The organism is Bacillus hominis (assembly GCF_030348325.1).
Taxonomy (GTDB): domain Bacteria; phylum Bacillota; class Bacilli; order Bacillales; family Bacillaceae_G; genus Bacillus_A; species Bacillus_A hominis.
Genome location: NZ_JAUCFS010000005.1, coordinates 2,439,766 through 2,555,108 on the forward strand (window position 1 = coordinate 2,439,766; position 115,343 = coordinate 2,555,108).

Here is a 115,343-nt window from a genome sequence, read left to right on the forward strand (position 1 = left end):
ATCTTTAGGCGTTCTGCAAACTGTTTGTTCTTCTTCAGATACAATTTGATGTGCCAATACTTTTTCTGCCATTAATTGATTTGAATAGTCAGGATTATTCCCTGAACGTACTTCTTCAAAAAATTTTCTAACAATTTGTTCTGGCGTCATTTAAAAACCCCCTTATTAATAAATCCAATACTAATCATATCACAGTTTATTTTAATCTAACTATTAAAGTAAACTGTTCTGTGTGTACAATAAAAAACAAAGCCTCTTCTTTATTAAGATATTTAGGTTTATCTTTTTTAGAAACGTTGCAACTTTATTCAAAACATCGTGACTTTTTTTAAAATCCACAACTACTTATAATAAGGTTCTCCGTTATTAGTGTAAGTCATTTTTAATTACATTAATAATTTATTAGTCCTTATGCTTTTCATACATCTCTATTTTTTTATTTAGTAAATCTTTACCCCAAACTTGCATTGCTTCTAATACAGGTATAAACTTTTTCTCCTGCTCTGTTAAAGAATATTCTACCTTTGGTGGAACAACTTTATAAACTTCTCTGTGTACTAGCTCGTCCTCTTCAAGCTCTCTTAATTGTCTAGTTAAGATTCCTTTTGAGATACCAGGTAACATCCTCAATAATTCATTAAACCTAATAATTTCATTTTTGCTTAAATGCCACAAAATCACGATTTTCCATCTTCCTGCAATTGCATTTTGGGTAACTGTTAATGGACAAATTTCTTGCTGTGTTTCTTCAGAAACCGATTCATCTTGATAACTAAAACGTGCCATAATAAAATCTCCTTTTTCTCTAAGTACTATTTTTATGACTATGTTATTAAATTGTGCCTACTTACATAAATCCTTCTTAAGAAATAGTATAAATGTATACAAAAATCAAAAATAACGCTGTATGTAACGGAGGAGATTGTATGAAAGTTTTAGTAACAGGTGCAAACGGAAATTTAGGTTCTAAAATTGTTGAGTATTTACTTACCAGATTATCAATTGAAGAAATAATTGTTGGTGTACGTGATGACAAGTCTGAAAAAGCACTTAGCTATAAGGAACAAGGCTTAGAAGTACGTGTAACGGATTTTGAAAATCAAGAAACCTTGTTTTCAGCATTCAAAGATGTTGATCGTTTATTCATCATGTCAACATTTGGTGACTTTGATACAGTTATACGTCAGCATACAATTGCAGTAGAAGCTGCCAAAGCAACAGGTGTAAAACAAATTATTTATCCAAGTGTTACAAGAGCAGAAGGAAATGATTTCTTCCTAGCAAGCATGCATAGAGCGCGTGAAATAGCAATTATTGAATCAGGTATTCCTTATGTGATTCTGCGTAACAACTGGTATGTAGAAAATGAACTTGGTACAATTCAAAGCTGTATGGCTGGTGCCCCTTGGGTGACTTCTGCAGGAGAAGGGAAAATCGGTTGGGTATATCGTCCGGATTTAGCTGAAGCAGCAGCGAATGTTTTGGTAGCTGATGATCACAAAAATAGAATTTATGAACTTTCTGGTGAAAATTTAACACAACAGCAATTTGTTGATACATTAAATGAAGTATTAGGCAAAGAAGTTCCTTTATTAGAAGTAGACGATTCTTCTTATGAAGAAATGTTAAAAGGTGCTGGAGTACCTGTAGCCTACCTTCCTATGTTAGTAATGACTCAAAAAGGGATTCGCGAAGGAGGATTAGAATCAACACATACCCATTTAAATTTCTTATTAGAACGTCAGGCTACACCATTAAAGCAAGCATTAACACATTTATTAGTAAATACAAAATAGATAAATCAAATTCCACAGCCGAAATCAAATGATAAATTTTGTATCTTACAAAGTGCCAGTCCACATTAGGAATGGCACTTCTTTATTACTGACTTTACTTCGACCATCTATCACTTTAGTTAAAGAAGGATTTTTAAACAACATTATTATTTTTTAAAGGACTTTATTGCAAAATAAACATCTTTTTTGTTACTTAACAAATTCACTTAGCTACGCAAAACATTATAATCTTTTGAATGAATTTCTAAATTCAACTTATTTGAGTAAGCCTTATTCAAAATAAGAAATACTATCCCTCCTGCAATTGGAAGCGTGTAGGCTGGAATATAATTTAATAATAGACCTGATAATGCCAATGCTATTGGCTGCATCATTTTACCTATACTTAATCCAATACTGAGCACTCTTCCCCTATATTCATCGGGAATCTCTTTTTGCATGAAATAAGTTAAAGGAATATCAATTAGTGCTATCATTAGCCCTAAAAAGAACATAATAATGCAATACATAGTAACGTATACAAAATTATCTACTTCAATACTTTTGAATAAAACTGGAATCCCTGAAATTATCATAAAAATTGCCAACATAAAACTTGATTTTTTCAAAAGATAGGAATAAGAAAAACGATCAGTTATCTTTTTTACTAATATTGCACCAACTATCATTCCTACTGGAAAAGTCCCATGAATCATACCAAATTGCTTCGAACTAAGATTGAGAACTGTGTTTATTATGTATGGTAATGGGACGATTACAGCAAAACCTAAGAAGAAATTAAGTGAAGTTAAAATACTAAACGTATTCTTTAAGCTTTCCTTTTCAATTAAGTAAGAAAACCCCTCCTTTATATCTTTAATAAAATTAATTTCTCTTTTTGAACATTCTACATTTATGTTGTACTCGAACAATTTAAAGTGAATAAACAATATGGATATGCCCGAAAGAATAAATGAAATACCATTTATAATTATAAAAGTTTTTATATCTAATACAGCAAAAACGATGCCACCTAACATAGGACCGAGAATTAAAGATACAGAATCGATAATTTTACTTATAGAGTTAATACTCATTAATCTATCTTTAGAGACGATATTTGGTTTTGCGGCTTCTAACCCTATTCCAAAGAATGTTGTAAATACAGACATAAGAAAGGTAGTAGCATAAATGATGAATAAGTTTAATCCATAATTGCTGCTTAATATATAAACAGCGATGAATAAGCCTCCATTTAGTAGATCCATACAAATAACCAGCTTCTTTTTATCAACCTTATCTGCGATTACGCCAGCAAATGGATTCATAACAATCATTGGAATAGTTCCTAATATGAGCGTAATCGCGAAATTTAATGCTGATCCGGTTATTTGTAAAACATATAACCCTAATGCGAAACTATAAATAGAGCTACCAAATATTGATACTGTTTTCCCAATTACATAGAGACAAATATTTCTTAGTTCTTGATTGCTTTTTTCATTTTGTAAATGTATTCGTAAACTCTCCATAATTTTTTCCTCCCGCTTAACTTTGTATTACGTACAGTGTAAGTTCTCGGGTCAACCCAATATCAATATGCTATTATTAAAAACTTTTAAAAGAAAAATTAAAAAAGATGGGGTTAACCCCATCTTTTTCCGAAAAATGAATATGTATAAATTTCTTCTCCTTGAACAAAGAAATTTTCGTATTTTCCGCCTCGTTCCAAATAATTTGAAGTTCTTTCATCAATGGATTGAAAATGTAGATTTTGGATTTCTTTCGTTACTTTTGAAAGTGTAAAATTCTCTCGAAACCTAGTTATAATTTGGCTGTTTATGCTAAAATTTTTAAATAAAATAAATAAACTTAATAAATAACAATTAGGTTTTAAAAGAGAATTTAATTCGTGAAGTAAAAAATTCTCATGCTCAAAACTATAATTGCTAGTACCAGAATGATCAATTACAATATCAACAGACTGATTCTGAATAGGTATATTCAAAAAATCAGTACAGATAAAAAGAATGTTTCTTTTCGGATTTCTTCTCTCTAATACATCTTTTAAAAATAGTAGTTTATTCAAATCTCGATCAACTGCAACAAATAAGCAATCTTCGGGTAATTCTTCATAAATGTTCCGCAAAAAGAACCCAAGACCCGATCCTATATCAAGTAGTATTTTGTTATTTAAATCTAATTGTATTAGTTTCTTTTTCGCCCATTCTCCTTCTCTATTCATATTTTCCAAATATGCAGTATCAGTTTCATGGATATAATCCGAAATAGAATCTTCAAGTGACGTTCGCTCATATGCTTTAAATAATTTACCAGCTGTTATAATCCCTGAAGTAATAAAGTACTCTTCACCACAATTACAAGTCAAATTCCCCTCTATAATTTGATTGCTATTAATAATTCCATTTTGAAGAATTAGGTTTTCGCTACACTTAGAACATGTAAGCAACTGAAGTACGCCTAAATCTATCCCTATAATAGAATTCGGATTTTCATTTGTTATAGATAAATCATTTAACACTTCCTTTAATTTATCTCTTCTCTCCTCTAAAATTTGTATTTCCTGTTCAACCTTTTCATATTTCAATTTAAATAAAGATTGGTAAAAAGTATCTTTTTCGTAATTCATAGATTTTGCTAAACTTTTATAAAGAAAAAGTTCTTTAATTTCATTCAAACTAAATCCTAGCCATTTGTACTCTAATATAAGCTCTATATCTTTTTGACAATACTCATCAAAAAAATAATGGCCACCCTTCTTTTCGGGGATAATTAGCCCGAGATCCATATAATGTCTAATCGTATCTATACTTAAATTATTTTTTTCTCCAAATTTACCGATTTTCATAATATCACTACCATTTTAATATTTGTTTATAAATACTTCTTTTCTAATAGTAGAAAATCCTTTTATCTATCTATACATAATTATCTTTAGTATGGGGTAGATTCAATTAATAACTTTATATTTGTTATAGAAAAAAATAAAAAACCCGCGAATTATTCACGGGTTTTACTCTTAATAACTAATTGCTATTGTTCCTTCACCTGCATGAACAGCAAATGAAATTGGCAATGGATAAAGTTTGAAATCCATTTGAGGGAATGCTTGTTTAATATCTGAAATCCATTCTTCAGCTCCATCTTTATCGTTAGCATAGAACATATGAAGTACTTTAGGTAATTCTTTTTCAAGCTCACTTTTAATGTATTCTCTACATTTTTGGATTTTACGCACTTTCTTTTCAAGTAGAAGTTCTCCACCTTTTACTTCTAAGATTAAGTTGACACTTAATAAACTTCCAAGTAAAAATTGAACTCCCTTTACTCGACCACTTGCATATAAACCTTTTAAGCTTTTTGGAAATACATAAAAAGGCCTTCTTTTTTCATCTACTAATGTTTTATGTATATCTTGTAAAGTCATACCATCATTGTATAACGTTTTAGCTTTTCTCAAAAGTTCATCCATTGGATAACTTGTCGTTTCACTATCTAATACAGTTAAAGGGAAACCTGCCATATCAGCAGCTAGCTTCATATTTTGATAGGTCCCACTTACTTTTCCGCTAATAGCAACTGCAAAGCCTTCTTCATATTCTTCTTTGCATTTAGTAAATAATTCTACCATTTCCCCTATGTTAGGTTGCGAAGTAGTAACCGTTCTTCCATCATTTAACGCTTCATAAAGACGTTTATGAACTCCTTCTTCACAATCCTTATAAGACACTCCATCAATAATAACTTCAATTGGGATAACAAAGTTATCACCATCTGTTGTAAAACTCGCAGTTGTACTATCAGTAAACCAAGCAACACGCTTCATGTTGTTCCTCCCTTATTCTGTTCCTCTTTTCTGACTTTTCTATATATTTATCTTATGAAAAGAGAATATCCCCTGTAATAGTAACAGGACTTTATTATTTTGGCTATAGTAGATGTATAATAAATGTGAATATTTTTTGTCTATTCGTCAAAAAAAGAAAACCGCAAAATTTTCCGGTTTTCTTTTAACATTACTTAAATGTTTCGTTATCTAAAATAACAACATAATCATTCGTCATTTTCCCAGCTTCTTTCGTGTAACTGACAAGTCGTTGTATATTATCACAGCAAATTTTTGCTCCCCATACGAGTAACGGTACACCAATAAAATCAATATGAAATCTTCTAGAAAACAAACCGCCTAAAGTCATTGGCAATGGAACTGTTGGTGATGTATTAGAAAAAATAATCTTATCATTGTTTTGATAATGTTTTTGCAGAATCTCTCCTAAATGCTTCATCGCAGGTACAACGACCTTTGATGCCCCGCATCCGATTGTATATACGGGATTCCCATATTCATCTTGTCCATGAAAAATAATTTTCCCCATATCTTCTGTTTTCAATTTATTAAAGTACTCCACATTTAAAATTTCTTCTTTCGTTAACTTTCGATCAGTTGGTAATTTATTTAAATGATAAGCTGCAGCTAGCGAGGTTGTATGTGTTCCACCGAAATCTGTGTAAATGAATATCATATTATCATCCTTTATTAGAAATATGCAATGTTTACTAGTATCACCATATAACCATTTATTAAAACAAAGGATGATGTACTTTTTACACTTTATATAATGACTGGATGTTATATACAGCATAAATATAAAATCCAATAATAGCACCAAAAACGTTACAAATTATATCGTCAATTTCATTAATTCGTCTCCATCCACTCATTAATGATTCTATCAATTGTAGTATTTCTATGCTGAATGATGTAACTACTCCTAGAATCATAGTGTTTTTTAATTTATTGTATTTATCCCATATTATTGGTGCTAAAAACCATAAAGGCATTAATAATAAAACATTCCCGCCTACATTTCTTACGATTAGACCAATCATAAATAGGACATCACCATCATAGGCACTTCCTAGTAATTAAAAAACTCCTTCTATTTCTACCATGAATTTTTCGGGTCCTGCCCCTTTATTTGATGGAATAACTAATGTAATTCCTAAGTCCGGGTATACGGCCGAGCGAAAACTCACGCCTGGATCATATCCCATTACATGATATTTAAAAATATTTCCTTGTCTTTTCTCAATCCATATTCCATAGCCGTAAGACTGACTATTATTCACTGAAATATGAGGAGTTAAAAGTAAATTCGTATATTGTTGGCTTAATATTTCATTGTTAAATAGTGCCTCCCAAAATTTTAACATGTCTGGTGCAGTAATATATGCACCTCCATCAGCACCTCCTTTTATTGGTATAGAGTAGGCGTTTGTTCTCCAATTTTGGTTATTTACGTCTTTTATATATCCTAGAGCTGTATGTCTTGGTAATCTATCTAAAGAAAAATAGCCAGAATCATTCATGCCAATCGGATTGAATATGTTTTTTTCTATATACTCCGTAAATTTAAGTCCTGTCTGTTCTTCTATTATTAATCCAAGTATGATAAAACCTGCATTGTTGTAATGAAACTTATTTCCAGGTACAAACATCATATTACTGTTTTGGAATAGTGGTAAAAAGTCTTTTAAGCTCTTTAAAAGATACATAGGTGTTTGTTTCCAAAGATCTTCAAAGTTATCCATGATACTTTCATCAAAATAATCTGGAATACCCGAACTATGCGTTAAAAGTTGATGTACTGTAATATCTTCATTAAAGTTTGGGAATTTAATATGTAGACAATCTTTTAACTTTGTATGAAAAGTAATTACACCTCTTTCAACAAGTTGACAGATACTGATAGCAGTGAATAATTTACATCCTGAGGCAATTCCGAATCTTGTTTGTAGTGTATTGTTTATACATTCACTTCGGTTAGCATATCCAAACGAATTTTCATAGATAATATCATCATCTTTTTTTATTAAGACTACCCCAGAAAAATCTATATTCTGATGTATTCCTTTTACAATTTTTTCTATTTGATCTTTTGTTTTTAGCATAATAACCACCCTTGTTTATTGGTATTGTTCTTTCCCTTATCATTTTTCCATAGATAAGGGAAAGAAACCTCCTATTCCCCCCTAAGTTTCAAATAAAAACCAAGGGAACTATTTCGAATGTATTGATTCAGCGGAATATATCTTAGACTGCGATGGTAATAAAGTAAACACGCACAATATGATAGCAATAAGTAGCATTGCTAAAACTCCTACAATGACTACAAGTTGTATAGAAGTGAATTGAGTTGCAACGCCGAACAGAATCGTTATAAAAATTGTTAAAACAGCTATAACGAGCCCGTATATACTTCCGATTCGTCCCATCATATGAACCGGAACGTTATTTTGATAAAATGTATAAAATCCTGTATTTGCATATGCCATAGAGAAAGATAAAATAAAGAATCCGATAGCAGCTATTAAAAACTCATTTGAAAAAGCATAAATCAAATATCCAATTGCAATGAATAATGATCCTATTCCAATTAGAAATGAGGGTGCTAATTTTTTTGATATAATTGTATTTGTTATGGCTCCTAAAATAAAACCCGCTCCAGCGATACTAACTAAAAAGCCATATTCACTATCTGTTAACAATAAAACTTCTTTCGCAAATGATAATTCAAGTGAATCATTTGCGGTAGCTAATACCATCATCCCTTGGAATAAGAAGTACACACATACGACATACAAAGATTTTTTACTAAAATTTAAAACTATGTTCCAATCTTTTTTTAGTACAGTTAGAGATAACTTATCACTTGATGTATTAGAATCGTATTTTTTATCAAGATTAGGTAAAAGTAATGTAATTAACCCTGATAACAGAAATGCTATAGCATTCATATATATAGCAAACTCTGGTGTACTCGCTATTAACAATACTCCCGCTACTGCTGGACCAATTAATGATGCACCAGCTCCTATTAAACTACGTAGTGAGTTGAAACGTTGTCTTTGCTCTACTGGAATTAATTTCGTCATATATGTCATAGCAGTTGGTTCATAAATCGCACTGGCCATGCTTATAAAAAATACTAAAAGATAGACAATCCAAAGAGATGGAAGCAAAGGTAAGATGGCGATAAATACTGTTCGATATATATCGAGGTGAACCATTAATTTTCGTTTGTTTAAACGATCTATCATACTTCCTGCCCAAGCGTTTGTAAATAAAGTCGCAAATGGTTTAATTACATATAAAGTAGCAACCGCTAAAGCTGAGCCGCCCATATTATAGACAAGTACATTAAGTGCTATTAAGTAAATCCATGCACCTAAATTTGCAATACCAACTCCGGACAATAGCAATAAAGGATATTTCCAATCTTTAAGTAATTTGTTCACTTTAGGCACCCGCTTTCTAAATTGTTTTAAACCAATAAAAAAAACCCACCCCCAAGACTTATAGTCTTAGGGACGAGATTTATCATCGCGGTGCCACCCTAGTTTATTAATATGTCACCATATTAATCTTATCAGGTACTGCATTGTAATTTATGCTTATACCTTAGCTCTATAACGGGAGCTCCCGTCACACCACCCCCTTTAAAAAAGGTTCCGATGTGCTGCTCAGAGGTTTGGTTCAATAAAGAATTTTTACTCCTTTTCAGCTTAATGGAGCTCTCTGTGAAAAATTCATTTTATCTACTCTTCTCATCATCGCATGTAATTTTATCCATATTATCATATAGGTTTTATATTGTAAATAATTAAAAAGAATAATCAGTTTTTTTAAGAAAACGAACATCCATGTAATTTTGTAACTTAATTTAGTATTAATGTAAAAATACGGTGCGTGAAATTGCTTGTAACTCTAACAAAAAGAGCCTATTATGCTATAGACTCTTACAAAATTCTATATTAATTTGTGCTCGCTTCTACTAATGGTTCTAGTGGCGGTTCCAAATCTAGTTTTAAAGTATCACCTTCTTGTATATATTGTCCCTTTTCAATGCTTTGACTCGTTACATACCCTGTACCTGTTGTTTTTAAATCTAATTTCAACAACTTAGAGAAATACATAACATCACGCATTGACCAACCTTTTATGTTAGGCATTTTTACATTATTTCCTACTAGAAATATACGATCTCCTTCACTCATTACCTCGCCAGTTTGTGGATATTGTTTTATTATCTTTCCTTCTCCTAATAATACCGGCTGAAGTTTCTCTTTTTCTGCAATGTTTTTTACAGTATCCATCGTTTGATTTACATAATTTTGTACTTTTATTTCAGATTGCTTTGTTGCATCTGCCATTTGCTTTTCTGTATATGGTTTCACTTTTAAATATTCTAGACTATTTTTCATAACTGGTTTAAAAATTTCAGCAAGAGGCTGAGCACCGTATTCATTCCCCTTTAATTTAGGTTGCTTAATGGCTAAATATACGACTAATTGCGGATCATCAATTGGAGCCATTCCTAAGAATGAAAAAATATAATTATCTTTCCCTTCCATATATCGTCCATTTTCAGGATTCGGAATTTGCGCTGTCCCTGTTTTACCACCAATCGGATAACCATCAATTTTATACATCGTTCCTGTTCCTTTAGATGATGTTATAACACCCTCCATTAAGTTCCTTACCTTATCTGCAGTTTCCTTTTTAATCGGATTCCCTATTTCTTTAGGTTGATTTTCCATAATAACTTGTTTATTTGTTGGATTTACAACCTTATCAACAATATAAGGTTGCATCATTTTCCCGTCATTTGCTATAGCTGTGGCCGCTTGTACTATTTGAATAGGAGTTACAGTTGAGCCTTGGCCGAAAGATGTAGTAACTTGTTGAATTTGAGTATTTAACAATAATGTATTTTTACTTTCTCCAGGCAAATCTATCCCTGTTTTCTGATTGAAACCAAATTTATTCATATATTGCTTGAATTTATTTGGTTTCAATAACTGGTCTTCTAAAATAGAGAAAGCAACGTTCGATGACCGTTCAAACCCTTCATCAAATGTAATTGAGCCCCATCCATAGCCGCCATTATGATCTTTAATCTCTGCTGAACCAACTGCGTATTTTCCTGATTGGAAATATTCTTTCCCGTTATACACACCTTCATTAATTGCAGCAGCTAATGTGAAAACTTTCATTGTAGACCCTGGTTCGAATGCGTTCGCAATTGGATCATTTAAAAAATATTCAATGTCTCCCTTATTAGGATTATAACTAGGCTTACTAGACATTGCTAAAACTTTACCTGTTTTTGGATCTGCAATGATTCCTACTAACATAGAAGGATCATAGTGTTGCTCCGCTTTATTCATCGCGTCTTCTAAAAAACTATTAATTTGTTTATCAAGCGTAAGATATACGTTATTTCCATTTTTAGCAGGTTCTACTTTTCCTATATCATTTGTAAGTGGGATTCCACTTCGAGAGCCTACATATGCGACATTACCATTTGTAGAGCGCAAATATTTATCAAGACTTTGTTCGAGTCCAAACTTACCTTCTGCATTTCCTTTTTCATCTGGTCTAGCAAAACCTAGGATATATGATGCAAAGTCTTCGTTTGGATATACTCTAGCTTTTTCTGTCGTAAATGACACCCCTGGTATTTGTAATTTTTTTATTTGTTCCTTCACTTCTCTAGATAAATTCCGACCAATTTTACCAATTTCAACTTGCGTACGTCCTTCATGAAAATTTTTCATGATCTCCTCTTTATCAACTTCAAGCGCATCTGCTAAACGTTGTGCAGTATCTTCTTTATCCTTTAATTTATCTTTTCCTTTTAAGTTTACAACGATGCGATATGTCGTTGAGTCTTGGACTAATACTTTACCGTTTTGATCATAAATTGTCCCGCGATTTGCTTCAAGAACTCCATTTTTGTTTTGTTGTTCATTCGCAAGATCTTTTACATTAACATTATGCACAACTCCTACTGCTTGAATATAAAATATACGTAAAAGCATAGTAAGAAACAAAACAATAAAAGCAATCATCATATATCGAGCGCCTTTATTCGTTTGAAGTTTATGCATACTTATCTCCTTTCTTTTCCAATGTATTAATGCAAAGATGTGTTACTAAATATGTTGTTTTTGTTTTCGATACTATATGTTTCGAAGTTTTCTTTCTAATTCCTTTAAAACAATACGAAACTAGCTATGCTTACTTTTGTTTTTTTATTATTTTTATTTATTTAAAATACGGTGCGTGAAATTTAAGAATTTTCAAACTAAAAAGAACCTACTGTTGATTTAAAATAAATTCCGAATGAAAATCACTCTAAACTCTTAATTTCACCACATATAAAAAGCCAACGTTTTGAATGAAGTTTAATCAAAACGTTGGCTTTCCTTTATTGTATAGAAAAAGATATGACCACTTTAATTCAACTATAACAATTAAGCCTTCTCTCTCATTTAATTCTTTAACATACGCATTTATGCTCTTCTTTTTCACTATAAAAATTCCCCCTTTAGATACCCATATCCAAAGGGGGAAACTTTTTTATAAAACTACAACTACAAATAGTAGGTTCATAAGATTAAGCTATGTGGTTGTACTTCGCTAAAAAAGGAATTCGCTTTGTTACCAATGCATACATCTTGAAAACGATTTTTGCTATCGGTTCGATTATACGTTTGCTCTGCAGCAACAAGCTACTTGTTGTAAATGTTACGACTGCGGCACCAATTACATCTAGAGGGAAATGAACCCCTACGTACAAGCGTGATATACCAACTAAAACTGCCCATATAAGCGCGATATATTTAAGCTTCTCTCCTCTAAGAATAAATACAAATGCAATCGAAAATACAAGAACAGAATGATCACTTACAAACGATGAATTTGCTGCATGTGGTACTAGTTGATGCACATCATGTGATACAAAAGGACGTGGATGGTAATATACCGCATGTATGAAAACATTTATTAGTAATGCGATAATAACTGCAAGTGTCGTATATAAAACTGTGTATTGTTTTCTTATCGCATTCTCTTTCTTTCCGTTATGAAACCACAAAGTAAACATTAATAGAATTGCTACATAAGCAGCACTATTTGTAATAGCGATCATTAGCGTATCTAATATCTTGGACGATCCAGCAAAATTATTAATCCATTGAAGTACTGTGTAATTCATATTACTCTCTCCTCATTAACTCTTATTGCACTTTAAATAAAGATACAAGTTTTCTTGATTTACACAGTATACAACATAATTATGAAATTAGGTTTAACCTTTGTTTCATTTCATTCTCATTTTACTATTATTCATTTGACAATCGTGTAACTATTTACATGAGTTAAATATGTATAAGGCTGTACAAAGTTTTTAAATTACCGAATTAACAATCTATGCATATATAAAATACATAACATATTCATTTAAATATATTAGTTGTGAAATCATATTTTCATTCCATACGAAGGGCGATATTACCGAACTGTTCCCCTTGCTGCATACGATTTAAAGCTTGAATTGCCTCTTCTAATGGATATACTTTATCAATGATTGGTTTAATTTTATGTTTCTCTATAAACTGAATCATCTCAATAAACTCCTCACGACTTCCCATTGATGTTCCCATAATATCAATTTGATTATAAAACAATGCTCGTAACGGTAATTCAATTTTATCTCCTGAACTTGCACCAAAATTAACGATTCTTCCATTTGGTTTTAATATATCAAAATATTTTAAGAAAGTCGCTGGACCTATACTATCTATAATTAAATCTACTTTTTCTCCATGTAAGCACTCTTCCCAATTACCAGAACTATTAAAAGAAAAGTCTGCTCCATGTATTTCTGCAGTCTTTCTTTTACTCTCTATCCTTGAAGTAACACTCACCTTTGCTCCAATTGCTTTAGCAAATAACATAGCATAAGTAGCTACACCACCGCCAATTCCCGGAATTAGAACATGCTCTTCAGATTTCAATCTACCTTTTGTAAAAAGCGCTCTATATGCAGTTAATGCCGATAAAGATAGAACACCAGATTCTTCCCATGTAAGATATGGTGGCTTTTTTACTACATTTTCAGCTGGTACAATAACATATTCGGCAAACGTACCATCTGCTGGCCCACCTAATACTTCAGGTAACTCTGGTATTTCATGAATATCATTCCACCCAATACTAGGATTTATAATAACCTCTGTATGTAGTGTGATATTTGAAACACCGTCTCCTAATTCAGTAACAATACCTACACCATCTGAACCTAAAATTAAAGGTAATTCCATTTCTTTTCTATTATTCATTATAAATAAATCACGATGATTTAAACCTGCTGCTTTTAATTTCACTTTAACCTCTCCAACGTTAGGAGTTATCTCAGGTGATAATTTATATTCTAAACCTTCTAATCCTTTTTTATGTTGATGTACAATAGCTTTCATTAATAATCCCCCTTAATAATTTTAATGTACTAAAAATATCAAAATAAATAAAATAATCTGATTGTAACAACTGAAAAATAATAAAAATCATTATGATGAAAAAACAAAATCCTCCCTACACTTTTTTGTAGGAAGGACTTTAATTGATACTACTTATACTTTGTTAATACTCTTTTTGGCCAATTCTAATATGTTGCAAATAAACGGTGCTTTTGCATTTGTATATGAAACACGATCAAAAGGATATGTAGCAGCAAGTTTCTCTTTTAATTCTCTATATTCTTTTCGTGCCCATTCATTATTTATGAGAAAATCTCTAAATAAAAGGTTGTTCTTCCATTCTTCGCTATTATAAATATACACATGTAAATGGTGGGTACCAGCTCTCCATTTCCCTTTTCTAAAAAAACGCCAATTAGTTGTTTCTTTTGGAACATATTCATATCCAATTTCTGCAAGGTTTTCAATCCAATTTTCAGTAATTTCTAAATTTGTTACGCCAACCATCATATCAATAAGAGGTTTAGCTCCTAACCCTTCTACCGCTGTGCTTCCTATATGTTCAATAGTGATAATTTCTTCCTTTAGTAACGACGAAATTTTATTTTTTTCATTTAAAAACTCTTTACGCCAATAATGTTGGTACGGTTTAATTATGATTTGTTCAGCCATTTTCTTTCCTCCTTATAACTGTACATCATTATATTTATAAAATTTTACATTGATAACATAGGAATTTCACAAAATATGTCGAATACTGCAATATACAATTTAATTATGTTTATACGAGGTGAATAATGAAAGATATTCCAATTGAAATTCGATTAAATAATATAACATTCCAATTAAAAAAACACCACAATTTTGATTGGCTTACGAAACTAGGAACAGTATTTGCAGTTTTTGACCAACAAGATTCCGGTAATATAAGTTTCGGTGTTGAAACGAATGGGAAAAAGAAATTTATTAAATATGCAGGCGCACAAACACTCGCATATAATGCTTCTACAAATGAAGCTATAAAAAGATTAAAAAACTCAGTTACTATATACAATGAATTAAAACACGTTTCTCTTATAAATTTAATTGATCATTATCCTGTACAACATGGATATGTTTTAATTTTTGATTGGTTTGATGGTGAATGTCTTCATCCACACTGGAGTTTCCCACCCCCAGCGAAATACAATGATCCTAACTCACCATTTTATAAATATAAGAGATTATCTGTTAGGGATCGACTAATTTCATTAAATTCTATTTTTTCTTTCCATGATTATGTAGAACAAAAAAAATATGTGGCCATTGATTTTTACGATGGGAGTATTTTATATAACTTTAAAACAAATGAAACAAAAATTTGCGACATTGATTTATACAGTAAAAAACCTTATGTAAATACAATGGGAAGACTTTGGGGTTCATCACGTTTTATGTCACCTGAAGAGTTTCAGCTTAACGCTATAATTGATGGGAAAACAAACGTATTTAATATGGGAGCGATAGCTTTCACACTTTTAGGCGGTGGACAAGATCATTCCTTTATAAAATGGGAAGCTAGTGCAGGTTTATATGAGGTAGCATACCGTGCTGTAAATGAAAATCGTAGTGAGCGCTATGCGTCAATGGAAGAGTTTAATAATGCATGGTTAAAAGTCTATAACGCTGAAAAACTATAAAAATTACATATATTATAAAAGTACATGTAAAACTTGCACTTTTATAATGTATAATACATATGGGATTGAAATTCAGGATAACGGGGCATGTATTATGAACTTTGTTTACATTAATCAAAATGTTTTAAATAATCTTCTTTATATTTTAAGCAGTATATTTATTTTTTATTTTATTTATGATAGTGGGTACTTTGGGAAGAAATATAAGAAACTACTTATCGTTCTTTGTACGAGCATCCCACTAATTTTATGTATGCGATATCCCATCTATATGGATGAAAATTGTATTCACGATTTAAGACAAATCCCCTTTTTAATTGGTACACTTTATGGTGGATTTCCTGTCGGTATTGCATTACTCATAATTTTATTAATAACACGTTTTACGTTTTATAGTTTTAGCCTGTTAACAATCATTGTTTATGGAACGATGTTAATAATTACAGCATTCGCATCATCAAAATTTAAAACATACAATCGGAAAATGAAAGTAGCTTCATCTATGTTTTTAACTTTTTTCCTTGCAATATTTACAACAGTAATTGTTTTAACTCTATCAGATTTTGAAGTGAATAATTTGTACATTATTTATTTCATTCTATTACCAACTATTTTAATATTATTTATGGTCTATTTTAATGAAGTTTTAAAAGATGCAATATTCATGCGATCAAAATTAATAAAAGTTGAAAAAATGGAGATTGTCAGCCAACTCGCTGCAAGTATTTCACATGAAGTAAGGAATCCATTGACTGTTGTAAAAGGATTTACACAACTTTTAAAAACACCCAATATAACTCAACAATCCAGAGATGAGTATATTCAACATATTCTTGAAGAGTTAAATCGTGCACAAGCAATTATTGATGATTACTTAACTTTTGCCAAACCGGCTTCAGAAAAACTAAATCATATTTCAGTGGAGCACGAGTTAAATCGAGTTATTAATATGATATTGCCTTTTTGTAACATGAATAATATTAATATAACAAAAGAGTTCTCAGGGGGAACAATTATTGGTAATACACAGCACTTCCATCAATGTTTTTTAAATTTAATAAAAAACAGTATAGAAGCAATGCCAAGTGGCGGTAATCTAATTATTTCTGCAACTGTTAGTAATAATAAGGTCATAATAAGGATTCAAGATAGTGGAATTGGAATGTCGCAAGAGCAAATTAATCGATTTGGCGAACCATATTTTAGTACAAAAACGAAAGGTACTGGTTTAGGAACGATGGTTGCTGTAAAAATTATCGAAACGATGCGAGGCACATTGAAAATCCGAAGTGTTATAAATAAAGGAACTACTTTAACTATCACATTACCTAAATGCAGTAATGAGGAGATTTCGTAAAATAAATGAAAAAGGAGCTATTAAGCTCCTTTTTCATTTATTTCGATACAAAAAGTATATGCTATGTTTTTTAAAGTTTACATTTTACCGAGACTAATTAGAAATTAGTATCCTCCGCCCCAACAGCTGCATCCAACAATAATTAATAAAATAAATAACACAACTAATAATGCGAAACCTCCACCAAAACCACAAGAACCGCCGAAACTCATATTTTTTCCTCCTTTTGGTTTGAAAACTAATAGGTAGTTGATCATTTTAACTGGTTCGTATTATACAGTATGTGTATCTCCCTTTTTTGAGCATGTCTTCATAAAAATTAGTAAAAGCACTCTATTGAGAGTGCTTTAAAATGGGTACCAGAAACTTTGGAATACATTCATCTTTAAGTAAACTGCAATAATCAAAATGATAATACCAACAAAAAGTGTGATGTAATCCTCCTTTTGTGCGTCTTTTGCATAGTACCACGTTCGTTTATCCTTCTTTCCAAACCCTCTTAAATCCATTGCATTTGAAACAGTATCAATCCTTTCTAATGAATGAATAATAAGTGGCCAAAAAATTAAAACACGGTTTTTCATACGAATCCACAAGCTCGCTTCTCCTTTTTCAAAAGGTACGCCTCTTGCTTCCTGTGCGTGTCTAATGATAATATATTCGGATTGAATACTTGGTATATAACGCAGTGCAATATTTATTGCATATGTAATTTTATAAGGAACAGCAAATTTATTTAAGCTGCTTACAAATTCACTTGGATGAATTGTATAAATAAAAAGAAGTGTAAATGGTAATAACGTAAAATATTTCAATGAAAGTGTAGCTGCATAAAATAAAGTTTCATATGTAATTGTTGCATAACCTATATGAAAAAAAGAGGTATACGTTCCCGTTAATTCCGATCCATGGGTGGGCGTAATGAAAAGAATCATAACGGAATTTAATAAACTAAATGTAAATATAACGCTGAAAATAACTATAATTTTACGCAATTGAATTTTTGCAATTAAGAGGCCAATACATCCAATAATAAATAAAATTAGCAATACACGAAAATCAAAAAATAAAAAAGTAAGTGTCATACAAAATATAAATAAAGATAATTTAATTGCACCATCCATACGATGAAAATACGTATTATGCATATTCCTCCCTCCTATTAGCCTCAATATAAAGTTTCACAAACTTTTCTGGAGTTGGAATTCCGCTTAATTTAGCTAGTTTTATTAATGAAATCTCCCGTAGATTAGCTCTTTGTAACGTTCCTTGATCCCCTAATACAGCGGATACAGTATTGTCCGCAATGATTTTCCCTTCATGCAGAACTACCGCTCGATCTGCGTATTCTAAAGCAAGATTCATATCGTGTGTGATAATAATAAAGGATATGCCTTTTTCAGCCAGTTTTCTAATAAAGGACATAAACTGTTTGTAATGGTAATAATCTTGTCCAGCTGTCGGCTCATCTAATATAATAAGTTTTGGGTTTGTTATAAGTACAGATGCAATAGTAAGCCTCTTTTTTTGTCCGTAGCTTAATGCCTGAATTGGCCAGTTACGAAATGGGTATAATCCACAAATTCTTAAAGCTTTTTCGACTCTACTCTCAATCTCATCTTTAGAAACTTGTTTTAATTTTAATGAAAATGAAACTTCTTCTAAAACAGTGGGCTGTGTAATCATTTGATTTGGGTTTTGCATAACGTAAGAAATAACTTCCCCGCGTTTACGAATAGACCAAGAATTTATATTTTCTCCATCGAATGTTATTCTCCCATTCTTTGTTTTATTTATTCCTATAAGAGTATGAGCTAATGTCGATTTCCCTGCTCCATTATGACCCAATAAGGCTATTATCTCTCCCTCTCCTATTGAAAGGTTGATATCTTCTAAGACTGTATGTTTGTTATTGTACGTAAATGATAAATTTTCTATCTTGCATAAGGCTTTTTTAATATACGTGTTTTTAGATGACACTTGCTTCCGCATCCAGTTCTTTAATAAGTTATGAACGCCTGCATTACGTAGATTTTCAATCGGAAATACCCCAACATTATTACTGTCAAAATTTAATTTCTTTAGAGCTTCTATATAAATAGGTTCTCTTAGTCCGATATTTGGTAATATATTAGAATTTAGAATACTATCCGGTGAACCCATCGCAACAATTTCTCCTTCATCGATTAAAATAATTTTATCTAAATCAAGGTTTAAAATTTCTTCTATTCGATGTTCAATAATTACAATTGTTTTATTATATTTCTCATGAATATCTTTAATGAGTTCTATAGTATTCAAACTACTTGCTGGATCTAAGTTAGCTAACGGTTCATCAAATAATAATATATCTGCATTTGTCGTTAGCAGACCTGCAAGAGAGACTGTTTGTTTTTGACCTCCTGATAATTCATGTGGACTTTGTGCATGAAACTCCTGCATGCTTACCTTTTTTAAAGAATCCGTAACAATCTTTTTCATTTCTATTTGATTTACACAATCGTTTTCTAATGAAAATGCTACATCCTCTTCGACAGTAAGACCAATAAATTGTGAATCTTGATCTTGTAATATTGTCCCTACGTGTTTACTCTGTTCAAAAACACTACCTTCTCTCGGATCCTTTCCAGCTATTAAAATGTTACCGGTACTTATTCCTTCGTAAGAAAATGGGATTAACCCATTTATACAATGAGCTAATGTTGACTTCCCTGAACCACTTCGTCCAGCGATAAGTACCTTTTCCCCAGGATATATTTGAAATGTAATATCTTTTAAAGTAGGCTGCGCGGCATGCCTATATTGAAAGGTAAATTGTTCAAAAGAAATAATTGGTTGCATGTATTCATCCCTACTTTTCAATTTTTAAATGTGTATGTTTCTTATTTGATTTCGCTAGACCAATCGTGATTGGTAAGCCAAGAACTAAAAATACGATAACGTCTGCAATTGTTGCGCCTAGTACTTGTATAACTATTTTGTCAAACGGTTCTCCCATCACAATAATATCGAATGCTCCAGCAAATATAATAGCTATGACAATACCAATTAATCCTGCAATTGCAAAATAAGAAATATCACGGTTATTATACGTTCCATGTTTTACACTAAAACCAACTCTTTTTTGAATGAGTCCCATTGCAAAACCAATAATACCTGAACTAATAACCCATCCCCACCAAATACCCCAACCAGCAATCGTATCTGTAACGGTATGACCGATTAGTCCTATTAAAAGTCCTGCTACCGGGCCAAATAACGCTCCAAAAACTGTTAAAATAGCCAGTGCTGGTTTAATAAAGGTATTCGGTGCGATAGAAAATCCCCAAAGCCCTAATACTCCGTATAAAGCTGCTCCAATTCCAATTGCTACTACTAGCTTTGTCGTTAATTTGTTCATTACAATTCCCCTCTCGTATTATTCAACTTTTAATACTCTATATTTATTTTGAAAGTGAATTATGCATCGACAATTCCTTTCTATACAACAAAAAATGACCTCTTAAATAAGAGGTCATTTTCTTTCACGTACAAGAATCCCCTTATCTTTCAAAAGACACATAGTGTCCTCAGCGGAATTAGCACCTTCCTATGTAATTACATAGGGGTTGCTGAGGCTTCATAGGGCCGTTCCCTCTACCTCTCTGGATAAGTATGTATTTGTAATCTGTATTATGGCACTAACAATAAATAATTTCAATACTTTTCTTACTATTTTTATTTTTCGATAAATAGTTAATCTAAATCATTGTATTCTTATCGGAATTATGGAATAATGAATTCAAAATTGTTACGGGAGGAATGCATGATGAAAGTAATTGGCTTAATTGGTGGACTAAGTTGGGAATCAACATCGTTATACTATAAACATATTAATACACTTACTCTCACTCAATATAATCAAAATGCAAAACTTGTTTTATATAGTATGGACTTTGGCGAGATAACCAGATTATTACAAGACCATCAATATGAACAAGTAAAAAATGAATTAGTCACAGTAGCCAAAAAGGTAGAAAACTCTGGAGCTGAATGTTTACTTATGTGTTCCAATACTATACATCTATTTGCTGAAGAAGTAGAAAAGGCAATATCAATACCACTCCTCCATATTGGAGATGTAAGTGCTGAAACAATGATAGAATATAATATTAAGCGTATCGGACTTTTGGGAACAAAACAAACAATGGAACAAGACTTCTATAAATCAAGACTAGCAAATTACAACATTGAGTCAATTGTCCCAAATGAAGAAGATAGAACTTTCATCCATCATGTCATTTTACAAGAACTCAGTAGAGGGATTATTTCAGAAATATCAAAAGAAAAGCTATTACAAATCACAAATACATTAATTAAAAACGGTGCTGAAGGAATACTACTTGGCTGTACAGAAATTCCCTTGCTCATTTCACAAAGTGATCTATCGGTTCCTGTTTTTGATACTGCTTATACACATGCGAATACAGCTGTACGATTTGCGAATAACAATTTAAAAGTGAAACTTTAATCAGCAGCGGTTTTGTCCATACCCCACTGATTATTAATTGAACCAATTGGACTTTACGAGCAATTGATCTCCCACTTAACTTCCTCGCATTCACTAAATTTTGAGGTGGGAATTTTACTGCTCCAAATAGCAGGATAAATAATTATCAAGCATCAACATAAAAAAAGGCATCTACAAAAGTAGATGCCTAGCTGTGATAAGGAGTGTTCAGTGAGGTAAGGTACAAGCTTTTTTGCTTGTCCTATGCTATCAATATATGCATTTATATATAAAAGGTGAATACTTAATAGAATACTCTTGAACTAAATTACTTTATTCTTTTCATTTGGTCAAATGGCTAATAAACTATTTCTACTTTACCTATCACAATTGATTCATCCATAAGTTTGGGGGTGTATTTAAAAACGTCTCTAGTCCATTTAAATACTAGAGACGTTTCATGCTTTCTAATCCTCTTTTGAATTATCTACTTTTGTAGCCTCACCATTTAATCGCTTATTTTTCAATTCGAAATAAGCATCTAAAACATCTTTTCCAATATCAGAGTTAATACCCGACTTGTCATTTATAACCCATGGCACAACAACTGAAAATGCTACTTCTGGATCATCATATGGCGCATATCCTGCTAATGTTAAATTATAACATTTTATTCGTTCACCTTTATCATTTCTACCTATGTCGCTTTCTCCACCATATACTGTCTGTGCTGTCCCTGTTTTACCAGCTGGTTTATATGGTGCTTTTTGGAACGCCCTTACTCCTGTTCCATCTCCTTCTTGGAATACTCTTCTAAATCCTTCTTTTACTTGATTTATATAATCTTCTTTCATATCCACTCTATTTAAAACAACTGGTTCTATTGAATGCACGACTTTACCGATTTCATCTTTTTGCACAGTTTGTTCTCTAATCTCTTGAATAATTTGTGGTTTCATACGATACCCACCATTTGCAATAGTAGAAATGTACTGTGCAAGCTGAAGTGGTGTATACGTATCGTACTGGCCAATAGAAAAATCTAATAAGAAACCTGGTTGATTATCTTTTCTCCCGATTTGTCCAGCTGTTTCATTCGGTAAATCAATACCCGTTGGAACACCTAAACCAAATTGCCTGAAATAATATCTCATTTTATCAAAGTATTCTTGTTTAATATCTAGTGAACTATTTCTAACATAATCCACACCTGCAATTTTTAATGCTGTATTAAACATATAAACGTTAGAAGAAACTTGTAAAGCTCTTAGATCATCAATATTCCCGAAATCTTTCCAAGATTTTTTCTCCTTAGTTCCTTTAAACTTCATAGGCGCATCATAAAAGTAAGTACCTGGTGTTATAGCTTTCGTTTCGAAACCAGTTAATACTGTTGCACCTTTAACAGTTGATCCAAGCTCATATGAACTTGTCATCGTACCTAAAGCGTAATCTTCAACTTCTGTTTGCCCATCTTTTTCTACTAACTTTTTCCCTGCCATTGATAATACTTGACCGTTTTTCGGATTTATCATTACAACGAAAGCACGGTCCAACATCGATTCTGAACCTTTATAGGCCTTTAATATTTTTTCTATGCTCTCTTCTACTTTTTTCTGTAATTCCATATCTATCGTTAAAGTTAAATTCTTGCCGCTTTTCCCTTCAGAAACTGTTTCCGTTCTAATTGTATTACCTTGTTTATCGGCAATACTTCTTACCTCTTTTTTCGTACCATGAAGCACATCTTCGTATTGTTGTTCGATGTAACTTTTCCCGACCCGATCATTCCGGCTATAATCACGCACTAAATAATAATCTAATCGTTCATGTGGTAGTCCTTCATCAGCATTCGAAACATTTCCAAGGACTGAACGGAATAAGCCATCATTTACATAGAGCCTTTCCCAATCAACTGATGCGTCTACACCTGGGAGATTTGCTAAGTTTTCACTAATCACAGTATATTCCTTTTCACTAACATCTTTTTTTATAATTTGAGGTGCCATTTGATACCCTGAAGTCATTTTACTTTTAATAGCTAGCACTTCTATATCATTAGCTGTTAATTCTTGAAGATTTTTATCTGTAACACGCTTTCTTTTTAACTCTTCTATTTTTTTGTCTAGCTCTTTTCCGGTAATATCCTTTTCTCTAAACTTATCTATTTCTTTTTTAGATACTAAGTTTTGAGTAAGTTTTGGATTTAATTGCATCCAAAAATCTTTTTTATCAGTCTCAGTTAACTTATCAATATCTTCTTGCGGCATTTCAATTATTACTGCAAGTTGTCTTGCAGTTTTTAACACTTCTTCCGCTTTTACACCTTTCATCTTTGTATATGTAATCGTACGTAAAGACTTATTGTCAACAACTGGATTGCCTTCACGGTCATAAATTTTCCCGCGTGGTACTGTAAGATTAACTGTTGCATTTTCCCTCTTCTCTACTTCATTTTTATATGTTTCTCCATCGAAAATTTGCACTTTACCTAACTGGATTATAATTCCAGAAAATAATAAAAATACACAAAAGAATAAAATATTTAACCGTATTGGTATTGGCCAACCGTTCTTCTTTTTTTGCTTTTTCACCTTGTTATAATCTCCTCCCTACATCACTTTCGTTTCATTACTTACTATATGTAGTCTCCATATAGTAAGTAATATTATTTTTTAAACATTACGTTGTATGAATATTAATATAATGTTTAAAACTTAATAGAAATTTAAGCAATGGTAAAGAAAAGGTAAAGTTTACTAAATAAAATTTAAAAATACGCAATAACAAAGGGCTTAGTTTTCACTAGGCCCTTTGTTATTGCGTATTTAATTATTTACGAGTTATATAGAGCGTATTGTTAAGGATCTATCTTCACTCTTTGATATGGACGGTTCATTTTGAAATTTTGGTAAGTAAATTGTTACAGTTGTCCCGACACCAACATCACTCATAATACTAATAGTCCCATGGTGACTTTCAATGATTTTATAACTTAGCATCAATCCGATTCCTGTTCCTTTTTCTTTCGTACTATAAAAAGGTTCACCCAATCTCTTAATTCTTTCTTCTGGTATCCCTATTCCTTCGTCTACTACATCTATTATGATACCACCTTCATTCATTTCTTTAATATGAATTGAAATCTTCCCACCATCTGGCATCGCTTCAATTGAATTTTGCAAAATATTAATAAATACTTGTTTTAATTGATTTTCAGAGCATTCAATAATCATCTCTTTGGAATCAGTAAATAACTCAACTTGAATGTTTATCATAATTGCTTTTGTGTTAATTAACGACACAACATTTTTGAATATTTGACAAATATTTTTCTTCTCAGTAGGGATTTCATCTGTTTTAGCAATCGACAAAAATTCCTGAAGGATTGCTTCAATTCTCTCGATTTCAGAAAGCATAAGATTAAAATATTTTTCTTGATCCTCTTTGTTAATTTGGAATAATTGTATAAATCCTTTTATTACAGTTAAAGGGTTCCTCACTTCATGTGCTACACCGGCTGCTAATTGACCAATTGCCGCAAGTGTATCTGATTTATTTAGCAATTCTTCTGCCTTTTTCCGCTCTGTAATATCGCGGACAACGATCATAATTTTATCTTGTAATAATGGTAAACATCTAGCTTCAAAGAAATCGATACTTTCATTAATTGTTAGAGGGTATTCTACAATTACATTCTTTCCTTCTTCTTTCAATTGGCGAATTGCTTCTTGAAATTGCTGTGCTACTGGAGACGGTAATATTTCGTAAAACTTTTTTCCCATAAAAGCTTCTGCGGGTACGTAAAATTTTGTAGGAGATCCTGCTTTATAATCTATAATTGTCCCATCGTCTTCTGTTAAAAAACATAAATCTGGTAAAGCTTTAAAAATTAATTCTAATTCAGAGGTTTGTTGTTTTAATTGCCCTTCTATCGCTTTTAAATGTGTAATATCTACCCCAACAGCCCAGTAACTAAATCCTGTTACAGGAAACTGCTCAGATATATTGGACCACATTATCGTTTTAATTTCACCATTTTTACATGTTAAACTCATTTCCCAATCTCTAAAATTTTTTCCACGAGTCAAAAATTTATTTTGTATTTGATGGCGATAATTATGGTCAGGATACAGTAATTGAAGAGCGTTTGGATTCCCAATTATTTCTTCAGCAGTATAACCTGTTACAATCTCGCATTCTCGATTCCACAAAACAAAATCTCCATTATAGTCAAGCGCATCAACCATAACAGGCATGTTTTGTAAGATCGTATGTAGTTCTTCCTCTTTTCGAGAAAGTAACGATGTATTTTTACTTTGAACTGCTTTTTTCACCCCAGCTATAATGAGGTTAGAAAGCATTTCAAAATATTTTTGGCAATTGAAAATTTCGCTTCGTTTGGACCATACAACAAAAGATCCTAAATATTGATTGTATAAGAAAAGGGGGATTTCAATTTTGGGAAGTTTACATACTTTCATTTCATTAATTCCAAATGAAAATATACATTCGTTTTCAGCATCAAGAAGTTGATGTGATATGTTGGTTAATTTATAAAATTGTTCTGCCATGGTTTCTATTGTACTCACATCAATAAGTTCCATTAGCCGCGCATTCATTCCTTTTTCACCTCGATATGTAAAATTTATACAAATTCAAAATTCATACTTCTTCATTATACGAAGAAAGTGCGCCTAGGTATATAGCTGTAGAATAATTATTCGAACAAATTCTATTTTTCAATTAAAAACAGAAAATAGTATGGGAGTGTTACGCGCTGCTAGTAGCAGTATAAAAATACAATAAACGTATAATTCACAAAAAATTCACAACTTTCATGAAAAATATAAACATTTATTCCAATATATTCTATATAATGAGGTGTAATAAGGCTTCTATGAATCTCATAGAATACCTTACCCCTAATAAAAAGAAAAAAAGAATCTATTTGGATTCTTTTTTTCTTTTTTTATTACATTACATATTTATATAAAGCATGTGCGACACCATGTTCTTCATTTGTTAACGTTTCGTATTGACACATCGCTTTTATTTCTTCAACTGCATTTCCCATTGCAATTGATATATTTGCTTTCTCCATCATAGAAACATCGTTTAAGCCATCGCCTATTGCTACAGTGTTTTCAACTGGAATATTAAGGTGTTCTGCTAAAGTATATAATCCATTTCCTTTTTGAGCATCTCGATGATTAATCTCTAAATTATGCCAATAGGAAGATGTAATAGCTAAATCCGTATTATGCAGAAACGTTTCTTTTAATTTTTTTAATTTCTCTATGTCATAAGAAAACGGTAAAAGTTTATGCACATGTATATCCATTTCTACAATTGGTTTACAGCTTTCTGTACTATGAAATGCTGTATGCTCAAGGTATAATGCAGCAATCGTTTCTAACTCTTTCAAATCGAAATTTTCTTTTGCATTCTTCACATACTCGATTTCATTACGTACACTCTCTACTCCATAATCCGGTACATACACACCTTTATTAGTATAAAGCTGATAATACAAGCCATTCTCTTCAAGATATTCTACAATCTCAAGTGCCTGCATATTTTGAATTGGATATCTCTTCATCATTTTTTTATCTTTATATATAAGTGCACCATTTTCCGCAATAATCGGACACTCCAAATCAACTTCTAACAAAAGTCTTTCAATATCCACAATAGAACGTCCTGTACAAATTGCTACAACATGGCCAGCTTCCTGACAGTTTCGAATTGCTTCTGCATTTTCTTTACTAATCATTTTATTCCCAGAAAGAAGGGTTCCATCTAAATCAATTGCGATTAATTTCATTATTTCTTCACCACTTTCTATAAATACACGAGATCGCTTTAACGAAAAGGTATCGTTTTCACATTAAGCTCGTTAAGTACTTCTTATTTATAATTTATGAAAAGCGTTTCAGGTCAAGAAATAATTTTAAAAAACATGAATGAAAATGAGATTTATTATCAATACTATAATTAATAAAAGGGCAACCACGATTTGGCTACCCTTCAAAAACTTATAGTTCTGGATCGAAAGTTTTACAATCTGTTTCTTCCGTAGTAGAAGCTTGTTTCCCTTTATTACTTACTACATAAATTGCATCTGCACTACATTTATTGCCGTTAGCCCAAAATTTACAGTTGTTTACTTCACATAAAACGTCTTGTGCCATAGTATCGCACCTCCTTGTTCTATTATCATTAACAAAATTCGGAGGTATGATACTCTTTGTCATGCATTTTTTATTCCCTTTTTAGCTTTCTTAATGGTTCAATATCTCCTTGTACAATAGCATCTATATTTTCAGTTATTTTTTCAATGTCAAAATGCCACCATTGAATTTGCAATAATTCTTCTATTATTGTATTTGTAAATCGTTCCTTTATTATATTTGCAGGGTTTCCGCCAACAATTGTATATGGTGCGACGTCTCTAGTCACAACAGATTTAGCTGCAATGATTGCACCATCCCCTATTCTTATTCCGGGCATAATCGTTGTATCCATACCAATCCAAACGTCATTTCCTATAACTGTATCACCTTTATATGGTAAATCAGACAAACTAGGTGTATACTTCTCCCACCCATTTCCAAAGATATTAAATGGATATGCCGAAAATCCATCCATCCGATGATTTGCTCCGTTCATAATAAAGGTAACTCCATTTGCAATGCAACAAAATTTTCCAATGGTAAGGCAATCTCCAAGAAATTCATAATGATGTAATACTCGATCTTCAAAAGTTTCTCCATCTTTCGCATCATAATAAGAATAGTCACCAACAAGTATATTAGCTTTCGTTATTGTATTTTTTATAAATTGGACATTTTGATTTCCTTCAATAGGGTATTTAACATTTGGATTAGGATTCATTTTGTACAGCACTTCCTTTACCACTCATTTCACTTTCTATTGCTATTACTGGCTTTAAATTGTATATAGGTAAAATAAACAATAATCCAATTATAAAAAGTAAAGCCGTTCCTTCATACATCATACTTAATGAAAACATCTCCTTTAATGAGCCAGCAATACTCATTGTTACTACCATTGAACCGGTAAATAGCGGACTTAAAATGCCGTTTACGCGACCAATAAAATCCGTGTCACTATTTTGAATGATAAGCGTATTAATCCCAATTTGAATACATGGTAGAGCTAATCCACTAAAAAGTTGTGCAGTCAGTGTAACCCATAAGTCTGTGGAATAGCCTATAATACCAATTCCGATTGCCTGACCGAGCATACCTACAATTAACATCTTTTGCGGGGCCACGTTTTTCGCGAATATCATTGCTAAAGCTCCTCCGACAATCATCCCTGCACCATTTACTGTTAATAACCACTGTAAACTTTCTTTTGATAATCCTAGTTGTTCTGTCACAATAAATATTCCAAGTGGCTGGATAAGCCCTATACCGAGTCCAGCCGCCATAAAACATAGACCGAGCAAAGTTAATGCTTTTTTCTTTTTTACATATTGAATACCATCTAGCATTTCCTGTAATAGTGTGATTTCTTTTTTCTCATTATCATTTTCAAGATCTTTCGGAAGAAATAACAAAACAACTGCAGCAAGTAAAAATGCGATACCAGTAATTATTATTGAAATATAGATTCCAAAACTGTGAAAGATAAATGTTCCAAGAATCGGTCCTAACACCATAAATATTGCAAATATCGTTTGGTATATAGACATTGCTAATTGAATTTGTTCTGTCGATAAATGTTGTTTAAATAATTTCATTCCAGATGGTTGGGAAAACTGTGAAAGGATTGCCGAAATGAGCGTCACAAAAAACACGATTTTCCACGTTCCAAACATAAGAGTAATTAACACAGCGAATACTGAAATAGAACTTAACGTTTCACACCATATCATTGTCTTCTTTGGCTTCCACCTATCAGCAAAAGTTCCTCCAATAAAGGAAAAAATGAAAATTGGAGCAAATTCAGCAACTGAAATCATGGAAATTGCGAATGCATCTCCTTTCGTCATTTCCATAACATAAAGTAATACCGCAAAGTTACGAACCCAAATTCCAATTTGTAAAAATAATGCTGATGCTAGAATCCCTTGTACAAATCGATTTTTTAATACTTGTGATACCCCATGATTTTGTTTCGTTTCTACAGTCGTCGACATAAAAAAACCTCCTATTTCGTGTTCTAAATAGGAGGCAGCACAAATCATATGAAAAGACTATATATTCGCAGTGCGAAATACACCCCTTTTCTATACATGCACATACTAATCCTATTCAGAAGAATATTTCGTTTTTTAACGAAGATCTCTTACAAATAGAATTAGTTGATCATTGGGATGTTTTCACCCTTCCGTTTCGAATTTAAATAACACATACATACTCTATGTAAAACATTTGTCTTGTATGCATGTCTCAATATAACTATTCTAAAAAGACAATGGTAATTCCTCTAAAGAACGCATTAAATAATTACCTTGCCAATTAATTTTCTCACGCTCACCTTTTATTTGTAACGATGGCAAACGCTTTAACAAAGTAGAAATAGCTATCTTTGCTTCTAACCTAGCCAGTGGAGCCCCTAAACAGAAATGACTTCCATGACCAAAGGCAATGTGACGGTTATTCTCTCGTATAATATCGAATACCTCTGGCTTTTCAAATACTGTTTCATCACGGTTTGCTGAAGCTAATGAAATAATAACCATGTCTCCTTTTTGTATTGTTTGATCGTGAATTTGAAAAGGTTCAGCCGCCCATCTTGCAGTTGTAATCTCAACTGGAGAATAATATCGCAATCCTTCCTCAATAGCTGAATCAATTAGTTTTGGATTTTCTTTTAATAACTGTAATTGATCAGGATTTTCGAGAAGTGCTAATACCGTATTTGTAATTAAATTCACAGTTGTCTCGTGTCCCGCTACGATAAGTAACATAATCATTGAATATAGTTCCGGGGCACTAAGTTTATGTCCCTCACTTTCCGCAAGTATTAAAGCGCTGACCACATCCTCTTTAGGATCTTGTCGTTTTACATCAACTAAATATTGAAGATATGTAATAAAGTCAGATAGTTGCTGTCCAGTTTCTTTTATTTCTTCTGGTGTTACTGGTGAGGCAATGACAGCATGCGACCAAATTCTAAACTTTTCTTGATCTTCTTTTGGAATACCAAGCATTTCACTTATTACAATGATTGGTAATGGAAACGCATAATCATCTACAAGATTTAACGTACCCCTGTGCTGAGCATCACTTATTAAATCATCCGCGATTTGCTGAATTCTTCCTTCTAATTGTGTAATCATCTTCGGTGTAAAAGCTTTTTGTACTAGCGACCTTAAACGATTATGGTTAGGTGGATCTGAATTTAACATATGCGTAGTTAAATAATCACTATTGTCAACAGAAAGAAACATGTTCATTGTATTTTGTGAAAACACATTAGTTGGATCTTTTTTTAAACGTGGATCTTTTAAAAGAGGCAGTGCATCTTCATATCTTGTAATAAGCCATTCTGTACCAATCTCGACTTTATTAACAAATAAAATAGGTTGTATTTTTCGCGACTCTTTATAAATTTCATAAGCATCTTCTTTAAACCGAGCAGAAGCTAAATTAATGCCATCTTCTATTTTTCGGCCAACCTTATTTTTTATTGACATTGCATTCCCTCACTCTCAATTATTTGTGTAAATCAACCCAACATTTGAATTATACTTCAATAAAAACTAGAAAGTTGTAAATTTTCAATTAAAATCTTACTTCGTATATTGAAAAATAAAAAAGTGAGAGAGTAAAATTATTCTACTCTCTCACTTCCTATTATGCAAAGCACATAAAATTACTAATTTGTTGATATCGATAACTTACTTTACGGCGTCGACCACCTTGCCAAGTGTAGCCTGAGACCCCATTTCTTCTTACTTCCGTCGGAAAGAACCATAAGTCTCTTCCGAAAGGACCCGGACGATGCAAACGTAAATATCCCCATCTTCCAAGACAATTACACATCCATGATTTCATATTGCCCGCTTGTGCAGGAGAAGCGAATGTAGACGGTAACGACGGAGCTTGTGACGGTGGTGGTGAAGTTGGGGCATCTTCCGCATCATCTGGTCTATAATCCTCTTGTTCAATATCTCTAAATTCATTTGCATCTTCATATCCGTAGTTTTGTGGGTTATAATACATCGTTTGATCATATGGATAATTTTGTTGGCTATACATATTAACAAATCACCTTCTTTTCATTCATTACCTTTAACATTCATATGTGATATAACACCTATCGGAAGCTTATGTATAGCCCAAATTCAACTAAAAAATAAATCTTGTAGTTTTATAACTACAAGATTTTCATAAACGGAATGTATTTATTATTTTCTCAACTTCACACTATAAAAACGCATTTCTTCTAGTGAACCTTCAAATTCAAATACATCTTGATTAATTAATGCTTTCAAGCGATACTCTAAAAACATATCTCCAACTAATTGCTCCACAAGGCCAAGTGCTTCACCAATTACTCTCGGAGCTTTAAGGAAGTCTTTATCAGCACCTATTCTTTTCGCGCATTCAATAATAAATGGATCAAAATAGTCTTCTTTCACCGAATGCACTACATTGTCTTTCCAAATTCTTAAAAATTCTGTGCTATTTGATAAATTATTCCACTCATGTTCAAGATTTTTTCTGTTCTCTTCGGTTAAATGTGATAACTCTATAAAACCTTTTCGGATAAATGCTAAATCTTCAGGTGCTAATTCTCCTGTGCCACGTATGTCATAATCTCTTTTTAAAAGTTTTCGACTTGCTTCAGATGTGTTCATAACACGAATATTTTTCTTATCTTGTAATTGAGCTATTACAAAGCAAAGACCTACATGTTCATGGGCGTTATCTGCCTTCCAAATGGTAATCGGTGTTTCATTAGGAATAGAATGTAGTTCATCTAAAGTCTCCATAAATCTTGGTAAATATTCTTCTTCAAAATAACTATCATAAGCAGTTAAGTTGTTTACTAACCATTGCTTTCTTGCTAGTTGCCCTTCATTCGTATGTATCTTGTGTATCGGTCCAATTGAAAAGAATTCAGAGAATGAAACAACACTCTCCTCAAATAGTTCTTCTTGACTTAACATATGTTTTAAACATCCGCCTGTTGATTCATCAAAAGTGATATGAATATGTGTACTTTCTTTTACATTTCTTTTATAAGATGTATTATTCGTCAGTTGCTTAGGAATACTCGTTAAATTTTTTATCATATCTTCGCTATAATTCTCATCTAATACATCTAACTGTATAAGAATACTTTGAAGTAAATGTTTTGCTTCATCTTCATACATATCCTCAACAACATTTTTAATTTTATCTATCATATAAATCCCTCTATTCATTTCTAAAATAACGTAGATTATAGTGTATCATTTTAGCATATTTGTTTAAAAGTCTTTTTAAAGTCAAATCATTTTATATACTGATTGCTGCAACCATCTAAATTTTTACCAAAACGCTTTTCCTACAATTCTCTAAAGATATAAACCTATAATATTTTTTACGTATCCCTGATCTATCCAAATCACAATAAATATTAAATAATTATTAAACATTTTGTAAATCTTTGTATTTAAATGTATAATTATATAGAAAATAAAAATTACAGGAGCAACATTTATGGAGAAAGTACTTACAAATTATAAACATTATTTAAAAAATTGGAGATTTATATTTATTTGTATATTACCTGCTATCGCTTTATTATATACTTTCGATGTCATCTTTGAACTAATGTTTCATCAAGATTTCTACTTGTCTAATTTAATTTCTGCTATTATATTATTTTTAATATTTATAAACGTGAAAGATAAATTTAAAATCAAAGGTTAAAGAACATTATAATTAAAATGAAACCGTTTGGATTCTTCTTTACTTCGAATACTATTTCTAGTTAGTCCTTCCCTATTGAATCCTACTATACATAGAAATAATGTTCATGATAATTTTCCAAAAAATAAGAGCACCCTTACAATTGGATGCCCTAATGTGATTAGAGGTTTTTTCTGAGTATTAAGTAGGACACGAAGATCTTGTCCTACTACATAAAGACTAGAACAAGCACGCCTTGTCATATATTAAAAAAAAGATAAGGGATGTGATAACATTGAATAATACTAACAATCAATTTGTTTTTCATGTGGTAAAAAGTTCGGCAATTAAAAAATTTATAATTATTGATTTAATTGCTGGAACAGGAATTTATTGGACCGTACATTCCATTTCTTCAAATGCATTACTCGCAATTATTAGTTGTATTTTAGGCACAAAAAAAATGAAGAAAATGCATCATTCATAGAATCTAAAACTAAATCACGCTTCATTTCTTTCAGATTCGTTTCCTTTACTCGTCCACCTCTTACATATCTTTCTAAGTGGTTATTAGTTTCTTGTTCTAGCGCTCTTTTTCGATTTTGTTTCAAGATATCTATCCAGCTAGTGTAACTATACATTAGCTATGTCCCTTTTATATTCCGCGTAATTGTATAATATTCAATATCTTCTTTCGCCTTTTGATTCACTGATTAACTGAATAATTTCATATACACCGTAATAGATACAATCCACTGGAAGCATGTAGGTTCTTCACTTATTTTCTTTCTCTGTATACTTTTTTTAATATCAAAAATATTACCAACAAACCATTTGAACTAATAGCTTTACTCTTCGTGAAATGGGAAAGCAATTTTTCGCAGTTGGCTAACTCATTGGACTCTCTATTTTGCTTGTCTACTTTTTGTATAAGATTTTTCGTTTTACATATACTACTTTTGAACCTGCATACCAATGTAAGCCATTTTGGTGTTTTGGATTTCCCTTCCTGGGATAAGTATTTTTTACTTATCCCTTTTTTGTATAGGCATGTATATTTGGGGTAAAACTAATTACAAACAGATTTTTTGTTTATTCGTAGTTCTAAAATAAAAGACTTTTCTCCTTTAAAGGACAGTAGGTACGACTGCTTGTCCTTTTTATTTATATTTCACACACTATTTTTCTGACCAATTCTAAGCCTTCTCTATTACTTTAGCAAAGTAAATAGTTCCCAAATAGCCGATGTTTACAATCATACAAATAAGCGGTTTCTGATTGCACAGAAACCGCTTATTTGATATCCACGTTTACAACACATAATTATCTTTTATATGTTCACATTATAATTGCTAATAAGAAGGATAAAGATAAAAATGCACAAAGAGGAATATATAAAATAGTATCCATTCTAGCAAAATGCGTATCTTTTTTTCGTTTAAAGATTCCAAAATAATTAAACTCACCAATTACTCTTATGAAAAAAACAATCATACAAATCCAGGAACCCATTTGAACAATAAAAGTAGGAATTATAAAATGAACAACATTTGCTTCTTGTAATAAAGTTATTGCTGCCACACTTAATAATAACGCAATGAACAATGTCATTCCTGCACGAGGTGTAAATGCTTTTTCTCCAGATTCAGTTGGAATGACGCTATTTGTCCCCCACTTACCTCCGAAAGCCCAATAAACATGTAAAAAGCTAACTAAGAATAGTATACAAGCAGAAATATATATAATAATAAGCATTTTGTCCTCCCATTATTTCATTTAAGTCCCCACCTTTAAAATATGCTATGAATCCCTCATAAGCAACCTATATTTAATTACATAAAAAACCCCCTTAATGATTAATCATTAAGAGGTTACTAAATTTCATTATGCATTATACCTACTTCTTCGGCGTTCCATCCTTGTTTGTCCTTGAACAGTGCCTTCATTGTACTGATCTATTTGCTCTGTCATTTCATATTTCGCAACTGGTTCTTCGTAATTACGCTCATGGACTCTTTCTGGTTTTTTATGTTTAGATGCTTTTCCACTAAACTTAAATAATTTCATTTTAAGTTTCGGTAATATTGGAAGGCGAATCTTAAAAGATAGCCTTTTACGTTTCTTTTTTTGTTTAAATAAATTAGTATTTTCTTTATCAGTGTCTTTCTCTTTACGGTGTAATAACATCGCAAGTAATCCACCTAATATAAGTCCTCCAACTAAAAGGAGAATATATAAGTAATGGCTTGTCATTAAACTAGTCATACGCTCAAGTATGACTAACGATTGTACTTCTTTTATATCCCATAGTAAAGCGGCCCATAATGAAAATAAGCCCAAAGTAAGCCCGTATGTACGAAACCGGAATAAACACGGAATTAACGCAATGCAAGCGGCGATTTTCGCGTTCAATATTATTGAACTTGTTGAAATATCCTGATTCCAAATGACTAACAGTAATGTTATAAATGGCGCATACGCTATCCAGCTACATATACGTGAATATATCTTTTTCGCAAAGTAACTACCGAAACTAGTAAAAAATAAAAGTCCTCCAATAAATAAAGATTGTTCTAGAGGGATTTGCTTCATAATACCCGCAACTGGAAAGAGGCCGCTTAGTACCATTAATAGCACATCTAATTTCTTCACAATTCCCCATTCCTTTCAATTTTTTCAATTAATAAAACTCGTTTTTCCATATGATATAGTTTTTGTATTTCTAAAAAACATCTTAATCCTGTATGTTAATAAAGTAAATACTTAAAAGAAATGATACATGACAAAGGATAGCATTATTTACATAAAAAAATGACAAATCCTGATCGATATAACGAGCAGGATTTGTTTACTATTATTTAAAGTAAAATAATTGAATCTTTCTTTTCTATTTTCATTATATCTACATCCAATTCATCATCAAACTCTTTAAGCTCTCTTACATCTATATCAGTCATGTAACTTTTTATTACTTTAGCCATATGCATGGAATATGTCATGTGTATATTCTTTTCCAAGAGCATACTTGAATTACAGCACATGTAATGAATCATTTTTACGACATAATCCCTTTCTACAGGTTTTACACCTAACGGTAGAATTTCAAGTATATATCGCTGCAAAATTTCACTACAATGTAATGCGTATTCGCCAGTGCTATAATACATACCTTTTTGATCCACATATAAACCTGTACCATCCGTCACATCATCACATTCCATCATACCGTAGCATGGTACATCAAAATCTGTATTTATTCTTATCACGTTTAAGTTTGGAACTTTTTTTATATTCGGAACAATCTCAGGTACAATATCTATATCAATTTTTTCATTTTGTAACTCTTTTATCCAATATTTTCTCATATTCGCATCTACAATGAAATAAATTTGTTCATTCCGCTCTTTCGCATGTTGTAAAATTCCCATTAATGTTTCGGAAACACATTGTTTAAAAAGAGCCCCCATATCATTTCTTTTTGATGGTTGCGGCAAAAATGCATTATGTTTATTTACATTTAATAATAACCGTTCAATCGTTTGCCACTCTGTATTCCCATATAATTTATATGAAATTTCTCTTCCTTGTATTTTTGAAAAAATAGGCAAGAAATCAAATTTCGAGATTCGTTCAATTGATAAATTGACATATGTACAAGGTAAACTTATCTTATTCCAACTACGTTTCAAAAATCCTTTCTGTTCTAATAAACTAAGAATACAATTTACAATTGTTTTACGAGATACACTTTGGCCTATAAATAAATTAATAAATGCTGAAATACGATTTGTTCGTGCAAACCCTTCTCGAACGATTTGTTTTGGATCAATTTTCTCACGCCCATCACAATTTTCCATTGCGATTAACGCTAATGTCGCATCACTCCGCTCTCCTGCAGTTGCATAAACAGCTTTCATAACATCATCTACAAGGTTTGTTTTATATTTCTGGCAATACTGCATTTTATATGGGTTTTGCAACACTTTTTCAATATTAAATCTCACTACCTTTAGCAATACTGGAGAATCTGCATTTAATACATAAGATGACTCACCAATCTTAGCTAAAACAATTTCACTATCAATTAATGCTTGTTCTACTTCCATTAATATATTGTCGGACCAAACTTCTAACGTTAAGGTCTCTAATCCTTTTGGTGCAATTAAAGGAAATAATTCATTTTCATTATTTGTTACTACCTTTTTACATTCTGGGAGTAATGTGAAATAAGAGAATTTCTGCTGAAATTCTTTAAATAAATACTCTCTATCCTTTACTTTTATACCAGATTTTATTTTAGTACCTTGCACTTTATATATTCTCTCATTATATGGAAGTAACACCGTTATATTTGTCCCGATGATATAGTCTTTCGGATATTGGAGTATATGATCTAGTTCAACTTCTCCACCTATATGAAAATCATCTTTTAAATTTCTAAATAACTTAATCCATTTCATACCGTTTGTCGCTTGCTGTACTTTCAGTTTTACAAACCTCAACTTTTTATTATTTAATGCAGAATCTGGGGTAGAAATCAATATCATGCCCCGTTTTCGTCTCAAAAGCAACGGTATGTCTGGATGATTATATTCTTGATAGAATCTTCGAATGCCTACTGAAACATTTAATAAAGGGGTATTCTCTCCTGCACGAGTTATGCATTCAAACCGATATACATAAGCGAAATAATCTTGTGTTTTTTCATCTTTAATTGGTTCTGACATGGCCTCACAAATATTTTGTGATCGTAGTGGAGAAAAAAAGATTTCTTCTTCAATTTTATCTTCCATTTGTACAGGGCATTCACAAAAAATATGTGAAATTAAAGCGGGTACCCACTTAGCATACGTTTCATTATCATGTAAGACTGGCAAATTAGAAATTAAATCGTTATGCCATTCATATTTGGGTGGTTCTATTAATTTGTTCGGTTTCCAATCATGAATGACCTCATACCAACTTTGAAAAATATAATCGAGTTGTTCTTGTATTATAGGTTCTTTTGATATAATCCATGGCGTATTTTCATTTAACACATACGGATTATGCTGAATAAACAATATATCAGAAAACATATCATACAATCTTTCATTCAAACGTTTCAACTTACTCGTTAATAAAAACGTCTTATAATGTATTTCTACAATGTCCAGCCATTCAATAGGAAAATATATAAATGATACACTTTCGTTTAAAAGGGGTGCTACTATATTTTCAAATGTTAATAACCGCAATTTTTCCATATAATGATTACTTCCTTTCTTCATTTGTCTTGATCATCAAAAAACTAGAAAAAACCGTTACTTAATCTAATCAATTTAAACCAAGTATTTAAAAGAAAAACAAATAACGTTTTATTCGAATTATAAGTTATTAAAACAACTATTTTAAAAGTTTAAAGTAATTATCATTTACATCACCCTCTAACATCATTAAAATTATACATTCTGATTATATAATATATAAGTGTATTGTATTTATTATTTACAATAATTTTACAAAAAACTAAAAAACCAACAATAAATTCTATATCTAATAGAAAGCACTTTTTCATTTAATAATATAATAATAGGTTAATAAACAAGCCGTTTTTTTACTAAAACATAGAATAATATGAACCCTAATTGAAGGGAGTTATAAAAGAATGTCCTGGAATAATGATTGTTGGAGTTCTAAGAAAAAGCATTGTTGTGATGACTGGTGAAAATCTAAAGAAAAACACCATTGTGATGATGATTGGTGGAAATCTAAAGAAAAGCACCATTGTGATGATGATTGGAAGTTTAAGCGAAATAAGTGTCGCTGTAAATGCTTCTTTATTTGTTGTCATTGTAAAAGGAAACATTGGTAATATTTTCAGTGCCAACTTAAAGGCAAAGAACATGTCTTTGGGACTGATAAATGCTAGATTATAGTAATTAAAAAGACTGTCTCTAAATGAGATGGTCTTTTCTATTTACGTCTTACCTTACGCTTAAATAACTATACTCTATTGTCCTTCCTATTCTTCGCATAGCGTGTACTAATGAGCCATAGCCACCAACAAGAAAGTAATTTAAATCTCGATTGGTTCATTCTTCCCTTTACCAGTTAGTGCTTCAGTCTCAGCGTTAGCTTTCTTTATCTGTGCATCATACATCTCTTTTTGCATACGATGACGCTCTTCTTCAATTTTTCGTTTGAAGTTATCCGGCACTAAATCGAAATACATCGCCAGTTTATCAAGTGCTTTCATCTTGTCAGCAAGCTTGATAGATACGCCTTCTTTGCCCTTTTTCACTTCTGTAATGATAGAGCCATCAACCATATCCGATTCATTAAAATCAACATAACTAATGGTTCTCATAACTGGATTCTCGTCTTCATCTTTCACAGGTCCAAACGGTCCCATAACTTGTAAATCTTTTTGGCCAAAAGTTACGTAACTCGTAATATCCGCAAACGCAATCTTGATGTACTCATTCAATACATCCATCGCTTCAAAGAAGATATTCTCAACCATTTCACCTTTAATCTCTCGAATGTACGTTGCTACACGCTCTCTTCTAAGTAACCGGCTACTCGTAACATGAGCGCTACTCTTTGCGTAACCAGCTTTCAATACAGCTTGTGTACCGTTAAAGTACTTCACGTAATACAAACAAAAGAGCCGTTCTTGTTCCGTCAGCTCTTCATCATCTAGCATCTTTTTTAACTTAGCTTTTGTCTCGGGATTTTTAACATTAGTAACGCTCCTTTTCGCAATAGTAACGTTACCTTTTAATTGTTCGTCCCATTTATCTTGTGATTTCCATTTTCTGATTTGAGACGGCTTTAGATTTAACTCCTTTGCAATCTCAACAAGTGGCTTCTCACCGTTGCTTGCTTTGTATATTTCGAATGCTTTATCACGGTCTGGACTACGCTGTCTCGCCATCTACATTTCACCTGCCATCTCACGTTCGAGTTTGTTTTGTTCAAACAATCAAGTAAAACTCTCTTTCAATTTCATATGTATTTCTTGTGATGGTCCTGACACAATTGCAACTACATGTTTGTTATTACAAAAAGCCACTGTCATAATTCCATTCACATCAGATAAAACATGCCAGGTTATTCTTGTAGTTAAGTCATCGTAATTCATCGCTTTCACCTTTGATTACGTATTTCTTCTAAAACAGTATCATCTATGTGACTTTACCCATAAAGTTGCCACTAAAGGAAGCATATCTTTGCCGTAGATTAATTATTAACCCATAAGCTTGCCGTGAATGCTAGTGGTTTGTAATAAAGTTTGATCAAAAGCATGCTACAAAAATTGATTTTTCAACAGAAGAAACCTAATCATTTTGATCAAAATCCTTGGGTTATTTGTTGCTAGTGAATAATTTTTCATAAAAAAGTTTAATCATTCTTCTACCTGTGTTTGCTCAACAATCGTTCCCGATTGTTGAAGATCATTGCTTAAATCTTATTCAAGACAAGCACCCGTTCGCTGAATATGGAATATCGTTTAACAAATCATAGGATATTGTGAATCTAACCTTTTAGAAGGTTTAAAAAGACCGTTCTAAACTCTAGAAGCGGTCTTTCCTTATATATTCAAATATTAACTACTGCTCTCGTTACTACTTTCCTCATGAGGTTGATGATGATGATGGTGGCTGCTCTCTTCCCGGTTACACCGGTAAGCTAGTGTTGCGGGATTCGTATTGCCAAACGTCAGGTACCACGGCACTCCCAATGGGCCGCCCTTTTTATAAGGGGGGACCACCTCCTTGAACTTCTTGCTATGGACATTATAACGCCGTACTGAACCGGTAAATTCGCCTGTAGGGGCCCCCGTAGCATTGTCAAACGGGCCCGTAATAGGGACAAACAACTTTCCATTCGGTCCAAAAAGGAGTGCCTGTGCGAAAGCACGTGGTTTTCCCGGGGCATAGAGGTCAATCTTGTCGATAAACTCGCCAGTATCACCATCGAAGATCAGAATTTTGTCGGTGTCATTAGGGTCATCAAGTTTTTTGAAACTAGTGACGTAGAGGTTGCCGTCAGGACCGAAGACTAAACCTTCGGGACGATGGAGTTTGTTCTTGTTATCACTCACAATAAACACATCGAATCCCCCTGATTTCAGGTTGAAGCGCAGCACCCAGCCTTTATTCGAATCTAAAAAGTCAATGACGGAGACATACAGCAAGCCGTCAGGACCGAAGACCAATCCGCGGGGGTGGAAAGGGTTGAAGCAGGGGTGGTCGACGTTGCCTAGAAACATCCCAGTGGAACCATTGTACATCCGCACTTCTCCAGGCACTTCTATGCCCGTGTTGAAGTCGAAGTCACCCAAATCCGCCACAAACAGGACATTATGTTTGGAGAGTAAGATACCGCGCGGTGCCAACGGAGCGCCTGGTTCGGCTGAACGGACGAGTTCGCCCAGAAACGCCCCGGTTTGCCCATTCAACTTCAATACGTCGCCATTCTCGGTTTGCCCGACGTTCTGGTTAGTGACAAGGAGATTGCCCACATGGTTAAAGATAAGTCCCCGGGGACCATGCAAGTTTCCACTATTTGGTGCGACAAAAGTGCCAAGGAACTTCCCTGTTTTCGGGTCGAAAGTCTTCACAGTGTCGTCGAAGCTATCACCAATGTAGAGAAAGTCGCACTGGAAGCACCTGTCCTGATCTTTTTGATTATGCATTTTATCACCCTTTTAAAAACATATTTTAAATAAAAAACTAGCTTTTACCTAAATTAATATATGCTTACGGAGATTTTTTCGTATAGGACATGCAGCTGATAATATAGCATATTTTTAAAGTAACCTGCCACGTTTAGTTTAAGTAAAACGTTTCACAAATGATCTTTAATCAGTATTCTTACTCTTTCTGTTTCCTCCACAATCTGGCCCTTTAGTGGAGGAACTTTATTGCTACTCAACAGTTCCTTAATCCGTCTTTCAGTTCAGATCTTCTTTTCACTATAAAAACATTCCTTTAGAGTTACACGTATCATATAACAATCTATATCAAGAACACAAAAAGCTATTATTTCATTTTCAATTTACTAAAACCACGTTTATATAATCCCCAAAGCCGTAGCTATCAACTGAATAGCACTTTTTTCTTCTGATAAAAAGGATCACGTTTTATCATTAATTCATTGTACACAAAAGAATCTTTAACCTTGCGATTCCCCAGGTATTTCATTTCAATTATCTTGCGTTCATCTTCATCAAGCGCGTATTGTAACGTCCGTTCAATTTGTTTAAAACGTATCTCATGATTCTTATCGTCACCTTTCATTTTCGGAAAAAAAACAACGCCCCCCGCTTGAGCCTGTTCTTCTTGATTTTTCATCCGGACGCACAATGCTTTGTAGTTTTTCAGCTCTTTCACCACAAGTCTACGCATCTCTTTTTCATCGATGTCCTCAAAAAATGACAATAAATGAGATGGTCTTTTCTATTTACGTCTTACCTTACGCTTAAATAACTATACTCTATTGTCCAAGCCTCTCTCCTACTCCTCGCATAGCATGTACTAAAAAGCAGGTGCGTGATTTTATGCCAAACTACTATTACGACCGTTCACATCAGTGCTACCGGAAGAAACATAAAAAATGCGACTGCGAATGCCATTGTGAGCCTCGATACCAATTGTAGTTATTAGCTTTCAATGCTTCATACAACTTGATTTTCGTTTCATCCATTTCAAATATAGATAATTGTTCCATTTCACTCCCTCATCTCGTATTAATATAGCGTTTTATTAAAAATCTTCTCACATTTAAATCGGACAAGCATATGATATTTTATGAGGCCCCCACTCATAGAAAACTATCTTTCTAATCTAAGAGTACACATATATGTGTGCTCTTAGATTGTTTACAATGAATATTAATTTTCTCCATTCACTAATGGAAAAGCATTAATAAAAATATCCGCATATTTATCGAATATAGTTTTAAATTCTTATAAAACTATATAATTTTGGAGTTGGTTAATACGTTACAAAAAACTGACCGTGTAATCATTATGGTCCCTCCACTTTCAAAAGTGTTTGTTACATTTTTCTCATCATCAGGAGAATCTATTTCATCACAAGTTTTGTCTAATACATCTCCATACCCTGTATCAATGTTTGCACTTAATGAACTTGAAAGTGAATTATTTGAGGTCGAGTTAAAACCAATACCACTTCATTTAAACCACGAATAATGGAAGTCACTTTACTACTCACATAAGAAACTGAGGTAGTAGTCTTTTTAAAATCACTATTTTATTAAATTCCACATATACAATCGCTTGTCCATTTCGCTTTGCTCTATCATTGCCTTTACTATTAGTAACACGAATTTTTCAGAGGTGAATTATATTGGACAAGTTTTTATCCTCCGCTGCATTAAATCCAGGTTCAATCGGACCTACACTCCCACCTATGTAACCCCCAGGTGTTACCGGGTCCACTGGCAACACTGGACCGACTGGCGATACTGGGCCTACCGGAATCACGGGACAGACTGAGCCAAACACAATAGAATCTGCATTTCGAGCTATAAAAAACGATATTGATCAAGTTATACCTACCCTTACCGACGTAATTGTTACCTTTGAAATCGAATCATTTGATTTTGCAAATGAATACAACAATGTTAATAACCGTAATTTTTCCATATAATTCTTACTTCCTTTCTTCATTTGTCTTGATCATCAAAAAACTATAAAAAAAGGTATTGTCTATACCTATGTATAGCAATACCTCTACTCTTTATCCAATTACATCTTTTACATCAGTATTCACTGGCCACTTTTCTAATGTATAAGCCATATCCCAAAATGAATATTCATATTGACTACTAATAATAAAATGCTGTTTCATACGATTACGATCTGCCTCTGTTACTGTCTCAGCTATAGCATCTAATCGAGCAATCTGTTCCTCAACTAACGTGCGGAACCAATCAGATCCATAAGCAGAAATCCATTCTTGATAAATTGGCTCTTCAGGTTGACACACTTTTAAACGTTCACCGATTTCATAATATAACCAATAACAAGGTAAAATAGCTGCAATAATATCTCCTAAATGCCCTTCATAAGCTGCACGATACATATGAGATGTATATGCATATGCAGTTGGCGCAGGAATAAAATTATCTTTTTCTTCTTTCGTAATCCCTAATTTTTTTGCGAAATTCTCATGTAATGATAACTCAGCTTCATAAGTATTTTGTGCATGATGCGCCATACGAGCCGTCGTTTCTAATTCAAGAGCCTTTGCAGCACCTAACGTTTGTACTCTAGCAAAATGACTTAAATAATACGAATCTTGAAGCACATAATAACGAAAACTAGCTAAATCTAACGTTCCTTCGCCAAGTTTTTTTACAAAAGGGTGATTAAAACTTGCTTCCCAAATTGAATCTACTTCTTTACGTAATGATTGTGAAAAAGTCATTTAAATCCCTCCAATAGTTTATAAAACATAAGTATTTATCCCATATATTAAAGCTGTAAAATAAAAAAACTTTCTTTACAGGCGTAAAGAAAGTGAATTAGACGATATTAATTTATGCATTAAATATCTTGTCTTTCCCACTTCCCTACGCTGGCATTAACCAGATCAGGTACTAAGAGTCTCAAAATTCCATTTGATCTCAGCCTATAAAAGGCCCCCCTAGTGGATAAATATTTAGTTGTCGTATTGTAATTATCATAGCATACTTCGTGGAACTATCAAAAGTTTTAATTGTACAATTATCTTAAAAACCTTCTTCTTTCCTTACTTTTAATGAAGTTTCAATTATCATATCTAATAGTTTACTATAATTAATTCCAGCCGCATCTGCACTTTTTGGCAGTAAACTTGATTGTGTCATCCCTGGTAATGTATTAACCTCCATTACATATGGAATTCCGTCCTTCACCATCATATCAACCCTTGCATAAACACTACATTTTAATACTTTATAACAAGCCAGTGACGCTTTATTTACACGTTCCTGTACTTCAGCTGGAAGTTCTACAACTTCTTCAACTGTACTAGTATCATCATATTTTGCATTGTAGTCAAAGAACTCAGCAGCATGTCGAATTGAAATGATAGGTAACTGTTGCCCATCAAAAATTGAACATGTAATCTCGTCACCTTTTATATACTTCTCAATTACGACTTCAGAATCCCATTCGAATACAGTTTCTAGCATAGAGATTAATTCATTTTTATCATTGACGATCTTTACTCCAACACTCGAGCCGCCAGAGTTTGGTTTTACCACTAACGGAAATCCTAGCTTATCTAACTCTTCAAGCTTTAGATCCTCCATTTTTGTAAGTTCAATCCAATCTGGTGTTTCTACTCCTTCATAACGCAAAATCTTTTTTGAAAGATTTTTGTCCATACATATACCGCTAGATAACATGTTGCTGCCGCTATATGGAATACCTAAACTCTCAAGCGTTCCTTGAACTGTCCCATCTTCTCCGTATTTTCCGTGTAATGCTAGCAATGCAAAATCAATGTCTTTCGCTTTTTCAATTAAATCCATTTTTTCATTTAACGTAATTGGAACTATTTCATACTTACTCTTATCTAAATGTGCAATCATTTCATTCCCAGTCATAATTGATACTTGTTTTTCAGAGGATACTCCTCCCATAATAACGCCAATTCTCATCTTCTCATCTCCAAATTTCATTTTTTAATGTGTCACCAATTATTTGAATCCCGCTAACTATTTCCTTTTCTTTCAAACGTGAAAAGCCTAATCGGAAGGTATTCACTCCTCCTCCATCAGAATAAAAAACATCTCCAGGAGAAAACGTTACGCCTTTCTCATAACACTTTTGTAAAAGTGTGCGGGCATTAATTTTTTCTTCTAACTCTATAAATAAATGAAGTCCACCATCTCCAGTCATTCTTTTAAACGGAATGTACTGATTACATGCCTCAACAGCTAACTCATATTTTTTCTTATAAACAGATCTTGCTTTTTTTAAATATTTTTCAAAATATCCTTCATGTAAATATTGAAACAGAACAGCTTGATCTAACGTAGAAGTGTGAATCGTTCTTGCTCTTTTTACACTTTCTAAATAATGTATCAGTTCTTTATCTGCAATAATCCAACCTACACGTAAACCAGGGAAAAGTACCTTCGAAAAGCTACTAATATAAATCACATTATTACCAGCCCCAGAAAAAGTTAATAATGGCGCTAAATGTGAACCTGAATAACGTAATTCTTCATTAAATCCATCTTCTATAATAGGAATCTTGTATTTTGAAAATAACCTCATCAATTCCGTTCTTTTCTCCGAACTCGTAACAATACCAGTTGGATTATGATAAGAAGGAATTAAATACGCAAAATCAAAATCCATTTCACGCAAACTTTTTTCTACTTCATTCGTATCAATACCATCATCATTCATATTAATCCCATGAACTTCAAGTCCATGTAAACGAAAAAGCTTCAATGCAGCATGGTGAGTTGGGTTCTCACAAATAACACGCCCTGATTTCTTCGATAAAGAAGATAATACAATATCTAATCCTTCTGTAAATCCATTTGTAATTAGAATATCTTTGTTCGAAATATCTACACCTTTCATTTCCATGTAATGAAGTAAATAATTCATTAACGGTCTATAACCTTTTGCATATCCGTAGTTCAATACGATATCCCCTTCAATGGACATACGAGTAAGAAAAGCTCTTTTGAAATTTTCAACATCAAATAGCTTTTCATCCGGGGCAATACTATTAAAAACAATCATTCCTTTTTCCCAGCGAACACCATGTTTCATTAAATCTAATTCATCCGCTAATGCGGTAACTGTATTGAGTTTATTTTTCCAATCTATTTCAACAGACGAGGTGTTAGATATATCCACCTTCGCAACAAAATTTCCTTTTCCTTTAACTGCATAAATTAATCCTTCTTGTTCTAAATCCGCATAAGCAGCGAGTACTGTATTTCTGCTCACAGATAGTAATTCACTCAGTTCGCGGGTTGATGGGATTTTTTGGTTCCCTAACAAATGCCCTTTCATAATCATCTTTTTCAAATAATCCTTTAATTGAATATAAACGGGACGATCTTTTACAACTTTAAAATCCTTAAACAATTCCTTACCCCCTGCAATTATTTTTGCATATTTATTTCCTTCTCAAAAGGTCCACTACATATGTATTTTTTATGCATAGCGGTACGGTTATCAAGCCTATAAATCCTTTCGATATAAATTGATTACATCTTTCAAAGCGGCTGCGGCTGCCCCACGTGGGTTTGAGGCCCCTCCAAGCGTTGTCACTTGTCCCATTGAATCCGTAAAGAATGTAACTCCTTTTTCGATACTATTTATATTTGCTAATGGATGTTCTTTCTCTAAATTACAAGGTTGTACACTAAGGTTTACTTTTCCATTATCATCTTTATATGCTGATGCAATTAATTTAATAGATTTACTTTGTTCCTTTGCATTTTGAATTTGTTGCGTTGTAACATGCTCTATTCCGTTTATTTGTATATCTTTGAGTGAATAATCTGTTCCCATTAAACTATTCGTCAAAAGTAATAATTTACAAGCGCTATCCATCCCGCTTATATCTAATAACGGGTTAGTCTCCGCAATCCCTTTATTTTGTGCTTCTTGCAACGCCTCTTCAAACGTCTTATCTTCTTCATACATCTTTGTAAGAATATAATTTGTTGTCCCGTTCAATATTCCTTCTATTTTTTCAATATGACAACCTGCTAAACTTAGTTGTCCAATGTCTAATGTTGGTAACGCAGCGGCAGTTGCACCGCTATATCGAATACGTGAGCCTGAAATACGTGCTGCCTCATTAAGTTCACTCCAAGCTGTAACAAGTGCGCCTTTTGAAATAGCTACTACATCCATTTGATTTTCAATAGCTTGTTTCATATACTGTTTCCCTGGATTTCCATTTTTAAGATTTGTAGCAGTTGATTCAACTAATACAGTACCATTTATATTAATCGTTCCACGGTCCTCTGGATAATGTTCGATATATTTTTCAATTGCAGCAGAACCACTACCATACTTCAATAAATCATTAATCTGCAAACCTTTCCCGTTATGTATTGCAATATTTCTTCCTATCACGCCACTAACAACTAAATCAATTCCATATGTTTCATTTATATATAAATATTTTTCGTTTAATAATTTGATAAACTCTCTTCCCACTGTCCCATATCCTGATAATATAACTCGAATTTTCATAATATCCCCCCATATTTTTCTACCAAATCCCTCTTTCAATATAATATAAAGCGCCCTCGAATTCCATCGAGAGCGCTTTATATTATCTATTTCGGTAACCGTGATAATTTTTCTGCAATTGTTCTATAAAACTCTTGAATATTAGAAAATCCTAACGTGTCTGAAACGCTTAGTCCTACCATATCGAGGTGGTCCCAATTTGCTTTCGTTTCGATATGATTCCATTTTCCAATCTGTAATGACTCATTATCATTTGCAACCATATTAGACGAAGGCGCAATCATAGAATTTGTATTTACTACACCGTCATTTTGCCACCAAGAAGTATCTATTAATGGTCGATTCTCTTCATACCTTGCATAAGAACCTAAGAAGAATCCATTCCCCATTAGCACTTTATTCATCGTTATATGAGGTAAATGTAAACCTGTTATAGGTGCTGCTTGCGATGCATGTCCACTATAAGATAAGTAATATACATCCGACTGAGTCTTTACCCAATTATTTAACTCTTTTGCACCATCAGTACTTAAATCCCATTGACTAATATCTTTCTTATTTTTCCAAACTGAACTATTTAAAATACGATCAGCATATTGGAAAAAGGACTCTCCAGCATTCTTTTTTATACCCCATTGATCCAATTTAAAATCATATAATGATAAATTATTATTTCCCCCTAAACTTGCAGCTGTAATGAGTAAATCTTTAACAAATGGCAACAGAAGACTTCCGTCCGCAAGTGTTGTACCATTGTGAGGAGTTGCTAATGTCGTAACACTATGAACATATGATTTTCCCCCCTCAAATAGTGGTGATATATTTGTATTTGAGTGATTTCCCACATAATTCTTTTCTTCAAAACTTCCTTCTTTTAATAGCTGCACTAATGTTCTCGTTGTTTGCCCACCCATGCTATGTCCAACTAAATGAACTTTATTTGTTTCACTCCAATTCGGTGCAAGACCACTATAAGTTCTACCAAAACGATTATGTCCATGTTTCTCAGCATGTGCGGCACCGTAGTCTACTACTCCACCGTTAATTTGCGCATATAATTCACATGCCCGATCCCAGTTACTAGAAACAGGTCCAACAGCAGCAGTATGTACTGTGTAACCATTTCTTTTTAAATCTTCCTGTATATCGTTAACACCACCCCAATATTTAACTCCGAGCATTTCCTCTCTACCCCATCCCGCGAATCCATTTACCAAAATGATAGGATAATTATTTTGTTGCCTCTCTTCAGCGTAAGTTGTTTTCGCTACAATTGCACAAACAGTCACTACTCCAAAAAAACATAATTTTAAAAATAATCTCCGCATACTTTCTCCCCCCTTTTAATAAAACGCTTACATTTTTCTATGAAAAAGATTTACACAATTAGTTTTCAACTTAAACATAATGTAAAGTATTATATATACGTTGTATATATAGAAAACATACACAAATGTTGATAAATATTAATTCAAGTAAGTATTTACTTTTTACAATACAACTTGTAAATCTAATTATTTGAATTTATAATTGAATATAGTTTCCTCATGTTAAATGGATTTAAAAATCATAAAAAAACTAATTTCATTGCTTGAAAGGAAGGAAAAAAGCGTGCAAATCGGATTAAACATTCACACATTATCTCAACCTACTAAAATAACTCCCCCTAGTCTTGAGCATAGTACTATCTCTTCTACTAAATTTGAAGATAAGAAATTCAATGATCCAATCAAATTTGATATTCGTTCATTTGAAAAAGAAATGAAACAACCTGAGCATAAGTTTAACGAATTAGATTTATGGAAGATGTTGAAAGATAAAGGTGTTCCTTTATGGATCATACTTGAAATGCTACAAAAATCCCGTAAAGAAAAAGAAGCTCAAAATAGTCCGGTTCAAAGTTTAAATATGATTGAAGAAACGAGCGAGACTCGATTAAATGAAGTAATGTAAACTATGTTACCTGAGTTATCTATAAACGAAAAAGAGTTCAAGGTTGATAAAAATATTATCAACCTTGAACTCTTTTTTTAAGATTTTTCTCCAATCGTTACAAACTGAAAAGATACTTCTCCTTCTAAACCTTTAATTAGCTTTCTTATTTTTACATTTTCATTAATCAATGTATTATCTGTCGACATTTTAGGTTTTTCGTCACCTAAAGATTTTTTCAGATGAAGAAGTTGCATTTTCGTTTCATTTGCTTTTATTTCTTTATATACACTATTTTTCGCTACAATCACATACCATTGAAACCCATAATTACGAGTGTTACCAATCCAAGCGTTACTATCATATTTAACGGGAATCTCTCTTCCTTCTATTTCAATACTTTGTATAGTCTTTTCGTCTTCATGTGTAAATAATAGTGAGCCTTCTTTTGGAAAATTCGGTAATGTGTCTATAGGCATAGAACTGGATACATTATCCCGTTTACAAAAAATCTTTTCTTTAATCATCGCTTGCGCAGTAGATTCATTTAATATTAGTACCTCCCCTTTTCCAAATTTACCTGTTTTCACTGAATAAACTTCATTTTCTTTCGTATTTTCCTTATAACGATTAATAATTGGTGAAGTATTATTCTCATCTCCAATGATTAGTACACCGTTAGCTGGGAATAAGTCTTCATTTTTAGAACATGCGCTTAAGCTTATTAAAATTATTATAATTAACATGAAGATAGTTAGTGTTCTTTTCATCACGGTTCCTTTCATAATTCAATTTGTTTTTTACATGATTTTCTGTAATCTTAATAGTTGATATCCTCTATTGTTCCATAGTTTTATACAGCTTTTGTAGGTAACGCCAACGAGTTATAAAGAAATATAAAACTTGTATACATATAAATGAAATTAAAATAACGATAGAGCTATTTAAAATAGAAAAATCGACTAATTGTTGTAATGCCGTATAAGCGACTACAGTATGAATCACTGCAACGACAATCGGTAAGAAGAACATTAATAATAACTGTCTCGTTACAACTTTTTTTAATTCTCGTTTACTTAATCCCATTTTCGAAATCATTTTATATTGCTGTTGATCGCGATCCAAATCAGTATATAATCGAAAATAGATAAAACTAGCAGCGAATGTGAAGAAGACGATTCCGACTAAAACACTTGCCATAAGTAATAATCCATTCGTTTGCTTTGCACTTAACAAATCTAATGTTAAAGCTTGAAAGTAGAAATTATCTTTGCTAACATCTTTTTCAAATATACTATTTAATTGGTTTGAAATCTCTTTCGTTTTCATCCAATCATCTACAACAAATCCGTAAGTACGATTTTGATCACCTATATCATCTTGGTCAGGAGAAACAGGAATTCCATCATACACATGATCTTGAACAGCAATATAAATACTGCTAGTATCATGCGGTAAAACTAAATTTTCTACAGCTTTTTTCACACGAAATGTCTTTGTCCAATCTCCTTGAATGACTTCAATATTCTTTTTATAGTCACCATTTCTAAATTCTTGTTTTTGGGATACCCTTCCAGGGATTAGTAAAATTTCATCTTCTTTTTCAATCGTTTCTTGTTGATACCCGAGTGCTCTCGCAAGTTCGTTATATTCACTTAACTTTATTACATATACGTTACTTTCTGTATATTTATTTGAAGACGAAGCCATTCGATAAGGAATATTAGCATCAGCAAGATGTTTTTTTATAGTAGAGAGATTTTTATCTACCTCTTTGTCTGTTTCAAAACTTACATACAGAAATGTATACGGATTTGTCATTCTTACCAAATCCCTATTACCGAGAGTAGCTGTCGTACCAATTGCTGTAAATGCAACTGCTGAAATAATAGATACTATAAAAAACATGGTTGCATTATCTTTCATACGGTAAATCAATTCTGAGAATGTTAATATATTTGTTCTTTTTAAAAAGAAAGATTCACTCCTTTTCGCAAGATGCAATATATAAACGCTACACTGTGTATATAAAAAGTACGTTCCTATAATTACAAGGAGTACACCAATTCCAAGCATAATAAAACTGTGACTTGAGATAAATCGAAATACTGAAATATATCCACACCCTATACTAATTAAAGAAAGTAGCGATAATAAAATTGAAGATTTCGGTTCAGGTTTTGGTTTTTCTTCTGCTTGAATGAGTTCTACAAGTTCTGTTACTTTTACCATTTTAAAAGTAACAAGCGAAACAATTAAAAATAAGAAAAGAAACGTGATGACTGTTAATAGTACCGCTTGCACTGGTATATAGAAAGGCAAACCATTATTGATCATTAATACACTTGCACTTATCAATAAAACTAATTTAGAAAATATGAGACCTATGAGAATTCCTATACAAATTGAACCAAATCCAATTAACATATTTTCAATCAATAATAATTTCTTAAGCTGTCTCATTGACATACCTTGCATCATTAATATGCCAAATTCTTTCTTACGCGTTTTTAAAAACGAACTAACTGAATATAAAATAAAGAAAAATGAAAATACAAAAATCAATCCTTGCGAAATTCTAAATCCCAATGTACCAAATGCACTTATTGTTGCACTTGTCGATTGTAACTCACCTTGTAAATCAGGGTGAAATAATAAAAGAGCATACGTAAAGAAAATCATAATAGAAAATGCACTACTTAAAAAATGAGCAGCATATGTACGCTTATTGCGAAAAATATTATTAAATGCGAACTGACGAAAAGTCATGCCTTTTCCCCCCTAACAAAGAAAGGACATCCATAATCTTTTGATAAAATGCTTGCCTGCTTTCACCACAATAAATTTCGTTATATAGTTGACCATCTTTTATAAATATGACTCTGCTGCAAAAACTCGCAGCATACGGATCGTGTGTAACTAACATCATCGTTGCCTTTTCTTCCTTATTAAGAGTATCTAACATCTCCATTACATCATTTGAAGATTTAGAGTCTAAGTTCCCTGTCGGTTCATCTGCAAGTAATAATTGCGGCTTATGAACGATAGCACGAGCGATTGCTGTTCTTTGAGCTTGTCCTCCTGATATTTCAAAAGTTCTTTTACTCAATATATCTGCAATATTTAATTTTTCTGCAATTTCTTCTACTCGTTTGTTCATTTCTTGTACAGAAACACCATCTAATGTCATTGGCAACACGATGTTTTCCTTAACTGTAAGTGTGCTCAGTAGATTAAATGATTGAAAAACAAATCCTAATTGTTTCCTACGGAATAAAGCTAAATCTTCTGATGTCAATTGGAAAGGATTTGTGCCATTTATTAAAATTTCTCCCGATGTTGGAGAATCAATAGTAGATACCATATTCAATAACGTTGTTTTCCCACTTCCAGATGGCCCCATAATCCCTATAAATTCACCTTCTTGAATTGATAAATCAATATCTACCAATGCTTTAAAAGGTATTTTTCCTTTATATACTTTACTAATACTTTTTGCATGTAAAATTTCCATTTATATTCTCCCTTCATTTGTACTGCTCACTATAAAGTGTAAAGGAATTTTCTTACTGCTCATATTGATTCATCTTTCATTTATCTTACACGCTTGTAAGATTTCTAAAAAAACTGATAACATTTCTGTTTTCAAACTATAATCAACGTGCATCTATCTTATAATATTTGCATAGCGGCATAAAACACAATGTTATTTCTAATCGTTATTATATTAATGAAAAAAGACCGATTGCTTTATCGGTCTTTTACTTTCAAGTATCATATTTTAACTAATCCTTTAGTTAAAATCTATTTGAGTAACCCTATTAATACTATTTCACTTGATAATAACCTCTGCAAAAAACTGAGTTTTTCGGTTTAATTGCAATAAAAAATGAATTGTAGATATCTGAGGCAGAGATAAATGTATTTATCCAACATATAAATAACATGATTGATTTCATATTTCCTGATACATAAAACGACATAACAGCAGGAACTATCGATAATACAATAATAGGCAAGCTCATAAAGACCCAAAATCTCGCTTTGGATAGTATTGCATTTGTATTTAGCCAAAAAAATATTCCACTACATGTTAAGCTAATATCACCTTTTTTATTTATGACCAAAATGTGTAGACATTCGTGAATGGTAAAGACAAAAATACCAATTATGATAAGATAAAATATATTAATATGAGTGAAACCTATTTCAAAGAAATTGGGTATTAGAAAAATGATTATCTGAAGTAGATATACAAACTTCATATAATGTTTTCGATACCAATTATTCTGTATAAAAGGCGTCCATTCTGAAAAATTCATACTTATTTGTGGCAAGTGACGAAACCAAATTATGATATGTGTTCCCCTCCCTCATTTTAAACTATTTCATAACTTAAACATTTAATCGCACTCAACCGTAAGTTTTATATGCACCCCTTCACTAGACTTACCAACACTTTTTGTTGACTAAGACCAAATTCTTCTTTATACCATCCCACTTTTCCCGTGCATTCTTCTACTTGAGCTTAAAGTAATTCATTTGTAGGATGATTTGAGTAAGAAATTTGTATTTTCATAGATACATGCATTCGACAAAATCTTCCAAATACCTTTTCATAAATGTTTTTTAAATGGTTATCACATGTACAGCTTAATACCCCTGTTTTGGTGAAAAGCAATTTCATCAAGAAGCCATCTAAATTGTATCTTTCATATACTAACAGGTATAAATTAAATGTAAAAAAGCTCAGAGTTTTAGCTCTAAGCTTTTTTACTGATTTCATCGCATTGCGTTATAACTCCCTTTAAAGAGCTATATTTTTTATCCACTCTGATTTACTCAATAGATAATGATTATATAGTTGATTTTCTATCGTCTGTTGGCTCATATAAGTAAACCCGCATTTTTCAATAACTTTATTTGATGGTACGTTGTTAATTAAAGCAATTGCGTTAAGGATATCTACATTTGTATTTTCAAACAAATAGTCAATCAATCCTTTAGTCGCTTTCGTAGCGTAGCCATTATTTTGATACTCACTTGAAATAGCATACATAATTTCTCTGTTCGATGAAGGGAGTTCTTCTTTAATGCCTGTACAGCACCATCCAATAAATTCATTTGTGTTTTTAATAAATATTCCTAATTTCAAAACATGACCATCTATGTTGGATGCATTTGTCACAGCATCAAGAAATGTTTTATTTGCTGGTATTTCATCATTGATAATCCAATGAATCCTCTGTTCTTTCGTCGATTTCCAGTCTGGCAAAAACTTTTCTATTTCCGGTTGATTCGATATTTTATAAATACTCTCCGCATCTTTGGTGGAAAACTCTTGTAAGTAAATATCACCACAATCTAGTCTAAATAATTTAGCCAAATTTTCTTCTCCCATGATACTCCCCCTTAATCACATTTAAAGTTTATTAATTACAGATACCTCCTAGCTAGAGGTACCCATAATTACATTAAAGAGCCTTTATCTGCTTCGTAAGTTCTTTAAATCGTTCGTCAAGTGCTTCATATCCTTTATCTTTAGAAGTTAAAAAGCTTAATTTACCTAATACTTCTTGTCTCTCTGTTTCTAACATTAAACGCAACTCTTCAATGTCATCTCTTGTTTTAGTAGGTTCTTCTAGCTGCTTTTGTATCGTATTATTTAAAAACACGAGTTTCGTATTAGTTGTTTTCTCTAGAAAATATCGATCGTGAGAAACGATAACTAGTGTTCCGTTATACTCAGCTAATGTATTTTCAAGCTGTTCCCTTGAAGGTAAGTCTAGATGATTCGTCGGCTCATCTAAAATAAGGACATCTTTTTCATCTAAAATATAAGACATTAACTTACATTTCACTCGTTCGCCCATACTCATATGCTCAATCGGTTCTTTCCATTGAGAAGCTTGGAATCCTAAATGCTTCATTAAATTTTGGACTTTTCCTCTTTCTTCAAAAGTCTCTTTAAAAAATAAATCTTCTGGTGTTTTATCCAGCGGTAAATCAAAAACTTCTTGTGTTAAATAACCGATGTTTGCAGATGGCGAAATCCATATTTCTCCTTCAGCAGTTTCCGTTCCCATAATCATCTTCAGGAATGTTGTTTTCCCGCTACCATTTGGTCCAATTATCGCAACCTTCTCACCGTGCTGAATTGTAAAATTAACGTTTTCAAATAATGTCTTTCCATGAAAGTCTTTTTTTAATTGCTTTACTTCTAAAAAGCGTTTTCCAACTTTTTTATTCGCTTGAATAGAGAACTCAACTGAGTACTCTTCTTTCACACGTTCTACTTTCGTTTTCTCTAGCTCTTTTTCGAGACGTTTTCGTTTTGACTTAACTTGCGCATCCATTCGTTTCGCTTTTACACGATAAAATTCTTTAACACCTTCTTGTTTTGTAGACTGTGCGTGTGCCTTTTGTGACCATGAACTTAATTCTTTTATATGTGTTTCTACTTGTTCTATCTTTTTTTGTTGTTTTTCATATTCACGCTGCTGCGTTTTTCTTTTTTGCTCACGTGCTTTCATATAACTCGTATAATTACCGCTATGCTCAATTAATTTCTTATCCTCAATTGACCATATTTTTGTTGCGACAACATCTAAAAAATATCGATCATGCGATACAACGATAACTGTACCCTTCATATTTTTTATTTGTTTAATGAGAAATTCCGTACTCATCTCATCTAAATGATTTGTCGGTTCGTCTAATATTAGGACATTAGGATTTTCGGCAAATCCTTTTGCTAACCGAATTTTCAGCTTTTCACCACCACTTAAAGTATGAAAATCGTTCGTTGGCACGCCCCATTTCGCAAGAAGTTCTGCTTCTTTGGCAATCACATCATTACTACTAAAACATTCAATTTCTTGTTCAACATATGCTGTTGTCATATTCATTTGTTGCCATTCAACAGTACCTTTAGAGGGTTCAATCTTCCCATTTATTAATTGAAGTAATGTTGATTTACCGGCACCATTTTTACCAATTAATCCGATAACTTCCCCTTGTTTTACTGTAACATTCATTTTCTCTAACAAAGTATTTTCCTTTATTTCAACATATACATCATTTAATTTTAAAAGTTCTTTCATATTACCGATCCCTTTCATTAAGGGAGAACAAAAAAATCCTCCCAAAGTAATTTTGGCAGGATTAGTCGTTACATTATTTATACCCAAATAAGCTATTACGCAAAACAAATAGCAATACCGTTGTTTGGAATTGGGCAGACTAATCCTATTTTTTATAAATTGAAATTTATTTAATTTCAATATTTAAAAATAAGATTAGTTAATCATCGTCCACCCATCATTCCTTTCCGTCGTTAGTAACCATATTGTACCATAATAGTACTTTATGAGTAAATGCAATTATATGTGCTTTTAAAAAGATTGCTTTCTTTTAGGTCTATTTATCATTTCTAAACTTCATATTGAACAAGTACAAACTACATTTGTGTACTACACGTTTTAGATTTCCCTAGTAGTAAACTTCTAAGCACTCCCTCTTATATAATTTTTATATAAATTTAGCATTAATCATATATTATACATATTACATTTCAATTCTTATAATAAAGGTATCATTTTTAAGGGGGGATTCTTCAATGGAATTTAGCAAACTAGGAAATAGTGGATTAACAGTAAGCAAGATTGCATACGGGAACTGGATAAATCATGGTGGAAAAGTAGATGAGATTACTGCAAATGATTGTGTGAAAACCGCTCTAGATGTCGGAATTACAACGTTCGATACTGCTGATGTTTATTCGGAGACTATAGCCGAGGAAGTTCTTGGCCGATCCTTGAAAGGCATACGCCGAGAAAGTATAGAACTATGTACAAAAGTATGCCATCCAACCGGACCTGGAAAAAATGATCGTGGATTATCACGAAAACATATTATAGAAAATTGTAATGCATCTTTACGTCGATTACAGACAGACTACATTGATGTCTATTATGCACATAGATTTGATACAACAACTCCTCTTGAGGAAACGATGTTAGCATTTGCTGATCTTGTCAGGCAAGGTAAAGTCCTTTATTTAGGCGTAAGTGAGTGGACATCGGAACAAATCACCCGCGGTGCAGCACTTGCACGAGAATTGAACATTCCACTCATCGCTAGCCAACCTCAATACTCGATGTTGTGGAGAGTTATCGAAACTGATGTGATACCAACATGTCAACGTGAGGGACTTGGTCAAGTTGTATGGTCCCCGCTCGCACAAGGTATTCTCACTGGAAAATATCAACCTGGTAAATCAATACCCTCTCAATCACGTGCTAATTCAGATGCTGGTAAACCATTTTTCCAAAAACTCGTGCAACGTTGGATGAGTGATGATGTACTTACTGCAATTCAGAAACTCAATCCCATCGCGCAAGAAACTAACCTTACCCTACCTCAACTTGCAGTTGCTTGGGTATTACAAAATCCAGCTGTTTCCTCCGCGATTATTGGCGCTTCAAATCCGGAGCAAATAAGAGAAAACGTAATTGCTGCTAGTGTTAAATTGCAACCTGAAATTATGGATCAGATTGATAGTGTACTAAAAGGTTTCATTGAGTATGATCCGAGCAAAACAGGTTGATTCATCAGTGAATTTTTTAATAAAAGCCACAAAATATCTTTGCAGTCCTAATATAAAATAAAATTTTCCCTTTCAAAATCCCTACTGCCCATCCTATCAAGATGGGCTTTTACTCTTTAAATTCAAATTGTGAAGTCGTATAAACCTCTCTAACAATCATTAAGAAGTTCTCTAACACTACAGACTTTTCATCTTGTCTCCATCCAACATATAAATTTATTTTCGGTGTTTTTTCTTGAATGTCTTTATACATGACTCCCGATTTTTTATAACTCTCCACCGATGATGGCACGACAGAAATCCCCATTCCTACAGCAACTAAATTCACAATCGTTTGCATTTGAATCGCTTCTTGAACAATATTTAAACTTACTCCATGTTTCCAAAAGTAACTAATAATTAAATCATAAAAATTCGTACCAAAATGACGCGGAAATAAAATGAATGGTTCATCAATTAATGATTTGATTGAAATGTTAGGTAACGAAGTTAAAGGGTGATCTTGATGCAAAACCAATTTTAAACATTCTTCAGAACAAACTTCAGAAGATAATACTTCATTATTCTGCTCAGAACGAATAAATCCAATATGAATTTGTTTTTCGTAGAGCGCTTTTATTTGCTGGTCTGTTGTCATCTCACGTAATATGAGCTGAATTTTAGGATACCGTTCTCGAAATGTTTTTAATATGTCTATAACTGTTTCTGTAGAATCAACAAAACCAATGATTAAATGTCCGATTTTCCCTTCATTCGTAAGCTGTGTTTCTTTAATGGTTCTATCTACCTGCAGTAACGTTTGCCGCGCACCTTCTAAAAATATTTTCCCTGCGTCAGTAAGTTCAACCATTCTTTTTGTTCGATGAAAAAGTTGAACTCCTAATTCTTCTTCCAACTTTCGAATTTCTTGGCTTAAAGGGGGTTGTGCCATCATAAGACGTTCTGCCGCACGACTAAAGTTTAATTCTTCTGCCACTGTTATGAAATATCTCATTTTACGAATATCCATTCTGATTCACTCCTTTCATTAACAAGTAATAAAAGACTCATTTTTATCTTTAACGGCATTGCTTTGTTTTTCTTATGTAAATAATTTTTAATTTTATAATTTTATCAAAGGTATAAAACAAGGCTAAAAAACTTATCTTAAAAGTTCTTTAGCCTGAATCACTTTTTACACATTAAAAAATTTAATTCGTACAACGGTACCTTTACCAACTTCTGAATGGATTTCTACACTATGTCCCAATTTTTTTGTAATTTCATATACAAGATATAGCCCCATTCCTGTTGATTCTTTAAAATCTCTACCATTTTCTCCTGTAAAAAAAGGTTTAAATACTCTTGGTAAATCTTGCTTCGGTATCCCTACGCCACTATCGACAATTTCAAGTATAACTGTATTACCTTCCTTACAAGCTTTCACTTTAATCTTTTCTCTACTACCTGATGAATACTTAATCGCATTCGATATAATTTGCCCGATTAAAAATTGTAACCATTTTGCATCACTTTCTACAGTAATACCTTTATCAATTTCAAGTTCTGGATATACAAAATTCCGGATAAAAAAGCGTTTATGTTCATGCACGGAATCATTCACTATTTGATGTAGTTGCACTCTTTCTACATAGAAATCTTGTGTAAATGCTTCTAAACGTGCGACATACAAAGCCATCTCTAACCCTTTTTTCAACCGATCTGTTTCTTCATTAATACTTTCAAAACGCGAATCCACTTCATCCTGTGTAATTAATTCTATTACAGATAAAGGTGTTTTCATTTGATGAATCCACTGATTCATAAAGGTTAAATGATCATTATTTTTTCTCTCTTGCAATTGGAGCTGATTTTGATAATGACGATATTGTGCATCAAGCAAATCTTGGAGTGCGGTAGATAAAACTGCAAAATCAGATTTTTGAACAGATTCATCCAAAGATTGCATCGGATTTGCTAAGCGTTCATAAAAAGAACGATGAGTAAAATAACGAAATAATAAATAACTTACCATAAATATAACACCTAAAAACATTGCATATAATGCCGTCGTTATATGCTTATGCCCATCAAACCAATATACTAGGAATATGGATATGAGTTGGAATACTGTAAAACAAATAAGTGGTATATGATCACGTATAAACAGCCTTATCATTTTTCCATACCATTATCCCAAGTAATATGTAATCTATATCCAACACTTCTAATCGTTTCAATTGCCCCTTCAATATGTAACATTTTTAACTTTTTACGCACACGTGTTGTATTTACACTTAATGTATTATCATCAACATAAGATTCGCTATCCCATAATTTATTTAACAACACTTCTCTACTCACAACACGCGGATAATTTTTCATTAGCGTCTCTAATAAAATAGCTTCGTTTCTCGTTATATCAATCTCTTGCCCCCTAAGTTTTAACACAAGTCTTTCTGGATATAAACAAAGACCTTGTTGCTCAACCATTCGTTCTTCTAGTTTCGGTGCATAGTCTCCGTAAGCACGTCTTAAATGACTACGAATTTTTGCCATTACAACCTCATAATGGAAAGGCTTCGGGATAAAATCATCGCCACCATTTTCTAACGCCATAACTTGATCCATCGTACCTTCGCGAGCCGAAATAAATAATATCGGACATGTGGAAACCGCACGGATTTGACGACACCAATAGTATCCATCAAAACTCGGTAAATTAATATCTAATAAAACTAACTCTGGTTGTTCTTCTAAAAATATGTCTAGCACATTTTGAAAATCCGATATAACAATTCCTTGGTAACCGTATTTCGCAACATAAGTTGATAATAGCTCCGCAATTTTCATATCATCTTCTACAATCATAATTTTAACCATTGTTTTACTCCTTTTCGATCCACAATCTCATATACAATTATACAAAATAAATACTACCTCTTTTCATTAAATCCGTAAATTAAAAAAGGATGCTTTTATACAAAAGTATCCTTCTTCTATTTTTTCTTATTTAATATTAAATTCACTCAAAGTAAATCCAAGTTTCTCCACATAATCCATTCCTAGTTCCATCCGCGCTGTTTTCAGTGGATCCACAACTTGACAAATTTTCAAATTACCTGCAGCTGATAATAAAAGCGTTGCATCAGCTTTAGACATTTCTAATTCTTCATGTAAAAATGTCACCATATTATGTACAGCACGATTTGCTGCATCATCTAACAATTTCTCTGAAGCAATAGTCATCATTTTTTCTTTTTGGATAGCCATCGGTAGTGGCCATTGCTTTCCTTTTATAATTTGAACTGTTACGGTTACTTCCCCAGCGACTTCTACTCCACTTACACCAATTTCACCGTCACCCATCGCAGCATGTAAATCACCTAACGCTAATAGTGCCCCAGGGACATTGACTGGTAACAGTAATGTTGTTCCTTCTTTTATCTCTTTACAATCCATATTCCCGCCGTGATCATGCGGTGTACCGCATGAAATACTCTCTACTTTCGGTGCAGTACCAATTACACCAATCATTGGATTAATTGGTATTCGTAACTTATTTGAAAACACAACATGTTCATTATGTATTGGGACAATTTTCACTGTATTTTCATTTAGCTCATGACCCATTACACCTAAATTCGCTCCAGTCGTTAACACACCTTGCTCGGCAATATTAATTTTTTCAATCGTTACTACTAAAATGTTGCCAGGCTCTGCTCCTTTAATATATACAGGTCCAGTAGCTGGATTAATGCGATTCCAATCTAATTCTTGAAACACAACATCTTCAGAATCAATTTGATTTTCAAAGCAATCATATGTTTCAAATACAAGACGGCTTCCAATTTCTACTTCAATACACGGCCTATTTTCTGGTGACATTGCGTAAATAATATGGTCTTTATGAATTCGATACATAATACCGCTCCCTTTCATATTAATCTACTATTACTAATTAGCTTTTTTCATACAAGCTCCTCTTGAAATTTTAATGATATTTGCATGTAAAAAAGCACTTAGCTCATTTTCAAACATACACTCTTTACTATAACAGTTATAGAAAGGTGGTATCACTATGCCCCTTATCCCCTACAACGAAAGTGACGTTGATTTACTAGCTCGTTTAATTCGTGCTGAGGCTGAAGGTGAAGGTCGACAAGGCGAACAACTTGTCGGATGTGTTGTAGTAAACCGTGTATTTTGCGATTGCTTAGATTTTAAACAACTCCGTACCGTACCTGATGCTGTATATCAAAGCCCTGGCGGATTCGAAGCGGTTCAATACGGATACTTTTATCAACGTGCCCGTGAATCAGAAAAAGAAATCGCAAGAAAAGTTTTACAAGGTGAATGGCGCTGGCCGGCAAGGTGGGCTCTTTGGTATTTCCGTCCAGTTGGAGCTTGTCCGCCTGAATGGTATAATCAGCCGTTTGCAGGACAATTTAAAAGCCATTGTTTTTACGAACCACGTGGTGATGAATGTCCAAAAATGTATTCACGATAGTAAAAATTAAGCAACGCAAGTACTTATTCTTTTGAGTACTTGCGTTATTTTTTAATGTACTTTAGAAATCTAATAATGTGACGAATTTTCTGGCGCCTACCACATGTATTAATAACGGTATACGTGGGTCACTTGATTGATTCATAATGAGCCTATATATAATGGTAAACAATTGTTTTTGATTTTCTTTCATTATTTTTTTATTTTCATGATGACCAATCGGATACAATTGTTCCATTAAGTTAGTATAATCTTTATTAGAACGAAGTATTTTACAAACTTCCACTAGCCATTTTTTCTGTCTTTCTTCTAATGTGTTATAAAACTCCGTATTTTTATTTTTTATAGTCACCACTCGTATATTTATGTAAATATCATTCCATCGTAATTACAATTTTCCCTCTAGTATGCTGACTTTCACTCAAAATATGAGCTTCTCTAACTCCTTTTTCATTAAACGGAACAATTTTACTAATGATTGGTTTAATTTTTTCAGCTTGAATCATACTAGTTAATTCGTCTAATTGCTTTCCGTTTGGTTTTAACCATAAAAACCCTGATTTTATGCCCTTTACTTCATGAAGTGGTTCATGAACGATAGAAACTAGAACACCACCAGATTTAATAATTTGAAAACTTTTTTCTTGTACTTCTCCGCCGATTGTATCTAACACAATATCATAATCTGATAGTAGCTCTTCAAATTTATCTTTTTTATAATCAATAACAAGGTCAGCTCCTAAACACTTTAAAAACTCTTCATTTTTACTACTTGCAGTTGTTGCGACAAAGGCCCCAAATGATTTTGCGATTTGAATGGCAAAACTACCTACTCCGCCCCCTCCAGCATGAATTAATACTCGGTCATTTTCTTTTATTTGTGCATAATCAACAAGACTTTGCCAAGCTGTAAGCCCTGCAAGAGGTATAGATGCTACTTCTTCAAAATTAAGATTATTAGGCATTTGTGCTACTAAATCTGATTTTACTGTAATGTATTCAGCATAAGAACCTTTCCCTATATTTTCGGGTTTCGTAAACACTTTATCCCCTATTTTGAAATGATTCACATCTTCTCCAACTTCTTCAACTACTCCAGCAACATCTAATCCTAATGTAATTGGAAATGAAAATCGCAACTTTTCTTGTAAGTCTCCCTTTCTTATTTTCCAATCAACAGGATTGACAGATGTTGCGTGTATGCGTATTAATACTTCATTACATTTAACAATCGGTTTTGGAACTTGTCTTTCTTGTAGTTCTTCAACACTACCATATTGATCAATAACAATTGCTTTCATTTCCTCTCCTCCTTGCTGTTTATTTTAGTAACTTATAATTATTTTTCAAAATATTTTGTTTTGAATGAAAATAATTATATTTGGAGGTGATATTTATGCTACTCTACTAATTAGGCATCATGAGTGCAAAAAACATTTACCTTACTTTATATAGTATAAGTTTAAGAAACAACCAAAGTTATATTTTATTTATTTGTTAATGAACTTTAAATGAAACGGAGAGTGTACTATGAGTGAACAAGTTTTCAAAGTAAACGGTATTGATATATGTACAGAAAGCTTTGGTAACCCAAATAACCCAGCAATATTATTAATTATGGGAGCTACGTGTTCAATGGTTTATTGGGATGAAGAATTTTGTGAAAGGTTGGCTAGCACAGGAAGGTTTGTCATTCGCTATGATAACCGTGATGTTGGGCGCTCTGTTACATATGAGCCTGGGACTTCCAATTACACTGTAGCAGACATGGCTGAAGATGCAATCGGGGTACTCGATGCGTATCATATTGACAAGGCACACCTTCTGGGCATGTCATTAGGAGGTATGATTGCTCAAATTGCTGCAGTAAAACACCCAGAAAGAATATTAACCTTAACATTACTAGCAACAAGCGTTATTGGATCTGATAACAATACTCGTGATTTACCTCCAATGGATGAAAGAATTTTGACACATCATGCTAATGGTGCGAATTTAGATTGGACAAATAAAGATGTTATAGCGAAATATTTAGTTGTAGGATCACGTCTACTCTGTGGATCAAAGCGTATATTTGATGAAGCAAGAACTTTGAAACAAGTAAAACAAGAAATAGAACGTGCTAACAATTTATTAAGCATGTTTAACCATGCCCTCCTTACAGGTGATGATTCTTATGAGGGTATACTTAAATCAATTCTGGTACCAACTTTAGTAATTCATGGTACGGACGATAGAGCTCTTCCACTTGAACATGGACTCGCACTTATTGACGAAATTCCGAACTCAAAGCTATTACCCCTTGAAGGTACAGGGCACGAGAATCATCCCGATGACTGGGATAAAATTATTAAAGCAGTTTCAGAACATATATCCCATATAAGATAAGAACAACTAATAGAAGGGGCACACATTGTTTTGCCCCTTCTTACGATACAATAACAAAAACCCATCACTGCATTCGTATGTATAGTGATGGGCTCTACCTATATTTTTCTATGTTCAAAAGAATGGACAATCTAACTGATCAACAGATTCCCACGATTTTTTTTTTACACTTTCGGTGGATTTACTATTTTCTAGTGGTACATTTTTAAATGGATTCATTTCAACTTTTAATAGAGATGATGGTTCTACATATAAAGAAAAAACATGGCTACTTGGCAAGGTTTTTGATACATCAATATCTCCTACTTGTTTAAATAATTGCTGGGCTGCAAAGAAAAAGAAATTAGTTGGATTAGTTTGTTTATTAAGCCATGCAATCATTTCAGGTGATACCGATTTATTAATATTTATTTTCACTCGATCACCACGTTTATATCGCCTAGATCGCATACTTCCACCAACTAACTTATCGTTAAGTTTGTGAATCCTAACTCTTTTTGCTTATGCTCTCTATATTTTGGCGAACATGTATATACTAAAAGACCACGAGCATTGGTGAATAATGGGTTATCTACAAAAATTACATTTTTCAAGCGTCCTTTTTGTTTCAAAATCATTTTTAAGCTATTTTTAATAATAACTGCGCCCCCACCATAAATAAATACATATGGATCGTCTTTCATATCATCAATTTTGTTAATAATATCCGTTGCGACACGTGCTGCTAAACCTAAAAACGCTGGCTGCGATTCCTCAACTAACAATGCATTTCTTGGGTGCGTTTCATTTAAATAAATTTGATTAAATTCTGTAATACTATCAATTGTTTTTGTAGGATATTTCCGATTCCACCTCGTAATAATTTGTAGTAACGTTTCTTTTACACCGTACGATAATCCTTTACTTAATTGCGGACGGAAATTTACCCCTAATGAAACAACTTCTTCCGTTGTCCCCGCACCAATATCAAAAGACAATAAAGTTTTATCTACAAAATCAATTTCTGAAACTTGATTTTGTTCACATTCTATTTTATGTTTCACAACATTTCCTTCCTCATCATATACAATCCCCCACGTCCCAGAAGCGCCTTCAGGTAGACATTTACAAAACTCAATAGAAACATTAATCGTAACATCGCGCCCGTTTGGATAATGGAATATGACTTTGTGATTACCCATATACCGTTTCGCATTTTCAGCAGCGATTTCCTGTGTAATAAGTTGCATTGGAAGAGCAACAGATAAATCATAACGAATATTAATATGACTGGAAGTTGGACTTTGACGCATAGCACTTATCGCTAAACCTGAAAGGATTGTAATAACCATTAACTCATCAGTAGATTTATTTGATTTCTTCTCTACTTCAGTACCTTTTAATTGATCTTGAATCACTTTTTCTCCAACGATGTATCGTACATTATTTAACATTAGCGATGGAGAACTAATGGTCACATCAATGTGATTCTCTAATTCTGACGTTGAAACATCACCCTCATCTAACAACCCCGTAGGCTCACCTATATATAAAGAATAAATACTCGGGATAAAAATAGGTTCCTGCCCTTTCACCATTAACTTCAAACCGTTATTTCCTGCATCTGCACCCGCTTTTAAAAGAATAGACATAACTACCCCCTAAATTAATCTGACATCCCTTCCAAATATATGCGAGCCTATTCTTTTACATTCAAATGTAATTTAATTTTTTATTTATCCCAAAAACAAAATATCATAAACATTCACTTCATATATAAAAAATATTTGACATGGAACTTTTCCAATTTTACACTATATATGTAAAGAGTTTTTTACAATACGGAAGGAGCCACTTCTAATATGAATCATAAAAAAATTATTTTCATGATTATCGTTTTAGCATTAATCGTAATCCTCATACATGGCGCATATAAATATGTAACTGAAGGTTCAATTTTGGGAGGAACAATATTCGCTATTTCGTTAATACTTAGTAATTTAATTAATCACATTACTTGGGGCGATCCAAACGGAGTATCAGAAGAAAGTCAAGATGAGATGGGACAACAAATTACATATAAAAGCTTTAAAATTGCTTATTTTGTGCTTATGTGTGTAATGTTTCTTATTTTAATGTTTTCAGAAGGATTTTCATTTCTATTACTCGATGAAATTAAAAACCTACCTTTGTTTATAGCACTTTGCTCTTCATTCTTTATTTATCCTATTGTTGAACTTATTGTTGCGAAACAATATAAATAAAAAGATGAGGTTTTCTATATACAGAAAACCTCATCTTTTTATATTTACATACCCTCTACAATCACTTTTAATTTATTTACAGTCCGCCAATTCCTTACTGTAGCTGGTGTATGTAATTTTTGAAACTGGTTCATTAATTTAGAATTCCGGATACTTTTTTTGAAAAATAAATACACTACTTTTCCTTCAATATGGCAATCTTCTATTTCACTTTTAATCGTAAACAACTGATTACTGTCTTCTTCAGAAAGTACATTGGCTAAAAAGGCAACATGTATGCTTTCTCCTTCTAACAATAAACCGGCTTCATACGGACACGTTTTTATAATATTTATAAATTCATCTTTTGTTCTTAACATGACTGGAACATCGAAATCAAAAACATTCTTAATTTCACATTCAATTCGTTCCTTTAAAAAACTTATCTCTTCTTCTGACTCAAACACTACATTTCCACTTTGAATATATGTTTTCACTTTTTTTAACCCTATTGATTCAAAGACTTTTTTCAAATCCGCCATTTTGACTACTTTATGTCCACCTACATTAATTCCCCGTAGTAGTGCAATATAAATTATCATATGATTACCCCTCACATATTTAAATGCTTAACAATCGAATTGTTTTTCACCTTCATACTTCTCGAATACTTATTTTAATGCCTCTAACATATCATGTTTGGAAAATATCTCAAATAAAAAAACTTACTACATGATTTTTTTCAAGAGTAAGCTTTGTTATTTCATTATCTCGTTATAGGTAAATGTAATATGAATTGTTGTCCAATCGGTCCCATTCTTCTATACCCTTTATCTTGAAACCCAACTTTTTTATATAACTTTTGCGCTGGAATATTTTTTTCATTTACAGCAAGTATAACTTCATTTTTTATTGGATAATAATATTTTACAAAGTCTTGTAATAACGCTAATGATTTTTTAACATATCCTTTTCTTTGTTTATTATGATTAATAGAAAAAGAAGTTAAAAGTATGGCATCTTTATTTTCTGTAAATTCCTGTACTCTGTCACCTGTTTGTAATATAAATACACCCACAGGTACTCCATTATAGTTTAAAATAACAACTACATTTTTCGTTCGATCATTTTTCGCTTTCTCCAGTAATTCACCTGGATTCGCCGTAAATTGAACTTGTTCACTTGGTAAAGTAAATGATTGTATTATCTCTTTATACTGCTCCTTATACGGAACTAATTGTATTTCCCCTGTATGTATGTTCATGCTTAACTCTCCCATTCCTTCAAGTTATTAACTTAAACCTTGCTGCGTTTTAGAATGCACTTTTCCATCCAAAAATGTAATTTCAGCAAATGATTTTGGATCGTTGCCTTTCCAAGCAAAAATTTGTTTAATTCGTGTAGAATGTTCTTCACCTTCTTCTATGAGTAAATCCCCTTCAAAACCGATTAAATCTTTCACTTCTAAATATGTCATTCCTTCATTAATATTTGAGAAATGATTTACATTAATGGATTTTTGATTTTTATTTTCCGTTATAGTAGAAGATGTAGCGGTTTTCTTCTTCACTTCTTTCTTCTGCTCACACGCTGTCATACTAAAACCTACGCATAAACTACACAATATGAGTGTGCTTTTTTTCATCATAACGGTTGTCCCTCCCCTCATTATTAAACCATATTTTCCCTTAAAAATAAACTGAATATTTAATTTAAAACAAAAACCCCGTACGATTTAGTACGGGGTTTCCACTATTTTTTCAAATGATTATTTGACTGATTATCTTGTTCTTTTCGTAGTTCTTGTTCTTCATCTTTTGGTAATTGTTTATCATTATCTTTAATTGGGTTTGTTTCTCTATTTTCAATCATATCATTTGGAACTTGCGGCATTACACGGCCAACAATTGCTGCTAACTCCTCAAGTATACCTTCACCCGTTTTACCTTTTTTAATTTGCTTACCTATTTGTTTTAATCGTTCATACGTATCAACATCTGCTACAACGACTGCATTAGCACCATCTGGGTCATTCTTCAAACTTTCCGCTACGGAATACTTAATTGACTCAACACGAGTTCGATCAAGTTTCGCTTTCACATCAATACCTACAACAGCATATTTTCCAACCACTACTGCTGTCGCATCATTCACACCTGGTACGCTTGCAGCTAAGGATGCTAGATGATCAGCAGCTTTTTCGTTTGGCTTATTTGATTTATTTGTATAGTTAACATTTTTCATCGAGACATTTTTTTGTTCTGGCTTTTCATTAGGATTGTCTTTTTTTCCAATGCTACATCCAGTAATAACGAAACAAAGCATTAACATATATATAATGATTTTCATTATTTTCACCACTTTATCATTGATGTTTAATCATAAATTTTTTCAACAGCTTGCATCTTCTTCACTTTTTCTTCTGCTCCATTATTTGCGTTAATGAAAATTTGGTACGTATCTTTCCCTAAAGTACCAACAAATTCATAGCAAAGTACTTCATTATGCAAGTCATTTACTACTACAGCTTTACGTTCTTCCATAACTTTTACATCGGGGTTAATTTTCTTTCTCGCCTCAGCAGCAGTTAGTTTCGCACTCGGAATTGTACGTTTTTGATGCGATGCTAAATATTCCTTTGCGGAAAAACCAACAATCGACCCATCATCTAAAGCAATTTTCATTTGGATTGCTTCTGGATAAATACGCACTCCATTTTCATTTACAACGTACGTAAACACACCGATATTATCATATTGAGAACTATCATATAGCTCCATATTCGTAAACTTATGATCCTTTAAAAATGTCAGTCCTTTACTTCCTGCATCATTTAAACTAATTTTTTGCTCTTTAATTTCTCGGTTATTCATTACCCAAATTGGATATCCGCCTTTTCCGGTAATATCCATATAATACTCATTGTTTGTTGCTGGGTCTTTAATTTTCACACTGTAGAAAGATTCTTTTGCACCTTTTCCACTTTTCTCAACATCTACTTTTTCGTTTCCTTTTAAATTCAAAAATGATTTTGCAATTTTTGCTGCCTCATCTTCTGAAATTACTTTTCCTTCTGCTTCAAACCCACCTTTTTTATTCTTTTGTGCACTTGTAAAAGTCGGTCCAAAGTTAGTAGAAGAGTATGACGTTACATTCTTTTCAACTGTTTTTAATCCATCAATAATTGTGTTATCTGCTGGATCTCGATTTGAAGCAAGTGCCATCTCTACGTCCATCCAGCGTAAATTGTTTTTCAACACAAGATGTTGCACTTTTCTTAGTTCATCTTGAATATTTCCTGCATTTGAATATAAAGTTTGTAATGTTTTGTATTCTTGATCATTTAACGGTTCTTTTTCTAAATCACGAATCGCTGCACGATAGCTAAAATCACCGATATTCGCTAAAAATTCTTCCGTTTTATTAAACGGCATTAATGTTAATGGTAGTTGACCTACATCAGAACGAGCTTCAGATGTTAAACGCCACACATCTGCTAATGCTGGAGATAAAGATGAACGTGAATTCATCGCAAGCGTTGTCCCAATTTTATCGTGTAGTAAGTCAACCTCATACGCTAAATCATGAAACGCGCGCTGATAACTATTTTCCGCTCTAATTAATACCGCATTCTTCTCTTGATGCTCTTTATAGCCCCAATATCCTGTTCCGACTACACCTACTGTTAACAGTACAATGATAATACCTCGTAACATGTTTCCACCTCCGCTCTATTTACAGAAAATATGTTTACCGATTTTTTTAATTTGTGGACGACTCCAAATCCATTTACTTGTCGCAGTATCTGGATTGAAATAATAAAGTGCATTCCCTGTTGGATCCCATCCATTAATCGCATCTAATACAGCCTTTTTCGCTGTTTCATTTGGCGTTAAATAGATTTGCCCATCCGCTACTGCTGTAAAGGCTCTCGGTTCAAAGATTACACCTGAAACAGTATTTGGAAATGATGCGCTTGTAACACGATTTAAAATAACCGAAGCCACTGCTACTTGTCCTAAATATGGCTCACCACGTGACTCTCCGTAAACAGCGTTTGCCATTAGCTGAATATCATTTTGAGAATAACCGTTTGGAACATTTGTCCCTTTACTTTGTGGTGGTTTATTTTCTTGTGCAGTACCGCCGCTATTCCCTTTATTCGTTGTAGTACCTTTATTAGCGGTCGACTTATCATACTTCGTTGCCTTAACAAGTTTCTGCTTCGTTGTAGCACCCGCTAAACCATCAACAGGTAGTCCAAATTTCTCCTGAAAATTCCGAAGTGCCCAGTATGTACCCCATCCGAAAACACCATCTACTTTTCCCGTATAAAATCCGTTATATTTCAAACGAGTTTGCAGTTCAATGACATCTTCTCCAGATGCTCCTCTTTGAATCACTTGATTCGAAAAGGCTTCTACATTTTTTAGTTGTATACTACTGACCATCAAAGATAGTCCTATGAATACAAGCAAAATTGCTATTTTAAAAACTGCTTTTTGACGCATATATTTCCCTCCTTAATTGTAGAAATGATTTCATGGTTATGTTTTGTAAAACCCTCGCTTTTATGTAAAGAAGTCAAAAAAATCCAAACTTATATGCTTAAAGAAATATGTAAACAATATACAAAAAGAGTAAAAGGAGCTTATTATGAAGCAATTCATTACACGTACAGCATTTATAATTTTTTTAATAACAACATGTTCAAATATATATACTGGTCCATCTATAGTTCACGCACAGCCGCCCTATGCAAAATGGGGTAAACTGGCCGTTGAAAAAACGAAAGAACAATATCCGAAAGCAGAGATTATTGATTACCTTCATATAGGTAGAAAACCAAAAACTGTTCAAATAACAGTTGAAAAATTTAAATTGTGGCTTCGTGAGGATGGAAAAGAATATGGTGTTTTTGTTGATGTAGAATTCGATACGAAAACAGAGAAGTTTTTAAAGATGTCATTTCAGAAAACAAGTCGTTAGAACAAATAACCCCCTCTGTTTTGTTTAAAACAGAGGGGGTTATTCATACACATTTAATAATGAAAGTTATTGTTTTAAACTTAAAGATCGATTTCCTAACATTTTCACCAATCCACAAATAACTCCAATTACAACAGCTATTCCGATACTATATAAAAGTACTTTCCCATATCCACCTATTCTCGGATCGAGAAACGGATATGGGTACCAATTAACGAATGGACCACGTATTAAGCTATAAATAACATATAAAATCGGGAAAATTAGCCAACTAGTTGCTTGTTTCCACGTGATTTTCTTCGTAGGTGGATTTATAACCCAATCTAAAATCATTGCTAATGGCATGATGTAATGGAGCACAGTATTTACCCACGGTATCGGCGTTTGAAGTGACTCTTCTAATCCCCTTAATAACAAAAAATAAATAAGTCCTGTTGTCAGTATGTATACTGTAGCTGCGCCGCGAAGAACTCCAAACTGCTCGGAACGTCCAAATAGGGCTGTCCCCAAACTACTTAATAGAAGAATTACCGCCACTAAAATGTTACTTTCAATTGTGAAGTAACTAAAAAAATTAACTGGATTGAACGGTTTCACTTGTGCTCTTGTAACAAATTGAGTAATAAGTGCACTAAACGCTAGAAGACTTAATAACAGTCTATAAATCGCTATCATTTTTGCACTTCTCATAAAACACCCCCTTCCTCTTCTTATTTATGATTGGAATTCTCTTTTATATGCTCTATAAATAACTTTAATGGTACGAGGCCACGTTTCGGCATGTGACTACTAATAACAGCTACGAGCTCTAACTGCGGAATGATAATAATGTATTGTCCTCCGTATCCCATAGCAAAATACATATAATACGGTATGTGAAATCTTTCGTTATGTAATACCCACCAGTGATACCCATATGACCCGACATGTTCATACGTTTCAAATAGAGCTGTACTTGATTCTTCTAACCAACGCGATGATACAATCTCATTCCCCTTCCAAAATCCATTCTGCAAACATAATTTTCCTAACTTTAATAAGTCTATAGATTTCATTTTCATGCCGAACCCGCCAACATATATACTCTGCGGATCTTGTTGCCACTCATATTCCGTAATGTTTAACGGTTCAAATAAATATTTTTTCGCAAACTGCTCTGTCGACATTCCAGTTGCTTCTTGGATAATATAACTAAGTAAATGAGAAGAGCCTGAATTATAATTCATTTTCGTACCCATTTCTTCAATGAGCGGCTTTTCTAAAATGTAATTCACCCAGTTGTCTGATTCTACAAAATCATTTGGGAAAACGACTCCATTCCCAAACTCTTTCCAATCCTCTCCTGTTGTCATCGTCAATAAATGATAAAGGGTTAATTCTCTCTTTTCCTCTGGTACATTTGGAATCCATGTTATCACTGGTGTATGTATATCGTTTATATACCCTTTATCAAAAGCGATACCAATTAATATAGATACGATACTTTTTGTAATCGAATTAATTTTATATAAGTCTTTTGCACATTCTATCGTTTTATAATACTCAGTCGTTAATTCACCCTTTTGATAAACAAGAAATGTATTAACTTTTTTCTTTTCGAATTTACTTTCTAGCTGTTCAAAATTCAAGAAATCTTCCTCCATCTAAATGATTATGTAATATTTGTTGTTCATCTCATTCTCTCTATTAAATCATATTTGTTTTTAAAACAAAAAAATAAACTTGCCAGCCTTTATCAGCTGACAAGTTTATTCTTATAATTTCGTTCGAACGTTCCAAAGCTCTGGGAAGAAGCATTGATCAAGCACTCGCTTTAAATAAGATACGCCAGAAGAGCCACCTGTTCCCATTTTATGACCAATAATTCGTTCTACCGTTTTCATATGACGGAAACGCCATTGTTGTAGCCAGTCTTCAATATCGATTAATTTCTCTGCAAGCTGATATAAATCCCAATATTTCTGCACGTCCGCATATACTTCTATCCAAGCCGCTTCTACAGTCGCATCCTCTTCGTAAGGCTGCGTAATATCACGATTTAACACATCTTTATGAATTGGGAATCCTTCTTTAACAAGCGCTTGTATCGCCACATCATACAAACTTGGTGAATGAAGTGCTTTATGAAGACGAGCATGTAATTCTGGGTCCTTTTCATAAATCTTTAATGCATGTGGTGTTTTATAACCAAGTGCATACTCAATCATTCGATATTGATACGATTGAAAACCGGAAGCCTGACCAAGTGAATCACGGAACTCAATATATTCTGATGGCGTTAATGTCGCAAGAATATCCCAAGATTGAATAATTTGCGACTGGATTTTTGATACGCGTGCTAACATTTTAAATGCTGGTGCTAATTTATCATTTTTAATAGATTCAATTGCTGCATTCAGTTCATGTAAAATTAGTTTCATCCAAAGCTCACTCGCTTGGTGAATAACGATAAATAACATTTCATCATGGTGGTCTGATAATCTCTTTTGAGAAGATAGTAAACTATCTAATTGTAAATACTCCCCGTACGTCATGTTTTCTTTAAAATCCGTATGAATTCCTTTTTCCATAATTACCTTTTCGTTTTCCTTCATATTAGCCAAACGCCCCTTTTTTATGTTTCTACTTATATTGGTCTAATCACTGCTCGAACTGGACTACCATCTGCATCTGTTAACGCAAGTGGTAATGCTATTAGTTCATAATCACCGTCTGTTACGTGATCTAGTACGATATTTTCTAAAATGTGAATTCCGTGTTTAAATAATTGATGGTGCGCTGCTAGTTCTTTATCATCTAATGGATCAACTGATGGTACATCTACTCCAATTAAACGAATACCCTTATCTGAAAGAAACGGTGCAATATCGGCGCGTAAATGCGGAATTACATCTGGGAATTCATTTGCTTTACCATGTGAAGATGTACGTAACAACAATCGTTCTACACCTTCTAAATTAAAGTTTTCTAATTCTTTTTTTCCGATGCTCTCCATCCCTGAAACATCGATAACTCTTGCTACACCTACATATACATGTATATCTAAATCTAACACCTTCTTACCGTCATTATCGAAATGAAAAGGTGCATCAATATGAGTACCTGTATGAATACTCATCGTTAACTTTCCGACATTTACAGAGCCACTCTCTTCTTTGGACCACGAAACTTCATACGAGAATGGTGTATCTCCTGGCCAAGTCGCGATTTCATTATTTAGCGGTTGTGAAATATCAATCCATTCTGTTTCCTTCATGCTTATGCCACAACCTCTCGCTTATTTTCGAAGTTTTTATACTCTTTATCTTTCATAATTTTCTTTAAAATTTGAACGGACTTCCATACTTCCTCATACGTATTATATAAAGCAACTGGCGCAAGTCTCACACCGTTTGGCGCCCTAAAATCTGGAATTACTCCATTCGCTTTTAATGCTTTACATATGCGCGCTGCTTCCGCATGTTCTAAATAAATATGCCCGCCTCGTTTTTCATCCTCTAACGGATTTCCAATTGTAAATTCGAAACCTTTTAATTCAAGTTCAATTAAATTAAGCATATATCTCGTAATATGTAATGACTTTTCACGTAATCTCTCAATACCAGCTTCTTTAAAAATCTCAAGAGAACCAATTAATGGTGCAGTACTTAATACGTGAGGAGTCCCTATTTGGTATGCTCCCGCATGGTCAGCCGCAGTTAATGAATGCTCCATATCAAATTGCTTATCTTTTCTAGAACTAAACCAGCCAGACAATCCTGGAAGTCTATTAAAATGCTTTTTATTCACATATAACCCTGCAACACCACCAGGTCCTGCATTTAAATATTTGTAATTACACCATACAGCGAAATCAACATCCCACTCTTTGAAATGGTGCGGAATAGATCCAATTGAATGACATAAATCAAATCCAATATGTATGCCGCGTTTATGAGCTTCCGCTGTTAAACGTTTCATATCAAGAATTTGTCCGCTTCTATAAAGGACAGAAGGTAATAAAATCAAAGCTATATCATCAGTCATCGCATGAATAATATCTTCTTCTAAAAGTGTTCTACCATCTCTACTTTTTACTTGAACTAAATGTTCCTCTGGATCTAATCCTTTTAAACGAATTTGACTTTGAAGCGCATAAATATCTGACGGGAACGTTAATTCATCCGCAAGAATTTTTGTACGTATTCCTTTCGGCTCATAAAACGTCGCAATAACTTGGTGTATATTCGTCGTCGTAGAACCAGTTACAATTGTCTCTTCCGGTGAAGCTCCAATAAGAGGTGCAGTCAATTTCCCAAGATTTTCTGAAAGGAAAAACCAAGGATGTTCCCCTTCAGTCCATCCATCAATTCCATATTCTTTCCATGAATCTAGCAAAGTAAGTAACGACTTTTCTGCTCTTTTCGAAAGTAACCCTAATGAGTTACCATCTAAATATATTGTTCCTTCTTTTTTATAAAATTCAGTTTGAAAATCTTTCAGTTCATCATGTTTATCACATTCAAGCGCATACTCATAAGTTGGTTGAAATGGTTCTTTATACATGGTGTCACCTTCTTTTAATTTTCTTTTTATTCTAACTAATTGAAATATATCACTTTAGTTGATATGACGTCAATGATATTATGTCAGTTGACTTTATATGCCATCTTCTTTTAGAATACAATTATATTTTCAGATATTTCAGTATAAAGAGGTGATTCTTTGAAAAATACAATTCTTTCATCTAGAAAACACCGCTCCTTAGAAACAAAAAAGAAACTTTTACACTCTGGCTACACAATTTTTATACAAAACGGATTTCAGAAAACTACAATTACGCAAATTATTAAACATGCAGAAACCGGTTATGGAACGGCATATGTATACTTTAAAAACAAAGATGATCTCCTTATCGTTTTAATGGAAGATGTCATGAATCGCTTTTATGATATTGCCGAGCGCTCTTTTTTCCCTCAAACAAAGTTAGAAGCATGTGATATGATTCAAAGTCAAGTTAGAGCATTCTTACAATTAGCTGAAGAAGAACGGGCTATCTTGCAAGTTGTCGAAGAAGCAATAGGATTATCAAGAGAGATAAGTCAAAAATGGGATGAGATTCGTGAACGCTTTATAAAAAGTATTACACAGGATATTACTTACTCTCAAGAAAGTGGATTGGCGCAGCCTGAATTAAATAAAGAGATTGTAGCACGTGGTTGGTTCGCGATGAATGAAACATTTCTTTGGACAATTGTGCAAAATGATAAAGAACTAGAGTTAGAAGAAATTGTACATACATTGACAATGATATATACGACAGGTCTATATAAATAGCACACCCTTTATTCATAAGGTGTGCTATTTTTCATCTATAAAAATATTTTATCGGGATACGGTAATGCTAAAGGTGGCTTTTCAGATAAAGGGAAATATTTTAGTTTTAAAGATTCTCCATCAACTGCTTTTAACCCGCCTCCGATAATTTCACACTCAAATACAACAACAATATACTCTACTTGATCTCCATTCGAATATGTATGACGGAACTCTTTCCCTCCAAATACCCCTTTTTCTTTTTTCACTTTTATTTTTAATCCTGTTTCTTCCCACACTTCTCTGACTACTGCTTCTTCTGGTGTTTCTCCTGGTTCGATTGCCCCTGCTGGCAAACTCCAGTATTCTCCTCCAGGATATTGAAATAAGATTTCCCCCTGCTCGTTTTTAATAACAGCAGCAACACTCGGCATTAAAATTAATTCATTTCCTAATTTTTCACGAAGTCTTTTATAATATAACGACATTGACATATAATTCTCTCCCGTTCTATAAATAACTGTATTTTCTAACAATTATTATATAATATTATTAATATCAACATCTATATAGAAAGGGAAATCAAATGTCCCAAGAAAAACTAACAAATCAGTTTCTATCGTTTTTATCCGTTACAAAAAAGCCTGTAAGTTTAAATTTTTTAAATGAACTTGTTAAAGCTCATCAAGAGAAAGTAAAGTGGGAAACTCTTACTAAAATAATTGACTGGGAAAAAGGTAATAAAACAGGTAATTACTTTCCTTCCATCAAGACATACATAAATCGAATTACAACTAAAGGTATGGGTGGTACTTGTTGGACGCATTCTATTGGATTTCATTGGCTATTATCAAATCTAGGTTTTTCTGTGCAGTATATGTATATGGATCCTGGGCATTTATGCTTACGTGTTAACTTAGAGCAACCTTATTATGTTGATGTTGGTTACTGTGCATCTTTATTTCAAGCATTTCCACTTTATGAATCATTTCAAGTAAGTGATGTAAGGGAAACATTTGCTTATCAAGTATCAAATAAGGAAATTCATATTACTAGAGATCCTGGTCCAGCAAAAATCTTAAATACAGAGCCAATACATCTAACAAGTATGAAAGAACTCATTAAAAATTCTAATGACTGGCATTCTTCTCCTGTATTAAAGAAAATTCAAATTTTCGGTTATATCGATGGCATTCCAACTTCTCTTAATGATAATGTTTTAAAACGATATTTCCAAGGTAAGAAAAGAGAACATAGCCTTACCTCTTCTGAACTTACTTATTGGATAACAGAAAAATTTTGTATTGATAAAAAAATGTACCAAATAGCTACTGAAATTTTTAATGAGAAAACTTCAAAAAAATAAACTGTTACTCAATATGTTAAGTAACAGTTTATTTTAAATATTTTATTAGCGCTACAATGATACAAAATAGCGATGTAAGTAAAAGCAACAACCCCATATTCTTATTCTCTTTTTCATGCTTCTTAACGTTTTGTATCCCCATACCGGCAAGCATAAAACCTAAAAGTAATTGTAAAATGAGCATACTTTGCTTCGAACCATCATTCCAACTGTAAATAGAATAGCCCATTACAATAATAGCGAGTATAAATGTGATAATTCTAATCATAAAAACACCCCCTGTTTGATTCTATTGTTTTAACCTACTCACCATTCCAACAATAAACTTATACTCAGCTCTACTTTTTCTTACTTTCTTAAAGCCCTCTTTCGTATCAAAAATAAAACACGTTTTCCGAAACCAAATTCGTACATATAAAGACTCAAAATAAATAGGTTTTATAATTCCTCGTTCCTCAAATTCAGTTCCATCTTTATTTTCAGTTTCCGTTCGAACGAACCACCTATTCCCGATTCCAATTTCAATATACTTCACACGCTAACCCCCTTCAGGAAATCTTCTTTCTAACTATTCTATTATTTCCCTGGGAAGCGCACATTCCGACAGAACGTGAGCCCACAAAGAAAAAGTAGATTACAAAAATCTACTTTTATAGCCTAAATTTTCGCATACGTTTATAAAATGTACTGCGTGGCACATCTAATAGTTTTGTAGCTAATGAAACATTTCCGTTCGTCTTTTGCAACGCTTCAATCATGCTATTTTACTGTGTTTTTTCAAAGAAATTTAATGTATGTTCCATTTTATTTTCAGCTTGTAATTCAAGTTGCTGTTGATTTCCCATCATTGTTTGTAATCATAATGATATTTGTTTTTCGCATATTTCCCGTCCTTACAACAAAATGTAAATACGCTCTAGTACATTTAATAACTCTCTTATATTTCCTGGCCATTTATTCTGTGAAAAATTGATTACAAATAACAACTTGTTCATCACTATCAATTACATCTATAAAGCGGTGAATTAAATGTAGTTCGTTTCGACGTATTTGAATGCTACATTCACGTTCAATCGCATGTGCAATTGAAGTTACCATGCCAAGCATATATGGATGTGAAGACTCAATCGAACAGGAGAAATAGTGTTTTCAACATAATTAGAAAAAAATATGAGTATGTTAAAAATTCGAATATCTTAATGCACTTCTTTATTCTTTTTTAGTAGCACTATATTTTGTATAATGGATCCAAAGAAAATACATAACCAAAACCACTTTTGCGGATTGTTATTTACAAAGAAAACTACCATCGCTATTGCGAATAAAATAGTGGCTGCTAAGCTAATATATAATTTCGTTCTAATTCTCATTAGGCTTCACTCCTCCATCACTTTACAGTACATAGTAACTCTTCATTTTTCATCTCTATTATGTACTCTCGTAAAACATATTCTTCCCCGCCATGTTTTTCATACCAATCATGTATTCTTTTAACATGCATCTTATCACTTCTAATTTTCATTTCAATTTCTTTATAATCTTCATAACTATCATATTCCCATATTGCAAATACTTCAGTCGTACCATCATTATTATCTTTCATCCAGCGTCCTATTAAACGAGAACCATATTTTATTTGATTAGGTAAATTAGTATCACTGAAATGATCATTAAATATTTCAATGAATTCATTTTTTACTACATAGTACTTCCTTCTGTAAAACATACTTCTTCACCTCTTTTATGAAAAGTATCAGTAAACCTTCCCATTACTACCGTATTATAATACTTACCATCTGATAGCCTTTTATCATTTTTTAGTATACCTTCTACTTCAAAACCTAATTTTTTATAAAGATGAATGGCTTTTTGGTTTATCTCTAACACTTGTAATGATATCTTTTTCACTTCATTTTCATCAGCCCAATGAATAGATTGTTGCAATAGAATCTTACCCATTCCATATCCCCAAAACTCTTTTAAAATACAAACTCCAAACTCTACTTTATGAGATAATCTCTTCAAATTTGGTCCTTCACATCTTGAGAATCCAACGATTCGATTGTGCACTTCTGCAACTAAAAAGAGATTCTTCTTCTCTTCACTATCTGTTTTTATTATTTTTTGAAACCCTATCTTATCGATAAATCCCTCTCCAGCTTCTCTGTCCATATTTTCAGTTTCTCCATCGATCTGAATTCTAATTTCTGATAACTGCTTAGCGTCTGTTTCAGCCGCAGATCGAATTGTATAAGTTAATCCATTTATATGAAACTCTTGTCCTTTTATAATCATTTCAAACTCCTTTTAAATGCAGTCTATTGGCGCTATTACAATTGCTTTACCTTGTTTCTCAAATTCTTGAATTGCCTCTTTACTAGCCTCTTCATCTGTTATTATAAGGGCAATTTCTTTCAGTGACTCTCCTTTTATAAAGCAGTCTATTCCGAGTTTATTATGAGGAGCTAAACAAATATTCCTTCTAGCGATTTTACTTACTGTTTTTCCAAAATAAGCAACTTCCGGTGTTACAGTACTTATACCATGCAATGAAATGCCACCACCTGTAGAAAAATAAAGATCAATAGTAAAACTACTAATCAATTCAGAGGCAAGTGTATCCGTCATATTTCCTGATGGTTTCACCTTGCCACCAATTAAGTACGTATCAATGTTCTTATATTCCAGTAACTTACTAGCTATTTCTATGGAATTCGTAATAACTGTAAACGATATTTCAGGTAAATATTTTAGCATTGCATAATGAATAGAAGCTCCACCAATAAAAATTGAATTGCCTTCTTTTATATAAGAAGCAGCTTCTTTTGCGATTGCGTCCTCATATATTGAACTATCACTATAACGTTTAGATGGTTCCACAGCTAAATTTTTCACTCGAGTAAGGTCAATGGCCCCCCCATGCGTTCTTCGTAATAAGCCACCATTCTCCATTATTGACAAATCTCTTCTTATAGAATCGATAGACATATCGAATCTTTCCGCAAGATCCTTTGCGATTACTCTTCCTTCTTTTTTAAGCAATTCTAAAATTTTCTCTCTACGTTCTTCAGTGAACATGTTATCACCACCGTTATTGAAAATTCTGAAATTTAAACTATATGTTAATTATATGCACGTTTCTTCCGTTTCACAATATTTTCAATCCTTTTTCTTCCGTCTTTATGCAGGTTTTCCCTCTCTTTCTATTTTGTTAACTTTAACTCCGAATAAATGCACATTTGCATATTCTACTAAAAGGCTTCTATTTATCCCCTTGTTGATGTAAAATTATTCCTATGTTTTACTTTTTAATACAGAAAGGAATTACTATGAAACCTTTAATTAAAGTAACTTGTACAGCATTATTATTTACAGGAATAATGGCAGGATGTAGTGGAAATGCTACACCAAAACAAGAAAAAAGCACTCTCGAAAAGAATGCAATGCACTATGGGGAAATATTTAAAAACGAATACTATAGAGCAACAGTTGAGAATGCAAAATTTGAAAAAATAGACAAAGAGTGGCGTCTTACAGCTCGTGTTACAATTAATAATGCTCGTGCTGACGGGCAAACGATAGATCTTTCAGAAATAAAATATTTCATAAAAGATGAAAAAACTGGTGAAAAATACGATGGTGAATTTATACAAAATGAGAATGCTAAAAAAGTTCCATCTGAGTTCTCTTTAACTACTGACATTGAATTTAATATGAAAACTTCACCAAAAGATTTAAATAATATGTATTTGTACATTGATAGCAAAGTTGCGCCGTTAACAGATACATATTGGAAGCTTGATAATTTGGTATCTAAATAAAAAACAGTCTTAAATGACTGTTTTTTTGTTATTGAACTTGTAAACTTCAGCTAAAGAAAATCTCTTTATTATAAATTAATATACAAATAACTAAGTTATTTTTTCTCAAGCAATATATCTTTTGCACAAATCGTTACTTCTTCAAATGGGCAATCAAATAACACACCCAATTCAAATCCATCTTCAGTAAGTTCTATTTCATGACACAGCCACCAAGCACCTTCAAATTTTTTCGGCATAGAACATCCCGTAACTCCTTTAAAAGTAAGTCGAAGCTTTTCAAAATCACTAAAACTACCACTGCAATCTAAAGTTATAATTAGCGTATCTTTTGATCTTCTCTCTACTGATTTGACTACACTATCATGTAGTGAGTATTCATGTAGTTGAACAACATTCTGTGTGAGTTTTTCTTTTATATAATTAAAATTTTCTATATAAGCTTGTTCTAAATCATTCTTTCTTTTCTCATATTCCTCTATCCACTCAAGCATAAGTTTCTTTAATTTTTTCGATGGATATTCTGAATTAATTATGTTGTCATGAATATACGGATGTAGTGACTTCGGAAGAAACTTTAATAAATCTTCTTTCTTTTCTTCCACATCTTCTTTCAAACTTTGCTTATAATCCATTCCCGCCTTTTCGCTCTCTCGCAAAATCTCTTCCCATTCATTTAATGTTTCTGAGAAAATTAAAAATCCAGACACTTGCATTTCTTTATACCAATCTTTTGTGAAATATTTCAATGACATTTCTCCTAAAATATTTTAACATCCAATAAAAACAATATATCCACTTATTATATCATTCCAATAACCGTTTTTTCTAAAGAATAAATGTAAAACTGTAAATATTCCGCCTATTATTTCTAAAACTTCAGAATATTTACAATAATACATAATTGGAATACATTTTATATGTACAAGTTTTACCTGTACAAAAATCTAAACAAAAAGGGATGGTTATATGTTGAAGAAATTAGTAGCAGGGACATTAGTAGCAGGTTTTGCATTAACTGGAGGATTAGGAGTAGTAAGTGCTGCAGAAAAAGATTATACAATTAAAACATTTGATTATTTAAAAGTTGATGAAAAGAATGTTAGTTCATTTGCAAAATTAAGCGATCAATCAAAAAAAGACATCCAAATTACTATGGTACTACCTAAACAAAATGAAAATGGAGATTGGTTAGCTTACGGATTTACTAACAGAGAAGCATTGAATGTTTTTATTGAAAAAGATAAAAAGGCACTTAAAAATCAAATTAACCCTTTAGGTAGTGGTGCTGGTAGTACTGATTTTTATGAACATAAAGATAAAGGTGGCCAATATATTTACTGGAGCAGCGGCTTTAAAAACTTACCATCTAGCTGGAACGACAGAATTTCTTCTGTAAGTACAGCATCACCTTCTGCAAGCTATTCAACGACACTATGGGAACATACTTCAACACAAGGATATGGAAAAGGTGTCTCCTTTAGACACTCTGATTGGTATGGTAAAACTGCTAATTTAGCTGCGGATTGGAACGATATTACTTCAGCGATTGAAATCAAATAGTAACAGATCTTTTCAATTGAATATGTGGCACTAAAGTTTTATACAGTTTTAATTGTTACTTAAATATTAATAGTAAGTAGAAAGACCAGCCATTTTAGACTGGTCTTTCTACTTTCAAGCATGCAATAATGCTTCATGGATTGCTCTAGATAAATTAGAGAATCATTACACTATTCATTATCAAAACTCTTCTGTAATTTCCGAATGTATATAATTTGACCAATATGATATGCATTATGGGTTGTTACATTAGCTAGTACTTCCCACCACTTCGCCGATACAGGAAATCCAACTACATCACTTTCAATCTTTTCTTCATTTATGAGATTTTGCCATTGTAACAGTTTCTCTAATAGTTTTTCTCTTAACTCTTCAAATGTTTGATTATCCGATAACATAAAACTTTTGTTATTATCTCCAATAGCAGGCACAGCATTAACATTTGATTCTTTGTACCTTTTTTGCCACGTCGAGTTCCAATAAAGTAAATGTTGTACAATTTCAGCTATACTATTACACTCTTCATTCGGTTTCCAGAACGCTTCTCTCTCAGATAAATCTTTTACTGCATCTGAAAATGGAATATACCAACTGGGATCATTCGCATTTGCTAATAACTGATCTGCTAATACATCTTTCGCATGGACCATTTTTCTTCCTCCATTTCATCAACTTTTATATTATACTCTCTACTCTATATACGGTGATGCGGTACAATTCCCTTCTTTCAAAACCATTCCATACATGTGTAAATTAAGAATCAATCAGCACTTTAATAATAAATAAGTTCCTAAAATATAGAAATAAAACGAATATATATATATAAACAATATGTAAGGTTAATAGATTTTCTCCTTACAACTCGTTATGATAAAAGAAAAAGAAAGCGAGCGACAAATGAATAAAAAAATCGCGGTTATTACAGGGGCATCAAGTGGATTCGGACTATTAACGACGCTTGAACTTGCAAAAAAAGATTATTTAGTTATCGCTACAATGAGAAACCTTGAAAAGCAAGTAAACTTACTATCTCAAGCTACTAAACTCAACTTACAACAAAATATAAAAGTTCAGCAATTAGATGTGACAGATCAAAATTCTATACATAACTTCCAATTATTTTTAAAAGAAATAAACAAAGTAGACCTCCTTATAAATAATGCAGGATATGCAAATGGAGGCTTTGTAGAAGAAATTCCAGTAGAGGAATACCGTAAACAATTTGAAACGAATCTTTTTGGAGCTATATCAATCACTCAGCTTGTTTTACCATATATGAGAGAACAGAAAAGTGGAAAAATCATTAATATAAGCAGCATTAGCGGTCAAGTCGGGTTCCCTGGTTTATCCCCTTATGTATCTTCAAAATATGCATTAGAAGGCTGGAGTGAATCGCTTCGCTTGGAAGTAAAACCTTTCGGAATAGATGTTGCTTTAGTTGAACCTGGTTCTTATAACACGAACATTTGGGAAGTTGGTAAACAACTAGCTGAAAATCAACCTGATACTACCTCTCCTTACAAAGAATATATGGTTAAAATACAAAAACATATTAATAACGGTAGTGATACATTTGGTAATCCAGTAGATGTTGCCAATAAAATTGTTGAAATTGCTGAAGCAAGACGTACTACATTACGATATCCGATTGGAAAAGGTGTAAAATTCATGATTTTTGTGAAGAAGATTCTTCCTTGGAGATTGTGGGAGTACCTTGTTTTGAGAAGCTTTAAGAAAATGTAATATAAATGATTAAACTGCGAAGACCGAACTTCATACACATGATAAGCAACCATTTACACATAGATAAATGGTTGCTTATCAATTAGTTATCGCATTAATCGTACCATCGATACCAATTATTATAAGTGATTGCTCTTCACATTTTTCATGAATCCATTCTAAAATCACGTTTAAATCCAACCTAATCCATCCCCTTATAATTCTTACATCAATAATTATATCGTTATGCAGCAGTTGGAACGAAGTAAAATAGTATTGAAACCATTAAAACAATTACAACCAATGCAATTATTGAAAGAATATATTCTTTCGATTCTCTATCATATTTCCATTCCATCCACGCTCTTAAAACCCAGAGCGTTACAAAAAAAGTAAAAAAAGCATATCCTGCATTTGAATTTTCAAAAGTAGTAAGATAAATAAAACTAGTTATCAAATATATAATAAACAAACCTATTTCCAATTTCACATGTAAACTATTTACATGCTTATAGCCCCAAAAACCTCTCTTTGGCATATTCAACTTTTTTCTTAATAACTTTTCTAGAAAATAACCAACTATACAAACTCCAATAATAATAATCCATATAGTAGAGTTTCCCATTGTTATTCCCCCTATTACTACATTGAATTATCTAAAATAAAGTGGATTACATGACAGTTATTCTCTTCTAAATAATTTACATCCCCTTCAAGGTATCTCATTATTTGCACCATCAATAATCATTTTATTATGCAGCAGATGGAAAAAAGTAAAATAGCATCGAAGTCATAAAACCAAATGTAAATACTCCAATTAGTGAAAATATATAATCTTTCGATTCTCTATCATACTTCCATTCCATCCATGCTCTCAAGATCAACGTACCACCTAAATAAGGGAAAATGACATAAGCAATATTAACACTTTCGAATTTAAAGATAAAAATAAAACTAGTTATTAAATAAATAAAAAATAGTCCTATTTCCAATTTTTTATGTAAACTATTTACATGTTTTTTATATCCCCAAAAACCTATCTTAGGCATATTCAATTTTTTTCTTAAAAACTTATCAAAAAAATAGACAGCTATACAAAAAACAATACTTATAATCCAAAAAGTAGAAGTTCCCATTACCACTCCTCCTATTACTTCATTGAATTATTAAAAATAAAGTGGACGATATTACGGTTATTCTCTTCTAAATAACTTAAGATTCCTTCAGGGTATGTCGGCTTTGCCTTTAATTCCTCTATACTTTTCCAAATTAACATAATATCCTCATGCTCTTTGTGCCTTATTTCATTTGTAACGACTTCTCGAACAGTTCCCCAATGTATTAATGTACAGTGATGTCCCTTTTCTCCGTTCCATTCAAAAATATTCTCATTTACAACAGCTAATTCTTGAACAAAAACTTTTAAATTATATTCTTCCAGTAGTTCTCGTGTTATTGTTTCTTTTGCTGTTTCAGCAAATTCAATGGATCCACCTGGAAAACGATAAAGTGAAACTTTAATCATTGGGGATTTTGTTCCCCATCAATGATTATTAGTTGAACCAATCGGGCGTTTACGGGCAGTTGATCTCCCACCTAACTTCTTTGCATCAGCCGTTTTTTTGAGGTGGGAGTCTTACTGCCCGTTAATGCGGGATAAAATGATTCGTTCTCATCACATTGAACAAGTACTTTAGAATGATCTTCATTTAAAATCATTGCTTCTGCACGTAATCGAGGGCTTTTCATTTCTTTTCTCCCTTTAATTTCTCATTATATGACATTGCTATAGGGCTGTAATTAATACGTATTAAATAAGAAAATATAGAATCAGCCCTGTTATCATTAACGATACAGCCCCACCTAAGGACATCAAGAACTCCCTCGATTCCGTGTCATATTTCCATTCCATATATGCATCAAAACTATATAACGTAATTAAAAACAGAAAAGGTAGAAAGCCCATGTATAGGGGGTTTGAAAGAGAAGAACATATAATAATAACCACTATATAAGAAAAAATAATAATTCTGTTTCCCCATTTATGAGACTTGTTCACATATTTATTATTCCATCCTTTTTGTTTCGGTATATTTAGCCTTTTTCTCACTATATTTTCTAAGAAAAATAAGAATATGATCCATAAAACTAATACAATTACTTTCACATGCAATAGAGAGATCGCCTCCTTTACCTTATCGTTTAGATTTTCTCCGGCTGATCACTCGGATACGTAGCATTTCCTTTATTTTCAATGTCCCAACTAATAATTGTGGCACTATCTCGCCCTAATTGATGATGAACATGTTCTAAAACATTGTGAATATTTTCTTTAAGTTCCTTATTATTTCTATTCATATCACTATATAGATTTTCTGGAGTTTCATATCGGCGTTCCCCACATTCTAATACTCCATCTGTCACCATTACAATTCGATTGTTGCCAGTGCGTAATTCACGAACTCCTAAAGAATAACAAGGAACAGGTAAATCAAAAGTATTTACATTACCAATCCATTCGTAAAAATGACGTTGATTTAGTGCGTATTGCCCTAATTTATATAACTCATCATGAAAAACATAAACTAGACAATCTCCAATAGATAACCACCATATATAATTCTCTTTTCTTACACATATTAAGCAAGCTGTTTCACCTTTAATTCTGTGACACTTTTCTTTAAATGAGGCGGATTGAAAAATTGTAAGGATATGATTTTCAACTGATCGAAATACTGTTTCAATTGATTCTTTCATAATCCTTTTTATATTTTCATATTCTGCTTGAATTGTGCTTACTACTAAATCAACACTTTCTGCGCTATTATGTCCGTCTAATATAATGGTAAATTCCCAATCGCCATTCGACCAAACTAATGCACCGTCTTCATTCTTTTTTGCTCCGGCACTTATATTCCCGCCGTATTTACCAAGTACAATATCACCATATTGCTTAACTGAGATTTCACCTAAACACATTTCCCTACTTCCAACCCACGAATATTGTGTATTATTTGTTGTATGCATACTCATTTACCATATACTTTCGTATTCTTTCGCATAGTTTTTTAATTTTCTTTGAATCTCCATATGGTGCACCAATCCAATTTGCTACTTCAGTCGGTGACCAAAACTCTTTTGGTGTATTCGGATAACGCGGAATAATGTGCATATGCATATGTGGTACACCATTACCTGAAACAAAGGTGTAAATATGTTCTGCACCCTCACTTTCTTTTAACGCTTTACTTACTCTACTAGTTATAAGTCCAAATGCCTTTGCCTCGTCTTCAGTTAATTCAGCGAGACCAGATACATGTCTTTTTATATCAATCATTACGTAACCAAGATATGTTTCTTCCTTTTCCCAATGGACATGTCCAACGTATATGAGATCGTCTTCATAAATAGCACCGCCTGGAACTATAATGTTTCCTTTATGTTTTTCGCAAATGAAACAGTTTTTTTCTGCTTGATTGTTTATTGACATATTCATCATCATCCTTTTCATATATATAATATCATAAAAAAAGGAAAAATAGGTTTTATATTCCGAAAATTCAATCTCTTAAACTAGGAATTTTCACATTAAATTTCATTTTAATAATTTGCAACTCATTACTTTCTCAAAACCGTAATTCCCACTCCAACTGCAATTCCAATGACAATTCCAATTACTAAATTATCAGTAAATAAACTAGGTACTACACCGATTACAATACCTATAGCGACACCGATTGCCATTGCATCATTTCTTTTTTTATTATTGGCCACAACAGCATCTCCTCTCATAATTTCTCCTCATATAATATCCATTTACATGAACGTTACTATCTCCTAATATATTTGCTTTCCCCCTTAAAAATTTCCAAAATATGTACTTTACCACTTTTCCATTCCCCCTACATAATCCTCTTCATTTGAAAGGATTTTTAAGTCACCATTACATATACATAGGCATTTACTATAAGAAAGAACCGTAATTCATTGAAGGAGGAACGATTCAAATGCATCCTCATTGGAATCCAAATTTAAATCAACAATATGTTTACTCGCCCCACGCTGCAAGGAATACACTGCATTATGATTCTCAATACATGATGCAGCGCATCGCAAGCCTTGAAAGCCAATTAGCTAAATTGATCTCTTTAATCGAAGAAAATAATCATTTAATTAAATCAATGGAACAACAGCAAAACCAAGTTTGTGCACCAGCTGGAGGTTCTGTTATTGTTCGTATGTAATTCGAATTCAAAAAACACACTTTGTAGTATAAAGTGTGTTTTTTGAATTATTTTCTTTTTGTATGAAACCCTTGTGTAATTCGGTCTAATATAATCGCAATCACGACGATAGCTAGTCCAGCTTCAAATCCCATTCCGATATTAACTTGTGTAACAGAACGGTATACATCAACTCCAAGTCCCGGTGCTCCTACAAGTGACGCTGTTACAACCATTGATAATGAGAGCATAATACTTTGATTCACTCCAGCCATGATGGTTCCAGTTGCGAGCGGTAATTGTACTTTAAATAGTTTTTGTGATGCGGTAGAGCCAAACGCATTCGCTGCTTCAATTAAATCTTCTGGAACTTGTCTAATTCCTAAGTCTGTAAATCTGATTGTTGGTGGCATTGCAAAGATTACTGATGCAATAATCCCAGGTACTACACCCACTCCGAAAAATGTAATCGCGGGAATGAGATATACGAATGCGGGCATTGTTTGCATAAAATCTAATGTCGGCTTTAAAAATTTTGAGAAACGTTCATTTTGAGATGCTAAAATGCCAATTGGAATTCCGACAATAATTGAAATAATAACAGACGTAAGTACGAGTGCTAATGTTTGCATCGTTTGTGCCCAATAGTTAATATTTAAAATAAATAATAATCCGATGAGCGTAAAAATGACTAAAGATAATTTTCTCGTAGTGTACCAAATGAGGAAACATAGGATAATAATCATCAATATGGCTGGAATTATTGTTAAAAAATTAGTGAGTAAATCAACGAATCCGCCGATAATATATGAGAACCCTCGGAACAAGCCTTCAAAGTGCTCATATAAACTTGCAACAAATGAGTCGACCCATTCTCCTAATGGAATACGCGGTATACTATTCATCGTCTTTCACCTCTTCCTCAATGTTACCTGCAAGAGCTTGAATGACACTTTCACGTTTAATAATTCCTCTTAGCCTTTTCTTCTCATCAATTACGGGTAACGGATATTTCATTTCCGCCATTTTTGCATACGTTTCCTCAAGTAAAGTATCTAAATAAACATGCGGAATATCGTTAAGTAATAAATCAGCAATCGGCCACTGTTTTTGTACTGCTTTACTTGCATCATCTGCAGTTAATATACCTAAAAACTCATACTTTTTGTTTACAACATATACTGTAGAAACACCTGCATTTCTCATGATTTGTAGCGCTACACGTGGTCCACGATCAATGAGTAATGTTTCTGGTCTTTTTAAAATTGATTCCGCAGTAATAACTTTACCTAAATTCACGTCCGCAACAAACTTCTCTACAAATTCATTTGCAGGGCTCATCATAATTTCTTCTGGTGTTCCAATTTGGACAATTTCGCCATCTTTCATTAATGCAATACGATCCCCAATTCGAAGCGCTTCATCTAAATCATGCGTAATAAAAATAATGGTTTTCTCCATTTTATCTTGAAGTTCTAATAACTCATCTTGCATTTCTTTTCGAATAAGTGGGTCTAATGCACTAAATGACTCGTCCATTAGTAATACATCTGGATTATTCGTAAGCGCTCTTGCAATACCAACTCGTTGTTGCATCCCGCCACTAAGTTGACTTGGGTAATTATCTTTATGATGATCAAGTCCTACTAACTGGAGTGACTCTAACGCTTTTTCCTCTCGCTCTTCTACTGGAACTCCTTGTATTTCTAAACCATATGCAACATTTTGTATTACCGTACGATGTGGAAATAAAGCAAACTTCTGAAAAACCATACTCATTTTTGTCCTTCTTACTCTTCGCAATTCTTCTTTTCCCATCGTTGCGATGTCTTCACCATCTATGTATATATGTCCTGCTGTTGGTTTAATTAATTGATTTAGCATTCGAACTAACGTAGATTTCCCGCTACCGGATAAACCCATAATAACGAAAATTTCTCCAGTGTATACTTCAAACGTTGCCTTTTTCACACCAACGTTCATTCCTGTCTCTTTTAAAATTTCCGATTTACTTTTTCCTTCTTTTAATAAGGTAATGGCTCTTTGCGGGTGTTTCCCAAATACTTTTGTTACGTTTTCAACACGTACCTTTGTATTATCCATGTCACTACTCCTTTTCTACCCATCTATTTACATAGTGTTGCGATTTTGCAAAGAAATATTACATAAAAATGACATTCATAAGCTTTCTTTAAAATTCTCATTTCCGTTCATAATAAGAATGCTTACTTATACATTTATTTAAACAGGCAAACGTTTCTTAGGAGGGTTTCGATGAAAAAGAAAATATGGCTTATATGCCTTGCGTTATTTATTACTATGATTTTCACTTCATGTAATGCAACAAATGCAAATTCGAAAGGAAAAATTAAACTTGGTGTAACAAGTTGGAAAGAAAACATTGCAACTGCAAACATGTGGAAAGTTTTATTAGAAGAAAAAGGTTACAAGGTTGAGCTCATGTATTTAGAAAAAGCTGCGATTTGGACTGGTGTCGCTCGTGGTGATGTCGATGCAAATTTAGAAGTATGGCTGCCTGTTACTGATAAACCGCTAAATAATCGTTATAAAGATGACATTGTCTTAAAATCAAAATGGTATGAAGGAACTGGTCTTGGTTTGGTCGTCCCTTCTTATATGAAAAACATAAACAGCATCGAAGATTTAAATGCACATAAAGATGAGCTAGATAATAAAATTATTGGGATTGAACCAGGTAGTAGCCTTATGAATTTAACGGATAAAGCAATGAAGGAATATGATATTAAACTAAAACTTGTCCAATCTTCAGAAGCTGCGATGATGAGCGAACTAAAAAAAGCATATACGAAAAAGAAACCAATCGCTGTTACGCTTTGGAATCCACATTGGGGCTTTTCAGAATTTGACTTAAAATATTTAAAAGACCCTAAGAAAGTATATGGTGAAAAAGATGACATTTATTACTCAGTTCGTAAAGGTTTCGAAAAAGATCATCCGGATATTGTGAAATACTTTGATAAATGGAAAATGAACGATGAGCAGCTTGGTACGTTAATGGTCATGTTAAATAAAACGAAAGATCCAGAAGAAGCTGCACGAAAATGGATTAAAAAGAATCAACCTTTAGTTGATGAATGGATAAAAGAATAAAGAACAACAAAAACAGGCTAGAGAATTCAACGTATTCTCTAGCCTGTTTCACATTATTTTTTCTCAATAACAGCATCAACAATTCCATATTCCTTCGCTTCTTCTGCCGTCATAAAATAATCTCTTTCTGTATCATGAGCTACCTTTTCTACTGGCTGCCCTGTTCGATCAGATATGATTTTGTTAATATCATGTTTTAACTTTAATATTCTTTTTGCCGTAATTTCGATTTCTGTTGCTTGCCCTTTTACACCGCCAAGTGGCTGATGAATCATGATTTCACTATTAGGGAGTGCAAACCTTTTTCCCTTTGCGCCAGCTAATAGTAAAAGTGCACCAAATGATGCTGCAAATCCCATACATAGCGTTTGCACATCTGGTTTAATAAGATTCATCGTATCTAATATTGCAAATCCTGCTGTCGTTGAGCCGCCAGGACTATTAATATACAAGAATATATCTTTCTCCGCGTTTTCTGCTTCTAAAAATAATAATTGTGCTACTACACTGCTTGCAACTTGATCGTTAATTTCTGAACCAATCATAATAATTCGGTCTTTTAATAACCTCGAATATATATCATAGGAACGCTCTCCTAATTTCGTTTGTTCTACAACGTATGGAATTGTATTCATTTTTAATCCCTCCAATAATTGTTATGCCGCGCAAAGCATACAACTGTAGGAAGAAGGTTTTTTCATACTGAATAATAACACTGGCTGTTTTGATGGTAACTTCGTGAAATCTATTGTTGGGAGAAGTTTCGTCAACAATTCAGGTCTTTCTTCACGAATAGAAGTTACAACGATTTCAATATCATCCGTGTACTCCACTATTTCAATCCCTTCTTCACTTACAGTTTTCAGCCTATTTCTACTCCTAAATAAAGAAGCTTTCACTGCCCCTTCTGATATGGAACATACTTTAGCAATATCAGCGATACTATATTGAAAAACATCTTTTAATAATAAAATTGCGGATTGTTGTACATTTAATGAAAATAACATTTTCCCTACCATTTCATGCAAATCAGCAATTTTCTCGTGTGGTTCTTCAAAAGTAATTTGTTCCTTTATTTTTTCATGAACTGATTTCGACTTCATCTGGTCTAACCAACGATTTCTAGCTATTTTATATAGAAGCGTCATACAAATATCTTTATTACCGTATTTTTGAAGAACTTTATAAACTGTTTCTTGGGCGAGATCTTCACCGTCCCACTTGTTTTTTGTTAAAAATGTACAGTACCTTTTTAACTCTGCATAGTTCTCAGTTAAAAAGTTTATATTTGAATGATTCATATCGATATGATTCTTTAAAATTCCAGTTACTTTTGTGCACAAAATAACCACTCCTTTTCAGCGCTTACTTAATAAACGATCAATTAAACGAAAAAGTTACGGGGCTTATAAAAAAATAATGTTTATGTTCGATAATTCGCGGTCATAAATATGTTATGTACAATTTTACGTGAGGAGGAACAAATTTGCCAAAATTAACAATTGAAGGTGCTGGAACTTTTGATGTGACAGAAGGAACAAAGTTAGTATTAGCTATTGAAGATAACGGTGTACATATTCTCCATCGTTGCGGCGGAAAAGCACGTTGCACAACTTGTAGAGTAGAAATTATAGCGGGTGATTTCTTGGAAGCAAGCGCAAATGAAAAAAATGCGATTACGGAAAAAGGAATTGAAGATCATTTACGCTTATCGTGTCAAATGCACGTACATAAAGATATAGTCGTTCGTCCGGTACTTACAGTCGAAAATTCAGGTCTTGATGCTGGACCACGTCCGGCGGAGTAAAATGATGAATTTAAAACAGCTCGCGGGCGAATACGCTGCTGATTTTGTAAAGGATGGAATGAAGATTGGACTTGGTACGGGTTCGACTGTATATTGGATAATACAAAAATTAGGTCAACGTGTGCAAGAAGGTTTATCCATTCAAGCTGTACCGACATCAAAAGAAACTGAAGTATTAGCACAGCAACTAAACATCCCGCTAATTTCCTTAAATGACATACAAACTCTGGATCTTACAATCGATGGAGCTGATGAAATTGATTCAAATTTACAGTTAATAAAAGGCGGCGGTGGTGCATTACTTCGTGAAAAAATCGTTGCCTCCTCCTCTAAAGAACTAATAATTATTGCTGATGAATCAAAAATCGTTACACATTTAGGTGCATTTCCGCTACCTGTTGAAATCACACCTTTTTCATGGAAACAAACCGAAAATAAAATTCAATCTTTAGGGTGTCAAACAACATTACGTTTAAAAAATAATGAAACCTTTATAACGGATAACAATAACATCATTATTGATTGTGTATTCCCTAATCATATATCTAATCCTGCCAATTTACACGATCAATTAAAAATGATTACTGGTGTAGTTGAAACAGGATTGTTTATTAATATGACGAGTAAAGTGATTATTGGAACAGAAAACGGCATAAAAGAGTTAAAAGGCTGACTTATAAAAGTCAGCTTGATTATCTTCACGTCAACTCCAGGTGAGACCGAGCGTCGTATCCCACTAATATTGAGCCCCTATCCCAGTCACACGGGGATGCTGAGTAGAAGCACACTAACAGGTTATTAAGCGCTAGCGTAAGGTTGTTGTTTGCTATTTAATAAGCTTTAGCATTTTAGAGTGGACGTGGCCCCACTACCCGCTGGCTATTTAAATACTTCATACGTGTATGCGTTTCATCAATCCATTCCCTTGACTCTCCATTTATAGTACTGTATAGTACTAATATGAAGAAAAATACACTTAGCAATAAAGATATTGCACTGCAATCCGCTTTTACATTGTTTCTTACTAAAGGTTTTCTGGCAACAAGCATGGACGACATAGTCGCACGTAGCAAAGTTTCAAAAACGAACATTTATTATTATTTTAAGAGCAAGGAGGAGCTACTGCTCGCAATTGTTAATCAGTTGATAGCACATTACGAGCAGCGAATTAATTGTATTGTATCTCAAACTGATCTCACCGTTCAGGATAAATTAGAAGCGGTACTCCACATTTTAAGCGATACTATTGAACAAAATAACTACCTTGGCGGTTGTCCTTTCCTGACTCTGTACACACAGACGCCTATTGACGCCACTGAAATTAGAGATAGAATCAAGAGTTTTTTTGAAAAACAGCTGCATGGTGTTGAATTGATTTTAGCCCAAGGGGTTTCACGGCAAGAACTAAAGGCAGAGCTGCCTGTTAAAGAAACAGCCTCGTTGATTGTCTCCTCTATTGAGGGTGCTCTCTTCTTGGCTCAAGCTTCTAACAACCAAGATATAATCAAAAATTTATTTCCTACTTTAGCTTCCATGCTAAAGTAATATTTTTAGTTGTATTAGTACTAATTAGTACTATAAAATAATAAAGGAGTGCTTTTATTATGAATATCTTCATGACCGGCGGAACGGGTTATATTGGACGTCATCTAATCGCTAAGTTAGCTTCTCAGCATCAGATTTATGCACTTGTACGTCAAAAAAATCGACTTCTTACCATCATCAATCAACTGCCCCCCGATCAACAGAACAACATTGTTCCCGTTATCGGTGATCTAACGCAGCCTCGATTAGGTTTAAGTGATGCCAACTACAAGCAATTACTTGAAACCGATCTGATTATTCATGCAGGAGGTCCGATGAATATTGAGCTGAACCTCAGTGAAGCTGAACAGTCTTTTCTCTACCCTGCAAAATCCCTTGCACGGCTAGCACAGGATATCCATGCTGTAAAAGAATTAAAGCATTTTATCCATGTCGTAGGTTTTATGAGTCCCTACCATGAACAAAATGCATTGTTGGATCTAGATCATTTGCTTGACAATCAACCACCTTATGAAAAAATGAAATTTTTAGCCGACTCTTATATACGAAAATCTCTTCATAACATGAGCATTCCCTTATCTACTGTTAATCCCAGTGTAATCGTCGGAGACTCCTTCTCAGGGAAAACGGAACAGATTGGAGGCCTTAGTATCTTAGTTGATGCTGTACGGCGAAATCTTATGCCACTTGTGCCGGGCGGCGACGATTATTGGTTGCCAATGGTTCATATTGATCATGTGGCTTCGTTTATTTCAAAACTTGCTAATACAGAAGGGTTATCAAGCAATACCTACTATCTTTTAGATTCTAAGCAAGAGAGTCCGTCGATCCGAAATTTCATCCAACTCATGGCACACGAATTGCAGACAACACAGCCATTAGGAACTATCCCACTTCCATTATTGAAAACTGTGCTTAAAATGGGTGCCGGTAAAATGCTCAGTATTCCTAAAGAATCCATGAGTTTTCTTGTTAAGTCGGAATTCCCTGTTTACAGTAAATTAGAAATAGAACAAAGGCACGGCAGCAATTCATTCGTAGTCCCTTCCACGCTCCCCTTTATCATTAGCGATTTGGATTATCGGTTAAATCATTTAGGCTTGGGTCAAAATGTGCAAAAAGATTTTAGTCAACGAAGAAGGGCTAACTTAGTTTCGCTAGAGAAAGATAGGAATGAAACGCCTATTATTTTTCTGCATGGTACGTTCAGCAATGCGGATGCCCTTTTGCCCCTCTCACAATTTTTAAGCAGTTTAAATACTTGGTTCATAGATTTACCTGGATTTGGGCGTACCCCTTATCACCATAATCCTTCTGTGCTAGAAGGCTATGTAGAGAGCGTTTCCACTATGATCACTGAGTTGAACAGACCCGTTATATTAGTGGGGCATTCATTTGGCGGATTGATTGCGGCTCAAGTGATGGAACGACTGCCCTCACTGATCAAACAACTCATTTTGTTGCAGCCAGTACTGCATCCTATCCAACCTAAATATAGATTTCGACATATTACAAGTTTCGTTCTAAAATATATGGAGCCCGCCCGTTTGGAAAAAAAGCTACTTCAAGCCAATAGCTTCAGAACAGCCAGTCAGTTACTGAGTAATTACGCTCACTCTGTCGCTCGTGATTTAAAATCCCCCCGCATACGCAAAACTAACGCTACGGTCATGTCTTGCTTAACTATATCAAAATCCATTCAACTAAATCCCGAGACATGGGATAAGAGGAAAATTAAGATACTATGGGGGGCTTTGGACAAAGATCATCATGTCCCAAAGCAGTTTGAACACTTGGATATTACACATATTCAATACGGTCATCAGTTTCCTGTTGAATCCCCTGAACTAACTGCTCAATGGATTTCTCAAGTTGTAACAGTATAAAGGTTCTTTTGATAGTATTGATGGAGGTATGTATTGTCAACACAAAAAACGGTTATTCTTTCTGACTATGCTCGTTTAGTTTAGAAAGAATAACCGTTTTTGTACTTTGGGTTAAGTTGATGGGCATGCAAGCATGAACTTATGGCAGGGAGATTAAAAATTTAAGCAATAAAAGCTTTTAAAAACTTTTGATCGTTAATTGTTCGAACAGTAGCACCTGTCTTCTCAATACGCTCCCTGAAAGCTTCTATTGAAAAATAAACGACCTCTTCACCGCGGGAAATCAGTTCCTCTACAACTTGCAATGTTGGAGTTATATGTCCTTCTGATCCGGCGTTAATGAATAAAACTCTAGCCATTACATACACTCCTTAAGTTAAATCATTTCCATATTGTTAAGAGTATGGATACTCTCCATACTCTTTGTTTCATTCGCCTGCTAAATTGACCTCGCGAGCCTAAAACCAAGATCATCTATATGAAATGTAGGATGGCTACGACGTCGACAAGTAGCGCCGCAACCTCTAGCAGCTTCAGCCCAACTACCGCCACGAAAAATTCTGTACGACCCATACACTTTTTCATCATACAAATCATAGCACCATTCCCAAACGTTACCCAACATATCGTATAGTCCCCATGCGTTTGGTTCTTTTTTACCGACCTCATGAATTTGTCCACCTGAGTTTTCATTATACCAAGCTATCTTATTAAGTTCTCCATATATGTATCCAGTAGTCCCTGCTTTACATGCATATTGCCACTCAGCTTCAGAAGGTAATCTGTAGCCGTTCGAATCTAAATTACAACTAACCATTTGACCGCCATCACTAATAAAATAATACTCTTTTAATCCTGCTTTTTTTGAAAGTAAATTACAAAAAGCGATTGCATCATTCCATGACATATTTATAATTGGCTTGTTGCTATGTTTATAATCATTTGCCGTACTATTCGTAAAAGCATAATATGTTTCCATCGTTACAACATACTTTGCAAGAAGAAATGGTTTAATTTGAACATTCCATTGCTGTTTAATTCGATCATCTCTTAATATTATTTCTCCTGCCGGGATTTTCACCATATAAGAATCAATTGAGCGAATGATTTCTTTCATTATTATCCCCCATTTCAAAATGGAACATAGTTTAATTTCTAATACAGCAACCCTTACCTTACTTCTGTTAAGAATCGTTGAACCTCATTTGGAGATTTTAAAATAATAACTTTTTTGTTCTTACTTAATTGATCTAGTTTTGTTAAAATTGCAGGTCTTTTCGTCTTAGGATATTCCCATATCCATTTAAAAAATTGTAAATCAAACCTTTCTTCACATCCCGCGCCCATATCCGGTCTTGTTTGATTTCGATATTGTACAATTCTTTTAAAAGCACGATAAACACAAATCCTTCTATGAATATCAAGAAAAATAATTGTGTCAGCTGCGTTAAGTCTTATATCCATTGTCCCCCCATAATTCCCATCAATAATCCACTTCTCATCTTGAATTAAGTTATTTTGAACTGTTCTTTGTTCCTCTCTCGGAACACCTTCCCAATTGGGTTTCCAAAATAGTGCATCAAGATGATGCACCTTAATATTTAGTTTATTTCCTAACTGCTTTGCTAATGTAGATTTTCCTGAACCACCAGAACCAATTAATATGATTTTTTTCATAAAGGGCTCCTTTTTAAAATCAATTATTTCTTCCGTAACATAAACTCACAAAACATTCCTACACCAACACCAATTGTATAAGCCACTAAATCACTCCATAAAAATCCATAACCTAATACGAGTCCACCTAAAGTCGTTGCACGAATGCTATCTATCCATTCCGCATGGTACAATTGGCTCATTTCAATCCCATAGCAAAATATCAAACTAATAAAAGCTAGTTTCTTCGTTTCTATTTTAGGAAACAAAAATCCGAATCCAGTAAAAATCATTAATGCCCATAAAGCATCACCTAAGTACTCATTTAACAAATCTGGTAACGCAAAAGCAAACTTTCTTGAACTAAGACCTACAATAATAACAACTATAGTAAGCAATGCATATAGTAATCTATTTCGTTTCGTATTCATTTCAAAATCCCCTAATATATAATGTAAAACTGCAAATAGCTAGTAAAATATAATCATTTTACTAGCTATTTATAGTCGACTTCACTTTGCATTTAATCCATTATCTCTTGCTGCTTTTTCTTTGAAAATGATTGTAGTACTAAATCATACGACCAATCAATCATTTTATTAATTTGCTCTTGTTCTACATCCTTATGTATATACACTGTATTCCAATGTTTTTTATTCATATGATATCCAGGAATAATTGTTTCCGGGTAATCTTCTCTTATTCGCAAGGCAAGTTCTGGATCACATTTTAATGTAATCGCAGCTTTTTCATCTTCTTCATGGTTTATTATCGCAAATATTTTATTGTTTAATCTCATACATGTTGCACTCCAACCATCTGGAGAATCTTCTGTCGCTTTTCTTTTCGTTAAACAATATGCTCTCGTTGCATTCATTCTTACTAGCACCTCTTATTCTTTCACAATTTGGTTGCGATGCATCACAATTTGCTTCGTCGCTTTAAACTGCTGTTCACCATAAAACTTTATTAGTTTCTCTCCGCAAAATAGACTAACAATATCAATATGAGATATCTCTTGAAGTAACAGTGTAAGCATATTCTCTCCAATACCTTTATTTCTTACACTCTCATGCACAACAACATCTTCTATGTACGCCCGAAAAACACCATCAGAAACAACTCTAGCAAATCCAATTAATTCATTTTCTTCCCATACTCCAATTGCTATACTATTTTTTAACATTTTTTCAATATCAATTTCTTTTCTTTCTGGCCACCAACCGACAGAATCATAAAGCTTCTTTATTTTTTCTGCACAGATTGGTTGTTCATGTTGTAATTTATACGTGTACATTTTCTTTTCTCCTATCAATTAGTTTACATAATATTATTATAATCTCTTTTCTAAGAAGTGCTGACTATGCCCTTTCGGGTGATCTTCAACGACACCATACTCTCGGTAGCCATGCTTTTTATAAAATTCTGGTGCTTGGAAACTAAATGAATCTAGTAATATTAGTCTACATCCTTTTTCTTTCGCGATTTCTTCAATTTTATATAATAATTGGCTTCCATATCCACCATGACGAACTGATTCATCTACCCATAAAAAATCGATATGAAGGTGATAAAAATACATCGTTCCTGTTACCCCGCCAAAGATTTTCCCTTCCTCATCTTTCACTACGAAACTTACTTGTTCCATTGGTTGCTTTACTTCATCTGTTAAGATGGACATGTTATATTGAATTACTTTATTTTTTATGTATTCGCCTTCAGTGCGAGTACCGTTCTCTATGCGTTTCATATATTTCTTCCTTTCAACGTAGTAAGCTACATTTAATTTTTATTGCTTCTCTTTAATAGACTAATGAATACAAATCCACCATATGTAACAAAGCATGAGAAACCAATTATCCCTGGTACAGAGACATAGCCTATTCTTACATAACTTATAACTGCAAAACTAACAATTAATAATAAAATAGATGGCCAAAATATAAGAGCTGTTTGTCTTCGTCTCTGTTTCAATGTATTTTCTCTCTCTTCAGAAACACGTGTGCCAAAAAGCAATACAATACAAATAAAAATCGCGGCAAAATAAATTGTATCTAATGACAAATTGTGATCGTATAGTGCGATTCCAACTTCCAAAGCAATAATTGTTACAATTAAAATGATGATCGTTGAAGTTTTTAAATTTCTTTTCAATCGTTCACCCCTACGATACTTTTTTTATATTCTTTGTATAAGCACCTCAAAGCTTCTACCACTGTTTTATCAACCTCTTTATTATCAAATCGATTAGGTAAATCTTTTCCCTCAATAAAATAAAAAAACGGGAATTCATTAAACAGTCTCATTATACCAATATTTACTGTAGCTATGGGCAATCCACCTGTCATATTCATTCCTCTTTTTGTATCATGTTTTCATCTTCTCGAAATTCGATATAAAATGTAAAAAACCTTTTTTGTTAAATTATGTTGGTGAATACAAAAAGATAGCATGAGATTTCTTCATACTATCTTTTGAAATACATACAATTTCTTTTTAGAATTATTTGTACAGTAATAAAAATCTCTATTCTTCTGTAGGATTTTGGGGACCTTTAAGCTCCAATTGATAAAAAGCTAAATCTAGCCACTTATTAAATTTATAACCTGCTTTTTTTATTGTCCCTGCATGAATAAATCCATAGTTTTGATGCAAAGCAATACTTTTCTCATTTTCTGCATCAATTCCAGCAATTAAGGTCATATATTCTCTTTCTTTTGCAATTTCAATCAATGCTCTCATTAAAGAAGTCCCAATCCCACATTTTCTATATTCCTTATCCACATACACAGAATGCTCAATTGAATATTTATAAGCAGGCCAAGCTCTAAATGGGCCAAATGTCGCAAAGCCTACTACTTTATTATCTAGTTCATATACTAAAATTGGATAAGCGTCAGCCTTTTTTTGTTCATACCAATCTATTCTATTTTCAAGGGTTACAGGTTTATAGGCATATACAGCTGTTGTATAAAGTATCGCATCATTATAAATATCTAAAATAGATGTTAAATCTTTTTTCGTTGCTTCCCTTATCATTGTGTTCTTCCTTTCATAATGCTTATCTTCTTTAACTATCCTTTTATCACTTTTATCTTACAGAAATTTCAGACTCATTTCTATATACGAACTCTAGCTTTTCGGAAACCATCAAATATATTTATTGCAGCAGACAGTATATAAATGAAAATTCCACCACCGATTAACCACGTTTTAAATTCCTCTGGGGAAATAGTAAATGCATTTGCCAAATACGTAATAAATCCTTCGTTAAATAAATGTGGATTTACTACAATTACAATGAATATGATTGTTCCGACTACTTGAAGAATCGCATTTCCAATTGCCAATTTTTGCGTCCATTGTCCTTGTACTAACTTATAAAGAGATATACCTATTTCGAAAACGATCATAATTACAACGATCGGCCAGTATTGAAGTAAAACATCTTGATTAAACGTTGGCGCGACAAACTTCAATCCGTTTTCCGTACCATGATATACGCCTACAAGATGATTCGCATAAAAGTAAAGTGTAGCCCATATTGCCGTCCACATTAAACCTCCAAAAACTTCAAACTTTGAGATTTCCTTTTTCTTCGGAATATACGAGATATTTTTCAAATCATCTGGCGTCCATTTTTTTAAACTTGTTGTTAATGGGTGTGGATCCTTTTCTTTATCAGTTCTTTCTATAACAGCAAATACAAGTGTCAACCAGAAAAATACATGGAGGCTCACTTCGAAAATTTCCCCAATGCCTTTACCTATCAATTGTAAAATAACATTTAATACCGCTTGATCACCATTATAGCCTATAAAATTTTCTGCAACCATTGAAATGAGTGCAATAACAGCTGCAATTGGTATAATCATTTTTAATAACGTCGTATATACATCAAAATAACGTGGTCCAATTAAATGCATCGGTCTATCCAAATACCCATTAGCCAAAGAAACTGGACTTCCCAATTTTTCGAGTACGCTCTTCACATCTTCCTCATTATAATCGTCAGGTAACATATCCTCTATTGTTGACCGTAGTTCAAGTGTAATATCTTCACGATTTTTTTCAGGTAATCTCTTCGCAACTTCATGGACGTAAATATCAATCAAACTCATTCTCGTCCTCCTCCTTTAATAAGTTATAAAGTTCTTTCGAATCCTTTATCCATTCCTTTTTCAATTGTAAAAATATCTCTAATCCATATTCACTTAAAACATAATACTTACGAGGTCTACTCTCAGTTTTATCCCAACTACTCGTCACTAGCTCTTGCTTTTCTAATCGGCGAAGTAGTGGATATAAAGTACTTTGATCAATCATGATTCCTGATTGCTCCAATAATTGGACCAGTGAATATCCATACTGCGGCGTTCTTAATTGGCTTAAAACCGCTAATGTTAATGTCCCTCTTCTTAGCTCAGTAATTAACGAATTTAATAAAGCATCCATTTATTCACCTCATTTCCATTACTATATGTCATACAGTATATGTTTTATACTATGTATCATACAGTATTATTGTGACAAAAACAATGATTATTTACCAAAAAAATACATAATTAAAAGCACAAACTATATGATTTGTGCTTTTCTAGCCAACTTAAATATCTATAACACGCTTAACTTTGTATCTCTGGTAATATAAACTCTCCTTTTTCTTTAGAAAATGGGACAACCTCTACAATCGCCTCAACATTGATTACTCCATATACATGCGGGTATTCTTGACCGTTTGAAGCAAGTTCATATTTTATTTCTGCTTTTACAAGAGATGGATCTATTGTAAGTAATAAAACATCTTTTTCATGATTGAAATGTTTTTGAGCAACTTTTAAAGCTTGGTCTAATAATGAACAATGAATAAATCCCTCTTCTTTAAATGAGGCTTCATTAATCTCTCCAATATTTTTCGCGATTTCCCAATTTCTTTTTGTTATTACTTTTGTAATCATTATCATTTTCTCCCCCCATATCTTTATATAGAAAAACAAGAGGTCTTCTGTTCATTACTAGAAAAACCTCTTGTTTTTGTTATATATTTTTATCTCTTAATTAACGGAGATACTTCCCCACTATAGAAAAGCCATAAATCATGCAGCGACCTTGTACATCCGACATACAATAACTTCGCATCATGTTTTGTATTTTTGTAATGCTCCTCATCAACGTCGATTAGAAGTACTGCATCAAATTCTAAACCTTTTGCTAAGTAGACAGGCACTACCGAAATACCACCCTCGTATTTACTTTGATCTGCTTCAATGACATTAACAGTCAACCCTGCATTTGTTAACTTCTCATATATATCACGGCATTCATCATCTGTTCTTCCAATTACCGCGATTGTTTTCACATCTTCATTTTGCAAATGCTGTAATGTCTTCAAAACTTCAGTAAATTGCTCCTCTGCATGAATTACCTTTACTTCTTCACCACTACGGAAAACAGGTGTAGCAAGCCCTACAGGAATTTCTGCATTTTTAATTATTTCATTCGCAAATTCAATAATTTCTTTTGTCGAACGATAACTTCTCGTCAGTTCATAATAACCTGTTTCTTGAAAGACTTCCTTAAAGGCATTCCAGTCTTCAATTCCTTGATAATCATAAATTGCTTGCGATAAATCACCTAATATAGTAAAAGAATTACCTAGTGTAATTTCTTTTAGTACATACACTTGGAATGGTGAGAAGTCCTGCGCTTCATCAATAACGACGTGATGAAACTTCTGTCCGATTTCAATTCCAGTTATTCGATGATGTATGTAAATTAGAGCTGGTAAATCTTCTCCATACACTTCTTTTTTACGACAATTCTTATCTGTTTCTTGCACTAATTCTTCAGGTAATACGTCGAGTATTTCTTTACTTTTCAACATTGAACTGTATAGTGAAAGTGGGCTCATTTTCGGCCAAAAATTCATATATGTGTTCAATCTCTTTGTCGCTTCTTTTTTTAGTAACTTTTTCTCGTTTGTTTCTCCAAACTTTTTAAGTTCAATTTCAATCCAGCGCTTCATACGGCCGACTAAACGTTCTCTTCTTTTCTTTAATGGATAATGTTTATATTCAACTTGCATCCATTTTTTAACGTCTTCCACTGGAATAACTGCTTTATCCCACGCCTCAAAATCTTTTGTCGGTAATAAATCTTTTTCAAATTGAACCATTCTCTCTTCAATAAACGACTTAAACTCCAGCGTTCCTTTTAATTTACCGAGCATAACCTTTTTTTCATCACGATTAATTGAAAAAGCTTCTTTCAATTTTTCTTCTGTCTGCTTCAGTTTCACCGAACCATCTAACGTACGTAATGCCCAATCTGGAAACGTTGTTTGACTAATATTGCCTACACCTAATTCAGGAAGTACACTCGAAATATAGTCTAAAAACAAACTGTTTGGAGCAAATACAATCATTCTCTCCGCCTCTAGTTGTTCACGGTATTCATAAATTAAAAAAGCAAGGCGATGTAAAGCGATCGTTGTTTTTCCGCTTCCCGCAACCCCTTGAATTAATAATGGTAAGTTTCTTTCCGCACGAATAATATCATTTTGCTCCGATTGTATAGTCGAAACGATATCTTTCAATTTATTATCTTTATTCTCACCTAATCGATATAGAAGAAAATCATCAGCATGCGATACATCTTCATTTCCTTTCACATATGTATCAACAACACGTTCAAGCTCTCTTTTTCGAATGGAAATATTTCTTTTTAAATAAACATCACCTTCTACTAACCCGTCTGGTGAATGATAAAACGCTAATTCTTCTCCACCGGTAAATGAATAAAACATACTTGCGACAGGTGCTCGCCAATCAATAACCATCGGTTTCATCGTATCTTTATCTGAAACACCTACTTTACCGATGTAAATCGGCATAACATCTTCTTTGCCATCCTCCTGGAAGTCTAATCTTCCAAAGTACGGCTCTTGCACACCAATACGTAAGTTTTGTCTATTAGACTCCCTCATACTTTCAAGAATTTGCTCTTTAAAATCTTCTCCATAATAAACCGGGATTTTTTCAAGTTGCTCTAATTGCTCATCCATCGTACATAAAATATCTTTCATTTTTTGTAACTCTTCTTCAAAAATGTTGTTCATTTGATGATTCCCTCCTGTCCGTTCTAATTTTTCAGTCGAGATACAATTGTATTAAAAATCCATTCACAAAGTCAATAGTTTTAGTGGGAATTTTCCGAAATAAAGAAAAACACAAAAAAGCATGCTTCTTTATCTAAGATTTTGAAGTATCCTTAAACAAAATTTTCTTTCTCTTTATTCCCTTCACTTCATAGATTACTTACAAAAAATCTAGATGGTACTGTATGTGAAAAAAACATTCTAGTTATCCGAATCATTCCACTGACGACTTATTTTTAGGCCATAATCCATATCGTAAACTTCTTTTATAGCTTTAACTTTTTCAAGACTTTCATCGCTAAACACAGGTTTATTTTCAAAAGAATGTAGAACGATTCTTTCAAGAAGAACGCCTAGCGAAATATCATGATATTCTGCCATCGCTTTCAAAACTTTTACCATTCTTTTTTCCATCCTAATACCAGTTTGCACACGTTCAACTTTAATTTTTGTGTTTTTTTCATTTATTTGTTCATTATTTTGTTTCATAATTTCACATCCTTAATGTAAAAAAACGTTATTTTGTTACCTTGATAACAATGTATCATTATAACACCGATGTATGTTTTGTCAATTGTGTCATTTTATTATTGGTTAAACATAATAGATTCTCGCCTATTACTATTATCAAGATAATGTAAATTTGTATCCATATAACGAAAAAAACGCTATTCTTTTTATAGAAATACACAAAAAGGATGGCGTTTTTAATATAAATTTATCGATTTCAAATGAACTAGTATTAGTTTTTAAAGACATACAATGATATATGCCGCCTAATAATTTGGAGTGATTAGTTAGAAAGATTTGATTCGCTTAACAAACAAGTGAATATATTTCATAAAAACTAGTATACCTTTGTGTTTCATTTAGCCAAAACATAGCTCATTCTTCATTAACCCAACCTTTCAGTCTTTTAGAAGCTAACAAAGATATTTATATGAGTATAGAAACACTCAACCAAAAATGTATACCAACTATTTTTGTTATTAGAATCTATAAATTTGAAATTCCCTTCACATAAATTCAGCTTAATGTGTATGAGGGAGAAGCCAAATCTATTCTTTATTTCTTTTTTACTTTTATACGATACGATAAGCACTCATGTAATGAGGTTTGCTCTTTATATCGCGATTTTTCAAAATCAAATGCTCCGCCTGGGAAGAATCCTACAATACTTAAACCTGCTTCATCGCATAGATTGTTAATCCCTTCCACTGTATAGCAACGTAAAGACTGTGTCACAATATCATTTGGATCATTAGGTTTCCACCAATGATCTAACATTCTTTCATTTATACTATCATATTCATATTTTCGCATAGCTGAACTTAATGACATTTCTTGTCCACTTACTTTTTTCCAATACAATGGTTGATAAATATCAATAAGTGCACATCCATCATCCTTCATCCAATCTTTAATCCGTTTTAGTAGAAACAATTGCTCATCATCTGTTCCTACACCAAAGCCGTCTAAATAACTTACTACATCAAATTCTTCTGGAATGTCAATTTGATAAAAATCACCATGATGAATCGTAATATCCTTACTTGAATGCTCCCTTGCAAATTCGACTAATTCTGCCACAAGTTCAACTGTAGTCATTTTTATATGTAACTTAGACATCGCTCTTGCGAATCCACCATTTCCTGCACCAAGTTCTAACATCGTTTGAAATGGATAACCAACTTGTTCTTGAACTTCTTTAGCAACCTGCTCTAGCCAGTTTTCCGTATTTATATCATAATTCGACAGTTCAAATTGTTTTTTGTAAAATTCCTTCACATTTAACTCGTTCATTATTATTCTCCTCCTGTAATAGATTTTCCTACTACAGGTGAGAAACTAAATTTCTGATACCCATGAAAAATCCCCCTTATTTTTTCCTATATTTACAATTTATCAAAATAATAAGAATTTTAAAAGTGTAAATATAAAAAGCAGATAATGGATCATTCCACTATCTGCTTTCACATCATTCTATAGCCGCTTTTATTTTCCTTTTTGATACTCCACCCAATCACCAGAAATGATCACTTTCTTCAGCATCTCTTTATCTTGAGCAACATACACGAATGCATGTATTTCTATATCCCCTAAATAAATTGTTTGGGGGATCCGGTCATATAAATCTACCTCTGCATTACCTGTATATTCTTCAAGTTCATCTAATTTTTGTAATACATCACTATTTACTTCATAAACTTCCCCATATACTTTTTCCTCATTTGAACAAATCATTGCAGGATACCCTTCGTATGTATCAAATAATTTGCCATACGTCCATGCTCCGTCTGCGATGCATGTTGCACCTTGCATATAATGAGCATTCGTTTGCCCTTTTCTTAACGTGCCATACACGAAAACGTGATGCATATATCCCTATCCCCTTTATATGTCTCTACTTTCTTATTTGTAAATAGGCACGAATCATAAAGTAACTCACTTCATTTGGAAGCTGTTCTTTAATAGATTTCAAACCGCCTTCTGCATTTTGTACGGCAGTTTCAATAAGAGTTTCATACTCTGCTGGAACAAAGCTGTTCCAGTCTACTTCCATACCATCTTCAAAGCAGCGAATCAAATGGTTTTCGATCGTTTGTCTTGATAGACCTCTATCTTTCGCAATCTCATTTAGATCAATGCCTTGTTTATACATTTCATATGTTTCTAAATGAGAATTCGCTGAAGCTTTCCCTGACTTTTTACGTTCTGAAACAATTTCCGTCTTAATTGTTTCAGCATAGTTTGGGTTTTCCTCAATAAAGTGCTGCACTGCTTGTAAGAAGTGAGAGCCGTACTTCACAAGTTTGTGCTCTCCAATTCCTTTTACAGTTAGGAGTTCAGAGTCACTTTGCGGCATTTTCGCACACATATCTTTTAACGTTTGATCAGAGAAAATAACGAATGGAGGTACGCCTTCTCCTTGTGCAATTTCTTTACGCACTTCACGAAGCACTTCAAATAAAGGATGGTCTTGAACAATTTGTCGTGTTTCTACTCGTTCTTTACGTAAAACGTTCTCTTTACCAAGTAGTACTTCTTTACCTTTTTCCGTTACTTTTAATGTCGGATATGTACCATGTTCAACTGCGATCAACTCGTCTGAAATTAAAAACTCGATAAACTCACTGACTTCTTTCACACTACGATTTGATAAAAGGCCGTATGTTGGCAAAGTATGAAAATTAAATTCAATGACTTTCTTATTTTTAGATCCAGTTAATACTTGTGCAATCATTTGCTTTCCGAATCGTTGGTTCGTCCTAATCATACAAGAAAGTACCATTTGTGATTCTCTCGTCACATCGATACTTTCACGGTCGTCCGTACAATTACCACAGCGGCCACAATTTTCCTTCGGCTCTTCTCCGAAGTATTGCAAAATAAATGATTGTAAACATTGTTCTGTATGACAGTAATCGGTCATATTTTGCAATTTTTCAAGTTCGTTTGAAAAACGTGATTCTCCAGTTGATTGATCGATTAAAAAGCGTTGTACTTGCACATCTTGAGAAGAATATAACAAAATACATTCACTATCTAATCCGTCACGACCAGCACGTCCTGCTTCTTGATAGTAACTTTCCATATTTTTAGGAAGTTGATAATGGATTACGTAACGAATATTCGATTTATCAATACCCATTCCGAACGCGGATGTCGCTACCATAACGCTGATTTCATCTCGTAAAAAGAGTTCTTGTTGTTCATTTCGATCGTGATCGCTCATACCAGCATGATATTTCGATACCGAAACTCCTGCTTTCCCTAAATCTTCATATAACTGATCGACTACTTTTCTTGTAGCTGCATAAATAATCCCAGATTCCTTCTGATTTTGACGAATATAATCCGCTAAATACGCATTACGATCCTGTCCTTTAATTACTGAAAACGATAAGTTCTCGCGCTCGAACGTTGTCATAATTGTATTTTCTTGATTAATTTCAAGCGTACTACAAATATCATCACGCACTTGTGGTGTTGCTGTTGCTGTTAACGCTAAAACGAGCGGTTTTTCTGGAAGATAATCTAATATGCGATGTATGTGTAAATAACTCGGGCGGAAATCATGTCCCCACTGTGAAATACAGTGCGCCTCATCAATTGCTATCATCGGGATTTTCATATCGATAAGTTGGTCAACAAACTCCATTGAATCAAGACGCTCCGGCGCCACATAAAGCAACTTATAATGTCCTTGTTTCGCCAATTGAATTCGTTGATTCGCTTCTGTAATAGAAATAGAACTATTAATATATGTAGCGGAAATACCGTTTTGTATTAATGTATCTACTTGATCTTTCATAAGTGAAATCAAAGGTGAGATAACTAATGTCGTTCCTTCGAATACTAATGCGGGAATTTGATAACAAATTGACTTACCACCGCCCGTAGGCATAATACAAACTGTATCTTTCCCATCTAATACATTTTTAATTGTTTCGTCTTGTCCTCTTCGGAATGACGAATAACCGAAATAAGACGCTAAAAGTTCTTGTGCTTTTGTAAACAAAAAAGAGTCACCTGCTTTTCTATATCTTTCATCTATTCCTATTATATCATCACTTATGCGTCATGAAAGTGCTGAATGAAAGAGTTATATATAATCTATCATCAAACTGATTCTCGCCATCCTTTTGCATGATCCACGGACAATTGTTAATAATTATTGTAAATCTGGAGAAATCCACTTGTTTTTGTGATATGCGATTTGTGAAGTTTTCGCTGCATACAAACTATTACCTGGATTCTTTCACAAAACACTCTCTTTAAGCTTAATAGCATGCTTTTTCATTATTCTAAGTTTCTCTTCGTTATGGATATTAATTAGTATCGGCGTTTTAGTTGCTTTCTACGTTTTACAACATTTAAAACACAAATCTAAGTATATGCGAAGAAAGAATTTCAACATAAATATTCATTTTATTCGCCTTACTAGAATACTACTAATCGTATACATATGAATTTGAGGAGGTTAAATGATGAAAAGTTCCATCAAGCCTACAGAGTCAAATACACAACTCCAATTCTCTAATAATGATGCGTGGAAATATGAATCATTTTATAGGTATCAGCCCTTATTTTCTTATAGAACGCTTATGAATTTCCTTTCTCAACTTTTTAAACGTTAATACATGTGCCAAATATATATCATTCAAACAAATTTTCTCAACATAAAACTTATAGACTTACTACAATACAGTTGTTACCCTATATAATAATCTGTTAGATAAACCCCTTATGTTGACCTGCTTAAATTAGCAGGTCTTTTTTATACTTACATATTGCAATGTATCGTAGCCTGGTTGAAAAGTCTTTTCTCCATTTTAGAACCCTATTCCGCTCTCCACAAATGATTATAATTCCAAAAAGCAAAATATAAATCCGCTACATTCATACAAGCAATTCATTTTTTCTCAATACACAAAGTGAATTTCATTTGTTATTATGAAGGTACTCTAGATGAGTCTTTTCTCATCAACATTATCTAGTTAAAGGGGTCTGCCGCGGGAAGCAGATCCCTTTAACTTTATTAAAAATTATCCTTTTCATTTGGTCGCATTTACCAGGTTATTTCGAAAGAATTTTATGCTAATATTACGTAGTCGAGTCCGACATCTCGGCAATACCCTTTTGAGGTCCTGCAATTTCCCTTGCAGGACCTCTATTACTTTAAAATTCTTTTAATTCATATATATCGTAATCATGTTTTTTATTCCCCTTCAACTTTCTCCTTTTCCAACTCTCAAAAAAACTCTTGGACACGTAACTTAAAAATAACGTTTATCATATTGTGAGATATACATGTTCAAAGGAGTGTAACTATTTATGTATACTTATTGGCAATCGTATTACTCCCCTTATCATATCACTAATGGAAACTTCGATTCATTTGTACGGAATTACCGAGTTAGTAAAAACGAAAACTTTTTAAAAGGATATATGCGTTCTTTATGGGAACAACACGTCGCTTGGACGCGATTAGCCATTATAGGCATCATCTTTAACTTGCCAGACGTAAACGTTACTGTTGGACGTCTTCTACAAAATGCAACACATATGGGGCTTTCACTTGAACCATTCTACGGAGAAAATGCAGTAAAAAAATATAGTGCATTAATTAAAGACCACTTAGTAATTGCAGCTGATCTTGTTAAAGCCGCAAAAGCTGGCGATCAAAACGCAGCAGCCGCTATAGAAAAGAAGTGGTACTCTAATGGTGATGAAATTGTTGAGTTTCTAACCGGTATCAACCCATATATAGAAAAAGAAGAATTTAGAAAAATGTTTTATGAGCATTTAGCGTTAACGAAAGCGGAAGCACTCGCCTTCCTAAATAAAGATTATGATTCTAGTGTAAAACTATACGATAAAATTGAAAAAGAAGCATTAGAAATGGCTGATACTATAACAGATGCAATCGTAAAACAATTTCCGCAAGTATTTCAATAATAATGGGCCGATTTGTCTTCAAATCGGCTTATTATTATTTCTATCTAGTTCACATTTTACGCCTCTCCTCTTTACATTTAGCTTATATCGATATATTTTATTAATATCCGTTTTTTATAGGAGGAAATAGTTTGATTAACGCAATTGGTCTCGTATTTATCCTCACAAATAAGCACGAGAAAAAGAAGAAAGTTTATCTGAATGAAAAATTCGCATTAATAGACATTATTGATTCTAAAGAAGTATTCGATGATGAAGGTAACTCATTAGTAGAACTAACATGTAAATACAGCATATACTTAGATGAAAAATACTACTG

The 115,343-nt window shown here is 33.0% G+C and carries 124 protein-coding genes, 7 pseudogenes, 2 riboswitches and 1 other annotated feature (2 of these 134 only partly in view); of the genes and pseudogenes, 28 read left to right on the forward strand and 103 right to left on the reverse strand.

Annotated features, from left to right (window positions below; all coding sequences use genetic code 11):
- Positions 1 to 150, reverse strand: partial view of an ester cyclase gene (locus QUF93_RS15080; protein WP_289359292.1) — the 5' end (the start) only. Its footprint begins 276 nt before the window's first position; only the first 150 of its 426 coding nucleotides appear in the window; it begins with the start codon at positions 148 to 150; its stop codon lies beyond the left edge, outside the window.
- 252 nt (positions 151 to 402) lie between these two features.
- On the reverse strand, positions 403 to 786 hold the full coding sequence (locus QUF93_RS15085) for a winged helix-turn-helix transcriptional regulator (RefSeq protein ID WP_289375617.1): 384 nt from the start codon (positions 784 to 786) through the stop codon (positions 403 to 405).
- A gap of 140 nt (positions 787 to 926) precedes the next feature.
- On the opposite strand from QUF93_RS15085, the gene QUF93_RS15090 reads away from it, so the two are divergent.
- Positions 927 to 1,796, forward strand: a complete 870-nt coding sequence (locus QUF93_RS15090) for an NmrA family NAD(P)-binding protein (protein ID WP_289375618.1) — start codon at positions 927 to 929, stop codon at positions 1,794 to 1,796.
- Positions 1,797 to 2,002: 206 nt separating this feature from the next.
- Here the strand turns inward: QUF93_RS15090 and QUF93_RS15095 are convergent, their stop codons facing one another.
- From QUF93_RS15095 to QUF93_RS15150, 12 genes and pseudogenes are all read right to left on the reverse strand, one after another.
- The gene (locus QUF93_RS15095) at positions 2,003 to 3,307 is read right to left on the reverse strand and encodes an MFS transporter (protein ID WP_289359294.1); all 1,305 of its coding nucleotides are present in this window, start codon (positions 3,305 to 3,307) and stop codon (positions 2,003 to 2,005) included.
- Between the two features lie 113 nt (positions 3,308 to 3,420).
- Positions 3,421 to 4,644: a methyltransferase domain-containing protein gene (locus QUF93_RS15100; RefSeq protein ID WP_289375620.1), complete on the reverse strand. Its 1,224-nt coding sequence runs from the start codon at positions 4,642 to 4,644 to the stop codon at positions 3,421 to 3,423.
- Between the two features lie 171 nt (positions 4,645 to 4,815).
- Positions 4,816 to 5,622 carry a DegV family protein gene (locus tag QUF93_RS15105; protein WP_002119778.1) on the reverse strand — a complete coding sequence of 269 codons (807 nt, stop codon included), beginning with the start codon at positions 5,620 to 5,622 and terminating at the stop codon, positions 4,816 to 4,818.
- Positions 5,623 to 5,812: 190 nt separating this feature from the next.
- Positions 5,813 to 6,319, reverse strand: a complete 507-nt coding sequence (locus QUF93_RS15110) for a DUF3189 family protein (RefSeq protein ID WP_002119779.1) — start codon at positions 6,317 to 6,319, stop codon at positions 5,813 to 5,815.
- An 82-nt stretch (positions 6,320 to 6,401) separates the two neighbouring features.
- Positions 6,402 to 6,719 (reverse strand): annotated as a pseudogene (locus QUF93_RS15115) (VanZ family protein); the annotation flags it as partial.
- Positions 6,720 to 6,722: 3 nt separating this feature from the next.
- Positions 6,723 to 7,748: a serine hydrolase domain-containing protein gene (locus QUF93_RS15120; RefSeq protein ID WP_289375621.1), complete on the reverse strand. Its 1,026-nt coding sequence runs from the start codon at positions 7,746 to 7,748 to the stop codon at positions 6,723 to 6,725.
- A gap of 108 nt (positions 7,749 to 7,856) precedes the next feature.
- Positions 7,857 to 9,095: an MFS transporter gene (locus QUF93_RS15125; RefSeq protein WP_289375622.1), complete on the reverse strand. Its 1,239-nt coding sequence runs from the start codon at positions 9,093 to 9,095 to the stop codon at positions 7,857 to 7,859.
- 65 nt (positions 9,096 to 9,160) lie between these two features.
- Positions 9,161 to 9,420 (reverse strand) — a binding site (T-box leader).
- 191 nt (positions 9,421 to 9,611) lie between these two features.
- The gene (locus tag QUF93_RS15130) at positions 9,612 to 11,750 is read right to left on the reverse strand and encodes a penicillin-binding protein (RefSeq protein WP_289375623.1); all 2,139 of its coding nucleotides are present in this window, start codon (positions 11,748 to 11,750) and stop codon (positions 9,612 to 9,614) included.
- 301 nt (positions 11,751 to 12,051) lie between these two features.
- A complete protein-coding gene (locus QUF93_RS15135; RefSeq protein ID WP_269719803.1) occupies positions 12,052 to 12,174 on the reverse strand; it encodes a hypothetical protein in 123 nt (40 codons plus the stop codon).
- Between the two features lie 85 nt (positions 12,175 to 12,259).
- Entirely contained in the window at positions 12,260 to 12,859 is a 600-nt protein-coding gene (locus QUF93_RS15140; protein WP_289359299.1) for an undecaprenyl-diphosphatase, read from the reverse strand.
- Between the two features lie 274 nt (positions 12,860 to 13,133).
- Positions 13,134 to 14,123 carry a zinc-binding dehydrogenase gene (locus QUF93_RS15145; RefSeq protein WP_289375625.1) on the reverse strand — a complete coding sequence of 330 codons (990 nt, stop codon included), beginning with the start codon at positions 14,121 to 14,123 and terminating at the stop codon, positions 13,134 to 13,136.
- A 153-nt stretch (positions 14,124 to 14,276) separates the two neighbouring features.
- Positions 14,277 to 14,795, reverse strand: coding sequence for a GrpB family protein (locus QUF93_RS15150; RefSeq protein WP_289359301.1), 519 nt, complete (start codon positions 14,793 to 14,795; stop codon positions 14,277 to 14,279).
- A 125-nt stretch (positions 14,796 to 14,920) separates the two neighbouring features.
- Here QUF93_RS15150 and QUF93_RS15155 point away from each other — a divergent pair, with 125 nt between their 5' ends.
- Both QUF93_RS15155 and QUF93_RS15160 read left to right on the forward strand, forming a co-directional pair.
- On the forward strand, positions 14,921 to 15,802 hold the full coding sequence (locus QUF93_RS15155; RefSeq protein ID WP_289375628.1) for a protein kinase family protein: 882 nt from the start codon (positions 14,921 to 14,923) through the stop codon (positions 15,800 to 15,802).
- A 46-nt stretch (positions 15,803 to 15,848) separates the two neighbouring features.
- Positions 15,849 to 17,159, forward strand: coding sequence for a sensor histidine kinase (locus tag QUF93_RS15160; RefSeq protein ID WP_289375629.1), 1,311 nt, complete (start codon positions 15,849 to 15,851; stop codon positions 17,157 to 17,159).
- A 104-nt stretch (positions 17,160 to 17,263) separates the two neighbouring features.
- Here QUF93_RS15160 and QUF93_RS15165 read toward each other — a convergent pair whose 3' ends face one another.
- The 4 genes from QUF93_RS15165 to QUF93_RS15180 form a co-directional block, all read right to left on the reverse strand.
- On the reverse strand, positions 17,264 to 17,371 hold the full coding sequence (locus tag QUF93_RS15165) for a YjcZ family sporulation protein (RefSeq protein WP_000007807.1): 108 nt from the start codon (positions 17,369 to 17,371) through the stop codon (positions 17,264 to 17,266).
- Between the two features lie 135 nt (positions 17,372 to 17,506).
- Complete coding sequence (locus QUF93_RS15170) at positions 17,507 to 18,307, reverse strand: energy-coupling factor transporter transmembrane component T family protein (protein WP_289359304.1); 801 nt, start codon at positions 18,305 to 18,307, stop codon at positions 17,507 to 17,509.
- Positions 18,300 to 20,000, reverse strand: a complete 1,701-nt coding sequence (locus QUF93_RS15175) for an ABC transporter ATP-binding protein (protein ID WP_289359305.1) — start codon at positions 19,998 to 20,000, stop codon at positions 18,300 to 18,302. The genes QUF93_RS15170 and QUF93_RS15175 overlap by 8 nt, the downstream gene beginning before the upstream one ends.
- A gap of 10 nt (positions 20,001 to 20,010) precedes the next feature.
- Positions 20,011 to 20,559, reverse strand: coding sequence for an ECF-type riboflavin transporter substrate-binding protein (locus QUF93_RS15180; protein ID WP_002013166.1), 549 nt, complete (start codon positions 20,557 to 20,559; stop codon positions 20,011 to 20,013).
- A gap of 139 nt (positions 20,560 to 20,698) precedes the next feature.
- Positions 20,699 to 20,814, reverse strand: a riboswitch (SAM riboswitch).
- 150 nt (positions 20,815 to 20,964) lie between these two features.
- Here QUF93_RS15180 and QUF93_RS15185 point away from each other — a divergent pair.
- Positions 20,965 to 21,669, forward strand: coding sequence for an aspartate/glutamate racemase family protein (locus QUF93_RS15185; protein ID WP_289359306.1), 705 nt, complete (start codon positions 20,965 to 20,967; stop codon positions 21,667 to 21,669).
- A gap of 446 nt (positions 21,670 to 22,115) precedes the next feature.
- Here QUF93_RS15185 and QUF93_RS15190 read toward each other — a convergent pair whose 3' ends face one another.
- From QUF93_RS15190 to QUF93_RS15230, 9 genes are all read right to left on the reverse strand, one after another.
- Positions 22,116 to 24,242, reverse strand: coding sequence for a peptidoglycan D,D-transpeptidase FtsI family protein (locus QUF93_RS15190; protein WP_289359307.1), 2,127 nt, complete (start codon positions 24,240 to 24,242; stop codon positions 22,116 to 22,118).
- A gap of 249 nt (positions 24,243 to 24,491) precedes the next feature.
- Positions 24,492 to 26,270: a PAS domain-containing sensor histidine kinase gene (locus QUF93_RS15195; protein WP_289359308.1), complete on the reverse strand. Its 1,779-nt coding sequence runs from the start codon at positions 26,268 to 26,270 to the stop codon at positions 24,492 to 24,494.
- 353 nt (positions 26,271 to 26,623) lie between these two features.
- A complete protein-coding gene (locus tag QUF93_RS15200) occupies positions 26,624 to 27,475 on the reverse strand; it encodes a Cof-type HAD-IIB family hydrolase (protein ID WP_002119806.1) in 852 nt (283 codons plus the stop codon).
- A gap of 211 nt (positions 27,476 to 27,686) precedes the next feature.
- On the reverse strand, positions 27,687 to 27,842 hold the full coding sequence (locus QUF93_RS15205; RefSeq protein ID WP_000046094.1) for a DUF1540 domain-containing protein: 156 nt from the start codon (positions 27,840 to 27,842) through the stop codon (positions 27,687 to 27,689).
- Positions 27,843 to 27,912: 70 nt separating this feature from the next.
- Positions 27,913 to 28,545 (reverse strand): Vat family streptogramin A O-acetyltransferase, encoded by a 633-nt coding sequence (locus QUF93_RS15210; protein ID WP_002119807.1) that lies wholly within the window; start codon positions 28,543 to 28,545, stop codon positions 27,913 to 27,915.
- Positions 28,535 to 29,818 carry an MFS transporter gene (locus QUF93_RS15215; protein WP_289359309.1) on the reverse strand — a complete coding sequence of 428 codons (1,284 nt, stop codon included), beginning with the start codon at positions 29,816 to 29,818 and terminating at the stop codon, positions 28,535 to 28,537. Before QUF93_RS15215 ends, QUF93_RS15210 begins: the two co-directional genes overlap by 11 nt.
- A 267-nt stretch (positions 29,819 to 30,085) precedes the next feature.
- On the reverse strand, positions 30,086 to 31,321 hold the full coding sequence (locus tag QUF93_RS15220; protein ID WP_289375631.1) for a cytochrome P450 family protein: 1,236 nt from the start codon (positions 31,319 to 31,321) through the stop codon (positions 30,086 to 30,088).
- Positions 31,322 to 31,481: 160 nt separating this feature from the next.
- Complete coding sequence (locus QUF93_RS15225) at positions 31,482 to 31,886, reverse strand: hypothetical protein (protein ID WP_289359311.1); 405 nt, start codon at positions 31,884 to 31,886, stop codon at positions 31,482 to 31,484.
- A 149-nt stretch (positions 31,887 to 32,035) separates the two neighbouring features.
- Positions 32,036 to 33,040: a DUF1835 domain-containing protein gene (locus QUF93_RS15230; protein WP_289375633.1), complete on the reverse strand. Its 1,005-nt coding sequence runs from the start codon at positions 33,038 to 33,040 to the stop codon at positions 32,036 to 32,038.
- A gap of 295 nt (positions 33,041 to 33,335) precedes the next feature.
- On the opposite strand from QUF93_RS15230, the gene QUF93_RS15235 reads away from it, so the two are divergent.
- Entirely contained in the window at positions 33,336 to 33,548 is a 213-nt protein-coding gene (locus QUF93_RS15235) for a hypothetical protein (protein WP_002119815.1), read from the forward strand.
- Positions 33,549 to 33,822: 274 nt separating this feature from the next.
- Complete coding sequence (locus QUF93_RS15240; protein ID WP_289359314.1) at positions 33,823 to 34,014, forward strand: hypothetical protein; 192 nt, start codon at positions 33,823 to 33,825, stop codon at positions 34,012 to 34,014.
- Positions 34,015 to 34,865: 851 nt separating this feature from the next.
- Here the strand turns inward: QUF93_RS15240 and QUF93_RS15245 are convergent.
- From QUF93_RS15245 to QUF93_RS15255, 3 genes are all read right to left on the reverse strand, one after another.
- Positions 34,866 to 35,282 (reverse strand): DUF3995 domain-containing protein, encoded by a 417-nt coding sequence (locus tag QUF93_RS15245; protein ID WP_289359315.1) that lies wholly within the window; start codon positions 35,280 to 35,282, stop codon positions 34,866 to 34,868.
- Between the two features lie 129 nt (positions 35,283 to 35,411).
- On the reverse strand, positions 35,412 to 36,179 hold the full coding sequence (locus QUF93_RS15250) for a DUF3959 family protein (RefSeq protein WP_289375634.1): 768 nt from the start codon (positions 36,177 to 36,179) through the stop codon (positions 35,412 to 35,414).
- A gap of 206 nt (positions 36,180 to 36,385) precedes the next feature.
- On the reverse strand, positions 36,386 to 38,773 hold the full coding sequence (locus QUF93_RS15255; RefSeq protein ID WP_289359316.1) for an RNaseH domain-containing protein: 2,388 nt from the start codon (positions 38,771 to 38,773) through the stop codon (positions 36,386 to 36,388).
- Positions 38,774 to 39,187: 414 nt separating this feature from the next.
- Here QUF93_RS15255 and QUF93_RS15260 point away from each other — a divergent pair, with 414 nt between their 5' ends.
- The gene (locus QUF93_RS15260) at positions 39,188 to 39,445 is read left to right on the forward strand and encodes a hypothetical protein (protein ID WP_289359317.1); all 258 of its coding nucleotides are present in this window, start codon (positions 39,188 to 39,190) and stop codon (positions 39,443 to 39,445) included.
- Positions 39,446 to 39,585: 140 nt separating this feature from the next.
- Here the strand turns inward: QUF93_RS15260 and QUF93_RS15265 are convergent, their stop codons facing one another.
- The 3 genes and pseudogenes from QUF93_RS15265 to QUF93_RS15275 all read right to left on the reverse strand — a co-directional run bounded on the left by QUF93_RS15265 (position 39,586) and on the right by QUF93_RS15275 (position 42,922).
- The gene (locus QUF93_RS15265) at positions 39,586 to 40,446 is read right to left on the reverse strand and encodes a terminase small subunit (protein ID WP_289359318.1); all 861 of its coding nucleotides are present in this window, start codon (positions 40,444 to 40,446) and stop codon (positions 39,586 to 39,588) included.
- A 672-nt stretch (positions 40,447 to 41,118) separates the two neighbouring features.
- A complete protein-coding gene (locus tag QUF93_RS15270) occupies positions 41,119 to 42,210 on the reverse strand; it encodes a Vgb family protein (RefSeq protein WP_289359319.1) in 1,092 nt (363 codons plus the stop codon).
- Between the two features lie 377 nt (positions 42,211 to 42,587).
- A pseudogene (locus tag QUF93_RS15275) lies at positions 42,588 to 42,922 on the reverse strand (ArpU family phage packaging/lysis transcriptional regulator).
- Between the two features lie 578 nt (positions 42,923 to 43,500).
- Between QUF93_RS15275 and QUF93_RS15280 the strand changes: the two are divergent.
- Positions 43,501 to 43,728, forward strand: coding sequence for a hypothetical protein (locus QUF93_RS15280; protein WP_289375636.1), 228 nt, complete (start codon positions 43,501 to 43,503; stop codon positions 43,726 to 43,728).
- A 157-nt stretch (positions 43,729 to 43,885) separates the two neighbouring features.
- A complete protein-coding gene (locus tag QUF93_RS15285) occupies positions 43,886 to 43,954 on the forward strand; it encodes an exosporium leader peptide-containing protein (protein WP_289360983.1) in 69 nt (22 codons plus the stop codon).
- Positions 43,955 to 44,278: 324 nt separating this feature from the next.
- On the opposite strand, the gene tenA is transcribed toward QUF93_RS15285, so the two are convergent.
- The 5 genes from tenA to QUF93_RS15310 form a co-directional block, all read right to left on the reverse strand.
- Positions 44,279 to 44,968, reverse strand: coding sequence for a thiaminase II (gene tenA / locus QUF93_RS15290; protein WP_000144515.1), 690 nt, complete (start codon positions 44,966 to 44,968; stop codon positions 44,279 to 44,281).
- 125 nt (positions 44,969 to 45,093) lie between these two features.
- A riboswitch (TPP riboswitch) is annotated at positions 45,094 to 45,199 on the reverse strand.
- 73 nt (positions 45,200 to 45,272) lie between these two features.
- Positions 45,273 to 46,187: a D-alanine--D-alanine ligase gene (locus QUF93_RS15295; protein WP_289359327.1), complete on the reverse strand. Its 915-nt coding sequence runs from the start codon at positions 46,185 to 46,187 to the stop codon at positions 45,273 to 45,275.
- Between the two features lie 4 nt (positions 46,188 to 46,191).
- Complete coding sequence (gene pdxR, locus QUF93_RS15300; RefSeq protein ID WP_002119831.1) at positions 46,192 to 47,640, reverse strand: MocR-like pyridoxine biosynthesis transcription factor PdxR; 1,449 nt, start codon at positions 47,638 to 47,640, stop codon at positions 46,192 to 46,194.
- A 96-nt stretch (positions 47,641 to 47,736) separates the two neighbouring features.
- The gene (locus QUF93_RS15305) at positions 47,737 to 48,762 is read right to left on the reverse strand and encodes a homoserine dehydrogenase (RefSeq protein ID WP_289359329.1); all 1,026 of its coding nucleotides are present in this window, start codon (positions 48,760 to 48,762) and stop codon (positions 47,737 to 47,739) included.
- 86 nt (positions 48,763 to 48,848) lie between these two features.
- Positions 48,849 to 50,090, reverse strand: a complete 1,242-nt coding sequence (locus tag QUF93_RS15310; RefSeq protein ID WP_289375638.1) for an esterase/lipase family protein — start codon at positions 50,088 to 50,090, stop codon at positions 48,849 to 48,851.
- A gap of 283 nt (positions 50,091 to 50,373) precedes the next feature.
- Here QUF93_RS15310 and QUF93_RS15315 point away from each other — a divergent pair, with 283 nt between their 5' ends.
- Complete coding sequence (locus QUF93_RS15315) at positions 50,374 to 50,715, forward strand: DUF3914 domain-containing protein (RefSeq protein ID WP_289359331.1); 342 nt, start codon at positions 50,374 to 50,376, stop codon at positions 50,713 to 50,715.
- A gap of 77 nt (positions 50,716 to 50,792) precedes the next feature.
- Here the strand turns inward: QUF93_RS15315 and QUF93_RS15320 are convergent, their stop codons facing one another.
- The 6 genes from QUF93_RS15320 to abc-f form a co-directional block, all read right to left on the reverse strand.
- Positions 50,793 to 51,479, reverse strand: a complete 687-nt coding sequence (locus QUF93_RS15320; RefSeq protein WP_289359332.1) for a lipoprotein BA_5634 family protein — start codon at positions 51,477 to 51,479, stop codon at positions 50,793 to 50,795.
- Positions 51,480 to 51,531: 52 nt separating this feature from the next.
- Positions 51,532 to 53,463, reverse strand: coding sequence for an ABC transporter permease (locus QUF93_RS15325; protein ID WP_289359333.1), 1,932 nt, complete (start codon positions 53,461 to 53,463; stop codon positions 51,532 to 51,534).
- On the reverse strand, positions 53,438 to 54,208 hold the full coding sequence (locus QUF93_RS15330; RefSeq protein WP_289359334.1) for an ABC transporter ATP-binding protein: 771 nt from the start codon (positions 54,206 to 54,208) through the stop codon (positions 53,438 to 53,440). The genes QUF93_RS15325 and QUF93_RS15330 overlap by 26 nt, the downstream gene beginning before the upstream one ends.
- Positions 54,209 to 54,521: 313 nt before the next feature.
- Positions 54,522 to 55,016, reverse strand: a complete 495-nt coding sequence (locus QUF93_RS15335) for a DUF3267 domain-containing protein (protein ID WP_289375976.1) — start codon at positions 55,014 to 55,016, stop codon at positions 54,522 to 54,524.
- A gap of 485 nt (positions 55,017 to 55,501) precedes the next feature.
- Positions 55,502 to 56,095 carry a GNAT family N-acetyltransferase gene (locus tag QUF93_RS15340; RefSeq protein WP_289375640.1) on the reverse strand — a complete coding sequence of 198 codons (594 nt, stop codon included), beginning with the start codon at positions 56,093 to 56,095 and terminating at the stop codon, positions 55,502 to 55,504.
- Positions 56,096 to 56,168: 73 nt separating this feature from the next.
- Positions 56,169 to 57,797: a ribosomal protection-like ABC-F family protein gene (abc-f, locus tag QUF93_RS15345; RefSeq protein WP_289375641.1), complete on the reverse strand. Its 1,629-nt coding sequence runs from the start codon at positions 57,795 to 57,797 to the stop codon at positions 56,169 to 56,171.
- A 515-nt stretch (positions 57,798 to 58,312) separates the two neighbouring features.
- On the opposite strand from abc-f, the gene QUF93_RS15350 reads away from it, so the two are divergent.
- Complete coding sequence (locus QUF93_RS15350; protein ID WP_289375642.1) at positions 58,313 to 59,302, forward strand: aldo/keto reductase family protein; 990 nt, start codon at positions 58,313 to 58,315, stop codon at positions 59,300 to 59,302.
- Between the two features lie 109 nt (positions 59,303 to 59,411).
- On the opposite strand, the gene QUF93_RS15355 is transcribed toward QUF93_RS15350, so the two are convergent.
- The 4 genes from QUF93_RS15355 to QUF93_RS15370 form a co-directional block, all read right to left on the reverse strand.
- Positions 59,412 to 60,311, reverse strand: a complete 900-nt coding sequence (locus tag QUF93_RS15355) for a LysR substrate-binding domain-containing protein (protein WP_289375643.1) — start codon at positions 60,309 to 60,311, stop codon at positions 59,412 to 59,414.
- Positions 60,312 to 60,476: 165 nt separating this feature from the next.
- Positions 60,477 to 61,460 (reverse strand): sensor histidine kinase, encoded by a 984-nt coding sequence (locus tag QUF93_RS15360; RefSeq protein WP_289375644.1) that lies wholly within the window; start codon positions 61,458 to 61,460, stop codon positions 60,477 to 60,479.
- Entirely contained in the window at positions 61,457 to 62,164 is a 708-nt protein-coding gene (locus QUF93_RS15365; RefSeq protein WP_289375646.1) for a response regulator transcription factor, read from the reverse strand. Before QUF93_RS15365 ends, QUF93_RS15360 begins: the two co-directional genes overlap by 4 nt.
- 126 nt (positions 62,165 to 62,290) lie before the next feature.
- A complete protein-coding gene (locus QUF93_RS15370; protein WP_289359341.1) occupies positions 62,291 to 63,205 on the reverse strand; it encodes an acetamidase/formamidase family protein in 915 nt (304 codons plus the stop codon).
- A gap of 157 nt (positions 63,206 to 63,362) precedes the next feature.
- On the opposite strand from QUF93_RS15370, the gene QUF93_RS15375 reads away from it, so the two are divergent.
- Positions 63,363 to 63,791 carry a cell wall hydrolase gene (locus tag QUF93_RS15375; RefSeq protein ID WP_002119861.1) on the forward strand — a complete coding sequence of 143 codons (429 nt, stop codon included), beginning with the start codon at positions 63,363 to 63,365 and terminating at the stop codon, positions 63,789 to 63,791.
- Between the two features lie 61 nt (positions 63,792 to 63,852).
- Here QUF93_RS15375 and QUF93_RS15380 read toward each other — a convergent pair.
- A pseudogene (locus QUF93_RS15380) lies at positions 63,853 to 64,125 on the reverse strand (lysine--tRNA ligase); the annotation flags it as partial.
- Positions 64,126 to 64,165: 40 nt separating this feature from the next.
- Complete coding sequence (locus QUF93_RS15385) at positions 64,166 to 65,092, reverse strand: NADP-dependent oxidoreductase (RefSeq protein ID WP_289375648.1); 927 nt, start codon at positions 65,090 to 65,092, stop codon at positions 64,166 to 64,168.
- Positions 65,093 to 65,321: 229 nt separating this feature from the next.
- On the opposite strand from QUF93_RS15385, the gene mleBCA reads away from it, so the two are divergent.
- A complete protein-coding gene (gene mleBCA / locus QUF93_RS15390) occupies positions 65,322 to 66,179 on the forward strand; it encodes a BCA family alpha/beta fold macrolide esterase (RefSeq protein WP_289375650.1) in 858 nt (285 codons plus the stop codon).
- Positions 66,180 to 66,293: 114 nt separating this feature from the next.
- On the opposite strand, the gene QUF93_RS15395 is transcribed toward mleBCA, so the two are convergent.
- Together QUF93_RS15395 and QUF93_RS15400 are read right to left on the reverse strand one after the other, a co-directional pair.
- Positions 66,294 to 66,629 (reverse strand): hypothetical protein, encoded by a 336-nt coding sequence (locus QUF93_RS15395; protein ID WP_289375651.1) that lies wholly within the window; start codon positions 66,627 to 66,629, stop codon positions 66,294 to 66,296.
- Positions 66,630 to 66,640: 11 nt separating this feature from the next.
- Positions 66,641 to 67,810: a ParM/StbA family protein gene (locus QUF93_RS15400; protein WP_289375652.1), complete on the reverse strand. Its 1,170-nt coding sequence runs from the start codon at positions 67,808 to 67,810 to the stop codon at positions 66,641 to 66,643.
- Between the two features lie 210 nt (positions 67,811 to 68,020).
- Here QUF93_RS15400 and QUF93_RS15405 point away from each other — a divergent pair, with 210 nt between their 5' ends.
- Positions 68,021 to 68,422: a hypothetical protein gene (locus tag QUF93_RS15405; RefSeq protein ID WP_289359344.1), complete on the forward strand. Its 402-nt coding sequence runs from the start codon at positions 68,021 to 68,023 to the stop codon at positions 68,420 to 68,422.
- A gap of 44 nt (positions 68,423 to 68,466) precedes the next feature.
- On the opposite strand, the gene QUF93_RS15410 is transcribed toward QUF93_RS15405, so the two are convergent.
- From QUF93_RS15410 to sleB, 6 genes are all read right to left on the reverse strand, one after another.
- A complete protein-coding gene (locus tag QUF93_RS15410; protein WP_289359345.1) occupies positions 68,467 to 69,003 on the reverse strand; it encodes a DUF1697 domain-containing protein in 537 nt (178 codons plus the stop codon).
- 164 nt (positions 69,004 to 69,167) lie between these two features.
- Positions 69,168 to 69,665, reverse strand: coding sequence for a GNAT family N-acetyltransferase (locus tag QUF93_RS15415; protein WP_289375653.1), 498 nt, complete (start codon positions 69,663 to 69,665; stop codon positions 69,168 to 69,170).
- A gap of 27 nt (positions 69,666 to 69,692) precedes the next feature.
- Positions 69,693 to 70,049, reverse strand: coding sequence for a hypothetical protein (locus QUF93_RS15420; protein WP_199659517.1), 357 nt, complete (start codon positions 70,047 to 70,049; stop codon positions 69,693 to 69,695).
- A 104-nt stretch (positions 70,050 to 70,153) separates the two neighbouring features.
- Positions 70,154 to 70,750: a YhcN/YlaJ family sporulation lipoprotein gene (locus QUF93_RS15425; RefSeq protein WP_289375654.1), complete on the reverse strand. Its 597-nt coding sequence runs from the start codon at positions 70,748 to 70,750 to the stop codon at positions 70,154 to 70,156.
- A gap of 26 nt (positions 70,751 to 70,776) precedes the next feature.
- Positions 70,777 to 72,117, reverse strand: coding sequence for a germination protein YpeB (ypeB, locus tag QUF93_RS15430; RefSeq protein ID WP_289375655.1), 1,341 nt, complete (start codon positions 72,115 to 72,117; stop codon positions 70,777 to 70,779).
- Between the two features lie 15 nt (positions 72,118 to 72,132).
- Positions 72,133 to 72,912, reverse strand: a complete 780-nt coding sequence (sleB, locus tag QUF93_RS15435; protein ID WP_002119886.1) for a spore cortex-lytic enzyme — start codon at positions 72,910 to 72,912, stop codon at positions 72,133 to 72,135.
- A 145-nt stretch (positions 72,913 to 73,057) separates the two neighbouring features.
- On the opposite strand from sleB, the gene QUF93_RS15440 reads away from it, so the two are divergent.
- Positions 73,058 to 73,390: a DUF3889 domain-containing protein gene (locus tag QUF93_RS15440; RefSeq protein ID WP_002119887.1), complete on the forward strand. Its 333-nt coding sequence runs from the start codon at positions 73,058 to 73,060 to the stop codon at positions 73,388 to 73,390.
- Between the two features lie 66 nt (positions 73,391 to 73,456).
- Here the strand turns inward: QUF93_RS15440 and QUF93_RS15445 are convergent, their stop codons facing one another.
- From QUF93_RS15445 to kynU, 5 genes are all read right to left on the reverse strand, one after another.
- Positions 73,457 to 74,080 (reverse strand): Pr6Pr family membrane protein, encoded by a 624-nt coding sequence (locus tag QUF93_RS15445; RefSeq protein WP_289375656.1) that lies wholly within the window; start codon positions 74,078 to 74,080, stop codon positions 73,457 to 73,459.
- Positions 74,081 to 74,100: 20 nt separating this feature from the next.
- Positions 74,101 to 75,018 carry a serine hydrolase domain-containing protein gene (locus tag QUF93_RS15450; protein WP_289375657.1) on the reverse strand — a complete coding sequence of 306 codons (918 nt, stop codon included), beginning with the start codon at positions 75,016 to 75,018 and terminating at the stop codon, positions 74,101 to 74,103.
- A 126-nt stretch (positions 75,019 to 75,144) separates the two neighbouring features.
- Positions 75,145 to 75,984 (reverse strand): tryptophan 2,3-dioxygenase, encoded by an 840-nt coding sequence (gene kynA, locus QUF93_RS15455; protein ID WP_033711859.1) that lies wholly within the window; start codon positions 75,982 to 75,984, stop codon positions 75,145 to 75,147.
- Between the two features lie 32 nt (positions 75,985 to 76,016).
- Positions 76,017 to 76,646 (reverse strand): arylformamidase, encoded by a 630-nt coding sequence (gene kynB, locus QUF93_RS15460; protein WP_289375658.1) that lies wholly within the window; start codon positions 76,644 to 76,646, stop codon positions 76,017 to 76,019.
- 2 nt (positions 76,647 to 76,648) lie between these two features.
- Complete coding sequence (gene kynU, locus QUF93_RS15465) at positions 76,649 to 77,935, reverse strand: kynureninase (RefSeq protein ID WP_289375659.1); 1,287 nt, start codon at positions 77,933 to 77,935, stop codon at positions 76,649 to 76,651.
- 159 nt (positions 77,936 to 78,094) lie between these two features.
- Between kynU and QUF93_RS15470 the strand changes: the two genes are divergently transcribed.
- Complete coding sequence (locus QUF93_RS15470; protein WP_289375660.1) at positions 78,095 to 78,706, forward strand: TetR/AcrR family transcriptional regulator; 612 nt, start codon at positions 78,095 to 78,097, stop codon at positions 78,704 to 78,706.
- A 35-nt stretch (positions 78,707 to 78,741) separates the two neighbouring features.
- On the opposite strand, the gene QUF93_RS15475 is transcribed toward QUF93_RS15470, so the two are convergent.
- Positions 78,742 to 79,179 (reverse strand): NUDIX hydrolase, encoded by a 438-nt coding sequence (locus QUF93_RS15475; RefSeq protein ID WP_002119904.1) that lies wholly within the window; start codon positions 79,177 to 79,179, stop codon positions 78,742 to 78,744.
- A 92-nt stretch (positions 79,180 to 79,271) separates the two neighbouring features.
- Here QUF93_RS15475 and QUF93_RS15480 point away from each other — a divergent pair, with 92 nt between their 5' ends.
- A complete protein-coding gene (locus tag QUF93_RS15480) occupies positions 79,272 to 80,051 on the forward strand; it encodes an arylamine N-acetyltransferase (RefSeq protein WP_002119907.1) in 780 nt (259 codons plus the stop codon).
- 28 nt (positions 80,052 to 80,079) lie between these two features.
- Here QUF93_RS15480 and QUF93_RS15485 read toward each other — a convergent pair whose 3' ends face one another.
- The 7 genes and pseudogenes from QUF93_RS15485 to QUF93_RS15520 all read right to left on the reverse strand — a co-directional run bounded on the left by QUF93_RS15485 (position 80,080) and on the right by QUF93_RS15520 (position 83,129).
- Positions 80,080 to 80,319 (reverse strand): DUF3953 domain-containing protein, encoded by a 240-nt coding sequence (locus tag QUF93_RS15485; RefSeq protein ID WP_002119909.1) that lies wholly within the window; start codon positions 80,317 to 80,319, stop codon positions 80,080 to 80,082.
- A gap of 21 nt (positions 80,320 to 80,340) precedes the next feature.
- On the reverse strand, positions 80,341 to 80,586 hold the full coding sequence (locus QUF93_RS15490; RefSeq protein WP_002119911.1) for a DUF3977 family protein: 246 nt from the start codon (positions 80,584 to 80,586) through the stop codon (positions 80,341 to 80,343).
- A gap of 115 nt (positions 80,587 to 80,701) precedes the next feature.
- A pseudogene (locus QUF93_RS15495) lies at positions 80,702 to 81,032 on the reverse strand (helix-turn-helix domain-containing protein); the annotation flags it as partial.
- Positions 81,033 to 81,247: 215 nt separating this feature from the next.
- A complete protein-coding gene (locus QUF93_RS15505; RefSeq protein ID WP_289375662.1) occupies positions 81,248 to 81,421 on the reverse strand; it encodes a hypothetical protein in 174 nt (57 codons plus the stop codon).
- 17 nt (positions 81,422 to 81,438) lie between these two features.
- Entirely contained in the window at positions 81,439 to 81,777 is a 339-nt protein-coding gene (locus QUF93_RS15510) for an NIPSNAP family protein (RefSeq protein WP_289375664.1), read from the reverse strand.
- Positions 81,750 to 82,346 (reverse strand): GNAT family N-acetyltransferase, encoded by a 597-nt coding sequence (locus tag QUF93_RS15515; protein ID WP_289375667.1) that lies wholly within the window; start codon positions 82,344 to 82,346, stop codon positions 81,750 to 81,752. Before QUF93_RS15515 ends, QUF93_RS15510 begins: the two co-directional genes overlap by 28 nt.
- Positions 82,347 to 82,358: 12 nt before the next feature.
- Positions 82,359 to 83,129: a DeoR/GlpR family DNA-binding transcription regulator gene (locus tag QUF93_RS15520; RefSeq protein WP_289375669.1), complete on the reverse strand. Its 771-nt coding sequence runs from the start codon at positions 83,127 to 83,129 to the stop codon at positions 82,359 to 82,361.
- Between the two features lie 251 nt (positions 83,130 to 83,380).
- On the opposite strand from QUF93_RS15520, the gene QUF93_RS15525 reads away from it, so the two are divergent.
- Positions 83,381 to 83,872: a hypothetical protein gene (locus QUF93_RS15525; protein WP_289359360.1), complete on the forward strand. Its 492-nt coding sequence runs from the start codon at positions 83,381 to 83,383 to the stop codon at positions 83,870 to 83,872.
- A gap of 95 nt (positions 83,873 to 83,967) precedes the next feature.
- Here the strand turns inward: QUF93_RS15525 and QUF93_RS15530 are convergent, their stop codons facing one another.
- Positions 83,968 to 84,621: a DUF4085 family protein gene (locus QUF93_RS15530; protein WP_289375672.1), complete on the reverse strand. Its 654-nt coding sequence runs from the start codon at positions 84,619 to 84,621 to the stop codon at positions 83,968 to 83,970.
- A 220-nt stretch (positions 84,622 to 84,841) separates the two neighbouring features.
- On the opposite strand from QUF93_RS15530, the gene QUF93_RS15535 reads away from it, so the two are divergent.
- Positions 84,842 to 85,435 (forward strand): hypothetical protein, encoded by a 594-nt coding sequence (locus tag QUF93_RS15535; protein ID WP_289375674.1) that lies wholly within the window; start codon positions 84,842 to 84,844, stop codon positions 85,433 to 85,435.
- Between the two features lie 170 nt (positions 85,436 to 85,605).
- Here QUF93_RS15535 and QUF93_RS15540 read toward each other — a convergent pair whose 3' ends face one another.
- Positions 85,606 to 86,085 carry a DinB family protein gene (locus QUF93_RS15540; RefSeq protein WP_289375676.1) on the reverse strand — a complete coding sequence of 160 codons (480 nt, stop codon included), beginning with the start codon at positions 86,083 to 86,085 and terminating at the stop codon, positions 85,606 to 85,608.
- Between the two features lie 247 nt (positions 86,086 to 86,332).
- Between QUF93_RS15540 and QUF93_RS15545 the strand changes: the two genes are divergently transcribed.
- A complete protein-coding gene (locus QUF93_RS15545; protein ID WP_289359363.1) occupies positions 86,333 to 87,178 on the forward strand; it encodes an oxidoreductase in 846 nt (281 codons plus the stop codon).
- Between the two features lie 223 nt (positions 87,179 to 87,401).
- On the opposite strand, the gene QUF93_RS15550 is transcribed toward QUF93_RS15545, so the two are convergent.
- The 8 genes and pseudogenes from QUF93_RS15550 to QUF93_RS15585 all read right to left on the reverse strand — a co-directional run bounded on the left by QUF93_RS15550 (position 87,402) and on the right by QUF93_RS15585 (position 90,949).
- Positions 87,402 to 87,782 carry a DUF4181 domain-containing protein gene (locus QUF93_RS15550; RefSeq protein ID WP_289375678.1) on the reverse strand — a complete coding sequence of 127 codons (381 nt, stop codon included), beginning with the start codon at positions 87,780 to 87,782 and terminating at the stop codon, positions 87,402 to 87,404.
- Positions 87,783 to 87,909: 127 nt separating this feature from the next.
- The gene (locus QUF93_RS15555; protein ID WP_289375680.1) at positions 87,910 to 88,293 is read right to left on the reverse strand and encodes a DUF4181 domain-containing protein; all 384 of its coding nucleotides are present in this window, start codon (positions 88,291 to 88,293) and stop codon (positions 87,910 to 87,912) included.
- Between the two features lie 14 nt (positions 88,294 to 88,307).
- Positions 88,308 to 88,670, reverse strand: a pseudogene (locus tag QUF93_RS15560) (NUDIX domain-containing protein); the annotation flags it as partial.
- A gap of 83 nt (positions 88,671 to 88,753) precedes the next feature.
- Positions 88,754 to 88,906: a hypothetical protein gene (locus QUF93_RS29045; RefSeq protein ID WP_289359366.1), complete on the reverse strand. Its 153-nt coding sequence runs from the start codon at positions 88,904 to 88,906 to the stop codon at positions 88,754 to 88,756.
- A gap of 61 nt (positions 88,907 to 88,967) precedes the next feature.
- Positions 88,968 to 89,330 carry a DUF4181 domain-containing protein gene (locus tag QUF93_RS15570; RefSeq protein ID WP_002119939.1) on the reverse strand — a complete coding sequence of 121 codons (363 nt, stop codon included), beginning with the start codon at positions 89,328 to 89,330 and terminating at the stop codon, positions 88,968 to 88,970.
- 29 nt (positions 89,331 to 89,359) lie between these two features.
- Entirely contained in the window at positions 89,360 to 90,184 is an 825-nt protein-coding gene (locus tag QUF93_RS15575; protein ID WP_289375977.1) for a PP2C family serine/threonine-protein phosphatase, read from the reverse strand.
- Complete coding sequence (locus QUF93_RS15580; RefSeq protein WP_353050846.1) at positions 90,168 to 90,668, reverse strand: HIT family protein; 501 nt, start codon at positions 90,666 to 90,668, stop codon at positions 90,168 to 90,170. Before QUF93_RS15580 ends, QUF93_RS15575 begins: the two co-directional genes overlap by 17 nt.
- Before the next feature lie 107 nt (positions 90,669 to 90,775).
- Positions 90,776 to 90,949 (reverse strand): glycine zipper domain-containing protein, encoded by a 174-nt coding sequence (locus tag QUF93_RS15585; protein WP_002119943.1) that lies wholly within the window; start codon positions 90,947 to 90,949, stop codon positions 90,776 to 90,778.
- A 215-nt stretch (positions 90,950 to 91,164) separates the two neighbouring features.
- Between QUF93_RS15585 and QUF93_RS15590 the strand changes: the two genes are divergently transcribed.
- Positions 91,165 to 91,401 carry a hypothetical protein gene (locus tag QUF93_RS15590; protein ID WP_000553349.1) on the forward strand — a complete coding sequence of 79 codons (237 nt, stop codon included), beginning with the start codon at positions 91,165 to 91,167 and terminating at the stop codon, positions 91,399 to 91,401.
- Positions 91,402 to 91,448: 47 nt separating this feature from the next.
- Here QUF93_RS15590 and QUF93_RS15595 read toward each other — a convergent pair whose 3' ends face one another.
- Together QUF93_RS15595 and QUF93_RS15600 are read right to left on the reverse strand one after the other, a co-directional pair.
- Entirely contained in the window at positions 91,449 to 92,285 is an 837-nt protein-coding gene (locus QUF93_RS15595) for an ABC transporter permease (RefSeq protein ID WP_001084760.1), read from the reverse strand.
- Positions 92,278 to 93,483, reverse strand: coding sequence for a quaternary amine ABC transporter ATP-binding protein (locus tag QUF93_RS15600; RefSeq protein WP_289359370.1), 1,206 nt, complete (start codon positions 93,481 to 93,483; stop codon positions 92,278 to 92,280). Before QUF93_RS15600 ends, QUF93_RS15595 begins: the two co-directional genes overlap by 8 nt.
- 171 nt (positions 93,484 to 93,654) lie before the next feature.
- Here QUF93_RS15600 and QUF93_RS15605 point away from each other — a divergent pair, with 171 nt between their 5' ends.
- On the forward strand, positions 93,655 to 94,512 hold the full coding sequence (locus QUF93_RS15605) for a glycine betaine ABC transporter substrate-binding protein (RefSeq protein ID WP_289375684.1): 858 nt from the start codon (positions 93,655 to 93,657) through the stop codon (positions 94,510 to 94,512).
- Between the two features lie 53 nt (positions 94,513 to 94,565).
- On the opposite strand, the gene clpP is transcribed toward QUF93_RS15605, so the two are convergent.
- Positions 94,566 to 95,147, reverse strand: a complete 582-nt coding sequence (gene clpP / locus QUF93_RS15610; RefSeq protein ID WP_002119947.1) for an ATP-dependent Clp endopeptidase proteolytic subunit ClpP — start codon at positions 95,145 to 95,147, stop codon at positions 94,566 to 94,568.
- A 21-nt stretch (positions 95,148 to 95,168) separates the two neighbouring features.
- Positions 95,169 to 95,855 (reverse strand): RNA polymerase subunit sigma-70, encoded by a 687-nt coding sequence (locus QUF93_RS15615; protein WP_002119948.1) that lies wholly within the window; start codon positions 95,853 to 95,855, stop codon positions 95,169 to 95,171.
- A 143-nt stretch (positions 95,856 to 95,998) separates the two neighbouring features.
- On the opposite strand from QUF93_RS15615, the gene QUF93_RS15620 reads away from it, so the two are divergent.
- The 4 genes from QUF93_RS15620 to QUF93_RS15635 all read left to right on the forward strand — a co-directional run bounded on the left by QUF93_RS15620 (position 95,999) and on the right by QUF93_RS15635 (position 99,750).
- Entirely contained in the window at positions 95,999 to 96,319 is a 321-nt protein-coding gene (locus QUF93_RS15620; protein WP_002119949.1) for a 2Fe-2S iron-sulfur cluster-binding protein, read from the forward strand.
- A gap of 4 nt (positions 96,320 to 96,323) precedes the next feature.
- Positions 96,324 to 96,992: a ribose 5-phosphate isomerase A gene (rpiA, locus tag QUF93_RS15625; RefSeq protein ID WP_289375687.1), complete on the forward strand. Its 669-nt coding sequence runs from the start codon at positions 96,324 to 96,326 to the stop codon at positions 96,990 to 96,992.
- A 287-nt stretch (positions 96,993 to 97,279) separates the two neighbouring features.
- Positions 97,280 to 97,864 carry a TetR/AcrR family transcriptional regulator gene (locus tag QUF93_RS15630; protein ID WP_033711866.1) on the forward strand — a complete coding sequence of 195 codons (585 nt, stop codon included), beginning with the start codon at positions 97,280 to 97,282 and terminating at the stop codon, positions 97,862 to 97,864.
- A 59-nt stretch (positions 97,865 to 97,923) separates the two neighbouring features.
- Positions 97,924 to 99,750 (forward strand): alpha/beta fold hydrolase, encoded by a 1,827-nt coding sequence (locus tag QUF93_RS15635; RefSeq protein ID WP_289375689.1) that lies wholly within the window; start codon positions 97,924 to 97,926, stop codon positions 99,748 to 99,750.
- Positions 99,751 to 99,914: 164 nt separating this feature from the next.
- Here QUF93_RS15635 and QUF93_RS15640 read toward each other — a convergent pair.
- The 18 genes and pseudogenes from QUF93_RS15640 to recQ form a co-directional block, all read right to left on the reverse strand.
- A pseudogene (locus tag QUF93_RS15640) lies at positions 99,915 to 100,109 on the reverse strand (glycosyltransferase); the annotation flags it as partial.
- 80 nt (positions 100,110 to 100,189) lie between these two features.
- On the reverse strand, positions 100,190 to 100,867 hold the full coding sequence (locus QUF93_RS15645) for a formylglycine-generating enzyme family protein (RefSeq protein ID WP_002119957.1): 678 nt from the start codon (positions 100,865 to 100,867) through the stop codon (positions 100,190 to 100,192).
- A 53-nt stretch (positions 100,868 to 100,920) separates the two neighbouring features.
- Positions 100,921 to 101,427 (reverse strand): DNA topology modulation protein, encoded by a 507-nt coding sequence (locus QUF93_RS15650; RefSeq protein WP_289375691.1) that lies wholly within the window; start codon positions 101,425 to 101,427, stop codon positions 100,921 to 100,923.
- A gap of 23 nt (positions 101,428 to 101,450) precedes the next feature.
- Entirely contained in the window at positions 101,451 to 101,837 is a 387-nt protein-coding gene (locus QUF93_RS15655) for a ribosomal maturation YjgA family protein (RefSeq protein ID WP_289375692.1), read from the reverse strand.
- Positions 101,838 to 101,929: 92 nt separating this feature from the next.
- Positions 101,930 to 102,283: an MmcQ/YjbR family DNA-binding protein gene (locus QUF93_RS15660; protein WP_133059347.1), complete on the reverse strand. Its 354-nt coding sequence runs from the start codon at positions 102,281 to 102,283 to the stop codon at positions 101,930 to 101,932.
- A 15-nt stretch (positions 102,284 to 102,298) separates the two neighbouring features.
- Positions 102,299 to 102,703 (reverse strand): GNAT family N-acetyltransferase, encoded by a 405-nt coding sequence (locus tag QUF93_RS15665; RefSeq protein WP_289375694.1) that lies wholly within the window; start codon positions 102,701 to 102,703, stop codon positions 102,299 to 102,301.
- 36 nt (positions 102,704 to 102,739) lie between these two features.
- A complete protein-coding gene (locus QUF93_RS15670; protein WP_002119968.1) occupies positions 102,740 to 103,156 on the reverse strand; it encodes a GNAT family N-acetyltransferase in 417 nt (138 codons plus the stop codon).
- A gap of 32 nt (positions 103,157 to 103,188) precedes the next feature.
- Positions 103,189 to 103,560, reverse strand: coding sequence for a hypothetical protein (locus QUF93_RS15675; protein WP_289375696.1), 372 nt, complete (start codon positions 103,558 to 103,560; stop codon positions 103,189 to 103,191).
- A pseudogene (locus QUF93_RS15680) lies at positions 103,557 to 103,757 on the reverse strand (serine hydrolase); the annotation flags it as partial. The pseudogene QUF93_RS15680 and the gene QUF93_RS15675, both read right to left, overlap by 4 nt.
- 175 nt (positions 103,758 to 103,932) lie before the next feature.
- A complete protein-coding gene (locus QUF93_RS15685; protein ID WP_002110294.1) occupies positions 103,933 to 104,445 on the reverse strand; it encodes a GNAT family N-acetyltransferase in 513 nt (170 codons plus the stop codon).
- A gap of 80 nt (positions 104,446 to 104,525) precedes the next feature.
- Positions 104,526 to 105,527, reverse strand: coding sequence for an HAAS signaling domain-containing protein (locus QUF93_RS15690; protein WP_289375699.1), 1,002 nt, complete (start codon positions 105,525 to 105,527; stop codon positions 104,526 to 104,528).
- On the reverse strand, positions 105,514 to 105,861 hold the full coding sequence (locus tag QUF93_RS15695) for a PadR family transcriptional regulator (RefSeq protein WP_289359381.1): 348 nt from the start codon (positions 105,859 to 105,861) through the stop codon (positions 105,514 to 105,516). Before QUF93_RS15695 ends, QUF93_RS15690 begins: the two co-directional genes overlap by 14 nt.
- 170 nt (positions 105,862 to 106,031) lie before the next feature.
- The gene (locus QUF93_RS15700) at positions 106,032 to 106,364 is read right to left on the reverse strand and encodes a DUF952 domain-containing protein (protein WP_289375701.1); all 333 of its coding nucleotides are present in this window, start codon (positions 106,362 to 106,364) and stop codon (positions 106,032 to 106,034) included.
- Positions 106,365 to 106,453: 89 nt separating this feature from the next.
- Positions 106,454 to 108,523, reverse strand: coding sequence for a HelD family protein (locus QUF93_RS15705; protein ID WP_289375702.1), 2,070 nt, complete (start codon positions 108,521 to 108,523; stop codon positions 106,454 to 106,456).
- Between the two features lie 240 nt (positions 108,524 to 108,763).
- Positions 108,764 to 109,051, reverse strand: a complete 288-nt coding sequence (locus QUF93_RS15710) for a hypothetical protein (protein WP_289375704.1) — start codon at positions 109,049 to 109,051, stop codon at positions 108,764 to 108,766.
- Positions 109,052 to 109,627: 576 nt separating this feature from the next.
- On the reverse strand, positions 109,628 to 110,365 hold the full coding sequence (locus QUF93_RS15715) for a class I SAM-dependent methyltransferase (protein WP_289375705.1): 738 nt from the start codon (positions 110,363 to 110,365) through the stop codon (positions 109,628 to 109,630).
- Positions 110,366 to 110,557: 192 nt separating this feature from the next.
- Positions 110,558 to 110,941: a gamma-glutamylcyclotransferase family protein gene (locus tag QUF93_RS15720; protein WP_289375707.1), complete on the reverse strand. Its 384-nt coding sequence runs from the start codon at positions 110,939 to 110,941 to the stop codon at positions 110,558 to 110,560.
- 25 nt (positions 110,942 to 110,966) lie between these two features.
- Entirely contained in the window at positions 110,967 to 113,084 is a 2,118-nt protein-coding gene (gene recQ, locus QUF93_RS15725; RefSeq protein WP_289375709.1) for a DNA helicase RecQ, read from the reverse strand.
- 1,316 nt (positions 113,085 to 114,400) lie between these two features.
- Between recQ and QUF93_RS15730 the strand changes: the two genes are divergently transcribed.
- Together QUF93_RS15730 and QUF93_RS15735 are read left to right on the forward strand one after the other, a co-directional pair.
- On the forward strand, positions 114,401 to 115,024 hold the full coding sequence (locus QUF93_RS15730) for a hypothetical protein (RefSeq protein ID WP_002119983.1): 624 nt from the start codon (positions 114,401 to 114,403) through the stop codon (positions 115,022 to 115,024).
- A gap of 131 nt (positions 115,025 to 115,155) precedes the next feature.
- A protein-coding gene (locus QUF93_RS15735) for a hypothetical protein (RefSeq protein WP_000606233.1) crosses the window boundary here: on the forward strand, positions 115,156 to 115,343 show its 5' portion. It continues 169 nt past the right edge of the window; 188 of the gene's 357 nt are visible here — the first part of the coding sequence; the start codon lies at positions 115,156 to 115,158; its stop codon lies off the right edge, out of view.

What these genes read in the sequence shown, in the direction of transcription:
- QUF93_RS15085 (WP_289375617.1), bottom strand. Translation starts at nt 786, where the DNA reads ATGGCACGTTTTAGTTATCAAGATGAATCGGTTTCTGAAGAAACACAG.
- QUF93_RS15090 (WP_289375618.1), top strand. Translation starts at nt 927, where the DNA reads ATGAAAGTTTTAGTAACAGGTGCAAACGGAAATTTAGGTTCTAAAATT.
- QUF93_RS15095 (WP_289359294.1), bottom strand. Translation starts at nt 3,307, where the DNA reads ATGGAGAGTTTACGAATACATTTACAAAATGAAAAAAGCAATCAAGAA.
- QUF93_RS15100 (WP_289375620.1), bottom strand. Translation starts at nt 4,644, where the DNA reads ATGAAAATCGGTAAATTTGGAGAAAAAAATAATTTAAGTATAGATACG.
- QUF93_RS15105 (WP_002119778.1), bottom strand. Translation starts at nt 5,622, where the DNA reads ATGAAGCGTGTTGCTTGGTTTACTGATAGTACAACTGCGAGTTTTACA.
- QUF93_RS15110 (WP_002119779.1), bottom strand. Translation starts at nt 6,319, where the DNA reads ATGATATTCATTTACACAGATTTCGGTGGAACACATACAACCTCGCTA.
- QUF93_RS15120 (WP_289375621.1), bottom strand. Translation starts at nt 7,748, where the DNA reads ATGCTAAAAACAAAAGATCAAATAGAAAAAATTGTAAAAGGAATACAT.
- QUF93_RS15130 (WP_289375623.1), bottom strand. Translation starts at nt 11,750, where the DNA reads ATGCATAAACTTCAAACGAATAAAGGCGCTCGATATATGATGATTGCT.
- QUF93_RS15140 (WP_289359299.1), bottom strand. Translation starts at nt 12,859, where the DNA reads ATGAATTACACAGTACTTCAATGGATTAATAATTTTGCTGGATCGTCC.
- QUF93_RS15145 (WP_289375625.1), bottom strand. Translation starts at nt 14,123, where the DNA reads ATGAAAGCTATTGTACATCAACATAAAAAAGGATTAGAAGGTTTAGAA.
- QUF93_RS15150 (WP_289359301.1), bottom strand. Translation starts at nt 14,795, where the DNA reads ATGGCTGAACAAATCATAATTAAACCGTACCAACATTATTGGCGTAAA.
- QUF93_RS15155 (WP_289375628.1), top strand. Translation starts at nt 14,921, where the DNA reads ATGAAAGATATTCCAATTGAAATTCGATTAAATAATATAACATTCCAA.
- QUF93_RS15160 (WP_289375629.1), top strand. Translation starts at nt 15,849, where the DNA reads ATGTATAATACATATGGGATTGAAATTCAGGATAACGGGGCATGTATT.
- QUF93_RS15165 (WP_000007807.1), bottom strand. Translation starts at nt 17,371, where the DNA reads ATGAGTTTCGGCGGTTCTTGTGGTTTTGGTGGAGGTTTCGCATTATTA.
- QUF93_RS15170 (WP_289359304.1), bottom strand. Translation starts at nt 18,307, where the DNA reads ATGCATAATACGTATTTTCATCGTATGGATGGTGCAATTAAATTATCT.
- QUF93_RS15175 (WP_289359305.1), bottom strand. Translation starts at nt 20,000, where the DNA reads ATGCAACCAATTATTTCTTTTGAACAATTTACCTTTCAATATAGGCAT.
- QUF93_RS15180 (WP_002013166.1), bottom strand. Translation starts at nt 20,559, where the DNA reads ATGAACAAATTAACGACAAAGCTAGTAGTAGCAATTGGAATTGGAGCA.
- QUF93_RS15185 (WP_289359306.1), top strand. Translation starts at nt 20,965, where the DNA reads ATGATGAAAGTAATTGGCTTAATTGGTGGACTAAGTTGGGAATCAACA.
- QUF93_RS15195 (WP_289359308.1), bottom strand. Translation starts at nt 26,270, where the DNA reads ATGAATGCGCGGCTAATGGAACTTATTGATGTGAGTACAATAGAAACC.
- QUF93_RS15200 (WP_002119806.1), bottom strand. Translation starts at nt 27,475, where the DNA reads ATGAAATTAATCGCAATTGATTTAGATGGAACCCTTCTTTCTGGGAAT.
- QUF93_RS15205 (WP_000046094.1), bottom strand. Translation starts at nt 27,842, where the DNA reads ATGGCACAAGACGTTTTATGTGAAGTAAACAACTGTAAATTTTGGGCT.
- QUF93_RS15210 (WP_002119807.1), bottom strand. Translation starts at nt 28,545, where the DNA reads ATGAATCCTAATCCAAATGTTAAATACCCTATTGAAGGAAATCAAAAT.
- QUF93_RS15215 (WP_289359309.1), bottom strand. Translation starts at nt 29,818, where the DNA reads ATGTCGACGACTGTAGAAACGAAACAAAATCATGGGGTATCACAAGTA.
- QUF93_RS15220 (WP_289375631.1), bottom strand. Translation starts at nt 31,321, where the DNA reads ATGTCAATAAAAAATAAGGTTGGCCGAAAAATAGAAGATGGCATTAAT.
- QUF93_RS15225 (WP_289359311.1), bottom strand. Translation starts at nt 31,886, where the DNA reads ATGTATAGCCAACAAAATTATCCATATGATCAAACGATGTATTATAAC.
- QUF93_RS15230 (WP_289375633.1), bottom strand. Translation starts at nt 33,040, where the DNA reads ATGATAGATAAAATTAAAAATGTTGTTGAGGATATGTATGAAGATGAA.
- QUF93_RS15235 (WP_002119815.1), top strand. Translation starts at nt 33,336, where the DNA reads ATGGAGAAAGTACTTACAAATTATAAACATTATTTAAAAAATTGGAGA.
- QUF93_RS15245 (WP_289359315.1), bottom strand. Translation starts at nt 35,282, where the DNA reads ATGCTTATTATTATATATATTTCTGCTTGTATACTATTCTTAGTTAGC.
- QUF93_RS15255 (WP_289359316.1), bottom strand. Translation starts at nt 38,773, where the DNA reads ATGGAAAAATTGCGGTTATTAACATTTGAAAATATAGTAGCACCCCTT.
- QUF93_RS15260 (WP_289359317.1), top strand. Translation starts at nt 39,188, where the DNA reads ATGATTGTTGGAGTTCTAAGAAAAAGCATTGTTGTGATGACTGGTGAA.
- QUF93_RS15265 (WP_289359318.1), bottom strand. Translation starts at nt 40,446, where the DNA reads ATGGCGAGACAGCGTAGTCCAGACCGTGATAAAGCATTCGAAATATAC.
- QUF93_RS15270 (WP_289359319.1), bottom strand. Translation starts at nt 42,210, where the DNA reads ATGCATAATCAAAAAGATCAGGACAGGTGCTTCCAGTGCGACTTTCTC.
- tenA (WP_000144515.1), bottom strand. Translation starts at nt 44,968, where the DNA reads ATGACTTTTTCACAATCATTACGTAAAGAAGTAGATTCAATTTGGGAA.
- QUF93_RS15295 (WP_289359327.1), bottom strand. Translation starts at nt 46,187, where the DNA reads ATGAGAATTGGCGTTATTATGGGAGGAGTATCCTCTGAAAAACAAGTA.
- QUF93_RS15305 (WP_289359329.1), bottom strand. Translation starts at nt 48,762, where the DNA reads ATGAAAATTCGAGTTATATTATCAGGATATGGGACAGTGGGAAGAGAG.
- QUF93_RS15310 (WP_289375638.1), bottom strand. Translation starts at nt 50,090, where the DNA reads ATGCGGAGATTATTTTTAAAATTATGTTTTTTTGGAGTAGTGACTGTT.
- QUF93_RS15320 (WP_289359332.1), bottom strand. Translation starts at nt 51,479, where the DNA reads ATGAAAGGAACCGTGATGAAAAGAACACTAACTATCTTCATGTTAATT.
- QUF93_RS15325 (WP_289359333.1), bottom strand. Translation starts at nt 53,463, where the DNA reads ATGACTTTTCGTCAGTTCGCATTTAATAATATTTTTCGCAATAAGCGT.
- QUF93_RS15330 (WP_289359334.1), bottom strand. Translation starts at nt 54,208, where the DNA reads ATGGAAATTTTACATGCAAAAAGTATTAGTAAAGTATATAAAGGAAAA.
- QUF93_RS15335 (WP_289375976.1), bottom strand. Translation starts at nt 55,016, where the DNA reads ATGAATTTTTCAGAATGGACGCCTTTTATACAGAATAATTGGTATCGA.
- QUF93_RS15340 (WP_289375640.1), bottom strand. Translation starts at nt 56,095, where the DNA reads ATGGGAGAAGAAAATTTGGCTAAATTATTTAGACTAGATTGTGGTGAT.
- abc-f (WP_289375641.1), bottom strand. Translation starts at nt 57,797, where the DNA reads ATGAAAGAACTTTTAAAATTAAATGATGTATATGTTGAAATAAAGGAA.
- QUF93_RS15350 (WP_289375642.1), top strand. Translation starts at nt 58,313, where the DNA reads ATGGAATTTAGCAAACTAGGAAATAGTGGATTAACAGTAAGCAAGATT.
- QUF93_RS15355 (WP_289375643.1), bottom strand. Translation starts at nt 60,311, where the DNA reads ATGGATATTCGTAAAATGAGATATTTCATAACAGTGGCAGAAGAATTA.
- QUF93_RS15360 (WP_289375644.1), bottom strand. Translation starts at nt 61,460, where the DNA reads ATGATAAGGCTGTTTATACGTGATCATATACCACTTATTTGTTTTACA.
- QUF93_RS15365 (WP_289375646.1), bottom strand. Translation starts at nt 62,164, where the DNA reads ATGGTTAAAATTATGATTGTAGAAGATGATATGAAAATTGCGGAGCTA.
- QUF93_RS15370 (WP_289359341.1), bottom strand. Translation starts at nt 63,205, where the DNA reads ATGTATCGAATTCATAAAGACCATATTATTTACGCAATGTCACCAGAA.
- QUF93_RS15375 (WP_002119861.1), top strand. Translation starts at nt 63,363, where the DNA reads ATGCCCCTTATCCCCTACAACGAAAGTGACGTTGATTTACTAGCTCGT.
- QUF93_RS15385 (WP_289375648.1), bottom strand. Translation starts at nt 65,092, where the DNA reads ATGAAAGCAATTGTTATTGATCAATATGGTAGTGTTGAAGAACTACAA.
- mleBCA (WP_289375650.1), top strand. Translation starts at nt 65,322, where the DNA reads ATGAGTGAACAAGTTTTCAAAGTAAACGGTATTGATATATGTACAGAA.
- QUF93_RS15395 (WP_289375651.1), bottom strand. Translation starts at nt 66,629, where the DNA reads ATGCGATCTAGGCGATATAAACGTGGTGATCGAGTGAAAATAAATATT.
- QUF93_RS15400 (WP_289375652.1), bottom strand. Translation starts at nt 67,810, where the DNA reads ATGTCTATTCTTTTAAAAGCGGGTGCAGATGCAGGAAATAACGGTTTG.
- QUF93_RS15405 (WP_289359344.1), top strand. Translation starts at nt 68,021, where the DNA reads ATGAATCATAAAAAAATTATTTTCATGATTATCGTTTTAGCATTAATC.
- QUF93_RS15410 (WP_289359345.1), bottom strand. Translation starts at nt 69,003, where the DNA reads ATGATAATTTATATTGCACTACTACGGGGAATTAATGTAGGTGGACAT.
- QUF93_RS15415 (WP_289375653.1), bottom strand. Translation starts at nt 69,665, where the DNA reads ATGAACATACATACAGGGGAAATACAATTAGTTCCGTATAAGGAGCAG.
- QUF93_RS15420 (WP_199659517.1), bottom strand. Translation starts at nt 70,049, where the DNA reads ATGATGAAAAAAAGCACACTCATATTGTGTAGTTTATGCGTAGGTTTT.
- QUF93_RS15425 (WP_289375654.1), bottom strand. Translation starts at nt 70,750, where the DNA reads ATGAAAATCATTATATATATGTTAATGCTTTGTTTCGTTATTACTGGA.
- ypeB (WP_289375655.1), bottom strand. Translation starts at nt 72,117, where the DNA reads ATGTTACGAGGTATTATCATTGTACTGTTAACAGTAGGTGTAGTCGGA.
- sleB (WP_002119886.1), bottom strand. Translation starts at nt 72,912, where the DNA reads ATGCGTCAAAAAGCAGTTTTTAAAATAGCAATTTTGCTTGTATTCATA.
- QUF93_RS15440 (WP_002119887.1), top strand. Translation starts at nt 73,058, where the DNA reads ATGAAGCAATTCATTACACGTACAGCATTTATAATTTTTTTAATAACA.
- QUF93_RS15445 (WP_289375656.1), bottom strand. Translation starts at nt 74,080, where the DNA reads ATGAGAAGTGCAAAAATGATAGCGATTTATAGACTGTTATTAAGTCTT.
- kynA (WP_033711859.1), bottom strand. Translation starts at nt 75,984, where the DNA reads ATGAAGGAAAACGAAAAGGTAATTATGGAAAAAGGAATTCATACGGAT.
- kynB (WP_289375658.1), bottom strand. Translation starts at nt 76,646, where the DNA reads ATGAAGGAAACAGAATGGATTGATATTTCACAACCGCTAAATAATGAA.
- kynU (WP_289375659.1), bottom strand. Translation starts at nt 77,935, where the DNA reads ATGTATAAAGAACCATTTCAACCAACTTATGAGTATGCGCTTGAATGT.
- QUF93_RS15475 (WP_002119904.1), bottom strand. Translation starts at nt 79,179, where the DNA reads ATGTCAATGTCGTTATATTATAAAAGACTTCGTGAAAAATTAGGAAAT.
- QUF93_RS15480 (WP_002119907.1), top strand. Translation starts at nt 79,272, where the DNA reads ATGTCCCAAGAAAAACTAACAAATCAGTTTCTATCGTTTTTATCCGTT.
- QUF93_RS15485 (WP_002119909.1), bottom strand. Translation starts at nt 80,319, where the DNA reads ATGATTAGAATTATCACATTTATACTCGCTATTATTGTAATGGGCTAT.
- QUF93_RS15505 (WP_289375662.1), bottom strand. Translation starts at nt 81,421, where the DNA reads ATGAGAATTAGAACGAAATTATATATTAGCTTAGCAGCCACTATTTTA.
- QUF93_RS15510 (WP_289375664.1), bottom strand. Translation starts at nt 81,777, where the DNA reads ATGTTTTACAGAAGGAAGTACTATGTAGTAAAAAATGAATTCATTGAA.
- QUF93_RS15515 (WP_289375667.1), bottom strand. Translation starts at nt 82,346, where the DNA reads ATGATTATAAAAGGACAAGAGTTTCATATAAATGGATTAACTTATACA.
- QUF93_RS15520 (WP_289375669.1), bottom strand. Translation starts at nt 83,129, where the DNA reads ATGTTCACTGAAGAACGTAGAGAGAAAATTTTAGAATTGCTTAAAAAA.
- QUF93_RS15525 (WP_289359360.1), top strand. Translation starts at nt 83,381, where the DNA reads ATGAAACCTTTAATTAAAGTAACTTGTACAGCATTATTATTTACAGGA.
- QUF93_RS15535 (WP_289375674.1), top strand. Translation starts at nt 84,842, where the DNA reads ATGTTGAAGAAATTAGTAGCAGGGACATTAGTAGCAGGTTTTGCATTA.
- QUF93_RS15540 (WP_289375676.1), bottom strand. Translation starts at nt 86,085, where the DNA reads ATGGTCCATGCGAAAGATGTATTAGCAGATCAGTTATTAGCAAATGCG.
- QUF93_RS15545 (WP_289359363.1), top strand. Translation starts at nt 86,333, where the DNA reads ATGAATAAAAAAATCGCGGTTATTACAGGGGCATCAAGTGGATTCGGA.
- QUF93_RS15550 (WP_289375678.1), bottom strand. Translation starts at nt 87,782, where the DNA reads ATGGGAAACTCTACTATATGGATTATTATTATTGGAGTTTGTATAGTT.
- QUF93_RS15555 (WP_289375680.1), bottom strand. Translation starts at nt 88,293, where the DNA reads ATGGGAACTTCTACTTTTTGGATTATAAGTATTGTTTTTTGTATAGCT.
- QUF93_RS29045 (WP_289359366.1), bottom strand. Translation starts at nt 88,906, where the DNA reads ATGAAAAGCCCTCGATTACGTGCAGAAGCAATGATTTTAAATGAAGAT.
- QUF93_RS15575 (WP_289375977.1), bottom strand. Translation starts at nt 90,184, where the DNA reads ATGCATACAACAAATAATACACAATATTCGTGGGTTGGAAGTAGGGAA.
- QUF93_RS15580 (WP_353050846.1), bottom strand. Translation starts at nt 90,668, where the DNA reads ATGAAAAGGATGATGATGAATATGTCAATAAACAATCAAGCAGAAAAA.
- QUF93_RS15585 (WP_002119943.1), bottom strand. Translation starts at nt 90,949, where the DNA reads ATGAGAGGAGATGCTGTTGTGGCCAATAATAAAAAAAGAAATGATGCA.
- QUF93_RS15590 (WP_000553349.1), top strand. Translation starts at nt 91,165, where the DNA reads ATGCATCCTCATTGGAATCCAAATTTAAATCAACAATATGTTTACTCG.
- QUF93_RS15595 (WP_001084760.1), bottom strand. Translation starts at nt 92,285, where the DNA reads ATGAATAGTATACCGCGTATTCCATTAGGAGAATGGGTCGACTCATTT.
- QUF93_RS15600 (WP_289359370.1), bottom strand. Translation starts at nt 93,483, where the DNA reads ATGGATAATACAAAGGTACGTGTTGAAAACGTAACAAAAGTATTTGGG.
- QUF93_RS15605 (WP_289375684.1), top strand. Translation starts at nt 93,655, where the DNA reads ATGAAAAAGAAAATATGGCTTATATGCCTTGCGTTATTTATTACTATG.
- clpP (WP_002119947.1), bottom strand. Translation starts at nt 95,147, where the DNA reads ATGAATACAATTCCATACGTTGTAGAACAAACGAAATTAGGAGAGCGT.
- rpiA (WP_289375687.1), top strand. Translation starts at nt 96,324, where the DNA reads ATGAATTTAAAACAGCTCGCGGGCGAATACGCTGCTGATTTTGTAAAG.
- QUF93_RS15630 (WP_033711866.1), top strand. Translation starts at nt 97,280, where the DNA reads ATGAAGAAAAATACACTTAGCAATAAAGATATTGCACTGCAATCCGCT.
- QUF93_RS15635 (WP_289375689.1), top strand. Translation starts at nt 97,924, where the DNA reads ATGAATATCTTCATGACCGGCGGAACGGGTTATATTGGACGTCATCTA.
- QUF93_RS15645 (WP_002119957.1), bottom strand. Translation starts at nt 100,867, where the DNA reads ATGAAAGAAATCATTCGCTCAATTGATTCTTATATGGTGAAAATCCCG.
- QUF93_RS15650 (WP_289375691.1), bottom strand. Translation starts at nt 101,427, where the DNA reads ATGAAAAAAATCATATTAATTGGTTCTGGTGGTTCAGGAAAATCTACA.
- QUF93_RS15655 (WP_289375692.1), bottom strand. Translation starts at nt 101,837, where the DNA reads ATGAATACGAAACGAAATAGATTACTATATGCATTGCTTACTATAGTT.
- QUF93_RS15660 (WP_133059347.1), bottom strand. Translation starts at nt 102,283, where the DNA reads ATGAATGCAACGAGAGCATATTGTTTAACGAAAAGAAAAGCGACAGAA.
- QUF93_RS15665 (WP_289375694.1), bottom strand. Translation starts at nt 102,703, where the DNA reads ATGTACACGTATAAATTACAACATGAACAACCAATCTGTGCAGAAAAA.
- QUF93_RS15670 (WP_002119968.1), bottom strand. Translation starts at nt 103,156, where the DNA reads ATGAAACGCATAGAGAACGGTACTCGCACTGAAGGCGAATACATAAAA.
- QUF93_RS15685 (WP_002110294.1), bottom strand. Translation starts at nt 104,445, where the DNA reads ATGATAAGGGAAGCAACGAAAAAAGATTTAACATCTATTTTAGATATT.
- QUF93_RS15690 (WP_289375699.1), bottom strand. Translation starts at nt 105,527, where the DNA reads ATGAGTTTGATTGATATTTACGTCCATGAAGTTGCGAAGAGATTACCT.
- QUF93_RS15695 (WP_289359381.1), bottom strand. Translation starts at nt 105,861, where the DNA reads ATGGATGCTTTATTAAATTCGTTAATTACTGAGCTAAGAAGAGGGACA.
- QUF93_RS15700 (WP_289375701.1), bottom strand. Translation starts at nt 106,364, where the DNA reads ATGATTACAAAAGTAATAACAAAAAGAAATTGGGAAATCGCGAAAAAT.
- QUF93_RS15705 (WP_289375702.1), bottom strand. Translation starts at nt 108,523, where the DNA reads ATGAACAACATTTTTGAAGAAGAGTTACAAAAAATGAAAGATATTTTA.
- QUF93_RS15710 (WP_289375704.1), bottom strand. Translation starts at nt 109,051, where the DNA reads ATGAAACAAAATAATGAACAAATAAATGAAAAAAACACAAAAATTAAA.
- QUF93_RS15715 (WP_289375705.1), bottom strand. Translation starts at nt 110,365, where the DNA reads ATGAACGAGTTAAATGTGAAGGAATTTTACAAAAAACAATTTGAACTG.
- QUF93_RS15720 (WP_289375707.1), bottom strand. Translation starts at nt 110,941, where the DNA reads ATGCATCACGTTTTCGTGTATGGCACGTTAAGAAAAGGGCAAACGAAT.
- QUF93_RS15730 (WP_002119983.1), top strand. Translation starts at nt 114,401, where the DNA reads ATGTATACTTATTGGCAATCGTATTACTCCCCTTATCATATCACTAAT.